The sequence below is a fragment of the Steroidobacter agaridevorans genome (genome assembly GCF_009932555.1).
Taxonomy (GTDB): domain Bacteria; phylum Pseudomonadota; class Gammaproteobacteria; order Steroidobacterales; family Steroidobacteraceae; genus Steroidobacter; species Steroidobacter agaridevorans.
Genome location: NZ_BLJO01000003.1, coordinates 1 through 115,343, shown reverse-complemented (window position 1 = coordinate 115,343; position 115,343 = coordinate 1). Strand labels below are relative to the sequence as shown.

The 115,343-nt window shown below is 61.1% G+C and carries 107 protein-coding genes, 7 tRNA genes and 3 pseudogenes (1 of these 117 running past the window's edge); 33 read left to right on the top strand and 84 right to left on the bottom strand.

From position 1 onward, the window contains the following. On the top strand, positions 1 to 499 hold the 3' portion of the coding sequence (nhaR, locus tag GYH35_RS11510; protein WP_161811987.1) for a transcriptional activator NhaR. Its footprint begins 413 nt before the window's first position; only the last 499 of its 912 coding nucleotides appear in the window; its start codon lies beyond the left edge, outside the window; it ends in the stop codon at positions 497 to 499. A gap of 27 nt (positions 500 to 526) precedes the next feature. Here nhaR and GYH35_RS11505 read toward each other — a convergent pair whose 3' ends face one another. Continuing rightward, the gene (locus tag GYH35_RS11505) at positions 527 to 1,876 is read right to left on the bottom strand and encodes a Glu/Leu/Phe/Val family dehydrogenase (protein ID WP_202624248.1); all 1,350 of its coding nucleotides are present in this window, start codon (positions 1,874 to 1,876) and stop codon (positions 527 to 529) included. A gap of 233 nt (positions 1,877 to 2,109) precedes the next feature. On the opposite strand from GYH35_RS11505, the gene GYH35_RS11500 reads away from it, so the two are divergent. Genes GYH35_RS11500 through GYH35_RS11490 form a run of 3 tightly spaced genes read left to right on the top strand, consistent with a single transcriptional unit; the run spans position 2,110 to position 5,008 of the window. Beyond that, the gene (locus GYH35_RS11500; RefSeq protein WP_161828479.1) at positions 2,110 to 3,051 is read left to right on the top strand and encodes a universal stress protein; all 942 of its coding nucleotides are present in this window, start codon (positions 2,110 to 2,112) and stop codon (positions 3,049 to 3,051) included. Continuing rightward, complete coding sequence (locus GYH35_RS11495; RefSeq protein WP_161828478.1) at positions 3,048 to 3,737, top strand: universal stress protein; 690 nt, start codon at positions 3,048 to 3,050, stop codon at positions 3,735 to 3,737. Before GYH35_RS11500 ends, GYH35_RS11495 begins: the two co-directional genes overlap by 4 nt. Then, positions 3,734 to 5,008 carry an O-acetylhomoserine aminocarboxypropyltransferase/cysteine synthase family protein gene (locus GYH35_RS11490; RefSeq protein WP_161828477.1) on the top strand — a complete coding sequence of 425 codons (1,275 nt, stop codon included), beginning with the start codon at positions 3,734 to 3,736 and terminating at the stop codon, positions 5,006 to 5,008. The genes GYH35_RS11495 and GYH35_RS11490 overlap by 4 nt, the downstream gene beginning before the upstream one ends. A 77-nt stretch (positions 5,009 to 5,085) precedes the next feature. Here GYH35_RS11490 and GYH35_RS11485 read toward each other — a convergent pair. The 14 genes from GYH35_RS11485 to GYH35_RS11420 all read right to left on the bottom strand — a co-directional run bounded on the left by GYH35_RS11485 (position 5,086) and on the right by GYH35_RS11420 (position 17,080). Continuing rightward, positions 5,086 to 5,162, bottom strand: a tRNA-Asp gene (locus GYH35_RS11485). Positions 5,163 to 5,218: 56 nt separating this feature from the next. Next, a tRNA-Val gene (locus GYH35_RS11480) sits at positions 5,219 to 5,293 on the bottom strand. 87 nt (positions 5,294 to 5,380) lie between these two features. Continuing rightward, positions 5,381 to 5,653 (bottom strand): HU family DNA-binding protein, encoded by a 273-nt coding sequence (locus tag GYH35_RS11475; RefSeq protein WP_116811090.1) that lies wholly within the window; start codon positions 5,651 to 5,653, stop codon positions 5,381 to 5,383. Between the two features lie 192 nt (positions 5,654 to 5,845). Further along, the gene (gene lon, locus GYH35_RS11470; protein WP_235936764.1) at positions 5,846 to 8,293 is read right to left on the bottom strand and encodes an endopeptidase La; all 2,448 of its coding nucleotides are present in this window, start codon (positions 8,291 to 8,293) and stop codon (positions 5,846 to 5,848) included. A 261-nt stretch (positions 8,294 to 8,554) separates the two neighbouring features. After that, entirely contained in the window at positions 8,555 to 9,871 is a 1,317-nt protein-coding gene (gene clpX / locus GYH35_RS11465) for an ATP-dependent Clp protease ATP-binding subunit ClpX (protein ID WP_129646144.1), read from the bottom strand. 257 nt (positions 9,872 to 10,128) lie between these two features. Next, the gene (gene clpP / locus GYH35_RS11460) at positions 10,129 to 10,758 is read right to left on the bottom strand and encodes an ATP-dependent Clp endopeptidase proteolytic subunit ClpP (protein ID WP_161811982.1); all 630 of its coding nucleotides are present in this window, start codon (positions 10,756 to 10,758) and stop codon (positions 10,129 to 10,131) included. A 131-nt stretch (positions 10,759 to 10,889) separates the two neighbouring features. Then, positions 10,890 to 12,182 carry a trigger factor gene (tig, locus tag GYH35_RS11455; protein WP_161811981.1) on the bottom strand — a complete coding sequence of 431 codons (1,293 nt, stop codon included), beginning with the start codon at positions 12,180 to 12,182 and terminating at the stop codon, positions 10,890 to 10,892. A gap of 70 nt (positions 12,183 to 12,252) precedes the next feature. Next, positions 12,253 to 12,337: transfer RNA gene (locus GYH35_RS11450), tRNA-Leu, on the bottom strand. Between the two features lie 241 nt (positions 12,338 to 12,578). Next, complete coding sequence (locus GYH35_RS11445) at positions 12,579 to 13,469, bottom strand: dienelactone hydrolase family protein (protein ID WP_161828476.1); 891 nt, start codon at positions 13,467 to 13,469, stop codon at positions 12,579 to 12,581. 54 nt (positions 13,470 to 13,523) lie between these two features. Continuing rightward, complete coding sequence (locus GYH35_RS11440; protein ID WP_161811979.1) at positions 13,524 to 13,988, bottom strand: rhodanese-like domain-containing protein; 465 nt, start codon at positions 13,986 to 13,988, stop codon at positions 13,524 to 13,526. Positions 13,989 to 14,209: 221 nt separating this feature from the next. Next, positions 14,210 to 15,232 carry a sulfate ABC transporter substrate-binding protein gene (locus tag GYH35_RS11435; RefSeq protein ID WP_161811978.1) on the bottom strand — a complete coding sequence of 341 codons (1,023 nt, stop codon included), beginning with the start codon at positions 15,230 to 15,232 and terminating at the stop codon, positions 14,210 to 14,212. A 95-nt stretch (positions 15,233 to 15,327) separates the two neighbouring features. Then, positions 15,328 to 15,558, bottom strand: a complete 231-nt coding sequence (locus GYH35_RS11430) for a hypothetical protein (protein ID WP_161811977.1) — start codon at positions 15,556 to 15,558, stop codon at positions 15,328 to 15,330. A gap of 108 nt (positions 15,559 to 15,666) precedes the next feature. Further along, positions 15,667 to 16,458 carry a siderophore-interacting protein gene (locus tag GYH35_RS11425; RefSeq protein ID WP_161828475.1) on the bottom strand — a complete coding sequence of 264 codons (792 nt, stop codon included), beginning with the start codon at positions 16,456 to 16,458 and terminating at the stop codon, positions 15,667 to 15,669. Next, positions 16,451 to 17,080: a PadR family transcriptional regulator gene (locus GYH35_RS11420; protein WP_161828474.1), complete on the bottom strand. Its 630-nt coding sequence runs from the start codon at positions 17,078 to 17,080 to the stop codon at positions 16,451 to 16,453. The genes GYH35_RS11425 and GYH35_RS11420 overlap by 8 nt, the downstream gene beginning before the upstream one ends. A gap of 152 nt (positions 17,081 to 17,232) precedes the next feature. On the opposite strand from GYH35_RS11420, the gene GYH35_RS11415 reads away from it, so the two are divergent. Further along, on the top strand, positions 17,233 to 17,982 hold the full coding sequence (locus GYH35_RS11415) for a sulfite exporter TauE/SafE family protein (protein ID WP_161811974.1): 750 nt from the start codon (positions 17,233 to 17,235) through the stop codon (positions 17,980 to 17,982). A gap of 1 nt (position 17,983) precedes the next feature. Here GYH35_RS11415 and GYH35_RS11410 read toward each other — a convergent pair whose 3' ends face one another. Beyond that, positions 17,984 to 18,871: an SPFH domain-containing protein gene (locus GYH35_RS11410; RefSeq protein ID WP_161811973.1), complete on the bottom strand. Its 888-nt coding sequence runs from the start codon at positions 18,869 to 18,871 to the stop codon at positions 17,984 to 17,986. A gap of 227 nt (positions 18,872 to 19,098) precedes the next feature. On the opposite strand from GYH35_RS11410, the gene GYH35_RS11405 reads away from it, so the two are divergent. Then, positions 19,099 to 19,175, top strand: a tRNA-Pro gene (locus GYH35_RS11405). Positions 19,176 to 19,668: 493 nt separating this feature from the next. Here GYH35_RS11405 and GYH35_RS35415 read toward each other — a convergent pair. The 12 genes and pseudogenes from GYH35_RS35415 to GYH35_RS11340 all read right to left on the bottom strand — a co-directional run. Next, positions 19,669 to 20,814: pseudogene (locus GYH35_RS35415) on the bottom strand (recombinase family protein); the annotation flags it as partial. A gap of 576 nt (positions 20,815 to 21,390) precedes the next feature. Then, positions 21,391 to 23,175 (bottom strand): recombinase family protein, encoded by a 1,785-nt coding sequence (locus GYH35_RS11390; protein WP_161828473.1) that lies wholly within the window; start codon positions 23,173 to 23,175, stop codon positions 21,391 to 21,393. A 421-nt stretch (positions 23,176 to 23,596) separates the two neighbouring features. Further along, positions 23,597 to 24,022 (bottom strand): helix-turn-helix domain-containing protein, encoded by a 426-nt coding sequence (locus GYH35_RS11385; protein ID WP_161828472.1) that lies wholly within the window; start codon positions 24,020 to 24,022, stop codon positions 23,597 to 23,599. Continuing rightward, entirely contained in the window at positions 24,019 to 24,384 is a 366-nt protein-coding gene (locus GYH35_RS11380) for a hypothetical protein (RefSeq protein WP_161828471.1), read from the bottom strand. The genes GYH35_RS11385 and GYH35_RS11380 overlap by 4 nt, the downstream gene beginning before the upstream one ends. Positions 24,385 to 24,560: 176 nt before the next feature. Next, positions 24,561 to 25,091 (bottom strand): hypothetical protein, encoded by a 531-nt coding sequence (locus GYH35_RS11375; protein WP_161828470.1) that lies wholly within the window; start codon positions 25,089 to 25,091, stop codon positions 24,561 to 24,563. Positions 25,092 to 25,111: 20 nt separating this feature from the next. Then, the gene (locus GYH35_RS11370; protein ID WP_161828469.1) at positions 25,112 to 25,453 is read right to left on the bottom strand and encodes a hypothetical protein; all 342 of its coding nucleotides are present in this window, start codon (positions 25,451 to 25,453) and stop codon (positions 25,112 to 25,114) included. 452 nt (positions 25,454 to 25,905) lie between these two features. Next, positions 25,906 to 26,133: a DUF2188 domain-containing protein gene (locus GYH35_RS11365; protein ID WP_161828468.1), complete on the bottom strand. Its 228-nt coding sequence runs from the start codon at positions 26,131 to 26,133 to the stop codon at positions 25,906 to 25,908. A gap of 77 nt (positions 26,134 to 26,210) precedes the next feature. Further along, entirely contained in the window at positions 26,211 to 26,906 is a 696-nt protein-coding gene (locus GYH35_RS11360; RefSeq protein WP_161828467.1) for an adenylate/guanylate cyclase domain-containing protein, read from the bottom strand. Positions 26,907 to 26,914: 8 nt separating this feature from the next. Continuing rightward, positions 26,915 to 27,826 (bottom strand): TIR domain-containing protein, encoded by a 912-nt coding sequence (locus GYH35_RS11355; protein ID WP_161828466.1) that lies wholly within the window; start codon positions 27,824 to 27,826, stop codon positions 26,915 to 26,917. 14 nt (positions 27,827 to 27,840) lie between these two features. Then, complete coding sequence (locus GYH35_RS11350; RefSeq protein WP_161828465.1) at positions 27,841 to 28,329, bottom strand: Pycsar system effector family protein; 489 nt, start codon at positions 28,327 to 28,329, stop codon at positions 27,841 to 27,843. Next, positions 28,326 to 29,120 (bottom strand): E2 domain-containing protein, encoded by a 795-nt coding sequence (locus tag GYH35_RS11345; RefSeq protein WP_161828464.1) that lies wholly within the window; start codon positions 29,118 to 29,120, stop codon positions 28,326 to 28,328. The genes GYH35_RS11350 and GYH35_RS11345 overlap by 4 nt, the downstream gene beginning before the upstream one ends. A 3-nt stretch (positions 29,121 to 29,123) precedes the next feature. Continuing rightward, on the bottom strand, positions 29,124 to 30,656 hold the full coding sequence (locus GYH35_RS11340; RefSeq protein ID WP_161828463.1) for a nucleotidyl cyclase domain-containing protein: 1,533 nt from the start codon (positions 30,654 to 30,656) through the stop codon (positions 29,124 to 29,126). A gap of 197 nt (positions 30,657 to 30,853) precedes the next feature. Here GYH35_RS11340 and GYH35_RS11335 point away from each other — a divergent pair, with 197 nt between their 5' ends. Beyond that, positions 30,854 to 32,116: an ATP-binding protein gene (locus GYH35_RS11335; RefSeq protein ID WP_202624247.1), complete on the top strand. Its 1,263-nt coding sequence runs from the start codon at positions 30,854 to 30,856 to the stop codon at positions 32,114 to 32,116. Between the two features lie 148 nt (positions 32,117 to 32,264). On the opposite strand, the gene GYH35_RS11330 is transcribed toward GYH35_RS11335, so the two are convergent. The 28 genes and pseudogenes from GYH35_RS11330 to csrA all read right to left on the bottom strand — a co-directional run. Further along, entirely contained in the window at positions 32,265 to 33,176 is a 912-nt protein-coding gene (locus GYH35_RS11330; protein WP_161828462.1) for a relaxase/mobilization nuclease domain-containing protein, read from the bottom strand. Positions 33,177 to 33,240: 64 nt separating this feature from the next. Beyond that, a complete protein-coding gene (locus tag GYH35_RS11325) occupies positions 33,241 to 34,017 on the bottom strand; it encodes a plasmid mobilization relaxosome protein MobC (RefSeq protein ID WP_161828461.1) in 777 nt (258 codons plus the stop codon). A 307-nt stretch (positions 34,018 to 34,324) separates the two neighbouring features. Further along, on the bottom strand, positions 34,325 to 35,125 hold the full coding sequence (locus GYH35_RS11320) for a DNA methyltransferase (RefSeq protein WP_161828460.1): 801 nt from the start codon (positions 35,123 to 35,125) through the stop codon (positions 34,325 to 34,327). Between the two features lie 369 nt (positions 35,126 to 35,494). Next, positions 35,495 to 35,725, bottom strand: coding sequence for a hypothetical protein (locus tag GYH35_RS11315; protein ID WP_129640714.1), 231 nt, complete (start codon positions 35,723 to 35,725; stop codon positions 35,495 to 35,497). Positions 35,726 to 36,033: 308 nt separating this feature from the next. After that, positions 36,034 to 36,249 carry a hypothetical protein gene (locus tag GYH35_RS11310; protein ID WP_161828459.1) on the bottom strand — a complete coding sequence of 72 codons (216 nt, stop codon included), beginning with the start codon at positions 36,247 to 36,249 and terminating at the stop codon, positions 36,034 to 36,036. A 275-nt stretch (positions 36,250 to 36,524) separates the two neighbouring features. Further along, positions 36,525 to 37,166 carry a hypothetical protein gene (locus tag GYH35_RS11305; RefSeq protein WP_161828458.1) on the bottom strand — a complete coding sequence of 214 codons (642 nt, stop codon included), beginning with the start codon at positions 37,164 to 37,166 and terminating at the stop codon, positions 36,525 to 36,527. Between the two features lie 27 nt (positions 37,167 to 37,193). Then, on the bottom strand, positions 37,194 to 38,258 hold the full coding sequence (locus tag GYH35_RS11300) for an LPD7 domain-containing protein (protein ID WP_161828457.1): 1,065 nt from the start codon (positions 38,256 to 38,258) through the stop codon (positions 37,194 to 37,196). Positions 38,259 to 38,534: 276 nt separating this feature from the next. Continuing rightward, positions 38,535 to 40,523, bottom strand: a complete 1,989-nt coding sequence (locus GYH35_RS11295; RefSeq protein WP_161828456.1) for a type IV secretory system conjugative DNA transfer family protein — start codon at positions 40,521 to 40,523, stop codon at positions 38,535 to 38,537. Next, the gene (gene virB11, locus GYH35_RS11290) at positions 40,480 to 41,553 is read right to left on the bottom strand and encodes a P-type DNA transfer ATPase VirB11 (protein ID WP_161828455.1); all 1,074 of its coding nucleotides are present in this window, start codon (positions 41,551 to 41,553) and stop codon (positions 40,480 to 40,482) included. Before virB11 ends, GYH35_RS11295 begins: the two co-directional genes overlap by 44 nt. Before the next feature lie 4 nt (positions 41,554 to 41,557). Further along, positions 41,558 to 42,658, bottom strand: coding sequence for a type IV secretion system protein VirB10 (virB10, locus tag GYH35_RS11285; RefSeq protein WP_161828454.1), 1,101 nt, complete (start codon positions 42,656 to 42,658; stop codon positions 41,558 to 41,560). A 227-nt stretch (positions 42,659 to 42,885) separates the two neighbouring features. After that, on the bottom strand, positions 42,886 to 43,710 hold the full coding sequence (locus GYH35_RS11280) for a TrbG/VirB9 family P-type conjugative transfer protein (protein WP_161828453.1): 825 nt from the start codon (positions 43,708 to 43,710) through the stop codon (positions 42,886 to 42,888). Then, positions 43,707 to 44,459 (bottom strand): virB8 family protein, encoded by a 753-nt coding sequence (locus GYH35_RS11275; RefSeq protein ID WP_161828452.1) that lies wholly within the window; start codon positions 44,457 to 44,459, stop codon positions 43,707 to 43,709. The genes GYH35_RS11280 and GYH35_RS11275 overlap by 4 nt, the downstream gene beginning before the upstream one ends. A 189-nt stretch (positions 44,460 to 44,648) precedes the next feature. Continuing rightward, positions 44,649 to 45,659 (bottom strand): type IV secretion system protein, encoded by a 1,011-nt coding sequence (locus GYH35_RS11270; protein ID WP_161828451.1) that lies wholly within the window; start codon positions 45,657 to 45,659, stop codon positions 44,649 to 44,651. Between the two features lie 15 nt (positions 45,660 to 45,674). Continuing rightward, the gene (locus GYH35_RS11265) at positions 45,675 to 46,040 is read right to left on the bottom strand and encodes an EexN family lipoprotein (protein ID WP_161828450.1); all 366 of its coding nucleotides are present in this window, start codon (positions 46,038 to 46,040) and stop codon (positions 45,675 to 45,677) included. Position 46,041: 1 nt separating this feature from the next. Further along, entirely contained in the window at positions 46,042 to 46,755 is a 714-nt protein-coding gene (locus GYH35_RS11260) for a type IV secretion system protein (protein WP_268894933.1), read from the bottom strand. 38 nt (positions 46,756 to 46,793) lie between these two features. Beyond that, the gene (locus GYH35_RS11255) at positions 46,794 to 49,238 is read right to left on the bottom strand and encodes a VirB4 family type IV secretion/conjugal transfer ATPase (protein ID WP_161828448.1); all 2,445 of its coding nucleotides are present in this window, start codon (positions 49,236 to 49,238) and stop codon (positions 46,794 to 46,796) included. Next, positions 49,235 to 49,624 carry a type IV secretion system protein VirB3 gene (locus GYH35_RS11250; protein WP_161828447.1) on the bottom strand — a complete coding sequence of 130 codons (390 nt, stop codon included), beginning with the start codon at positions 49,622 to 49,624 and terminating at the stop codon, positions 49,235 to 49,237. The genes GYH35_RS11255 and GYH35_RS11250 overlap by 4 nt, the downstream gene beginning before the upstream one ends. Before the next feature lie 10 nt (positions 49,625 to 49,634). Beyond that, positions 49,635 to 49,928 (bottom strand): TrbC/VirB2 family protein, encoded by a 294-nt coding sequence (locus tag GYH35_RS11245; protein WP_161828446.1) that lies wholly within the window; start codon positions 49,926 to 49,928, stop codon positions 49,635 to 49,637. Between the two features lie 186 nt (positions 49,929 to 50,114). Continuing rightward, positions 50,115 to 50,468: a hypothetical protein gene (locus tag GYH35_RS11240; RefSeq protein WP_161828445.1), complete on the bottom strand. Its 354-nt coding sequence runs from the start codon at positions 50,466 to 50,468 to the stop codon at positions 50,115 to 50,117. A gap of 331 nt (positions 50,469 to 50,799) precedes the next feature. Continuing rightward, positions 50,800 to 51,414: a hypothetical protein gene (locus GYH35_RS11235; protein ID WP_161828444.1), complete on the bottom strand. Its 615-nt coding sequence runs from the start codon at positions 51,412 to 51,414 to the stop codon at positions 50,800 to 50,802. Positions 51,415 to 51,620: 206 nt separating this feature from the next. Continuing rightward, a complete protein-coding gene (locus tag GYH35_RS11230; RefSeq protein WP_161828443.1) occupies positions 51,621 to 52,415 on the bottom strand; it encodes a LuxR family transcriptional regulator in 795 nt (264 codons plus the stop codon). Positions 52,416 to 52,684: 269 nt separating this feature from the next. Further along, positions 52,685 to 52,993, bottom strand: coding sequence for a hypothetical protein (locus tag GYH35_RS11225; protein WP_161828442.1), 309 nt, complete (start codon positions 52,991 to 52,993; stop codon positions 52,685 to 52,687). A gap of 337 nt (positions 52,994 to 53,330) precedes the next feature. Next, positions 53,331 to 54,686, bottom strand: coding sequence for a hypothetical protein (locus tag GYH35_RS11220; protein ID WP_129640718.1), 1,356 nt, complete (start codon positions 54,684 to 54,686; stop codon positions 53,331 to 53,333). Between the two features lie 7 nt (positions 54,687 to 54,693). After that, a complete protein-coding gene (locus GYH35_RS11215) occupies positions 54,694 to 55,698 on the bottom strand; it encodes a hypothetical protein (protein ID WP_129640720.1) in 1,005 nt (334 codons plus the stop codon). Positions 55,699 to 55,986: 288 nt separating this feature from the next. Beyond that, on the bottom strand, positions 55,987 to 56,391 hold the full coding sequence (locus GYH35_RS11210; RefSeq protein ID WP_129640722.1) for a hypothetical protein: 405 nt from the start codon (positions 56,389 to 56,391) through the stop codon (positions 55,987 to 55,989). A 61-nt stretch (positions 56,392 to 56,452) separates the two neighbouring features. Continuing rightward, positions 56,453 to 57,340 carry a hypothetical protein gene (locus tag GYH35_RS11205; RefSeq protein ID WP_161828441.1) on the bottom strand — a complete coding sequence of 296 codons (888 nt, stop codon included), beginning with the start codon at positions 57,338 to 57,340 and terminating at the stop codon, positions 56,453 to 56,455. Between the two features lie 71 nt (positions 57,341 to 57,411). Continuing rightward, positions 57,412 to 57,684, bottom strand: a complete 273-nt coding sequence (locus tag GYH35_RS11200; protein WP_161810940.1) for a hypothetical protein — start codon at positions 57,682 to 57,684, stop codon at positions 57,412 to 57,414. Positions 57,685 to 57,939: 255 nt separating this feature from the next. Continuing rightward, a pseudogene (gene csrA / locus GYH35_RS11195) lies at positions 57,940 to 58,107 on the bottom strand (carbon storage regulator CsrA); the annotation flags it as partial. Positions 58,108 to 58,590: 483 nt separating this feature from the next. Between csrA and GYH35_RS11190 the strand changes: the two are divergent. Beyond that, complete coding sequence (locus tag GYH35_RS11190; RefSeq protein ID WP_129640730.1) at positions 58,591 to 59,487, top strand: competence protein CoiA family protein; 897 nt, start codon at positions 58,591 to 58,593, stop codon at positions 59,485 to 59,487. 70 nt (positions 59,488 to 59,557) lie between these two features. Further along, entirely contained in the window at positions 59,558 to 59,968 is a 411-nt protein-coding gene (locus GYH35_RS11185) for a thermonuclease family protein (RefSeq protein ID WP_129640731.1), read from the top strand. A gap of 189 nt (positions 59,969 to 60,157) precedes the next feature. Here GYH35_RS11185 and GYH35_RS11180 read toward each other — a convergent pair whose 3' ends face one another. The 9 genes from GYH35_RS11180 to GYH35_RS11140 form a co-directional block, all read right to left on the bottom strand. Then, on the bottom strand, positions 60,158 to 62,734 hold the full coding sequence (locus tag GYH35_RS11180; protein ID WP_161810939.1) for a carbohydrate-binding protein: 2,577 nt from the start codon (positions 62,732 to 62,734) through the stop codon (positions 60,158 to 60,160). A 157-nt stretch (positions 62,735 to 62,891) separates the two neighbouring features. After that, a complete protein-coding gene (locus tag GYH35_RS11175; RefSeq protein ID WP_129640733.1) occupies positions 62,892 to 66,398 on the bottom strand; it encodes a TonB-dependent receptor in 3,507 nt (1,168 codons plus the stop codon). Between the two features lie 348 nt (positions 66,399 to 66,746). After that, on the bottom strand, positions 66,747 to 67,358 hold the full coding sequence (locus GYH35_RS11170; RefSeq protein WP_129640734.1) for a GntR family transcriptional regulator: 612 nt from the start codon (positions 67,356 to 67,358) through the stop codon (positions 66,747 to 66,749). Between the two features lie 90 nt (positions 67,359 to 67,448). Then, a complete protein-coding gene (locus tag GYH35_RS11165; protein WP_198682981.1) occupies positions 67,449 to 68,756 on the bottom strand; it encodes an MFS transporter in 1,308 nt (435 codons plus the stop codon). A 40-nt stretch (positions 68,757 to 68,796) separates the two neighbouring features. Beyond that, on the bottom strand, positions 68,797 to 69,942 hold the full coding sequence (locus GYH35_RS11160) for a mandelate racemase/muconate lactonizing enzyme family protein (protein WP_129640735.1): 1,146 nt from the start codon (positions 69,940 to 69,942) through the stop codon (positions 68,797 to 68,799). A gap of 43 nt (positions 69,943 to 69,985) precedes the next feature. Next, entirely contained in the window at positions 69,986 to 70,774 is a 789-nt protein-coding gene (locus GYH35_RS11155; RefSeq protein WP_129640736.1) for an SDR family NAD(P)-dependent oxidoreductase, read from the bottom strand. Beyond that, entirely contained in the window at positions 70,774 to 72,396 is a 1,623-nt protein-coding gene (locus GYH35_RS11150) for a sugar porter family MFS transporter (protein ID WP_198682982.1), read from the bottom strand. Before GYH35_RS11150 ends, GYH35_RS11155 begins: the two co-directional genes overlap by 1 nt. After that, positions 72,386 to 74,695: a beta-galactosidase gene (locus GYH35_RS11145; protein WP_198682983.1), complete on the bottom strand. Its 2,310-nt coding sequence runs from the start codon at positions 74,693 to 74,695 to the stop codon at positions 72,386 to 72,388. The genes GYH35_RS11150 and GYH35_RS11145 overlap by 11 nt, the downstream gene beginning before the upstream one ends. Before the next feature lie 64 nt (positions 74,696 to 74,759). Continuing rightward, positions 74,760 to 75,734, bottom strand: a complete 975-nt coding sequence (locus tag GYH35_RS11140) for an SMP-30/gluconolactonase/LRE family protein (RefSeq protein ID WP_157994168.1) — start codon at positions 75,732 to 75,734, stop codon at positions 74,760 to 74,762. Between the two features lie 168 nt (positions 75,735 to 75,902). Between GYH35_RS11140 and GYH35_RS11135 the strand changes: the two genes are divergently transcribed. From GYH35_RS11135 to GYH35_RS11105, 7 genes are read left to right on the top strand one after another with little or no spacing between them, the layout of a single operon-like run. Next, positions 75,903 to 77,051, top strand: coding sequence for a mandelate racemase/muconate lactonizing enzyme family protein (locus GYH35_RS11135; protein WP_129640738.1), 1,149 nt, complete (start codon positions 75,903 to 75,905; stop codon positions 77,049 to 77,051). A gap of 9 nt (positions 77,052 to 77,060) precedes the next feature. Then, entirely contained in the window at positions 77,061 to 78,080 is a 1,020-nt protein-coding gene (locus tag GYH35_RS11130) for a zinc-dependent alcohol dehydrogenase (protein WP_129640739.1), read from the top strand. Then, positions 78,077 to 78,844, top strand: a complete 768-nt coding sequence (locus tag GYH35_RS11125) for an SDR family oxidoreductase (protein WP_129640740.1) — start codon at positions 78,077 to 78,079, stop codon at positions 78,842 to 78,844. The genes GYH35_RS11130 and GYH35_RS11125 overlap by 4 nt, the downstream gene beginning before the upstream one ends. A gap of 37 nt (positions 78,845 to 78,881) precedes the next feature. Next, the gene (locus tag GYH35_RS11120) at positions 78,882 to 79,727 is read left to right on the top strand and encodes a phytanoyl-CoA dioxygenase family protein (protein WP_129640741.1); all 846 of its coding nucleotides are present in this window, start codon (positions 78,882 to 78,884) and stop codon (positions 79,725 to 79,727) included. Between the two features lie 4 nt (positions 79,728 to 79,731). Next, positions 79,732 to 81,168 (top strand): aldehyde dehydrogenase family protein, encoded by a 1,437-nt coding sequence (locus GYH35_RS11115; RefSeq protein WP_129640742.1) that lies wholly within the window; start codon positions 79,732 to 79,734, stop codon positions 81,166 to 81,168. A gap of 25 nt (positions 81,169 to 81,193) precedes the next feature. Then, positions 81,194 to 82,078 carry a 2-dehydro-3-deoxygalactonokinase gene (locus GYH35_RS11110; protein WP_129640743.1) on the top strand — a complete coding sequence of 295 codons (885 nt, stop codon included), beginning with the start codon at positions 81,194 to 81,196 and terminating at the stop codon, positions 82,076 to 82,078. Continuing rightward, complete coding sequence (locus GYH35_RS11105) at positions 82,075 to 82,710, top strand: 2-dehydro-3-deoxy-6-phosphogalactonate aldolase (RefSeq protein WP_129640744.1); 636 nt, start codon at positions 82,075 to 82,077, stop codon at positions 82,708 to 82,710. The genes GYH35_RS11110 and GYH35_RS11105 overlap by 4 nt, the downstream gene beginning before the upstream one ends. 17 nt (positions 82,711 to 82,727) lie before the next feature. Here GYH35_RS11105 and GYH35_RS11100 read toward each other — a convergent pair whose 3' ends face one another. From GYH35_RS11100 to GYH35_RS11090, 3 genes are all read right to left on the bottom strand, one after another. Next, positions 82,728 to 83,456 (bottom strand): SapC family protein, encoded by a 729-nt coding sequence (locus GYH35_RS11100; protein ID WP_129640745.1) that lies wholly within the window; start codon positions 83,454 to 83,456, stop codon positions 82,728 to 82,730. A 9-nt stretch (positions 83,457 to 83,465) separates the two neighbouring features. Then, entirely contained in the window at positions 83,466 to 85,010 is a 1,545-nt protein-coding gene (locus GYH35_RS11095) for a tryptophan halogenase family protein (protein ID WP_129640746.1), read from the bottom strand. 100 nt (positions 85,011 to 85,110) lie between these two features. After that, positions 85,111 to 87,867, bottom strand: coding sequence for a TonB-dependent receptor (locus GYH35_RS11090; RefSeq protein ID WP_129640747.1), 2,757 nt, complete (start codon positions 87,865 to 87,867; stop codon positions 85,111 to 85,113). Positions 87,868 to 88,017: 150 nt separating this feature from the next. Between GYH35_RS11090 and GYH35_RS11085 the strand changes: the two genes are divergently transcribed. Continuing rightward, entirely contained in the window at positions 88,018 to 89,061 is a 1,044-nt protein-coding gene (locus tag GYH35_RS11085) for an aldose epimerase family protein (RefSeq protein WP_157994169.1), read from the top strand. A 17-nt stretch (positions 89,062 to 89,078) separates the two neighbouring features. Here the strand turns inward: GYH35_RS11085 and GYH35_RS11080 are convergent, their stop codons facing one another. From GYH35_RS11080 to GYH35_RS11065, 4 genes are read right to left on the bottom strand one after another with little or no spacing between them, the layout of a single operon-like run. Continuing rightward, positions 89,079 to 89,801 (bottom strand): SDR family NAD(P)-dependent oxidoreductase, encoded by a 723-nt coding sequence (locus tag GYH35_RS11080; protein ID WP_129640749.1) that lies wholly within the window; start codon positions 89,799 to 89,801, stop codon positions 89,079 to 89,081. Continuing rightward, positions 89,798 to 90,634 (bottom strand): fumarylacetoacetate hydrolase family protein, encoded by an 837-nt coding sequence (locus tag GYH35_RS11075; RefSeq protein WP_129640750.1) that lies wholly within the window; start codon positions 90,632 to 90,634, stop codon positions 89,798 to 89,800. The genes GYH35_RS11080 and GYH35_RS11075 overlap by 4 nt, the downstream gene beginning before the upstream one ends. Positions 90,635 to 90,636: 2 nt before the next feature. After that, positions 90,637 to 91,971 (bottom strand): phosphopyruvate hydratase, encoded by a 1,335-nt coding sequence (gene eno / locus GYH35_RS11070; protein ID WP_129640751.1) that lies wholly within the window; start codon positions 91,969 to 91,971, stop codon positions 90,637 to 90,639. Positions 91,972 to 91,989: 18 nt separating this feature from the next. Next, a complete protein-coding gene (locus GYH35_RS11065) occupies positions 91,990 to 93,009 on the bottom strand; it encodes a phosphotransferase family protein (RefSeq protein WP_129640752.1) in 1,020 nt (339 codons plus the stop codon). Positions 93,010 to 93,082: 73 nt separating this feature from the next. Between GYH35_RS11065 and GYH35_RS11060 the strand changes: the two genes are divergently transcribed. Further along, positions 93,083 to 95,425, top strand: coding sequence for an alkaline phosphatase D family protein (locus GYH35_RS11060; protein WP_129640753.1), 2,343 nt, complete (start codon positions 93,083 to 93,085; stop codon positions 95,423 to 95,425). A 549-nt stretch (positions 95,426 to 95,974) separates the two neighbouring features. Here GYH35_RS11060 and GYH35_RS11055 read toward each other — a convergent pair. Both GYH35_RS11055 and GYH35_RS11050 read right to left on the bottom strand, forming a co-directional pair. Continuing rightward, complete coding sequence (locus GYH35_RS11055) at positions 95,975 to 96,253, bottom strand: hypothetical protein (protein ID WP_161828440.1); 279 nt, start codon at positions 96,251 to 96,253, stop codon at positions 95,975 to 95,977. 1,081 nt (positions 96,254 to 97,334) lie between these two features. Continuing rightward, a complete protein-coding gene (locus GYH35_RS11050; RefSeq protein ID WP_161811970.1) occupies positions 97,335 to 97,550 on the bottom strand; it encodes a CsbD family protein in 216 nt (71 codons plus the stop codon). A 234-nt stretch (positions 97,551 to 97,784) separates the two neighbouring features. Between GYH35_RS11050 and GYH35_RS11045 the strand changes: the two genes are divergently transcribed. The 4 genes from GYH35_RS11045 to GYH35_RS11030 all read left to right on the top strand — a co-directional run bounded on the left by GYH35_RS11045 (position 97,785) and on the right by GYH35_RS11030 (position 99,739). Then, positions 97,785 to 98,480, top strand: a complete 696-nt coding sequence (locus GYH35_RS11045) for a hypothetical protein (RefSeq protein WP_161828439.1) — start codon at positions 97,785 to 97,787, stop codon at positions 98,478 to 98,480. Positions 98,481 to 98,487: 7 nt separating this feature from the next. Continuing rightward, positions 98,488 to 98,943 (top strand): hypothetical protein, encoded by a 456-nt coding sequence (locus tag GYH35_RS11040; RefSeq protein WP_161811968.1) that lies wholly within the window; start codon positions 98,488 to 98,490, stop codon positions 98,941 to 98,943. A 229-nt stretch (positions 98,944 to 99,172) separates the two neighbouring features. Beyond that, positions 99,173 to 99,445: an RNA recognition motif domain-containing protein gene (locus GYH35_RS11035; protein WP_129646100.1), complete on the top strand. Its 273-nt coding sequence runs from the start codon at positions 99,173 to 99,175 to the stop codon at positions 99,443 to 99,445. Between the two features lie 66 nt (positions 99,446 to 99,511). Next, positions 99,512 to 99,739: a hypothetical protein gene (locus GYH35_RS11030; protein WP_161811967.1), complete on the top strand. Its 228-nt coding sequence runs from the start codon at positions 99,512 to 99,514 to the stop codon at positions 99,737 to 99,739. Between the two features lie 28 nt (positions 99,740 to 99,767). Here GYH35_RS11030 and GYH35_RS11025 read toward each other — a convergent pair whose 3' ends face one another. Then, positions 99,768 to 100,094, bottom strand: coding sequence for a hypothetical protein (locus tag GYH35_RS11025; protein WP_161811966.1), 327 nt, complete (start codon positions 100,092 to 100,094; stop codon positions 99,768 to 99,770). Positions 100,095 to 100,653: 559 nt separating this feature from the next. Between GYH35_RS11025 and GYH35_RS11020 the strand changes: the two genes are divergently transcribed. The 7 genes from GYH35_RS11020 to GYH35_RS10995 all read left to right on the top strand — a co-directional run bounded on the left by GYH35_RS11020 (position 100,654) and on the right by GYH35_RS10995 (position 106,522). Next, positions 100,654 to 101,076 carry a hypothetical protein gene (locus tag GYH35_RS11020; RefSeq protein WP_161811965.1) on the top strand — a complete coding sequence of 141 codons (423 nt, stop codon included), beginning with the start codon at positions 100,654 to 100,656 and terminating at the stop codon, positions 101,074 to 101,076. A gap of 161 nt (positions 101,077 to 101,237) precedes the next feature. Then, positions 101,238 to 101,366 carry a hypothetical protein gene (locus GYH35_RS35130; protein WP_268894932.1) on the top strand — a complete coding sequence of 43 codons (129 nt, stop codon included), beginning with the start codon at positions 101,238 to 101,240 and terminating at the stop codon, positions 101,364 to 101,366. Between the two features lie 278 nt (positions 101,367 to 101,644). Next, positions 101,645 to 102,037 (top strand): BON domain-containing protein, encoded by a 393-nt coding sequence (locus GYH35_RS11015; protein WP_161811964.1) that lies wholly within the window; start codon positions 101,645 to 101,647, stop codon positions 102,035 to 102,037. Between the two features lie 43 nt (positions 102,038 to 102,080). Beyond that, complete coding sequence (locus GYH35_RS11010; RefSeq protein ID WP_202624245.1) at positions 102,081 to 102,767, top strand: hypothetical protein; 687 nt, start codon at positions 102,081 to 102,083, stop codon at positions 102,765 to 102,767. A gap of 437 nt (positions 102,768 to 103,204) precedes the next feature. Then, on the top strand, positions 103,205 to 104,983 hold the full coding sequence (locus GYH35_RS11005; RefSeq protein WP_161828438.1) for an SLC13 family permease: 1,779 nt from the start codon (positions 103,205 to 103,207) through the stop codon (positions 104,981 to 104,983). Between the two features lie 103 nt (positions 104,984 to 105,086). After that, a complete protein-coding gene (locus GYH35_RS11000; protein ID WP_161828437.1) occupies positions 105,087 to 105,356 on the top strand; it encodes a hypothetical protein in 270 nt (89 codons plus the stop codon). Further along, positions 105,356 to 106,522, top strand: a complete 1,167-nt coding sequence (locus GYH35_RS10995) for a fatty acid desaturase (RefSeq protein ID WP_161828436.1) — start codon at positions 105,356 to 105,358, stop codon at positions 106,520 to 106,522. The genes GYH35_RS11000 and GYH35_RS10995 overlap by 1 nt, the downstream gene beginning before the upstream one ends. On the opposite strand, the pseudogene GYH35_RS35310 reads toward GYH35_RS10995, so the two are convergent. The 8 genes and pseudogenes from GYH35_RS35310 to GYH35_RS10955 all read right to left on the bottom strand — a co-directional run. Further along, positions 106,488 to 107,195, bottom strand: a pseudogene (locus tag GYH35_RS35310) (Crp/Fnr family transcriptional regulator); the annotation flags it as partial. The gene GYH35_RS10995 and the pseudogene GYH35_RS35310 overlap by 35 nt on opposite strands. 156 nt (positions 107,196 to 107,351) lie before the next feature. Next, positions 107,352 to 107,561: a hypothetical protein gene (locus tag GYH35_RS10985; protein WP_161811959.1), complete on the bottom strand. Its 210-nt coding sequence runs from the start codon at positions 107,559 to 107,561 to the stop codon at positions 107,352 to 107,354. After that, positions 107,558 to 108,151 carry a hypothetical protein gene (locus GYH35_RS10980; protein WP_161828434.1) on the bottom strand — a complete coding sequence of 198 codons (594 nt, stop codon included), beginning with the start codon at positions 108,149 to 108,151 and terminating at the stop codon, positions 107,558 to 107,560. Before GYH35_RS10980 ends, GYH35_RS10985 begins: the two co-directional genes overlap by 4 nt. Before the next feature lie 108 nt (positions 108,152 to 108,259). Next, positions 108,260 to 109,591, bottom strand: coding sequence for a Na+/H+ antiporter NhaA (gene nhaA / locus GYH35_RS10975; RefSeq protein WP_161811957.1), 1,332 nt, complete (start codon positions 109,589 to 109,591; stop codon positions 108,260 to 108,262). A gap of 483 nt (positions 109,592 to 110,074) precedes the next feature. Then, positions 110,075 to 110,854: a Crp/Fnr family transcriptional regulator gene (locus tag GYH35_RS10970; RefSeq protein WP_161811956.1), complete on the bottom strand. Its 780-nt coding sequence runs from the start codon at positions 110,852 to 110,854 to the stop codon at positions 110,075 to 110,077. A 477-nt stretch (positions 110,855 to 111,331) separates the two neighbouring features. Next, positions 111,332 to 111,721 (bottom strand): hypothetical protein, encoded by a 390-nt coding sequence (locus GYH35_RS10965; RefSeq protein ID WP_161828432.1) that lies wholly within the window; start codon positions 111,719 to 111,721, stop codon positions 111,332 to 111,334. A 2-nt stretch (positions 111,722 to 111,723) separates the two neighbouring features. Beyond that, complete coding sequence (locus tag GYH35_RS10960) at positions 111,724 to 112,188, bottom strand: hypothetical protein (RefSeq protein WP_161811954.1); 465 nt, start codon at positions 112,186 to 112,188, stop codon at positions 111,724 to 111,726. A gap of 736 nt (positions 112,189 to 112,924) precedes the next feature. Continuing rightward, positions 112,925 to 113,443: a PAS domain-containing protein gene (locus GYH35_RS10955; RefSeq protein ID WP_161828431.1), complete on the bottom strand. Its 519-nt coding sequence runs from the start codon at positions 113,441 to 113,443 to the stop codon at positions 112,925 to 112,927. A 210-nt stretch (positions 113,444 to 113,653) separates the two neighbouring features. Between GYH35_RS10955 and GYH35_RS35120 the strand changes: the two genes are divergently transcribed. The 4 genes from GYH35_RS35120 to GYH35_RS10940 all read left to right on the top strand — a co-directional run bounded on the left by GYH35_RS35120 (position 113,654) and on the right by GYH35_RS10940 (position 114,790). Next, on the top strand, positions 113,654 to 113,776 hold the full coding sequence (locus GYH35_RS35120; RefSeq protein ID WP_268894931.1) for a hypothetical protein: 123 nt from the start codon (positions 113,654 to 113,656) through the stop codon (positions 113,774 to 113,776). 531 nt (positions 113,777 to 114,307) lie between these two features. After that, positions 114,308 to 114,384, top strand: a tRNA-Arg gene (locus GYH35_RS10950). 134 nt (positions 114,385 to 114,518) lie between these two features. Further along, positions 114,519 to 114,594, top strand: a tRNA-His gene (locus GYH35_RS10945). Positions 114,595 to 114,714: 120 nt separating this feature from the next. After that, positions 114,715 to 114,790: transfer RNA gene (locus GYH35_RS10940), tRNA-Lys, on the top strand. 299 nt (positions 114,791 to 115,089) lie between these two features. Here the strand turns inward: GYH35_RS10940 and GYH35_RS35410 are convergent. Next, on the bottom strand, positions 115,090 to 115,254 hold the full coding sequence (locus GYH35_RS35410) for an integrase core domain-containing protein (protein WP_161811941.1): 165 nt from the start codon (positions 115,252 to 115,254) through the stop codon (positions 115,090 to 115,092). Between the last annotated feature and the right edge of the window lie 89 nt (positions 115,255 to 115,343).

Genomic DNA, 115,343 nt, shown 5'->3' with positions numbered 1-115,343 from the left:
GATCGCGGACCTCGCTGTGCACGATATCGATGTTGTATTGTCGGATGCGCCCGTGACTCCGACACTCAATGTGCGCGTATATAGCCATCCGCTCGGCAGCTGTAATGTCTATTGGATGGCCACGCCGGCGCTCGCGAGGACACTACGTCGAGGCTTTCCGCAATCTCTGGACGGCGTACCTGCGCTGCTACCCACGGACGACACCGCGATACGACGCGCATTGGATCAATGGCTCGATCGGCAGAACGTGCGCCCGCTGCCGCTCGGGGAGTTCGAGGATTATGCCATGCTCCGGGAGTTTGCTCGCGCAGGCCACGGCTTTGCTCCCGTGCCATCCGTGCTCGAAGCACAATTCCGTCGTGACAACGGATTCGTGCGCATCGGCATGGCGCGAGGCGTAAAAGCCGAGTTCTATGCGATCTCCGCCGAGCGGAAGATAAGACATCCCGCAGTCATTGCGATGACCGATAGCGCGCGCCAACTGTTTGCCCAGAAATGAGCAGCACGACGTTTTCGATCGGATGACCTAGCGATTGCGTTCCTTGACCGTCGACAGGGCGCCACGCAGAGACTCCGCGCGAGCGACCCGTTCGATCGCAATGAGCCACGCCGCTTCACGAAACGACATATCTCGCGCCTCTGCGATCTTGCGAACGGAGCGATACGCGCGCACCAGATAGGACTGCAGCTTTCGATTTACTTTTTGCCGCGGCCACTGCGTCTGTTGCAGGTTTTGCGTCCATTCGAAGTAGCTCGCCACCACCCCACCGGCGTTTGCCAGCAGGTCGGGAATCACATCGATGCCTCTACTGCGCAGAATTCTGTCCGCACCCGCCGTGGTCGGCAGATTCGCACCCTCGACGATCACCGAGGCTCGCACCTCGCCAGCATTGCTTTCAGTGAGGGCGTTCTCGAGAGCCGCTGGAATGAGCACATCGCAAGGCAGTGCCAGCAGTTCGTCGTTGTCGATCGACATCGCGCCCGGAAATCCCACGACCGATCCGGTCAACCGGACGTGCTCGATGAGGTCGGGCACGCGCAGTGGCCGCGACCCGCTGCTGAGAATGCCGCCGTTTACGTCCGCGACGGCTATGATCTCGCCGCCGTGCTGCTCGATGAATGCAGCGGCATTCGCGCCAACGTTGCCGAAGCCTTGGATCGCAACACGCGCCCCGCGAATCGAGCGGCCGCGCGCCTTGAGATGCTCAGCGAGCACCATGCCGATACCTGTGCCGGTCGCCGTCGAGCGGCCGCGAATCCCCCCGAGTTCGACCGGCTTCGACGTGACGCAAGCCGGACTGTAACCGTGGCGGGAGCTGTACTCGTCCAGTATCCACGCCATGACCTGCTCGTTCGTGTTCACGTCGGGCGCGGGTATGTCTCGGAACGGGCCGATGAAGCGATGGATGCGCGACACATAGCGCCGGGTCAACCGCTCCTGTTCCGCCAGCGACAGCTTGGACGGATCGCATGCAATGCCGCCTTTGGCGCCGCCAAACGGCACATCCACGAGGGCCGTCTTCCACGTCATGATCTCGGCGAGAGCGTGCATCTCGCCGATGCTTACATCGGTGTGGAAACGAATGCCGCCCTTCGCCGGACCCCGTGCGCCGCTGTGCTGGACGCGATATCCGGCGAACACGCGCAGCGTTCCGTCGTCCATCTGTACCGGAACGGCCACTTTGACTTCGCGGAAGGGCGTGCGTAACAGCAGTTGTTGATCGGCAGACAGCCCAAGGCGCCCGGCCGCGAGCGTGAAGTTGTGATCGGCGGTCAGCTCGACCTCCGTCCGTCGCTCGGAATCCGCCCGGCCATCGAGCGCCACAACCGATCGTGACGAATCGAGCTCGTGCCGTACGGCATTCGGTGATTGCACTGAACACTCCTTACTGACGAGTTGCTGCATCACCTTTTGTACAGCGGCGGCGGACTGCGAACAATTGGAAATATTCTCGCGCTTCGTTTCGCTTTCTCTAAGTGCGGCCGATGCGTCGCCCCGCTTCGAGGTTCTCTAACTGTGCGGGCGCTTAATTCTAATGGATCTAATTTCCAGACAGGGCTACAAACACCGGCGGTCGGATGATGACTCGTCGCTAAGGAGTCGATGACATGCAGATCGGTGTGCCGGTGCACGAAACGTGGCGGAGAATGGCAGTCGCGGCTGGCATGCCGAGACGGCGGATATTGTGCGCAACCGATTTGACGCCTCGCTCGGATCGAGCCATGCAGCGCGCAGCGCTTCTGGCGCAGCAAATGAATGCAGAAGCCCATTTCGTGCACGCACTGAACGACAGGCTGGCCGGCCGCGTGCTCCGATCGAAAGTGATCCGAGCGAATCTGCGCCTCGCAGCGCATAGCCAGCGCCTGATGCAACACGCTCCCGAGAGCGTCACGGCGGAAGTACAACTCGGTAACCCCATCGACATCGTGATCGCGACTGCGCGCGAGTACAAACCCGATCTCATCGTCATCGCGCGGCCGAAGCGTCGCAGCCTGGACACGATGCTCGGTACGGCCGCAGAACGAATCATTCGAGGCACCGGCTGTTCCGTGCTGCTCGTCGGTAACGCCGCCGAGCGGCCGTACCAACGCATGGTTCTCGCTACCGATCTCTCCTCGAAGTCAGCGCACGTCACACGTACGGTTGTGGGCATGGGCATGCTGAAGAATGCCCGCACGTGGGTAGTGCATGCTTTCGGCCTTCCGTATCACGATATCGCAACCGGCGACGGCCTGGACATCGACGGCATCTCGGCCGAAGTGATGTGGCATTCGACAGTTCGCCGCAACGTGCTGCAAAGCCTGGACGATGCGGGGATCGATGTCACTCGCGTTCACATTGCCACGGAGCTTTCTCGTCCGTTGACTGCGATTCGACGAGTGGTGGACCAGGCACAGCCCGAGCTGCTCGTCATCGGAGTGAGCCGGTGGCTCGCACTCAAGCGGATCCTGGTCGGCAGCGTGACTCATCGGGTCTTCCGTGACGTGAACTGCGACGTTCTCGCAATTGCTCCGCCCCCAGCGGAAAGGAAGTGGTTGTACGCGGCATGACGAAGCTGAGCTTGATCTCCAAAGCGAAACCGGTCGCCATCAAGGCACACGTCAGCGCCGCGCCCGGCGGCACGCCTGTCAGAGTGATGTGTGCAACGGATCTCTGGGGAGAATCGGAGCACGCCTTGCAAAGGGCGCTGTGGCTCGCCAAAGAAACGGATGTCGAGTTGCTGCTGCTTCACGTCGTCGATGGTGAGACGCCGCCGCGTCTCACCGGCAGAATGGCAGAGCACGCGCGTAGAGCGCTGCAGTGGCGCGTCAGGAGATGGCCGGAGCTCAAGCCTCGCCCTGCGATCAGCGTTCGTATCGGCGACCCTCACCGTACGATCAGCCGCATAGCGCGGCAGTGGCGCGCGGACCTGGTCATCATGGGCTCGGCACGGCCGCGCCCCATGGACAGATTTCTTGCAACGACGGCCGAACGCGTTGCCACCGAAGCACGATGCGCCGTCCTGGTCGTCAACGACAGCAAGCCCGAGACCGATTGCGTCATCGTGCAAGCGGACCGATGGCCTGCATTCAGCGGCCTGTTCCGGCGCAGCGCCGCCAGCATGCTCGCGAGCAGCAGGACCACGAATGTTTTAATAACACCGCACCGAGGCGCCGCTGCATCGACGGCGTACCCCGTTGCGACTTGCGGCCGCATCATGGACGATACAACGCTTTCCCCTCGAGCAAAGACATGAAAGATCAGACGATCGCGATCCACGGTGGCTACGAAACCGAACCGACGACGCATGCCGTCGCCGTGCCGATCTATCAGAATGTCGCTTTCGAGTTCGACAATGCCCAGCATGGCGCGGACCTGTTCAACCTCGCGGTTCCGGGCAACATCTACACGCGCATCATGAATCCGACGTGCGACGTACTGGAAAAGCGGATCTCGATGCTGGAAGGCGGCGTGGGCTCGCTGGCAGTCTCCGCCGGCAGCGCGGCGATTCACTATGCCATCGTCAATCTGGCGGAAGCCGGCGATAACATCGTCACGACGCCGCAGCTCTATGGCGGCACGTACACGCTATTCGCTCACATGCTGCCGAAGCTCGGCATCGAGGTCCGTTTCTCCGCGAGCGATTCCGCCAGCGATCTGGAAAAGTTGCTCGACAAGAAAACCAAGGCGGTGTTCTTCGAGACCATCGGCAATCCCGCAGGCAACATCGTCGACGTAGCCGCCGTGGCGGCGATGGCGCGCAGTCATGGAGTCGCCACGATCGTCGATAACACGGTCGCGACGCCGGTACTGCTCAAACCCTTCGAACACGGCGCCGATATCGTCGTGCATTCGGCCACCAAGTACATCGGCGGCCACGGCACCACCCTCGGCGGCCTGATCGTCGACTCCGGCAAGTTTCCTTGGGCCACGTACAAGGAACGCTATCCGATGTTCAACGAGCCGGAAGCGTCGTATCACGGCGTCGTGTATGTCGATGCGCTCGGCCCCGCGGCCTACATCGGGCGTGCTCGCACGGTGCCACTGCGGAATACCGGTTCGGCGCTGTCGCCGTTCAACGCCTTCCAACTGCTGCAAGGAATGGAGACGCTGCCGCTACGCATGCAACGTCACTGCGAGAACGCACAACGCGTCGCCGAGCACTTGCAAAGTCACAAAGCCATTCAGTGGGTGCGGTACGCCGGCCTGAAGGATCACCCCCATCACGCACTGGCGCAGAAGTACATGAAAGGCCGGGCCGCGGGCATCCTCACGTTCGGAGTCAAAGGCGGATTCGATGCGGGCGTGAAGTTCTACGACGAACTTAAACTGTTCCGGCGGCTGGTGAATATCGGGGACGCAAAATCCCTGGCCTGTCACCCCGCCTCGACCACGCATCGGCAGCTCAGCGAAGCCGAACAGCGCCGGGTCGGCGTTACGCCGGAGGCGATCCGGCTCTCGATAGGAATCGAAGATATCGAAGACATCCTCGAGGATCTCGACCAGGCGCTGGACGCAGCCCGGTAGCAAAAGAAACAGATCGACTGGAGATGAGCCACCGCGTGTCACTCGCTGGTGGCTGGCAAACAAACATCACAAAGGAATGGCGGAGCGGACGGGACTCGAACCCGCGACCCCCGGCGTGACAGGCCGGTATTCTAACCAGCTGAACTACCGCTCCGCGCTGGAACCTTTGTGATGCCTTCTACCCTTGCGGGCACAACTCTGTCACTGAGTTGGTGGGTGCTGAGGGGATCGAACCCCCGACATTCGCTGTGTAAGAGCGACGCTCTACCGCTGAGCTAAGCACCCGTTCGTACTGGACAGTACTCGCGTAACCCGCTCAATCAGAACCCTGGCGAGCGAGAGGCTGTTCAAGCCCCCCGTTTCGAAGGCGCGCTAATTTACAGCATCCTTTAGAGCCTTGCCAGCTTTGAAGCCAGGAACTTTCGTGGCAGGAATCTCAATCGGCTCATTGGTGCGCGGATTGCGGCCGGTGCGAGCCGCACGAGCCTTCACGACGAACGTGCCGAAGCCCAGCAGCGACACGGAGTCGCCAGCCTTCAGCGCGCCTGTGACGGCGTCGAAAACCGCATCGACGGCACGCGTGGCCTCGGCCTTCTGCAGGCCCGTCTTGGTGCTCACGGCGTCGATCAGTTCCGCTTTGTTCATATCCGGTTTCCTTCTTGTAGAAAGCCTCGCTCCAGACGACTACGTCAGGAACGGGGGCGCGTTATAGCAGCGAGCGGCAGAGAAAGAAAGCGCAGTGCCGCGAATGCTGTCGGGTAATTCTAGACGCAACGCAGGCCAAACCGGGTCGGAATCGTGCAATTTGCCCCGATTCCGGACCCGGTGTCGGACTGGTTAATGCGCCCTCACCTGCTTGTTGGAGCGCTTGGCGACACGCCGCGGGCGCGGCTTGTCATTGCCACGCGACGGCTCTGAAGCAGCCGTGATCGGTGCGGGCATGTGTTTGAGTGCTACCTGCAACACCTCGTCGATCCACTTCACCGGCTTGATCTCGAGGTTGTCCTTGATGTTCTGCGGGATCTCCGCGAGGTCCTTGGTGTTGTCGTCCGGGATCAAGACCGTGCGAATGCCGCCACGGTGCGCAGCGAGTAATTTTTCCTTGAGACCGCCGATCGGCAGCACCTGCCCGCGCAAGGTGATTTCGCCCGTCATGGCGACATCCGAGCGCACCGGGACCTTGGTGAGCGCCGAGACCAGCGCCGTGCACATGCCGATACCGGCGCTCGGGCCGTCCTTCGGCGTCGCGCCTTCGGGCACGTGAATGTGCACGTCGACCTTCTGGTAGAAGTCCGGATCGAGGCCGAGCACGGCGGCGCGGCTGCGCACGACCGTCATCGCGGCCTGAATCGACTCCTGCATCACCTCGCCGAGCTGGCCGGTGTGCGTGAGCTTGCCCTTGCCGGCAACGATCGCAGACTCGATGGTGAGCAGTTCGCCGCCCACTTCGGTCCACGCCAGGCCCGTGACCTGGCCGATGTGATCCTGCTCCTCGGCACGCCCGTAACGGAAGCGGCGCACGCCGAGATACTTCGATAGATTCTTCGGCGTGATCGAGATGTGATCCGGCTCGCCCTTGGTGAGCAACTGCTTCACGGCCTTGCGGCACAGCTTCGACACCTCGCGCTCGAGATTACGAACACCGGCTTCGCGCGTGTAGTAACGAATGACGTCGAGCACGGTGCTTTCGGACACCTTCAGCTCGTTGTCCTTCAGGCCGTTCTGCTTCATCTGTTTCGGAATCAGATAGCGCTGCGCGATCGCGCTCTTCTCGTCCTCGGTGTAGCCGGGCAGACGGATGACTTCCATGCGATCCAGCAGCGGCGCCGGAATGTTCAGGCTGTTCGCGGTACACACGAACATCACTTCCGACAGATCGAAATCGACTTCGAGATAGTGATCGTTGAACGTCGAGTTCTGCTCCGGATCGAGCACCTCGAGCAACGCCGACGACGGATCGCCACGGAAGTCCATGGCCATCTTGTCGATCTCATCCAGCAGGAACAGCGGATTGTGCACGCCGGTCTTGACCATGTTCTGGATGATCTTGCCCGGCATGGAGCCGATGTACGTGCGGCGATGACCGCGGATCTCGGCTTCATCGCGCACACCGCCGAGCGACATGCGCACGAACTTGCGATTCGTCGAACGCGCGATCGACTGACCGAGCGACGTCTTGCCGACGCCCGGAGGACCGACCAGACACAGAATCGGGCCCTTCAGCGTCTTCACGCGCTGCTGGACGGCGAGGTACTCGACGATGCGCTCCTTCACCTTCTCCAGGCCGTAGTGATCCTCGTCGAGCACCTTCTCGGCGAGGTTGATGTCGTTGTGGACCTTGGTCTTCTTCTTCCAAGGCGCCTTCACCAGCCAGTCGACGTAGTTGCGCACGACGGTGGCTTCGGCGGACATGGGCGACATGAGCTTCAGCTTGTTCAGCTCGCTCATCGCCTTGTCGCGCGCTTCCTTGGGCATGCCGGCCTTCTGGATGCGCTGCTCGAGCTCGGCGAGCTCGTTCGGCGCGTCCTCGATTTCGCCGAGCTCCTTCTGAATGGCCTTCATCTGCTCATTCAGGTAGTACTCGCGCTGGCTCTTCTCCATCTGCTGCTTGACGCGGCCACGGATGCGCTTCTCGATCTGCAGGACATCCATCTCGCCTTCGATCAGCGCGAGGATGTGCTCGAGACGCTTGCGCACGTCCTGGATCTCCAGAACCTTCTGCTTGGCGTCGAGCTTCAGCGACATGTGCGCGGCGACGTTGTCCGCGAGGCGGCCCGGCTGTTCGATACCTGCAAGCGCCGTCAGCACCTCAGGAGGAACTTTCCGGTTTAGCTTCACATATTGCTCGAACTGCGAGGTGACCGAGCGCGCGAGCACGTCCATCTCGCGCTCGTCGTAATTCTCGATGTCCTTGAACGGGCTGATGTCGGCGGAGAAATACTGGCCGGTCACCAGCTTCTCGATCTTGGCGCGCTCGGCGCCTTCGACCAGCACCTTCACCGTGCCGTCGGGCAGTTTCAGCAACTGCAGAATGGTCGCGACCGTGCCGAGGCGGTACAGGTCCTGCGCGCTGGGATCGTCGACGTCCGCCTGCTTCTGCGCGACCAGCAGAATCTGCTTGCCGGAGCGCATCGCCTGATCGAGCGCGAGAATGGATTTCTCGCGGCCGACGAACAGCGGAATCACCATGTGCGGATAGACGACGACATCGCGCAACGGCAGTACAGGCAGCGCTGCCGCGGGAGTCTTGTCGGATTCGGGAGCGTCAGGGGTATCGGTGCTCACGCGCTTTTACTCGTGTGGTGAGCGCCGGCACAAACTACCGGCGCCGCGAAAAAGGAAAACCAAGTCGAACCGAAAATACCGGAAGCAGCGCAGCCCTGCTAGTTCTGTGCCACGCAAATGCGCTCGGGTTTTCCGATGTATGGAAAAACTGTGAGACGGTGCGTGTCGCGACGAATGCGAATTACAGGGTTGGGCTGATTGCTGGCCCGGATAAAGAAAAACCCACCGCCTCAACAATGAAGCGGTGGGCGTTTTTTGCTTTTAGTGATCGCTGCCGGTCGGACGGCGCTCTTCCACCGCCGCGAGACGGCCATCGTCGGCGTTACCGTACAGCACATACGGCTTGCTCTCTCCGAGGATGACCTGCTCGTCGACCACAACCTTCTGCACGTTGCGCAACGACGGCAATTCATACATGGTCTCGAGCAGCACGTTCTCCAGGATCGTGCGCAGACCGCGCGCGCCTGTCTTACGCTGCATGGCCTTCTTCGCCACGGCCTTCAGCGCGTCGGTGCGGAACTCCAGCTCCACGCCTTCCATGTCGAACAGCTTGCGATACTGCTTGCTGAGCGCGTTCTTGGGCTCGAGCAGGATCGACACCAGCGCCGCTTCGTCCAGCTCATCGAGCGTCGCCACCACCGGCAGACGGCCGACGAATTCCGGAATCAGGCCGAACTTGATCAGATCCTCGGGCTCCACATCGTGGAACACATCGGAGCCGTGCGGACGCTCGGCCGTCTGACGCACGTCGGCGGTGAAGCCGATGCCCGTCTTCTGGGTGCGGTTCATGATGATCTTTTCCAGACCCGCGAACGCGCCACCGCAGATGAACAGGATGTTGCTCGTGTCCACCTGCAGGAATTCCTGCTGGGGATGTTTGCGACCGCCCTGCGGCGGCACCGAGGCGATCGTGCCTTCGATGAGCTTCAGCAGCGCCTGCTGCACGCCCTCGCCCGACACGTCACGGGTGATCGACGGGTTGTCGGACTTGCGCGAGATCTTGTCGATTTCGTCGATGTAGACGATACCGGTCTGCGCTTTCTCGACGTCGTAATCGCACTTCTGCAGCAGCTTCTGAATGATGTTCTCGACGTCCTCGCCGACGTAACCGGCTTCGGTCAGCGTCGTTGCGTCGGCAATCGTGAACGGCACATTCAACAGGCGGGCGAGCGTCTCGGCGAGCAGCGTCTTGCCGCAGCCGGTCGGGCCGATCAGCAGGATGTTGCTCTTGGCGAGCTCGACTTCGTCCTTGGCGCGCGCTTCGGAGGTCTTCGTCTGCAGGCGCTTGTAATGGTTGTAAACGGCGACCGACAACACCTTTTTGGCGCGCGGCTGGCCGATTACATACTCATCGAGGACCTTCTTGATCTCGTGGGGGCGCGGCAGTTTGTCGCGCGTGCGCTCGGCGCGCTCTTCGAGCTCTTCACGAATGATGTCGTTGCAGAGCTCCACGCACTCGTCGCAGACGAACACCGACGGGCCGGCGATCAGCTTGCGTACTTCGTGTTGGCTTTTGCCGCAGAACGAGCAGTACAGAAGCTTGCCGTCGTCGTGTTTGCCGCGTGAATCGTCGGACATGCATTACCCTCGAAAACCGGGACAAATCAACCACTTCTCCATCGATCGTGGTGCCCCAGCGTGTTACGAAATCGCGTCACGGTCGCGACACTATTGCGTCCGGGCTATATAGCACGCACCGCCATCAGGCTGCAAAGACGCCCTTTCCGGGCTTTTTGCAGGCTTCTCCCCCGTTGGAGAGCCCAGCCAAACCCTGACCTGACTTGCCCTATACAGGACCCTGCATGAGGCCGTCAGAGGCGGCCTTCAATGGGTCTTCAGCGACCGAGCGCCGCGGCTGCCGCCAGTGCCGGCTCGCCCCGCTTTTCCATTACGCGGTCGATGAGGCCGTAGCCCACGGCTGCCTCACCGCCCATGAAGTTGTCACGGTCGGTGTCCTTGCTGATGCGTTCGACCGTCTGGCCGGTGTGCTTGGACAGAATACGGTTGAGGCGCTCGCGGGTTTCCAGCACTTCGCGCGCATGGATGTCGATGTCCGAAGCCTGGCCCTGAAAGCCCGCCAGCGGCTGGTGGATCATCATCCGTGAGTGGGGCAGCGCATAACGCTTGCCCTTGGCGCCGCCCGCCAGCAGCACCGCGCCCATGCTGGCCGCCTGGCCGACGCACATGGTGCTCACGTCCGGCTTGATGAACTGCATGGTGTCGTAAATGGACAGACCGGCGCTGACCGAGCCGCCCGGCGAGTTGATGTACAGCGAAATGTCCTTGTCCGGATTTTCCGATTCCAGGAACAGCAGCTGCGCCACCACCAGGTTCGCCATGTGGTCCTCGATCGGGCCCACGATGAAAATCACGCGCTCCTTCAACAGCCGCGAGTAGATGTCATAAGCGCGTTCGCCGCGAGCGGTCTGCTCGACGACCATCGGGACAAGGTTCATGGTGGCCATCTATGAGTGCTGACTTTCAGTAATGGTGAGGAAAGCGGGACAGCGATGTGTTGGGGCTAGTTTAGAAGAGGCAAGAGCCCCTGCAATAGCAACCGTCTCACGCCGCCCTGCTTCCTGCCAAGGAGCGACTATTACGCGCCGAAATTCATGATTTCCTTGAAAGTCGACGGCTTGTCGGCGACCTGGGCGCGCTGCGCGAGCCAGTCGATCACCTGATCCTCCAGCACCGCCGCTTCCATCTGCCGGCGGAACTGCGGGTTGGAGCGGTACTGCTGCAGGGCCTGGCCCTGGTCCGGATACTGCGCAGCCAGCTCTTCGAAACGCGACTGCACCTGCGCCTGGTCGACCTGGATGTTGGCGTTGCGGATCACTTCGCCGATCAGCAGCGACAGCGCCACGCGGCGGCGAGCCGGTTCCTGGAAGCCTTCCGGCGGCGGAATCTGCGAAGCGTCGCGGGCGCCCATGCGACGGGCCGCGTCGAGCTGCAGCTCACGCACCTGGGCATCGACCATGGACTTCGGCAACTCGATCGGATTGGCCGCGAGCAGCCCGTCCAGCACCTGCTTCTTGACGCGGGCCTTGATCGCCTCGCCCAGCTCGCGCTCCATGTTTTCCTGAACTTCGGAGCGCAGGCGCTCGATGCCGCCCTCTTCCACGCCGTAGACCTTGGCGAACTCGTCGTTCAGCTCGGGCAGCTGGCGCTCTTCGACCTTGTGCACGGTGACCGCAAATTTGGCCTGTTTGCCGGCCAGATTGGCGGCGTAGTTGGCCGGGAACGTCATCTCGATGTCCTTCTTGTCGCCCGGCTTGGCGCCGCGCAGACCGGCTTCGAAATCGGCCAGCATGCGGCCGGCGCCCAGGTCGACCGGAAAGTTCTCGGCCTTGCCGCCTTCGAACGGCGTGCCGTCGATGGTGCCGTCGAAATCGATGGTGACGCGGTCGGTGTCCTTGGCTTCGCGCTGCACTTCCGAGTAGCTCGGACGCTGTTCGCGCAGGTTCTGGATCATGGCATCCACGTCGGCGGTGCTGACCGTCGCGGCCGGGCGCTCGACGCTCAGGCTCTCGACGCCTTTGATCTCGATCTGCGGCAGAACCTCGAAAATCGCGCGGTATTTCAGATCCGCGCCCTGCTCGAGGTTGATCGGCTCGATGCGCGGGCCGCCGGCCGGGGTCAGCTTTTCCTGCACAACGGCTTCGTTGAACGTGCTCTGCATGACATCGCCCAGCACTTCCTGGCGGACCTGCTGGCCGAACTGCTGGCGCACCACCTTGACGGGCACTTTGCCCGGGCGGAAACCCTTCAGACGCACCGTGCGGCTCATGCGCTGCAGCCGCTCGTCGACGGCCTTCTCGACGCGCTCGGCCGGAACCTGCACTTCCATCCGGCGCTCCAGGGCCCCGGTCGATTCAACTGAAACCTGCATGGTCGAAACCTGCCTCAAGTCACGAATGAGTAATGTCTGCGGCGCCCGCCTCGATCCCGGTACGCCCGGTTGGTGCGAAAGGAGGGACTCGAACCCTCACGGGGTTACCCACTGGAACCTAAATCCAGCGCGTCTACCAGTTCCGCCACTTTCGCGATCCCCGCCCCTGGCTCCCACCCACCCCACATATATAAGGTATGAGTTATGGGTGATGAGGTCTGGGCCGGTCGGCCTTTGGCCGACCCTCCCCTCGCGGGGCCGCGGAGTATACCCGAGCAGCCCCCGCCATTCGAGAACGCCGGAGAACGGGGGCGAATTTGGGCGATTGGGGGTTTGGGGGCCACTGAGGCAGGTTCGGCGGCGCGGGGGGCTGAGCCACCCGCGCCGCCCGAGCGATCACGAAGCGCGCAGGTTCTCTTTGAAGAACTCGATCGTGCGCTTCCACGCCAGATCCGCGGCTTCCTTGTTGTATCGCGGCGTTGTGTCGTTGTTGAAACCGTGCTGCGTTCCCGGATACACGAACGCTTGATACTTCACACCCGCCGACTTCAATGCGGCTTCTGAAGCGGGCCACGCCGCGTTGATGCGCTCATCCGTCTCCGCGAACTGAAGTAACAACGGCGCTTTGATCTTGCCGGCCTCTTCCGGCGCTGGCGGTGTGCCGTAGAACGGGACAGCAGCCGCGAGATCCGGCACGCGAGTCGCGAGGAAATTGGCAACGCCGCCGCCGTAGCAAAAGCCCGTGACGGCGACCTTGCCGGTTCCTTGCGGCAACTTCTTCAAATAGTCGGCCGCCGCAATGAAGTCCTCGCGCGTCTTCGCCTGATCCAATTTCTGGAACTGCTCGCGCGCCTTGTCTTCATCGCCGGGATAACCGCCGAGAGGAAACAACGCGTCCGGCGCGAAGGCGATGAAGTTCTCGAGCGCGACACGACGGGCCACATCCTCGATATGAGGATTGAGACCCCGGTTCTCATGCACGACGAGCACGGTGGGCAGCTTGCCTTTCGCCGATGCCGGCTTCACCAGGTACCCACGCAGCTTTCCATACCCCGGCGCAGGAATCTCCACGTACTCGGCCTTGATGCGCGAATCGGTCGGCGCAATCTGCTGCGCCTCTGCGAACTTTGGATTGAGCGCATCCAGAATCGCCGCGCCGCTCATGCCAGCGACGGCACACGCACCGGCGCGGTCGATGAACTCGCGTCGCGAGATCGCACCGTGCACGTATTTATCGAACAGCTTCCAGACTTCAGGCGGAAATTTTTGTGCTTCGTTGTTGCTCATGATGCTGCCTTCACCTCGTGGGCTCGAGTCCTTCGCGACGTTCTATAACACACTTCAGTGCTGAGCCGCGGCCTGCGCATTTTTCTGCTGTCCAGCCGGCGCCTTGGGCGCAATCTTGGTGAGCTTGCCGCCCTCTTGCTCATAATTTTGCACGCCGACGCGGCCGACCACATTGAAACCCTTGGCGGCAAGCAGGTCGCCCGCCTTGCCCGCGCGGCCGGCGTGATTGGATACCGTCACGATCTTCCGGTCCTTGGGAATCCACGCCAGGCTCTTTTCCAGATCCGCCGCCTGAATACTGAGATAAACCGGCAGGCCGCCAATCGTTGTGAGCTCGTCGGGTCGGCGCAGATCGATGATGAGCAGTTGCTCGGGCTTGGTTAACAATTGATCGAACTGTGCGCGCGACAGGACCGGGGTCTTCGATTCATCTTTGCCTTGAGCAAAGGCGACCGATGCCACCAGGCTGACCAGCAGCACGGACCAGGAACGGAACGAAAGCGAACGTGACAAATGCATACAGACTCCGGCGGATGTAAGAAACATTCGCGCAGTCTAAGGACCTCCCACGCGCAGGCGTGAGAGGTAACAATGCATCTACTGATAACGTTTCCGGCGGGGAGACGACGACATTCGGAGTGACAAAGGAGTCACGTCGACAAGAAGGCTGCGCTGTTAAGCAAGCATGGGCCGCCCGAAAAGGCTGGCGACATTTTCCGTCAGGCGCGCTTCTCCGCGCATCAAGTCGTTGGCGTGTAGATCTTGTCGAACACACCACCATCCGCGAAGTGCGTGGCTTGCGCCTTGGTCCAGCCGCCGAAGTCGGCGATGGTTACCAGTGTGCCGATCTTCGGGAAGGTCTTGCCGTACTTCGCCAGGATCTCTGGCTTGGTCGGGCGATAGTAGTTCTTCGCCGCCACTTCCTGACCGGCGTCGGTGTACAGATATTCCAAGTAGGCTTTCGCTACCGCGCTCGTGCCGTGACGCTCAGCGTTCTTATCGACCACTGCGACCGGCGGCTCGGCCAGCACGCTGACGGACGGCGCGACGATGTCAAACTTGTCTGCGCCAAACTCCTTGAACGCGAGGAACGCTTCGTTCTCCCACGCAAGCAACACATCGCCGAGGCCGCGCTGAGCAAACGTCGTGGTCGAACCGCGAGCGCCGCTATCCAGCACGGGCACATTTTTATAGAGCTTCTGCACGAACGACTGCGCAGTCGCATCGCTGCCGCCGGGCTGCTTCAATGCCCAGGCCCACGCGGCGAGATAGTTCCAGCGCGCGCCACCCGACGTCTTCGGATTCGGCGTGATCACGGAGATGCCCGGCTTGACCAGATCGCCCCAATCCTTGATGCCCTTCGGGTTGCCCTTGCGCACCAGGAATACGATAGTCGAGGTATACGGCGAGCTGTTATGCGGAAGCCGTGCGGCCCAATCTTTCGACAACAAATTGCCATGCGAGGCAATGCCATCGATGTCGGCGGCCAGCGCGAGCGTGACCACGTCGGCCTGCAAGCCGTCGATCACCGAGCGCGCCTGCTTGCCTGAGCCACCGTGCGATTGCTTGACGATCACTTTGTCGCCGGTCTTCTGTTGCCAGTAGGCGCCGAAGACCTTGTTGTATTCCTCGTAGAGCTCGCGCGTCGGATCGTAGGAAACATTCAGCAGCTCGACGTCCTTTGCCTGGACAGGCCCGCCGAGCAATGCGAGTGTCGCAGCCGCCGCGGCGAGCAGACTGCTGTGGACGAGACGGCGTGACATGGATGTTCTCCGGAGCGTTGAAACGAGCAACCTGTAGGTATTCAGGCCGGGCGGCGAACGCGCGGCCAAGAAGCAAGCGGCGAATCGAGCGATTGTTAGATTAGAGCGTTCGCTCCAGCGGCGGCGATGCCCGCCAGGGCGACGGCGGATAGTGCAAACTTTCCGAGCAACGCACCGAGGCTGACCGTGGGCGTCGCATCTGGCTGCGGCCTGCTCTCAGCCGCGGCCTCTTCGCGCGCTTCCAAGCGAAACTTGTGCACGTAGCCGTCGATCGGCACGCTGCCGCGATACTCGCGCGGCGTTGTTGCTTGTGTGAGCGACTGCATGATCGGACTCGCGGTCAGGAACGGACGACGCAGTCTATTCCCGACCGGGTAACCGGCTCAGTCGCGGGCGGGTTTCATTTGGGTCATCGCCCCGCCCTCGGCAATCAATCAATCGTCGACGACCACGTGCGAGCCGACAGCACCGCGCTGCCAATAACCCGCCGCCTTCACCCAACGCTTGTCGAAGCCGCGCCCTTCGACGAGATATCTACGAATCGCGCGCACCGCCTGTGTCTCGGTCGCCGCCCAGGCGAAGCAACCTTGTTTCATGATCGGCAGATTATCCAACGCGCCGAGGAGGAACTCACCTGTCACGGCGTTCGGATCGGTTCTCGGCACCCATACAACTTGCAGGTTGGCCCGGCTCGACAACGGCAATTCAAAGCCCGGCTCGACCTCGGCAACCACCATCGCGCTCGTGCTCGCCGGCAGCTCTTCCAAGCGGCGAGCAATGGCCGGCAAGGCAGTTTCGTCGCCAATCAGTAAATGCAGGCCAATGCCGTCGGTCGAGATGATCGACGAGCCTCTCGGACCGCCTACACCGAGCACGCTGCCGACCTTCGCATCGCTCGCCCAACTCGTCGCCGGGCCATCGTCGTGAATCACGAAATCGATCACGAGCTCGCCCGCGGTGGCATCGAAGCGGCGCGGTGTGAAATCACGCATGACTCGTTCGGATGCGCCTTCGGCGCCAGGAGGCGAGAGGTTCAACTGGCCGTCCGCGCCGGGGAAGATCAACTTGACGTGATCGTCGAAACCGAGCGACGTGAAGCCGCGCAGCTCGTCGCTCATCAACGTGATGCGCTTCATCTTCGGCGCAATCATCTCGACGCGCGACACGGTCGTGCGCCGCATGCGCACCTCGTGTCGGACTCGAGTGATGTTTGGCAGATTACTCATTGTCTCGACCTTGTGAGATTTCCTCGGCAGCGGCCTCGATGATCCTGCGCACGCGCTCAGTTTCTTCCTCGGTCCAGCCGCCTCGATGAAACATCAGCGCCGCACGCAACGTATGCATGGCGTGATGAAGATCTTCCGGCGGCATCTCGCATGAAGCGGCGCGTGCAGCCATTGCCATGCGCTTCCTAACGCTGTTCAGCATGGCTTCGTTCTCGCGCAGATACTTGCGCCCCTCGTCGGTGATCTCGTACAGGCGCTTGCTGCCTTCCGTCGTGGTGGAGCGAACATGTCCCAGCTCTTCGAGCAGTGTCAGCGTGGGATAAACGGAGCCCGGACTCGGCGCATAGGCGCCCCCGAACTTCAGCTCCAACTCTTTGATGAGCTCGTAACCGTGGCGCTGCTTCTCTTCTATTAGGGAGAGCAACATCAAGCGCAGATCGCCAGGCCCGAACCTGCGCCCACCGCCGCCGCCTCGTCCGCCCCGACCGCCCATCGGACCGCCGAAGAACATGCCGCGGTGTCCACCACCGCCTCGTCCGCCGCCCCAATGCCCGCAACGGTGGCCGTGAGGATGGTGACCGTAGCTCTCGCCCCAGCGACCCCAAAACATTCTGTGAAACATGGACTTACTGCCTTTTGTGATGCTTGAGTAGAGGGCAAACGATATATCGTTTATCTGTATCTTTCAAGAACATCTTTCGTGCGCATGTGCCGCAGGCGGGGCTCGGTGGCAAGATGCGCGTCCTGCCGACCTGGCATCGCCCGATCGTTTGAATGCTCACGGACCCGACGTTTTATTTGCTCGCCATCCCGGCGGTGATCCTGCTCGGACTGGCGAAGGGCGGCTTCGCCGGCGTCGGCGCCATTGCCCTGCCCTTGCTCGCGCTACGGATTTCGCCGGTGCAGGCGGCAGCCATCCTGTTGCCGGTACTCGTGGTTCAGGACGCGGTCGGCGTGTGGGCTTTTAGAAAGAACTGGGACCGTGAGGTGCTGGCGCTGATGATCCCGTCCGCGATGGTCGGCATCGTGGCGGCGTATTTCCTGGCAGCGAAAGTCTCTGCAACCGTCGTGCTCGCGGTGCTGGGCGCGATCTCGGTCGTGTTCGCTTGCTACCGCTTGTGGATTTCGCGCGGCGGCCGCGTGCCGGTTTCGAGCAATGCACCTCGCGCACTCGGCGCGGCGCTTGGCTTTGCATCGGGCTTCACATCGCAGGTGGCGCACGCGGGCCAGCCACCTTTTCAAATGTGGGTGCTGCCGAAGGGGCTGTCGCCTCAGGTTCTGGTGGGAACCACGGCGATCTTTTTCGCGGTGATCAATCTATTCAAGATTCCGGCGTACCTGGCTCTCGGCCAGTTCACGCACGAGAACCTCATGGCCGCGGCGGTGCTGGCGCCCCTCGCAATCGCATCGACGCTGCTCGGCGTGTGGCTGGTCCGCCGCGTCAACGCCGAGCGCTTCATCACTATTATCTATGTGTTGATGATCGTGGTCGGCGTGCAGTTGCTGTACAAGGCGCTGAGCTGAACTACTTCGCCGCTGAGGCCGTGGGCTGAGACGTATTGATCAACGGCGCCACGGACATTCCGGCTGGCAGGATCACCGTGCTGGCGTTGTCGCTCTCGGCGAACTTCAACAGCGCTTGATTGGCTTCGTGCTGCAGATACTCGCGCGTGAGGCTACCCGCGATGATCCTGTTCGACTCGGCAATGCCGCGAGCTTCAGTCACCTTGATCTCCGCTTCCTTCTGCGCGATCTGCGTCTGCACTTCCATCGCTTCCAATCGCTTCTGATTCGCGACGGCATTGCGGATCGACTCCTCGATCGACGGATCGGTGCTCACCGCACGCACGACGACGCGCGTGACCTTGAAGACACCGGGATCGGATTCCTCGAGTTCCGCCTGCATGTTCTGATGCATGGCGTTGCTGAGCTCTTCGCGACGGGTGTGCATGATCAGCGAGTCGAGCTTGGCGACTTCTTCGTACGCAGTGTTGCGCGCGACACGCGCGACCAAGCCATAGGCCGGCACCATGTAGCCTTCGTCAGACCGCTGCGACTGCCCGGCATACTTCGCGTACAACTCGGCAATCGCGCCCGGCTCGGCGCGATAGTAGACAGTGATATCCATATCTCGCAGGGAGAGGTTGTCGCGGGCCTTCGGCGTGAGGTCCGTCAGATCGAGCGCCACTTCCTTCGCCGTGAATTCATCGACCCGCGAAATCAGCGGCCACTTCATGAACACGCCCGGCGTCACCTCTTCCTGAGTCATCACGCCGAGCGTGGTCCGCACTCCGACGTTGCCGGTGGCGATCGTGCCGAAGCAGCCGCCGACAAAGAGGATCAGCAAGGCGACCAACAGGAACAACGGCCCGAGCTGACGTAGTACGGCGGTGTTGGGGTTATCGAATGACAAGATCGGGCTCCGGCGACTCCATGCCAGGATTGGCGAGCGAAGCCTAAACGGCCGTCACCGGGCGCTGCCGTGATTGGAATCACGACGATTGCGCCCCAGAGCGCCCGATCCGACCTGTCCAAGGCCCTCTCTTTGACAGATATTTTCATGCCTGGTCAATGTGTTACGCCCACATTGACGGGTTGTAGTAGCGAGCTGACGCGAAGCTGTTAACATGCGCGTCCCGTCGGGGCATGGCGCAGTCTGGTAGCGCATCTGCTTTGGGAGCAGAGGGTCGCAGGTTCGAATCCTGCTGCCCCGACCACCTGACCCTGCACCTGGAGCAGGATTGCAGGGTTTAGCCGGTATTCGGCGAACAGGGATTCGTTCTCGCCGGGCCTTAGCCGGATCGTGCCTAGCAGGTCCCGTAAGATCACCCGCGCCTTGGAGGCAGCTCGTTCGTTACCGGACAGCCCATCCTCGATTTGGCGCCGGTAGAGTTCGGCCGCTCTTGGTAGCGTCGTCAGAATCTGCGCTGACGCCCCCATAGACCCCTGGCCATCCGCAAGCTCCTGCCGCTTCTGCTCGGCACGCTCAATTGCCGCACGAATCTCGTCTGGCTCCATGTCGGGATCACCGGCTCGCAGACGTTCGCGCAGCCGATCGAGTCGAGCATCAAGCTCCTGGAGTTCTCTTGGGAGCGTGGCAGATCGGGCGTGGCTGGCCTCCATGGTGCGGACGTACTGCCGTTGCATCTCCGCGGCCATTGCTTGAACCCGATCGGGTGACAGCAGATCCTGCCGTACGGGGTCCAGGATCGCCCGTTCCACCACGTCACGCCGGACGCGAATTCGGTTAGCACACGCATGCACGCCACCATTCAAGCGCGATGAGCAGGCGTAACTCCGCTCGTCCGCGAGAACGTAATGGGCGTCACACGCCCCACAAACCAGCAGGCCGCTCAGCAGGTACTTGGCCCTAAACCCAGACTTCAATCGCTTGCTGGGGTTCGATCGGTCCTGAGTGCGCATCTTCGCCCGCTCGAACATCTCGTCCGAAACGATGCGCAGCGTTTCTTCCTGGAATTGGTGCCAATCAGCCTGCGGGCGGCGACGACGCTTATGCTTGCCCGTATCCGGATCACGAACGAACTGGGACACATTCCACCGCACGCGGCCCGTGTACAGCGGATTCCTCACGATGACTCGCACAGCGCTGTTCATCCACCCACCGCAGCGTCGCGTTTTTCTACGCCAAGTGGATCCGGGCGAGGGGACATTACGCCCGCTCAACTCCGCAGCGATCACCGTGTAGCTCGCGCCATCCACGAAGCGCTCGTATATATAACGGACGACTGCGGCCTGATCGGGATCGACCTCCAATACCGTGCCAATTCGCGCAGGTTGGCCGTAAGCGTCACGCTGAGTCGAATCTAGGATTGGCTTCAACTTGAACCCATACGGCTTACCGCCGCACCAGTAGCCCTTCAGCGCCTGCCCCGCCAAACCGCGGTGGGTCTTATCGCGGAGATCATCCAGGAAGATCTCATTCATCAACCCTTTTACGCTTCGATGAACCTTGCGAGCCTTGCTCTGACTATCGTAACCATCGCTGGTCGCGACAATACGCGAGCCGTGGAACTCAAGGCGTCGAATTGTTTGTTCCTGCTCGACGGAGTCACGAGTGAGCCGTGACAGGTCATCGAGGAGCAGCACGTCGAACTCTCCCCTCAATGCCGCGGCGATCATTGCTTGGTATTGCGGGCGTTTTGAATCGCTGCCCGTCATCGCGGCGTCGGCATACTCATGAACAACAGCCCAGCCTCGCTTCCGCACGCCGGCGGCAATTGCGAGTTTGATCCTCAATAGACGCGGCTCGCTGATTCTCTGAGCTGTAACGAGCGTAAATGACGGCGCGCATGAGCTCTCCTTTACAAATGAGATCGAGCGCTCCCAGGCGTGCATTGCCTGGCGAGCAGGTGACTTTGGAAAGAACTGGAGGAGCCGACCTTAGTTTGACCAGCTAGAACAAGCTGCGCCGGACACTACGCAACCGCCATGAATAGCTCCGACGTAATCTTACCGTCGGCGCGGCCGTGCATCAATTTTGCCACCTATGCGTGCCTCCGCGACCAGTTCACACCCCACCATTCCTTCCAATCCGTCGGGTGAGGCACTCGCCTGCTGCTCCCGAAGAAAGTTCTCGAGCGCAGCTTGCGCGAAGACCAACGCGAGCTGATCGAGCAGGAGCTCATCGAGTGCGCTTGCATCAGTCCCGTCGCTCACCCCACACCCCTTCTATGTCCTCGGGTGCGGTCTATGAAATACGTCGCCGGAAGTTAAGGCATCGCCATGGCGGCAACATAAACCGCCATGGCGGACATCGAGTCAGCTTTGCGTACTAAGCTCCGGCCTAGCGCAAGTAGGGTCACCAATGGGCGGCTAAGAACTTATCGACTGACGGAATGGAGCGCACCGCCCTGACCGTTTAAGTCCGAAGCATGCCTGACGTTTGCGCGCGCGACAGGCAACACCGCTTCGTCAAGCACATCTTGAAGGCGAGTGAGCCCTATGTTGCGACCGCACGAAACGGCGAACTGCTCGACGACGGCCTGCTCGACCTCGCCGAGTGGAATGCCTCCAGCTTCTTCGGAGTTCGGAGGCCATAGAGAAGGTACATATCGCTTCACCCCGACCACGCGAACCGGTGGCCAATAAGGCCGCTGGTTGAAAGGCGCAATGCGCCCACAAGCTCCCATCGGCCTTCTTCGACAGCCGAATCCGGTCCGGAATCAGAGTGCGCAGAATCGCCCGCGCCTCCTCACATGCTTGCTGATCCCCTTGCAGGCCCAGCGCGATCCGCTCCTCCAAGAGTTCCGCCGCGCGCGGAACTGTTGAGAGCATCTGGGCCACGTCCTCGCCGTCGTTAAATCCCGCCAGCAGTTGCCGGCGTTTGATCTCGGCGCGATCGATCGCCGCCTGCAATTCATCCGGCGCCATGTCTGGATCGCCGTCCCGAAGACGCGCACGCAGCCGCACCAGACGCGCATCCAACTCCTGCAACTCCCGAGGCGCTTCAGCTGACCGAGCCGCGTTCTCCTTGAACAGTTGCATCAAGTGACGCTGTAACTCGGCAATCATGGCTTGGACGCGCCGAGGTTCTCGCAGTTGCTCCCGAATCGGTGCCAAGACGATCGCTTCTGCGGTATCGCGCCGAAGACGAACATCGTTTGCGCAGGCGCGTCCATGAAGGTAACTGGAGCAAACATATTTGACGCGATCACCGAGCACGTAGTTGGCGCCACACATCTCGCAATACATCAACCCGCTCAGCAGGTACTTGATCTTGCCGCCGGTCTTCAGGCGCTGGTCCTGATTGGTATGTGCACGCATGCGGGCCTGCACCTGCTCGAATGTGGCGTCTGAGACGATTCGTAGGCACTCGTCGTGGTGACTCACCCACTCCGCTTCCGACCGACGACGCCGCTTGTACTTCCCGGAGTCCGGATCTCGGATGAACTGCGAAACATTCCACCTGACGTGTCCGGTGTAGAGTGGATTTCGAAGCATTGTTCGGATCGCCGAGGCGACCCAGCCGCGGCAGCGCCTCACTTCTCGCTTCCACGTCGATCCGGGACTCGGCACGCCGCGTTCATTCAGCCCGCGAGCAATCGTGAAATAGGAGATACCGCGGGCGTAGCCGTCGAAAATCTCCGCCACAATCTTGGCCTGCGCCTCATCGATCTCCAGAACGGTGCCGACGCGCGCGGGATTGCCATACGCATCCTTGTTCGACGGATCGAGGATGGGTTTGAGGCTATAACCATAGGGCCGACCGCCGCACCAGTAGTTCTTCATCGCCTGGCCGGTCAGCCCCCGGTGCACTTGTTCACGTAACTCATCGAGACGCATCTCGTTGATGAGATTCTTCACACCGCGCTGGATCTTGCGAGTCGCCGCCTTGGTCTCGGAGTCATATCCGTCGGTGACGGCGATGAGACGGATACCCGAGAACTCAAGGCGGCGAATGACACGTTCACTCTCGACTTGATCGCGCGACAGCCGACTCAAGTCATCAATCACCAGAACATCGATCTCGCGATTGGAGGCGGCTGCGAGCATCGCCTGATATCTGGGGCGATTGCTGTCCGCGCCGCTCATCGCCTCATCTGCATACGTTTCAGCGATGCGCCATCCCTCGGCATCGACACGGCGCCGACAGTTTCTGAACTGATCGTCGATGCTCGCCGAGCGTTGCTGATCGGAACTATAGCGAGCGTACAGGGCAACTCGCGGTGTCCATCCTGGCTGCAATACCGCGCTCACGATTCTCTCCTCACTAACGCAGCTGCGTACCCGTGACCGAAGTTTGGTGTGCAGACGTCTGCGACTCGGCCGGCGTACGCAGGTCGGTGCGACCAGAGGCCGAATGCCGTGCTTGTCGATACTTTGCGAAGTACGCCCTCGCGGCCGCTCGCGCGTAAACAGCGGCAAGTTCGTCCAGCAAGTCGGGCGCGAGCGGTTGCGTTTGTTGCCTGTCGGGGTTGGTTGGTACACCGTCCATGAGAATCTCCGCCGCCGTTCTTAACGCTTGAAGACGTGTTGTCACGACTTACAGCGTTACTCAGCCAGGCGGGAAGATCACTACCCTGTTTCGCGGAAAATTCGGCGTATAACGGCACGCCTTGCGTCACGCCTATTTCGCCGATAAAGCGGTGAAACTCAATTTCATCGGTCACTGACGGCATCATTTGACCTGACGGGACGCCTCTCGCTTCGCTGCGCGCCCTATCTCTTCCAGAACGTCGATCTGTCGAATAATGAAACGCTGCGCCGTCTTGGATAGTCCCTGGAGCCGCTCGGCATGCCGCATCGCTCGTGGCGAGAGTCGGCGGTTCGGCGGCGGTTTCCGCTCTGGCACACGTCCGATCACTTCATCCATCGAAATCCTGTACAGCGTCGCGATTCGCTCCACAATCATGACCGACGCACGTCGATCGCCGAGTTCATAGGCGAAGACCGCCTGTTGTGACACGCCAAGGGCACGGGCAAACTCGGCTTGGGTGTAGCCGCGTGACTTGCGCAACTGTGTGATTCGGCGCCCCAGTGCGGCAAAGTAGACGCGACTCTCGGCTTTGATCGTCGACTTGCGTGTGGCGGGCACGTCGTTCATGCACCCTCCGCCGGGCGCTGCGCCCCCGCCGACGTCTGAAACTCCCCAGCCTTATATCGCCTGACGAGAACCTCCAGGCGCTCCATGCTCTCGCGAATCAGCATGGAACACGTACGCGCCACATCCGCGTGCATCGTTCCGTCATCGTCATCGGAGTAGAGCAGAACCTCGTAGAGCATCCTGAGGATGCTGTGGACGTACATCAGCTCCGTACGCTCTGCCTCGATCAACGTCGCCAGCACCTGGGACGGGTCGGGCGTTTCGTTCGATGTACTTTCAGTGTTAGCTGACCCACCCTTTTCGACGGCATCTTTTCCGCCGAGGTCTTGACGCTCCGGCCGCTTTGGTCGCTTATCGACCATAGACGCCTCCGTCGACGCACAGCGGTCGGCTGTCAGATCGAAGAACGGAGCACTGGATTTTTGGATGGAGTTGGCGAGGTCTGATGTTGGCTCGGCGCTTCACGATCTTGGCGCCGACACCAGCGGTGACACGATCCACGCCTCGGGGTCACCGCTCGCTAACCTGAAGTTCGCAATCACCGCGCGGCCCTCTGATCAACGAGCTGATGACACCCCTTAATCACCTGCCCCAGCGCACCGACGATCTCATTGACGTCGCGCTCCATATCGCGCAGGGCGGGAAGTACCTCGTCTATGCGATCGGCTTTCTGGTCGAGAAGCACATAGATGACCGAGCGAATTACGTGTATGGCCGGGTGCAACCATCGTTGTTGCGCCTCACACCCCGTCGCAATATCAGCGCATTCGCTCGGGAAGATCTTATGGGGCGTAATGCCGAACTGGATGAGCGCGGCGTCCGTCTGTTTCAGCAGCTGACACACCAGCCGGCAGCACTGCCATAGCTCCGGATCGTCGCCTTCATAGTCGTAGTATTCGAATAGCGTTCGATAGGTGATCTCGGTGGGTTTAATGAGCCTGGCGACCTTGGTGCGGCATGTTTCAACCAGATCCGTGATGCTCTTGGCATCGAACGTAGCCGGCGCGGCGGCGCGCACCCGCTTTCTCTGCGACCGGTCGGTCCGGGTCGCCTTGCGGTCTTTCTTCACTCCTCCTGACCCAGCACGCTTCATGGCTGGTCACCCCGCGAGCGACACAACCGTTCGATGATCTCCGCGCCGCCGATCAATCGTTCATGCAGCGCCGCCTGCCCTTCGTGACATTGTCGGGCGGCATCGCGTAGACCCTCCGCCGTGAACAGTGCCTGGCCAACGTCATCATCGGTTGAGTAGGCTTGCGAGAAGAACTTGCGGTGGGTTTCGCGGACCGCATGGCCGAGCACACGGGCGTGTCGAAGCGCCTCATCGTTGCCCTGAATGCGCCACCACGTCTCCGTCTGCCGCACGGCTTCGAGCAGCGTAATGAGCCCCATGCCGATGACGACCATGTCGTCGCGTTTGGCGCGGGTCATGGCTCGCCTCCCAGCTGGGGCCAGGCCAGGATGTATCGGCGGCGGAACTTCCGAGAATCGATGGCGGGTGGAGCGGTCGGCGACGCCGAGTGTGCCGCTGCTGCCGCGGGAGGCCTCTCAGGCTGCCAGACCGCGGGCGGATGTGGCTGGGGTCGACAGGCGGAATCGGCTCGATGCGCCGTTTGATCGCGTGAGATACACGCACGCTCCCGCGCAAGCGCCGGGTGCGCCATACTATAGGAAGCCATAACTGCCTCTCTGAAGGCGTTGTGGTTAGGCCCTCGTCGGTGTTAGCGCACCGGCGGGGGCCGCCCTACGCGGATTGCGGTCCGCAGGACGACACTATCCCTATGGCTCGGGATAAGTCCAGCGTCTCCGATGACGCGTCTGCATGACGCGGCCTCTCGGCGGGCGGGCAGGTGCGTTGGTCAGGAGTACTGTCACAACGGACTCTAACCGGGAATTTTCCGCGGATCCTTATGGTACGTGTATTCGGTCTGAATCTTGCGATCAGTGCCATGTATCTTGACCTGACCGAGATCAGCCGATTTTGCCAATTCCTTGGCACGCGCAATGGCATCGCTTTTATTCTCGTGAATGCTATCCGCACGTTGCGCGCCGGCGCGCTTGACTTTCCAGTCTTCGCCACTCGGCGTAACATGATAGGTTTTACGTGACATGGATCAACGCCCCTCTTTGTTACATTCGGATTGAAGATTCGTCCACTGTCTGGATGCCGACCGGCACTTCGGAATGCTCACACTCGCCACTTCCACTGCGAGCTGTGGATGCGCATATTCCCTCGCTGAGTCCAGCGTCGTTCTGACCACATCAATTCGTTACGTTCGCCACCACACTTCGATGCGCGATCAAGGCGATCAAAAACGTCGCCAGTGATATATACGGTGTTCGGCTCATTTAGAGCGCATAGCTTCGCCGCATAGTTGGCAGATCGGCCAACCCAAACAATATCATTGTCGTTTCGCACGCCTATGCGCGATGCAAATAGTGGACTGCAATCGATGCCCACCACATGGGAGAGTCGATACTCGGCATTGTATTGGGCCAGAAGCGCAGGATTGATGATATCGAGCACGGCTGAGTTCAATTTCAATCCGGCGCGCGCCGCCGCGCTCGCCTGACTGTCGCCGACAAAGACTGCCATGATGCGATCGCCATCGTAAGCCGTGATAGTCGCGCCCTCACTTTTGAGAATTCGCGCAGCGCATGTCAGGTATGACTTGTAGACCTCCGCCGCAAACTGCGGCTCGTAATCGTCCACAAGATCGGTCGAATCCGACATGTCGGCGTATAACACGCAGGCGTCCAGCTTAACGGCGTCATTTCCTAAGCTTAGATCCTCCGGGCTCGGCACAATGCGACCGTCGCGCTCAGCCCACCTTGATCGGAAGATGTCTCGGACCTCGCGCTGCAAATCCTCATTCAGCGTCATGCCGCAGCTCAAACGATGCATCCCAACCGCATAATATGATCGCGCAGCGCGTTACAAGCCGGTGCCATTAGCGCTGCCGCATTCTGTCCTCGCTCGTAGCGGTACGCGATCGTGTGAACACCGGCGAGATCACTCGGCAACTTAAGCTTCTCCTCGCGCGGTTCCATCAGGATGGCCCGGTTGCGCCCCAATCGGCCCATGAATAGCCCCAACTCGAAGATGACGTTGTCGCGTGGTGCGGGCCAGGTCTGCTCGCGACTGTGAGTCAGATCGTCCGAATGGGCGATCGCCACCGCAAAATCCGACTGGTCCACCTGGTCTTCTAGATCCTGGAGCGTGTAGTTCGTGACACGAAAGACGCCGTCAGTCCAAAGGATCGTCAGGAACGGATCATGTGCGAAGGCATTTTCGATTGCGCGCGCGACCTCCAGGCATTCGACCGACGAGATGACAAAGAGCCGCACGCGCTCGCGTGGACGCGCGATCAGGGCATTGCGCTCAGCCAATCGCCGCGCCAGCAGTCGAGCGAGTTGCCGCCACAGATCGGGATGGCGCTGGCCAAGCGCTGTAAGTTGCGACTCGGTTACTTTCCCAACCACGCTGTCTTCGTGAGCGATGACGGAGGCCGAGCGGCGCTGAATAGGTTCCACGGCCGCCATCTCACCGACGCACTCCCCTGCGTGACGTCGGTTGTAAGGCCGACCGTTGATGAGGATGTCGGCCGCACCAGCCAGGATGAAGTAAACATCGTTATCGCTTTCGTTCTGCCGGATGAGCACCTCACCCGCAGCCAGCGCGCGCAACTCGCAGGCATCTGCGAGTTCTTCGGCCAATGCACGATCGCCGGCCACGATGCGCTGCATTGTCAGCGCCTCTATACGCAGCCGCCGACCCTGTTCACCCGCGAAGCGTTCCAGCACAGCTAATTTCTCCTTTAGCCTTGCAGCTCGAAGCTGGCCAAGGCGGCACCCCAGGGGATCAACGAGAGCGCCATCAGACGGTAGGCCAGACACAGATAACGGAACTTATCCGCCGCGATAGCGGCATTGTTGCGCAGCTGCTCAAGCACATCCCCGAGGAGAAATTCGGGAGTTTGCGCTCGGAACTCCGCGATGAACCCGGCAGGCGAGCGCTTCGCGATCTGCGCGAAATAGATCAGCGATCCCTCACCGCCGTCCAACTGCGGAAAGGAGCCGCGATACAAGAAGAAGAAGCTGAACGCGGTCAGAACCGAATACATGCCAGTTGCAACCCAACCCAGGGCGGAAATCTCTTTGAGCGCTTCCATCTGCGTCGTCAGTACGCCGAGCAGTGCTACGTTGACGCCGAGCACGACAGACAATTTCGTGTCCACACGATCGAAGAACGACAGCACGTGTGTCAATCGGGCCCAGGCCAACTCGTATTGCTCCTGTGCGTTCACGGGCTTCCCCAAGCAACGCCCGACTGCAACGGACAACCGCGCATCGTCCCGCAGCAGCGTACGCGCGCCGCGCGCAAACGTTCGTAGAACCGCCGCTCACCCTCGTTCCAATTTCGTACGGCCAGGATGAGCTCCTTTAGATCATTGCGATGTGAGCTGCAGCTGCCGATGGGGCTCGCGCCCGCGTCGCACGGACAGGCGAGATCGTGCGCGATCTGTGCAGTCGGCATGGTTGAGATGCGGGCGATGAGCACGTCACCCCGCGACAACTCGAGGAGCGCCCGGCTGTGGCGTTCGCGTCGCTGGACCCGCAGCTTTCCTCCGCGCAGGTCTTCTGCAAACTTTCCGCCGAACCGCGCGGCGATTCGTTCCGCGGCACGTTGATGTTGAGCGGCATCCCCGTGCGCGCGGGCCTCTCCGACCCAGTGACCAAGCTGGGCAGCGGTTTCTTGTCGGTTGAGATACCGATTCAGCAGAACCCACCAATCCGTGGCTGAATCCGCATCCGTCACCGGCCGCGCCTCGTCCTCGCCTTCCTGCCAGTAGAGGCAAAACGAACCGTCGCCATTGATGTGCCGCTCCGGGCAGTGCGCCGGCAATCGGCGTGACTGCGGCTGCTCACGCACTAGCACGTGCCCATGGTGACGCTCGTGCAGCTCAAGCTCATAGGTCCCGCTCTTGCCTGATGGTCGCGCCAGGGGCAGCGTCACGTGTGCCACGCCACCTGCCGATAGCGTGACCTCTATTCCAAATGCCGGTGCTGCCGCGAGCAGCAGGTCGACTGCGCCCATGGGTTAACGTGACTTGCAGTGCGGTCGCAGTATCTGCTCCGGCCGCGTCAAGATGATGGGCGCGCTGACCGCCAGCTGCTGATCGAAAGCCGCCTTAGCGACTTTGTCCCCCTCGGCGCTGAGCGCATCTACCGCCACGTCGTAGGTCAGATTGGCGACCTTGCGTGTCGCACCGAAGAGCTTGCGCACGGCGGCGCTGCCGTTGCCGTAGGCAGTAGGGCCCAGCGCAGTTTCCTTGCCCTGGCAGCGCATCTGCTCATCTTCGGAGGCGAGCACCGCCCGGGCAACGCAACAGCGCACGCGATCACCCTGCATACCGAGCCGGCTAATAGCGAGCGGACCATACTCGAAGCCGATCTGCAGGCCGAGGTTCGCGACGTCAATTCCGCGCTTCTGCAACCGTTCGAGCGACAGATCGAAGCTGCTGCGCAGTCCACCAGCGCACAAGGTCATCGTGCTGATCGTGTCCTCGGCATCGGTCTCGTACGCCGTGCCTTCGAGCAGCGCGCCATGCAGAGAATCGCCGATGAAGCGCACACGACGTCCGTCGAAGTCGCTGCTCAGCGCGGCATCGAGTTCGGCGCGAATCACATGAAAGCAGCGCACGACGTTCTCCGGTGCACCTTCCAGGTGCTTGCTAACGTATGCCGTGAAGCCATCCACGTCGGCATACACCGAGGTCGCCTCAAAGCGCCGCGAGTTCTTCGGCGTCAACGCTTCGATGTCCAGCGTGCGTAAGGGAGGAGTGTGTCGGCAAAACTCAAACGTGCCGATCGGGTTGTCCTTCAGGTCCTGGCGCCAGTCCTCGACGATCTTGTCCTTCGACACGCCTAGCTTGGCGCGCTCGACGCAGCCGTCGATCTCGACGGACGTCAGTGCGGCCGTGTACTCCTTGCCGTCGTTGAGCTCGGCGAGCCCGATGGCCTTGCGACCCGCGTTGCTTAGGAAGATGCCCGTTTCGTCCGCGTGGCCCGCGAGGTGCGCGGCATGGTTGGCCGGTCGGCCGAGGAACAGCGGCTCACGATTACCGCTGCGGCCGTTGTTTACGACCAGGGCGCGCCCGGTATCAATGCCGACCCGCACGCGCGCGGCCGGGATCTTGTCGTCGCTGTCGCCGGTCTCTTTCAGCACGTCCATGATCAGACTGGCAATGGCCACCGCCCGATCAACGCGCTCCTTCTCACTGTCCGCGCCATACGGCTTGTAGACGATCGCGTGCAAGCGCTGATTATGAAAATCGACACGCCGGGCGTCGCATTCATTAAGAATTCTGTGCACGGCGCGGTAATGAAGATTGAGGAAGCGAAGTGTGCGGCGGTGGCAGTCGGTGCCTTCTGTCTGCGTTGCGTCCAGCATTTCGTCCAGATTCAGAATGTCCGCGTATAGGTGCGCTGCGGCTATACGGTAAGCGCGGTTCACCGGAATGTTCTCGAGCGACATGTCGCGTGTGAAGTCGAGAACGGTGACGTTACGAACCTCTTCGAGCCTATGGGTAATGCGCTCATCGGCGCGTGCCCGATTCCAACTGTGTGCCATTCAGCCATCCTCCGCGGTCGGCGCAGTGCGCGCCCATCTGGTCAAGACCCTGATAACGCAACCAATTTCTAAGCCCCTACATCAGTATCAACAACGCTTCATACCCTAACATAAATTTAGTCATGTAGGTAAATTTAGTTTGCGAGAATCAATAAATTGGTCTAAATTCAGCACCTTGGCGAAATTTATAGAGTGAGATGAAAGTGTCCGAGCCAGCATCGAAACGGCAGAAGTTCGCCAACCCGTTCAAGCCCGGGGCGGGCCACATGCCGCCTTACCTTGCCGGGCGGGAAAGTGAAGAGAAGGAGTTTCGACGCCTGCTCGCGCAAACAACCATTCTTGAGAACCTCGTGCTAACGGGCCTCCGCGGCCTCGGAAAGACAGTTCTGCTGGAGAGGTTCAAACCTACGGCGATCCAAGAAGGTTGGCTCTGGGCAGGGACCGATCTGTCGGAATCGATGAGCATCAGCGAAGAGAGTCTGGCGACGCGTCTGCTAACTGACCTCTCAGTTGTCACCTCATCGATCACACACTCGATCCGCAACGAGCCCAAATTCGGACTAACGGACGAAACCCAGCAGATTACTGCAACCTTAGACTTCGCCACTCTCGTTGGTAGATACAACGGAACGCCGGGATTGGTTGCCGACAAATTGAAGAGCGCTCTCGAGTTCGTTTGGTCCATCTTGCAGATGCACGGGAAGCGCGGTGTGATCTTCGCCTATGATGAAGCGCAAAATCTGTCCGATCATGCTGCTAAAGACCAATTCCCTCTTTCACTACTGCTGGACATCTTCCAGTCGATTCAGAGGAAGAACATTCCGTTCATGCTTGTTCTCACGGGCTTGCCAACTTTATTCCCGAAACTTGTTGAGGCAAGGACCTTCGCTGAGCGGATGTTTCGCGTAATTTTCCTCGACCCACTCAATGAACAAGAGACCAGCGAAGCTGTGCTAAGGCCCATTAAGAACAATAACTGCCCCGTGCACTTCTCGCCCGAATCCGTACAGACCATCTGGGGCGTCACCAGGGGATATCCGTACTTCGTGCAATACGTTTGTCGCGAGGCATACGATGTTTGGGTCCAGAATGCCGAAGCCGGCCAGAGCATGAGCCCTATACCGGTCCGCGAGATAGTTGCAAAGTTGGATTCTGACTTTTTTGCCGGCAGATGGGCACGTGCGACTGATCGACAACGTGAACTCATGTCTGCGGTTGCATCGCTTCCAAACTGTGAGTCTGAATTTACGGTGCAAGAACTGATTGAGAGTGATGCAAACCGGGCCTTAGCAAAGCCGTTTAGCAGCAGTCACGCAAATCAGATGTTGGCTACACTTACAGAAGCCGGACTTATCTACAAAAATCGACACGGAAAATACTCTTTTGCCGTACCTCTACTTGGAGGCTTCATTCGGCGCCAGAGGGCATATCTCGAAGGAGGCTTCGCGCAACTCGAGTAATTCACGGTGACTAAGCAGCTTGATGGGCGAGCGGTAGTGCGGCTAGGACAGCGACCCGAAGATAACTTGTGCAAGCGGCTCCAATACCCAATGGCCGGCACAAGACATCCACTCAGCCTGTCGTGTGTATATTCGCGGAACGTCCATACTAAGGGACCAGCGGCTTGTCTCTCGACCGAACCTGGCGCAGATGCTCGATCAGCTCTTGCGCCAACCACGCTTTTTCTGTGAGCGGCGGCGGTATCTGGTTAACGAATATTCCTACAGCATCCGCGAGTTGAGGTTGCCCCTCAGCGAGCAGCTGACCCCGGAGGGCATTCCATCCGCTCACTACCTCCCGCCTCGTCTGCTGCAGCTTAGCAGCTCCCGATCCATCCAACGAGCCGGCTTTCAGCTCACGAGCGACTTCGCGCACTCGCGCAGTCATGTGTGCCGACGCACCCCGCTGAGCCGCTCTGAAAATAGAATCCAGCTTCGGCGCCCGGCTCTGCCCGCGGACGCTTCGCTCGGTCGCATTCGCCTCCACCCCATGCGCTCGAAGGTGGCGCGCAAACTCCTGGCGCCAGTGTCGCAGCGTGCCCTTATGAATATTGAGTCGCACGCCGGCCTCACTGACCGCCTTCACGACCATATGCACATGCGGGTGGGGCTCATCCGTATGCAGCACCATTGCGTATCGGTGCTGGAGTCCGAACTCCTCTCGGGCGAAGTCGCGGACGGCCGCGAGCACCTTCTTCGGTGGTGTGCCGGCCGGCATGGAGAAGATCATCTTGTGGACCAGCTTCGGGGCGGCCCGCCGATTCGTAGCGAACAGATCCGGCCGCTCGCGATCTTCGTCCAGGTCCAGGTCCCAATCGTTGATCAGGTGCCGACCAACGCCCCGGCCACTCAAACGCTCGCCGTCGTCCGTCTCGATCTCGAGGTCACCCCGTCGGCCGATGTAATTGAAATGGGCGTTGACGCCATGGCTGCTGTTGCCCCCGCCGCCGGTCACCTTCACTATCACCTCGGGAGTGTGGCGTACGGTGCGCGCGATGAGCGCGACCTCCGTTGCAGACAACCGGTCTCGCTGTCCCGGCCCTCGCCGAGCGTAGCTCGTCAAATCCCATATGGCCCCGCCGCGATTAAGATGAAACGGTGTCATGGCCGACCTTCCATGCGTGTGCATTGGCCCTGATCAGACCCTTGGTGTGGTCGCGCATCGCCTCACATACCTTGAGCATCATCCGGAGATCCTCTCGGCCAGGTCCGGCCGAGCCCGTTTGATGATGAGCCAGGCGGGTCAGCTGGTTGAGATTGCGGCCGATCGCACCCAGCTCGGAAACTGACCGCTTAAGCGCCACCAGTTCCGCTTTGGGCAGCGGAGCCAAGTCCCGCAGATGGGCGCGGACCAGAACGGAAACATACGTGGCGGCCGGCATCTGTCGAGCTGCTGCTCGTTCCCTGAGTAACCACTGGTCCTCTGGATGCAGCCGGACATACAGCCGCGCCGCTCGCAATCGCCGGCCTGGCGATCTCAGAACATCGTCGTCGGCGTGTCTCACTCGCTGCACCGTCAGGTCGATCAGCTGCTTCAGCAGCGCCGACTCAGTCATCTGCTGTTGTTCCGCGAGGGCGCGGAACTTCGCTTTCGTCTCAGGCGAGACGCGAGCAGCGATGAGTTGCGAGGTGCCCATGGACCACAGTGTTAAACAAAAGCGGCCGCAGGCATATCCTGCGTTTCGCGCTTTCTTCGGCGAAATAGCATCTTGACTTTGTTTGTTTCGACGTGATTTTTTCTTGGCCCGAAGAAAGAGCGATGCATCCTGAACGGCGGCGGCAGATGCGGGGAGTACTGTGATCGCCTCGCTCCGCCGGCGAAGACGTTCGGAATTAATTGCAAATGCCGCTCGGTTCTCCATCAGGTGTGGCTGCCTGATTTGTCGTCTATGATCGAACTAGCTCCCATAAGCAATGTGAGGAGCGCACCGACACCTCCCCCATTCGTGAAGCCGGTCCCCATGAACTCGCTGCTGGGTCATAACACGTCAGCACTGGGTCTGACGATGTGGAGCCCGCCGGGAATCGCCAGACCCGTCATTCCGGACCAACCACATTGTTGTCTGCACGACCTCCTGGGTAGGCGGTACGGCGACTTTTCGATATCGATGCCCTAATCCAGCTGAGTGTCCCGCGGCCGCGAGCACCGCGGGAGCATTCCCTGCACGATCAGGGCTGACGACGATGCATCGCCGATTGCACCGTGCGGGCGAGATCGTGATAGTCCCGGTCCTGAAGCCAACGGAACAGATGACCGAGATCGGCCGATCCAGCAATCCCAGGATAAGCGTTGGCAACACTTGCGACCGTACTCCTCGGCTGGGCGGGATTCCGCTCAACAAACGCGAGCCGTTCCCGCATCAAGGCGCAGTATTTCTGGTCGAGCTCGATGCCGAGATATCTCCGACCAGTGATCTGTGCCGCGACCAGCGTACTGCCGGAGCCGGCAAAGGGATCCAGCACCAACTGTCCGGACTGCGAGAAGGTCTCGATGAGCGGCGTGAGGATGCGCACCGCCTTCTGTGTCGGATGATCCGTGTTACCGGAATACAGCCAGGTCTGGATGTCATCGAGCGGCCTGCTTGGCAGTGACGGCTGCCCCTTCGCGAGCAGGTACGCTGACTCGTGTCTGTAGCGCAGGAAACGTTCGCGCGAGGCGTAGTCCTTGACCCAGACGATATGGCCCACGGGTTTGAAACCTGCACGGCGCCAGGCGCGAAAGAAATCATCGACCAAGCCCCACCCGTAGAACGAAATGCACACGCTGTTGGGCTTCAGAACTCGGTACAGATCGGTGAAGGCGCCGAGGATGCGGTTGGGATCATCGTCATTGGCGACGGTGCGGCCGAGGCGGTCTTGATAGCGAACACCGTACGGCGGATCGGTCACGATCAAGTCGACGAAGGCATCCGGCAGTTGTTTTAGCACGCGGGTGCAATCACCGTGCAGGATCTCGTTGCTCGGGAACATGGCAGTGACTCCAGTGAGCTCGGCGGCTTGCCGATGCGTGTCCCCCATCACGTCGCGCGCAGCCGTCAACTGAGAGATGGCGAGTCCGTGGAATAAATGGCGGGGACCCGCGTCTTCGCGGGGTGGCGGCCGTTTATGCCGCGAAAGCTCGCCGTGTCTCGGTTGACGGGGAGCACGACGTGATACGCTGGACCAGCATAGGCAAGCCCCACACTCTTCTCCTCCTCTTGATGTTTTCGCTCCCGCATTCTCGGCGTCCTGCTGCTCAGGAGCGCAAGGTGTGGCCGACGTGGCAATGAGCGGTTGTATCCTCAGTCGAGAAAATCGAGGCTGCAGCACCAAATGCGTGCCGCAGCCCCGATGTCTACGTCACCGAGCTTTCAAGCGATGAAGCACGACCACTGCGCCATATAGCGCCGTGACGTCTTCCAGGATTGCATCCAACCCAAACACCGTACCAATCGCCTCGTTGTGTTGACCGCATTGACTGAGCAGGCAGGCCTCAGCACTCTGCTTCGTTGCAACTGCAAGCAACGCTTGCATCGCTTTGAGGTTGGCGGTCACTGCTTGAACCTTGACCTCGGCCGGCATGGCGCTCATGAGAGTCTCCTTGGGAATGTTCGTCGGCGGGAGTGCCGACGCGTCCCCGCACCACGGCGCGCACAGCGGTCAAGGTGACGGTCGCGGAACCGTGGAATAAATGGCTCGACGACCCGCGTCCTCGCGGGGTGGCGCCGTTTATGCCGCGAAAGTCCGCGGCCGTTGCCTTGACCGAGAGCACGGCGTGGTACGCTCATCGCACAGGCAGTCCCGTCTTGTTCTCCACCGTGCCACGGCGAGCCGGCTACGCTGAGCCGGGAAGGATCGCCTCGCCTCCCCGACTCTTAATCTCAATGTTTCCTATTCTCCTATGAAACATTCACCCATTGCATGACGATGCACAGCGCCTCGTCATATGAGCCAGCATGGGTCACCTCCGCCACAAACTCATCGATATCAGATTGTGTTGCGCCATCCTTCCGAAGCGCACGAATGACGCGCCCCATGATGGCGAACACATTGCCGTCTTCGCCGGACAATTGAACCTTCACCTGTGCAAAGCGTGGAACGTTGGAAGTCGTCATGGTGGATCTCCCTCGGGCGGGATTGCCCGCGGGCGTGCCACCACGACGCGCGCAGCGGTCAAGGTGACGGTCGCGGAACCGTGGAATTAATGGCGGGGACCCGCGTCTTCGCGGGGTGGCGGCCGTTTATGCCGCGAAAGTCCGCGGCCGTCGCCTTGACCGTGAGCACGGCGTGGTACGCTGGTCGCGTAGGCAATCCCACCTTCTCGATCTTTGTTCTTAGCTCTGCTTCTTATCGCAATTTTGGTTTCTGATCCGACTGCATCGATCTGCCATCATCGCGTGGGATCATCCCGTGTCTTCTTCTTCGGCGGAATCGGGTTCCGCACTTTCGGACGCAGCGGGATATCAGGAATCGGCGTCCCTCGTTCGGTCGATGCCCTCATCGCTTCACGCACCATCGATAGGAACTTCTCCCGATCTTGCGGGTCCGCGATGCGTTGTGCGGCCAGTTGCTCGGCTGCGCGCAGGCTCAAGAATGTCGATCGCAGTTCCGGGCGCTGTCTGACAGCCTCGCGAGTCTCGGCATGCGCGTCACGCGCCAGGCGAGCGCGCCGTGCCCGCTCGGCAAAGAACGGTAGCTTTTCCACTTCCCATTGCATGCGATGGGCGTGATGTTCGCGCTGGATCTGAACGTTGCCGCGAGCATCTCGTTGTCGATCGATCAATGTGACCGCCTGGCGGCCAGTGCGTCGGGCACCGACGAGGTCGCCGAGCTGCGGCTGCGTGGCGCCGGCTTGAATGGCGCGCGCGAGATCCTTGCCCCAGAGCGTTTTTACGCCACCCGTCGTGACGAGGGTAACGAAGTAGGAAACATCCTCTCCCGCGCGAAATTGATAGGGCGCGCGCCCGTGGGCCTGCAATCGACCCACCACGAGTTGCCCCATGCGTCGCCCTAAGGAGCTTCGATCGTTCATGGTGCTGGTCTATGGCCCGGCGCACCACTAACGAACGGGTGTGTTCTCGGGCTCGCGTGCCGGTGGTGATCGTCGTCGCACCGGCGACGACGATCGCTCCATGGCCGGCTCCTTGATCGGCACCGCCGACAGAGGTTCGCCCCGTGCGACCGAGTCCGCGAGGGCCGCGCGAACCGAGGCGACGAAGCGCTCGCGATCCTCGGGATTGCGAAGCGTTTTCGCCGCGAGCTCCGCTGCATGCAGCTGCAGGTAGGTTCCCAACAGCTCCGGATGTTGTTTGACGGCGTGCTGCCGATCGACGCTCGCATCACGCAGGACGCGGGCGGCCTGTGACCGCTCACGAAAGAACTCTCGCTTCTCGACGATCCAACCATTGCGGTGCGTGTTGACTGTCGAGGAGCCTATCATCCTACCCTCTGCGTCGTGTTCGGGACGACGGATCTTCACGGCCTCCCGGCGCAACGCTCGCACCCCGATCTCATCGCCAATGCGCGGTCGACTGAGCGATTCGTTGAGCGCGCGTTGCAGGTCCACGCCCCAGATCTCACGTTCGCCCGTCGGCGTCTCGATTCGAACAAAGTAAGACGGGTCATTCCTGGGGTCATGACGATAGGGCGCCTGGCCGTGATCAATTAAACGACCGACCTGCAAGGTTCGCCCTCGTTCCCTTGGATCCTCGTGAGCCGGTGATGGGATCTCTCCCTGGCGGTGCTTGGCGGCAACTTTGTTGTTGTCGCCGGGGGCGGGCTGTGGATGGCGTTCGCCGGGAGCAGCTGCTGCGCTCGGGCTCTGTGCGCGCGCCAGCATGCGCACCAGGCGCCCCTGTTCGAACTCGGTTGGCGAGTAGCCACGGACATCTAATCCGGCCGACCGGGCAGCGAACCAGGCTTCCTTCTTGAAGCGATCCGTGCCCGACACGGTGATCTCCGACCAGCCTCGCGCCTGAGCAATCATCACCAGGCTCTTAATCACTTCCGTGTTCTCACTCGGCGAGGTCAATCGCTTGCCGTGATCGGTGAATGCCCGCGTGCCGTCCGGGAAGTGATATTTGTTACCCACCTGGACGAAGCGTTCCCGGATCGTTTCCGGCACGACCGGGCGAGCCTTTGCAAGTTCGCCCTTAACGGGCCGGTCAGGGGGTCGATCGTCGTCACGGGACGAGGCGCTCCGAGCTCTCGTGCTCAGCCGAATCTCGTTAACCGGCGATCGTTGCAGCTGCGCAGGTGCGTCGACGCGAGCGCCGCGCCGGGATGGCGCTCGTTCATCCTCGATGTCTTGGCGGTGCTTCGATCGCTTGCGCTCAAATCGGCGCGCGCCATTCATCACCTCGCCGCGCCCCTCATTCGGTGCTCTGGCCATTACGCACTCCTAACGCTCACGAATCGTGGTGAGAAAGCTATTCACGGCACGATGCAGTTCCTCACTTGTCAAACGCTCGCCTTCGGGCTTCTGCGGCAGCTCGACGCGGCTCCAATCCACATCGAAGTCGTCCAAGGTCAACTCATCAATCCGCTCTAGATCCTCCACACGGGCCTCGCGCCGACGTGAGGCTCGTCTGCGAACCGGCTTTGCCGCAGGCGCCGACGTTTCAATCACCCCTTCTTCCTGCGTCAGGGGAGCATCGTTCTCTGACGCCGCGACCACGGGCGCGGGATGCGGGCTCGCCCTCGCGGGCGGCGGATGCAGCCGCACACGCAGCCGCGGATCCTCGAAGTACCGATTCTTTCTTGCGAGGATGGGGCGCAGGCCCTCGTAGATCACAATCTCGTGATCGCGGCCGAGTTCCTTGATCTCCTGCGGCAGCATGAGCGGACGGCGCTGTTCGCTGATGTTGACGGTGCGCCCGCGCCGGCCCTGTCTCTCGAAGAGATCGCCGAGCGGCCTTGAGTAGCTCTTGACGCGCACCGTGGTATTGCCCAGCTCCTGGCTCAGCTCATTCGCTTCAGCGAAATCTTTCGGGGCGTACGCAATGCGCACCGCGAGACTTTTCATCATTGTCTCGGCGGTCTGCGCGCCGTACACGTCGCGAAGCTGCGAGAGCGCTTGCACGACGAGCAGAATGCGGACGTTGAAGCCTGGAAGATAGGCAATGGACTCCGCCAGAATGGGAATGCGGCCGATGGCCGGTGCCTCATCCAGAATCATCGCAACTTGATAACGCAGCGATGAATCGTGTTCCGGCAACGTCTTGGTTTGCAGTCCGATGGCCTGCTCAATGAACAGGTTGAGCAGCGGCTTCAATCGGTGCAAGTCTGCGGGCCGAATGCCGATGTAAATCGACATTGGCCGGCGGCGCAACTCACGCAGATCGAAGTCGTTGCGCGAGGTGGCGCGATCCAACAGCGGATTGGCGAGCAAGTCCAGCCGGGACGTGAAGGTCTTGCGAATCGAGGACGCGGTGACGGGCGCAAGATCAATCACGTCAGAAAGTGCCCGCACGCAGGGTTGGGAGAGCGCGAAGCGTCCCGACTGGCGCCCCTCGATGATGCGTTTCCAGTGATGACTGAAGCCTTCGCTGTCGGAGGCCATGCCTTGTCGCAGGACTTCTCCCAACGTGGGCGGCAGCGAAGGCGTCTCCAGCACAAACAGGGTGATGCCCAAGAACAGCGATCGAGCACCTGCGGACCAGAACGGATCGGTGCCGGGAATCTCGGGGTACAGAATCGCGGCGATGTGTTGAACGTCATTGATCCGCAAGTTCGGATCGGCTGAGACATAGCTCAGGCAGTTCCAGCACGCGGTGTCACCGGCTTCATTCAGCGGATCGAACAGAAACACATCCTGTCCGCACCGCTGCCGGTAGCCCGCTGAGATCGTCCAGTTCTCGATCTTCAGGTCTAGACACACGACTGAGCCTGGCCAGGTCAGTAAATTTGGAATGACGATCGCCGTGCCTTTGTCCGAACGCGGCGGCGCCGATAGCAGCACACCTTGCTGGCCACCGAGCACGAGGTCGCGTCGGCCGACGCGGCCGAGATAGAAGCCGCTCGTCGAAAATAGTCCCGCACGCGCCATCTCGCGGCGCGTAGCAAAGGTTGCGTTCCCATGCAGGGCGCGCTTCCTTGGCAGCAGCGCCGGTAACGCGGCGACGACGATGACAAGAACGCCAATCGCCGATGCAACCTTGAGGCGAAGCGCGATGTCCGCTCGATCGCTAAAGTAGTACGCGTAGCGAGCGATCGTGAGCGGCGTCGCCGCCCGCGGGTCCGCCCCAACCGACCAAAGGAAGGCATAGCCTGCCAGATACTGCGACAGCACGAGCGCGCCGCCACCGAGGACGGTGGCTCTCGCGAGGCGCCTGGTCGCGCGGACGTTAGTGCGCGGCGGCCAGGTGGCTGCGTTTACGAGCGGGATCATAAAAGATCTCCCTCACATAGCGCTCGTGCCGATCCACCCCGAACTGCACGACCACATCGACCAGCATATACAGCAGATTCTTGATGTCCTCGCGGGCGAGGTCTCGCCCGCCGGGACTCTCCTTGACCAGCAGCATCAACTGCTCGAACGCGAGTTGGGCGCTCGACGCGTGCACGCTCGTGATGCTACCGGGGTGCCCGGAGTTCACGTTGCGCAAGTAGTAGTACGCTTCATCGCTACGAAGCTCCGCGAGCAGGATGCGATCGGGTCGCATGCGCAGGCAGCTTTCGAGCAGTTGCTTCGGTAAGACCCGCGCAAGCCCCTGCCCGTCCTTCGAGTAATACAGGCGCACGCTGTTCGGGTGCCGATCGAGCACCAGCTCCTGTGCGTCTTCAATGGTGACGAGGCGCTCCTCGGGCGGGATTTCGAGGATGAGACCTTTGGTAAACGTCGTCTTGCCGCTGCCGGTGGGACCACTCACGATGATGTTCTTTCGTGCGCGAACGGCGATGCGCAGAAACTCCTCGAACTCGCCTGCCTTATGGAGCTGCAGCAGTGTCTGCTCGGTCTCATCCAGTGCGATTGAGGCTGGGACACACCGGTTGAATAGACCACGCTGCGCCAGTTCTTGAACGCTCCAGACGGCGTCGGAGGGGCGACGGATCGTGATCGCCACGGTGCCCGGCGTGGTCGCGGGCGGCAGCACGATCTGGATGCGCTCGCCGGTCGGCAGCGATGCGGAGAGCAGCGGTGACTCTTCATCGATCCGCTGCGCGGTGGAGTTCGCAACCAACTTGGCGAGGCGCCGACACCAGTCGAGATCGGCGAACGGCAGCGCGTCCCGCTGCCAGCCTGCGTTCGTTTCGATGAACACCTCGCCGGGACGATTGATACACAGCTCCGTCACCTCTGGCCGCGCCAGCAAGGGTCGCAAGGCTCGCAGAGTAAGCTCGAGTGCGGAGGACTCTGGATGAGCAGTCGTGCGTCCGCTTGTGCACGGGACCGGCGCGGAGGCTAGGCGTTGAAGCATTGGCTCAGCGACGCACTGCGGCGGGACGTAACTCATAGACGCTCCTAAAGTCCAGATCACGCGCCACGACCACCGCGACCCGATCGCCGTGCGACTTGGTCACCGTCGGCGGAATATTGATCGTGCTACGAAGCACCTCAGTCATAACATCTCGTGACGTGGAGGGATTCACGATCACCGCGCCAGGGCCACTGCTGGATCGCTGGACCGCAGCTTGCACGGCGCCGTCGATGACAGAGACCAAAATGGCCGCACCGAAGCGTTCCCAGAAGTGACGATTGACGTCGCCCGGCAATCCCGCACGCCCGAGTCCATCCGTCCCTGGCGAGGCCAGCGGCACGACAACACCGTCCGGTGTCCTCGCTTCCGTCCACAGGACGTAGACGCGCGCTGAGCCGTGGCGAACGTCGCCGCGAGTCTCACCCACGAGCTTCGTGCCACGCTCGAGTAGCACGACGTTGCCGTCGGCGCCAAACGTGTCGGTGGCCGTGATACAGGTCGTCATGCCAGGCAGTGATGAATCGATGGCGGTCTCAAGCGTGCAATCGAGAAATGTGCCCTTCGGCAGCAGCAAACGCTGTGTGGGCAGCACCGTCGCTTGTACGGCCGGCGTGCGTGTCGGTATCAACAGTCTGTCGAGGTCGTGGCTACTCGATGTCGCCATCGGAGAGCTGGCGTGCGACTGATCGAAGTCCTCGGTGTCGGCGAGTTCTGCTGTGTCACGAATCCTCTGCTCGCCTGCTGCAGGCGTATTTCCCGATGTGCTCACAAATACAGGCCCTGCAAGCCGACGATCGATGGTCGTAGGCGCAGACGGCATCGTTGAGAGTGGAGCATCGTTCGCGATGTAACTCGACAGCGCAGGATTGCCGAGCGCCTTGTATTGGAAGTCATCGAGCGCAAGGGGCGACGTGGCCGGTAGTTCTGGTGGCGGCCCGAGTAGCCTTTCGACCATCGGCGGATCGACGCGCCCCAGTGGCGGCAGGGTCATCTCGCCTTGAAGCTCCGCCTTCGTTTTCGATGCCTGCGTCGTGGTAGCGGCCGAGCGGTTAGCGAAGGTCTGCGTGTAGTACCAAGCTAGGATGCCCAACGCGATGAGGCCCATGAGTAAGCCTGCAAGGAAGTTGCTTAAACGGCTTTGCAGAGAATGTGCGCCGTGGATCGAAGCAACCCCGCGCTCGCCGGCCACAGTATGTGGAGCTGTCTCCTTGTCCACATCGGTACCCCCGGACGTGCGATTGGTATCGATGACATTCGACGCGGGTGCCTCAACTCGATCCGGCGTGGGCGCCGAACCGTCAGAAGGTTTCGAGCGAAAGCGAGCGAAGGGGTTCATGGGCGGCTTCCTCTGCGCGCACGCTGAACCGTCGGCGCGACCGTACCCGACTCGAGGCGCTCGCCCGCACCGCTGAAACCGTTATTCACAATGCATCCGGTCAACGCGCCTCGCCGGACCGTGAACGCGCGCGCGACGCGGTGAATCACGATATCGCCCGCATCAATACTAAAGTTGAGCAGCGACTCAGTGTCGTCCGCGCCGCGCACGAAGATGGCCGGCAGTTCCGTATGACTGCTGAATGTGAGGCGGGTGTGAACGCCATCGTCGGAGGCTGCGATGGGCTTGATCGCCGGGTCACCGCAAAACCAATAGTCGACGTTGCGTGGTCGAGCCTCGCGCGCAGCGGTGAGGTTGGCCTCTACCTGCTCGGCCTGGGTGGGACCATTCGCTTCAGTGGGCGGCGGATACGTAAATCGCACCGCGTAGATCGCTTCATCGGCGAGCTTTGCGGATGGGCGATCTACCACGGTGTAATCGAAGCGATAGGCACGCCGGCTCGTGTACACCACAAAGTTGGTCCCGACATGGGCGGCGCGCGGCTTCAAAATGACGTGGTGCGCGTGCGCACCGAACGTGATGGCATCCAGATCGCCGCCCGCCTGACCGACAAATTCCTCGCCGGGTTCGAAGATCAGCTCGATGCCATAACCGACGATGCCTTGAAGGCGATAGACCTCGTCGTCCCGATACGCCGCCGTGCGGATCCGTGGATCCGTCAGCCCTCGCGTAGGAACCGTTTCCGCATCGCTCGTTCCGACCGCAGTCAGGATCTGCAGTATGAGCATTGCACGAGTCAGTGTGCGACTCGAATAGCTCACGGCGTGGCTCCTCGCGACGCGCGTGTCGTTGTCGACAGCGTCGTCGGGGCAGACGCAGACTCCGTGATCACCTCCGGTTCGGGACGGAAATCGATGATGCGAAATCCGAGCGGATTCCATCGGCGGACCTTGGCGTCCTTGGACGGCTCGCCATACGCATACTGAATCGTCGCGATCCAATGGCTGCGCTGTTCTTCGGCACCATCGGCAGAGCGAGTCGCTCGGATGTAGCGCACCTGGGCAAGGTCGGCCGTAGCACTCGCACGGGTGAAGAAACTGATCGAGGTGACCTGCGCTCGCACGGTTGTCCCGTCTTTGTAGATGTTGAGCGGTGAGGTTGGGTTGCTTCGGTTCCACTGCGCGTACCATGCTTGGTTACGCTGAGGCGTATGAAATGCCCCGCATTCCTCGTAATCACTCTCGGCGGTGGCATGCGTGAAACGCTCGCAAACGCTGACATAGTGATCCAGAAAATAGCGCGTCACAGTCTCGGGCATGTCCGCCTGGCCCACGAACACGGGCACCACATCGACCAAGCCCGAAGTGTTGTCGACTCGGATCACGAACGGTTCGACCCGTTTCAGCGGCGTCAGTAACATCAGTGCGACAGCGACCACGATGGCGCAAACCCAACCGGCTCCCGCCACCGACCAAGCAATCCGCAATGTACGCTGTGCTTGAGCGGCGCGATCCGCATCCCATGAGGCGGCCTCGGCAAAGTAGGCCTCCAATGCAGCATCCTTACTCACGGCTTCGACTCGCCAAGTCTTCGGTACCAGCGTCGACAGACTCGCCGCTCCTCTGGGTGTGAGACGCAGGAGCGTTGATGGGTTCTAAGTGACCGTCACAACGCACCACGCCGTTGCGGGTCGCGCACGCCGGCAGCATGAAAGCTATCCACGCAACGATGAACACTCTGAGCGTCATATCCATATGCGTCACCGAGTCCGAATAGTGTTTTCGCGCCAACCCCGCGCAACGCGACCAACGCCGGCACCCAGTGCGCGGCGAGCGTAGTATCCTGACTTGCGACTCATCGAGTCCCAGCGCGTCGTTTCTCGGTCCGTCATGCCACGCAGAAACTGGCCGCCGCCGCGCGTTGCTCTGCCCAGCCCCCAGGCGAGCGCTGCACTCACAACACCGAAGGATGAGAGAGCAAGGCCGCTGGCGAGTCCGGCAGCCATGGGCATCACTTGCCGCATGACTAGGAAGGTCAGCCCCGCTGCCAGACACAACCGGACAGCGTCCACTATTAGAATTCCGCCTCCCGCGCTGGCCGCCTCCTCCGCGGCATCCGCCAGAACACTCAGCATCAGCCCTGCAACCAGCACCGTGAGAATGCAAATAAATCCATAGTTCGCCATCTGCGCAATCCAGGACTCGAAGAAGCGCTTGGTGCTCTCGAAGAACAGGAAGGCAATGAACAGCGGACCGAGCACGAGAAGAACGGACAATGCAATCTTAGAAAGTGTGAGCAAGAAGATCGTGTAGATCGCCGTGATCCCAACGATCAACAGCACCGCGAACCCGGCGAGGTAAAAAGAGAAGTTGCCCTCAAGAATGCCGCCCTGCCGGATCAGCGAATAGGCTGCGTCACCACCGAGAAGCATGATTTGATCTATGGTCGAAACAGCATCGTGGCCGCCGACGACCACCGCCGCGAGTTGCGTCGGGGCATTGAAGAAGGTGTCCACAATCACTTCGTTATAGAGCCACAAAGACAAGCTCACACCGAGAATCACACCAAGAACAAGGAGGCGTTTCACGCCAGCGATGAATGGCTCGTCGATTTTCCCGGCGAGATGCAGGTATCCCCATATCGCAACGTAGAGGATTGCTAACGTTACGATGGCGGGCTCAAGCACTGCCGCGATTCTGAGCGTGTTGTCACCAATGTACGTGGTGAGAACCCGGGTCAGCCATGCATAGAACTCAGTGAAAAAGCCCATGGATACACCCTCCGCCTATCTTGGCTCGCGCGGCGCATCTCCTGCCTGGAAGCCAGCATCGTCTTCTGAGCGCCCTCGCTCCTTTGGCGGGCCAAGCGGCTTCATATCTCGAAGGGATCCCAGCCCTTCGATCGCTGCCGCTTGCTTCGCGTTGATGCAATCAGGTGTCTTGCCTAGCGCACCTGGATCGTTAGCGCATTCGGCGACCTTCGCCTGCCGCGCCTCTTTGTTCGCGCGATAGAACTCCACCGTCTGATGCGTCGGCGGCTCCGGGGGTGAACTACACGCGGCAGCCACAAGCGATGCGCCAACCCCCAAATACCAACGCGTAACGGAGGCGCAACGAGTCAAACGCGAGATCGACAGTTGTTTGATGGTCATATCAAAGCCCCAATGGTGGAAGATCACGCAGAGATCCAATCGAGTTAATGGCCTGCTCGCGAACGCGCTGTTTGCGCGCCCACTCCTCGGCCTGCGCCGTTTGATACAAGAGGCCCAGCTTTGTCCCTTCGTTTTGCAGCATGCTCTGCTCGGCTTGAATGCGTGCCTGCAGATCCAGAATTGCCTTCTGGTCCTCAGCCCGCGAGATCGCATTGATGAGCTGCTGAATCGACTGAAAGCGGCGACTCGTTGTCGACAGTGCCTCTCGGGTCAATGCCTGCAACAAAGCTGCCGATCGCCGCGCCGCTTCCAGTTGGGAACGCTCACCGGCGGATAGACTTTGGACCTGTTCGGGATTCAGGATGGCGTTCGTGTTGATGAGACGCTGCAACTCCGCGGCCAGCGTCCCGTAACCGGCGCTCGATTGATCCAGCACTGCCGATAGCTGCTGCCAATCCTCGGGCAGGTAGTTACGTGCTGTGCCTGCAAGCAGTTGTTCCATTCCACGCCCGCCTCGCATGGAATCCAGCGTCTCACGCGCCTGCTGAAGCTGGTCGCGCGTGGTCTCGAGCTGCTGGCGCATGGTATTTACCTGCTGAATCAGTTGAGCAATTGCGCCCACATCCACCACGGCCCACTGCGCATGCGCCGCTGGCGTGAGTCCCAATCCACCCACGATAGAAGCGAGCACGTACCAAAATTTCCTTAGTGACATGGCGCATTCCTCTTTGGCGTATGATCAGCAAGCCGTCGTCAGCGTCGTTCGAATCCTTTCATGAAATGTGGAAGCCATTGGTTTGGCGCGGGGCCCACGGTGCGCATGAGCCGATGCAGCTCCTCCACCGAACTGCGACGACCCGAGATCACCGCCAGCTCCGCGTCGAACCCTTTTAAGTCCAGTGCGCACACGACACTGTCGTGTCCCTGTTTCACCAGAAACATTCGTGACCCGGGTTCCAATTGCTCTTTGAGCAACCTGAACTCGCGTTCGGTCAGGCCAAAGCCGTCGATGTAGTCCTGCGCGTCAGCCTCGGGATTGGGGAAGAACACCTTCGTTGCCGTCTGCTCTACGATGGTCCGAGCGATCGAGCTCGACAGCACACCGCTTGCGGTCTGCGTGGCGGCGCAGAGTACGCCGTTCAACTTCCGCCAAGTCTTCGGTGCGTTGTCCGCGAAGTGTTCGAAATCCGGGTCCGCGAGCGCATTCGAGAACTCATCGACCCAGCACACCAGCCGACGACCATCAAGCAACTGCTCGACCAGATGAAATAGGTACCGATTGACGGGGCCGCGGATCAGTTCATTGGTGAGAAAGTGCGTGACATCAAAGCCCACCGTCGCGTGACCAGTCATCATGGGGACGACCGAGTCCGCCGCGTTGTCGAACACCCAAGCATGGTCGCCGCCGGCGCTGTGGCACCAGCGTGCGAGGCGCGCGTGAATGCCTTCAGGGCGCGTCGGATCCGTGAACTCCAGTAGCCGAGACAGCCGCCTCGCGGATCGGTCCAGCGCGAGCGTTCCCCTTAGCGCCTGGTCCAGGTCGGTCTGTTCGCGCGGCGTCAGCGCCGCCGACCCGCGCGCGAGCATGCGCAGCCAAGCGGCTAGGAACTCGACATTGGTCGGCGTGGGCTCGAGCTGCAGCGGATTGAATCCGGTCGGTGCGCGAGGCTGTAACGGGAGATAGACGCCGCCCAGGGCACGCACCAGAATCTCCAATCCCTGATCCTTATCGAAGATGACTTGCGTCGCGCCTTGTCCTGACAGCATCGAGATCAGGAATCCGATCAACACCGTCTTGCCCGAGCCGGTCGGGCCGCAGATAAACGTGTGTCCGGTGTCTTTACGACTACCGCCGTCCGGATCGTGAGGATCGGAGGCATGCAGACTGAAATAGTATGGAGAGCGCGCGCTGGTGATAAGCAACGCCAGCGCGTCTCCCCAGTGATTCCCTATGGCACGACCGGTCGGAAAGTTATGCCACGGCACCATCGCGGCAAAGTTGCGAGAGGTGATGGTTGCCTTTCGTGGCCGAAGGGAAAAGCAGCCTGGCAACTGGGCCCAGAACGCGGCCTCCAGTGCCAAATCTTCGCGGGCCACGGTCATGCCGCAGTCTGCAAGCATGGTGCGGGCGAGTGCGACGTCATCGTTAAGGCGTTTGAGCAGCGTGCCTTGCGCCGCTGATCGCGCGTCGCTCGGTGGCGTTAACACCTGCAGCGTCAGGTGATGATCACCCATGACGAACTCGTTCGCGGTGAGAGCATCGAGAGCGTCCTTCAGTTCCTCTGCCTGGCTAACGGCGAAGTCTCCTGCATTCGCCATCCGGTTGTACTGACGTTGCAGCAGTCCTTGGGCCGTTCCCTTCGTCAGGAAGGAGAACGACTGGGTCAGCACGAACTCGAACGGCGCCGACAACAAGGCGTTGTACATGCCGACGCTAGTTGGCGTGGGGTATTCCTTGATACCGAGGACCGCGCCCAATCGGGTTTCGGTCGGCAGCCGATACTCAATCACTTCGGAGCCGAACAGCGGCCTGGTCGTCGCGAGCACCTCGTTCAGGGGTGCCCGCGGGACAGGCATCGCCTGCCATTCACCATTGATGAGGATCCCGAAGAACTCGAGCAGCGATGAGTAGCAGCGCAGGCCCCTCTCATAGATCCCCAATCGCTCTGGTTCATAGCGGGCGAGAGAGGCCACGACCGCCTGACCAAGCTTCTCGCAGACCTCGATCGCATCCCGCAGCACCGCGTGCTCACTGTCTTTTGCCGCTCGTGACAGCAGTCTTGAGGCGGCCGTAGTGGTGGGACCGGACACCGGTCGATAGATCAGCGCGAGATACAAGTCGTTGACCATGAGTGTCTCAGTGGCGAGCCGCTCGCAGTATTTCTGTGCCAGCTCGGCGGCGAACCCCGTGGCGTTCACCGACTTCGCGGCAGCCCTTTCTCGGCGTCGGAGCACGTGCGTCCACAACGCCACGTTGGGACTGGCGATGTTTCGCCACGTGACGTTGAGTCGTTCATGCCAGTTGTTCAGCGTTTCATCGTCCGCGCTCTCAAAACTGGCGCCGCCCAGACGAAACACCTGGACGAAATCCCCTGCCTGCGTTTTGATGATTCCCTCGGCGACGTGTACCACATAGGGAATCTGGCGCGCGACGCTCAGCTCGCGGCGGCTCGCTGCCAGTCGATTCACCGCCCTCATGCGTTTTTCCTCGACGAGCTGATTTCAACGCGCACCGTGACCGGATTTCGGCGCCGACCGTTTCGAGTGGGTAAGTCCAGTGCGAGGGGGCTGTAGCTTGCGGCCTGCCAAAGACGCAACGTGCCAAGATACGCCGGCAATCGAGTGCGCCCCCACAGGAGCATTAAATGGAAGTGGCGAGCCTCTCGCGCACATAGCAATGCGCAGACTCCATGGATCGGAATCGCGATCAGCAGCGTGAGCAGGTTCTTGCTCAGTACAAAGGTCTCCATCGTGACGACGAGATTCAGCAACAGCGCTTCGTACGCCACGCCCCATCGCATCGGTGGGCGCGTGACACCGACGAATAGCGGATCGGCGGTCAGCCCTGAGTTTCGTTCGCTCATCTGGGTGCCCCTACACAGCGAACATCCCGCGAATCCACGCGACGATCTGCGGAGAACCAAAGATCGCCGCGATGCCGACAATGCAACCGATCACCCATCCCCAGCTGATCCGTCCCACCGCCGCGGCAATGGCAGCGCCGATCACGACCAGGATTGCAATCGGTGTCGCGATGGCGAGCGCGAATGTCACCAGCGAATTCGCGCCGGTGTCGAAAGGTGATTGCTGAGCGGCGGCGAACTGGGGAAGTAGCAGCATGGTGAGCGCAACTGCGCCACTGACTCGGACGGTATCGACGTGCTTCACGTTCGCGTCCCATGGATTTCTGAGGGGACTCCATGGAAACATCACGGCGGAGGAACGTGTTAGTGGAGTTCCGCGGAAAATCCGGCCGATACTCCAGGCAAACATCGAGGTATTCAGCCGATTTATCGGCGAAACTCACCGCACCATTTTTCCATGCGCGACTCAACGTGAGGACTCGGACGATGCTCATACCGCCTTGCCCTCCAATAAAGGCAGCAGCGCACCGCCGATCATGAGCACCCCGTGGAGACGAGATTCCTCGAGGGCCGCTTCATCGTTGTCGCGCGCGGCCATGAGGAGATTGTTCCAGTACGCGGGAAAGTCATGCCAGCGCGGCAGAAGATGCGCGCGATATCGGGCAGCGATGCGCTCGACGTCTTGCGGTCCGTAATCGGCGATGATGCGGCTGACGGCGGGAGCCATGCCAAACAGCAGGCAGGCAACCCGCCGATCCATGCTCACGGTGTTCCAAGCGAGCATGAGCGTCTCGCGCATCAGCTCGGCGGCGAGCTTCCCCTTAAATACCATCTCGGGCGTCAACAGTGAGCGCTGAGATGACCGAGAGCTCTGTGCACCCCGCCACCATTGCGCCTCCCTGAAGTGTACGTCCATGAGAATAAATGGCATCTGGGCCGCGCGCTTTCGAGCGGCGGCATTCAACCCGCGCCAGAGGCCTCGGGACTGGTGCACGAACGCGGGAGACTGTTGGTCCCCGCGAGCGCTCTGCGTCAGCAACTCCAGGCACCGTTCATTCAACGCATGAACGCGCGCGAGTGCTTGCTGCCCCTTCCACGTGAACTCGCTGGGCGATGGAGATATGCGCCAGCTCTCTTCGGTTCCTGACATGGTTCTTTACCCACCGTGGGTGGATTTAAAACAGCTCCTGTTGAACGCCCTCACCGATCGAAACCACGCGCTTTTGCTCATCGCTGGTGGTCGGCAGTGGTGACACCGCTTCGGCGCGTTGGCATCGATAACACCGCCGACGTCGGGGCCCAAGCAGATCCGCGAGCATTACCGCCTCACAAGTCGCGCATCGCCCTAGAGCCAGGGCGGCGGCCTCATCTACGCTTTTCGAGAGCAGCACCAGATGATCGAGTTCGAGCGTAGACGCAGGAAAGCAAGCGGTGTGCGCCTCGAATACATCGCAGAGGCATTCGCCGATTTCTAAGCGACCGGTGCGACCATTCGGTTGGCTCGTCGCTCCGACACTCGCGAACAACCGCCACCACAGGGCCATCACCGCCGCTTCATCACGCGTGCGCTGTGTGGAGAGAAACGCAGCGAAGGACTTCGGGACCGGGCCGCGCCGACGCATTTCGGCGGTCACCTGCCAGCGACGCCTCATCGTGGCCAGCTGATGGCGGGACAATCCGGTGAGACGAAATATGGTACGGGTTCGCGCTTGATGGGCAACCAGGCGCTGGGCGAGTTGCCGCCGTCGTAGCTCCTGGTCGATCGATTCCCTTGCGAGGTTCGCTTCCATGACCATCTCCGGTCCTCTGCGCTCACGATGCACGCAGGGCTTGCCTCAGAAGTACCGAGAGTGTGCGGCCGACACAATGGCCTGATCAGGCTAGTTGACCCTGCATCAATGATTCGAATCGAACAAATCGAACTTTTGCCCAGATGACATGCCAACCATCGACAAAACAATCAACCTGAACAGAGTGCTGCTCCGATGGACGCGCCTTAATGCACGCCCGCTGCTCGCACGTCGCGCGCCGATTGCACCACATCGCCAAAGCAGATCTCTCGATGCTGGACGGCCCAGACCACGGCTTGGATTCTCGTCGAGACGCCCAACCGACGCTTCGCCGATTCGACGTGCTTGTGCACCGTACTCTCGCTGATGCCGAGTAGCTGACTGATGTCCCAATCGCTTTTTCCCTCTGCAACCAGTTCCAGACATTGGCGCTCGCGCATGCTGAGCAAAGGGCGCGACTGCAGCCCGCGTTCTCCCATGGGTCTTGGCGGTTGACGATGCGCCATCGAGGCGTACAGGTAGACCGCCATGACCTGCACGGCACGGTAGGAATGTTCGTCGATGGAATGAGAATCCGGAATCGCCGAGCAGGAGGCTCTGATCGCACCGGCGGTCCAGGGTAGGTGGATCGGGACGGTGTAGCCGTCGGCTATGCCGACGCTCGCCGCCTCCAGAAGAATGTGCCTCTGCGGCACCGTGAGTGCGGCGACAAACTCTGGAGTGTTCCACCGAAACGGCAAAAGGCGACGTTCGGCATGCTGAAGCACCGGATCGTACCGAAACAGATTCCGTTCCAAATAGACGTCCGCCCAGGCGGGCGGATAGTTATGAAGTATGACGGCGCCCGGTGGAGGATCATTGAAGTCGACGTGGGAACAGCAGGCAAAGTGACGAAAGCCCATCTGCTCCAATGCGCGCTGGAAGATATCCGTTAATGCTTGCGTGGGCGCGGAGCGTTCGCAGCGCTCGACGAAAAGCTGTGTCCAATCGAACGGGTCCATGTCATTCAGCCGCGGCTTGTTCCCCCGGCGCGGAACCAGTTGCGCTCGTTCATGCTCAACAATCCACCACCGGCCCCTACCTGTTACTCCGGGTTCGTATCGATTAAGACACAGTCGAAGCGCGGGCGTTCCTGTGGTAGATACGCATACGAGGGCGAAACAACGGCAATAACGGCTGCCGATAGCTGTCGACAGCACCCCGGTCAGGCAGGTTTTACGGGGCGGACGATGGGGGTTGTGAAGGGAAACCGGGCCAGGCTCGTCGAACGCTATCTTGAAAGGAGATGAAGCACGCCCTGATAGATCGAGATCAGTAGCAGACATCCCAACGCCACACATAGGGTGACCCAGAAGGGAACCGGAGGCGGCACACTCGAACCCAAATACACCAAGCCCGCCAGCACACTCAGCACGGCGATAGCAGATAACAGCAGTCGGACGAACGGCTCGAGGAAGGCCAGAATAATTAGAGTGCACCAACGGATCGCGCTCAATGTCAGCCAGAATGCCGCAAGGAGCAAGTTCACGATGACACCATCGTGTTCCGATGTCGAATCCTGGTGATTCTCAGTTCTCATCACGCCTCCCTGTGCATAGCGCCTTCTGGAGCGTAGGGGCACACACGGCAACATCATGCGTAACAACGACTGAAAGTCCATAGGGTGAACCCGACGGCCTGCGCTGAATGCTGGCGCCACAACGAGGGGACAGGAGCGCGCTCGGCCGCACCTGCGGGCGCGCCGTGACTACGACAGCGCGTTGACGCTTGAACGGAAAAGCACCCGCATCCTGGCCGCAGGAACTGCGTGTACCCCCTTTCTTCGCGAGCAGTCCACCAGCAGCCGCTGAGTGCTACTCGGTTCCTGCCTTCGTCCATGCAGTTTTTCAAACGCACGGCCGCCGGCTGGACGTGTATCAGATCTGTTTACGGACCGAGCCACGACGTTTCCGTTGCGATCTGCGCGCCTGCTCTTGTAGACGCTCAATAAGGTGCTCGACGGTGGCGGCGCCGAAGTCGCCCTTGACGTCATCGTGATAGCGCGCGCCCTCGCGCGTCAGATGCAAAGTTCCGACGCTTTGGCCCGAAGGAAACGCCAGCGTATCGGCCAGGGAGATTGCATCGAGGAGTTCAGCACCCGTAAGCCGATGGGTGGCCAAAGGCATCGTGAACTCATCGTCTCGGGCGAGTTGCTCCATCCATCTATCTGCCAACTCCTGTTTGGAAAAAAGCTCTAGCACGTAAGCAAAGGCATAAGGCCCCCATGAGTGGAATACGCTCCTCTGAATCATGGCGAGCGCGCCCCGCTCGTTCAAATGCACCCACGCGCTTAGATCTTTGGCGGCTTCGGTCAGCGGATGCTTCGGGCCGCGTGAGATCTCCAGCATGCCATTAGGGCCGCGCCGGGATACGTGCGGGGCGAGCACCACTCGCGAGATGTCCATCCCATCAAGCATGTGCAAAGGAGCAAATGGGCGGCCAAACTGAAAGTGGACGCCCGCGAGCGTGAGGCCGGCTCCGGCATGAGCGGTGAACTTGTCGGTCTCGCGGCGCTGCGTGCGGAGATAGGCCCATGCATGGGGAACGAGCTTGCGAGTCTTTTCTCCCCAACCGAAGTTGTTAAGCACATGAGCCTCTAGGGATGTCAGATCCGTAAGGACGCCTTCACCTTCGTAAGGCAGAAAGCGCCACGCGATATGACCTTTGTCGTATGCCTCCAGCAAATCTTCTTGTGTCTCAATCCCCGCATACAGCTGATGGGGACGAAGCGGAACCAAGTCCCGAGGCCGCTCGAATCGCACTGCCTGAGGGTTGACCGGAATGGCACTGATGGCCGCTCGCCAATCCTTCCCTGGCGCCCAAACCTCGCAAGCCTCCGGGAACGCTACCCTTGAGCTGTTGGTCTCCGGTGTTCCGTGATGCCAGTGCAGATTTTGGATGTGGCCGAATGCAAGACGCGCAAGCCCGCGGTGAGTGCGCGGCTCCTTGCCTGTGGCTGTTCGGGTCTCCAACAGCACATCGAGATCTCCGCACGTAAGCATGCCTCGCGCGTACGAGCCTACCACCCACATGCGCGTAATGAAAACCGTCTCGCTGGCCGCGGCTGGGTCCAGTTCGTTTGCTTCAATCGCCCAACGGAGATACCTGTCGCGATCGCGGATCTCGAAGCTTGCGCAGGCATCGAGTCGCTCACACATGCGAATCAGCAGTGCAGTGAATTTCTCCCGCGGCTGGCGATTCTCAGGCACAGAAGATGCCACGCTCATTTTCATTACCCGGTCAGGAATCCTGAGGACTTCCGTTCGGGTGAGGAACCTTCCCGGCGTCGACACGAGCCCAAAATCCCGCCGGTGGTTTCTTGATCCCGACCTGTCTACAGCGCTTCCCGATCGCAGAATCCGAGACACCAAATTGCTCGGCGATCTTTGTTGTTGGCATCGACCAAACTAGCCGCTCGAGTTCCTGATGCGACAATCGGTCCCACTCTTCACATCGCGGGTGCGCTTTTAACCGATCAAGCCTCTTTTGCTCTTGTATCGCTTGCTTCTCTTGCCATTGCAGCTTCCACTGCCGTGATCGTTCCGCCTCCGCTTCCTGCTTATCTCTGAAACTCTTCTCCACTGATGCATCGCACTCGGACGAGAAACTAACTATGACTGGACAGGACTGGCTGAACACCGCAGCGTGCTCTTCCGCTAAGTAGCGGATGAGAGTGTCAAGAGTCGTTATCGAGTAATCCCAATCGTGGCTGATAAATGGAAGTACTACGGTGCAGGTATCTGCCCACGGAACATAAAACTGCTCACCTTGCCACCGCCGATAGGCCATCTGTTCCAACACCTCGACACATCGGAAAGGCGGCCATCGATCACGAGGGAAGTCCCGCCGGTTACTCCTAAGCCGAGCGAAGAGCGAGGCAGCGATGAGTATGGCCGCTACATTCTCGGCATCGTCTTTAGACTCGTATATGTGCTGAAGGGTATCGAGCTCCCCTTTCCGCTGATTCTCGACATGAATCGGGCCGTGCGTTCCCGGCCACCGCAGAAAATGGTGTTGGACGTACTCTTGGCGCTCACGGATTCGGCGCCGCGGCCACCACGAAAGCTCCGGTTCTCTGCCGGTCGGATACGCCGGATCATGCACTGAAACCTGCACGAAAAGGTCCGCCGGATCTATCGCAAAGTCCTCCAGGCGTGATTTCCAATGCAAGAACACGCCGGACCAGTCCCAATCTTTCCGAAATTCTTCTAATTCCCGTCGTCGCGCTTCCTCAGCCCAATCCACGCGACTTTTGCTTGCTCGCCGTACCGCCATTTTGGACCTCAAAGCATTGGCACCCAAGGCAGTGCCTGAAGGAGGTATAAGCCGCTAAGAATCCGATTATGCGCCTGCACCCATGGAACCGCAGGGTTGACCTTGCAGAAACAGTTTCACGGGCGAGCAACGAAGTTGAAAGACAAGATCTAAGACTCCCTCACGGCTCGGCATTTACCCTGAGTCGCGAGCGGGATTGCTGGCAACTGCCCCTTGCCGGCCGTGGACCTCACCTTAGTGGCCGCGGCTGGCGTTCTGTCATGTCCCCCCTTGGCGATGTGCTTGCAACCCCTGATTGGATTGCTTAACAGATCGGCGGCGGTTTTGCCGACGAACAGCGGCATGTGCCAGCTCCAGCAAGCCTTTGAGATTTGACCTTCGAGCGTTTGGCCTGCGACTTTCTTTGAGCCGCCGATACAGTTGCTGTGCCTTGCCCGCCTCGCGTTCGCCGTGGCAAAACCAGAGCGCCTGGTCAGCATGCGCCCATTGGGTGCTCGCCGAATCCCACGATCCCGGATAAGAAACATCCTCCAACGGCAGCGGGCGACGTTGCGCCTGAAGAAGTCGGCGAGTCTTGAACCGCTTCGGGTCGATTTTCCCCTCGAAGAATTTGGGCGGCGGCAGGAATTTCTTAATCGATGGCGGCGGCGCGGGATGCCGCATCTGCGGATCGCTCGCATACCCCGAGTAGTCGGGTCCATGTCGTGTAATCACACGATGGAAATCACCCTTCAATGAAGGGGTCGGCGAACTGACACCGCGTGAGGTTGTTGACCAGGCGACTGCGGGTGAGATGGGTTTGATGATACTGAATCGACCCGTACTCCATCAGCACACGCAGCAAGAACCAATTCAATGGCGCTTGCCGGGTGGAGTAAATGGTGGGTGAGCGTCCCGTGACCGTAACGTGGAGGTCGGTTCTAAACGCGTCCCGAATCTTCTCAGAAAAGATCTTCGACAGAATGAAACTGTCTAGGCACGCCTTGATTTCGTGGCTGGCCATGTCATCGAATTGGGCTTGCAGCGCCGAGAGAGAGGCACTCAGCGCCTCATCGACCGCAGCGTTCTCATTGAAATTCTTCAGCAGCCGATGGACGGCACGGTAGAGCTTGCCGCTGGGCTGAGATTGCCGCCCAGATCCGAACGGGTTGGCCCGCGCAGTGAGATCTGCGAGGCCACGCGTACGCCAATACCACTGAATGATGCCCTCGTGGCGAGCAATTTGGCGATGCGTTAGATGTTGGATCGCCCTCGTGTATTGAGTACTCAAGCCTTTCGCGAGCGTGTTGCTCGGCAGGAAACTAAAGATGTTCTCATGGGTGAAGTCGCGAATCAGCAATTGTGCCAGTTCAATGATCGCGCTATCGCCGTTGCCAGAAACCAGTACCCGCTCCACGCCGCCTTTGCGCAACGGGGAGCGCCGGTAGGTCAGCGGATTGCCGGAGAGCCAATACGAGATGTCGTTCGTCACAGCATTGTCATCCAGTGCTTCTTCGCCGAATCCTGTCGCAAGGATGACGGCATCGAACCTCATCGGCGCTCGCGACGGCTTCAGGATGGGCAGCTCAACGCTGCGGTCTGCGGATTGTGGTGTGCCGACGGTGGTGTTCAAGTGCAGGGCGATGGGCAGCGTTGCGCGGTAATGATCGAATGTCCCAGTTCGAGCTGCCCGGCTGGGCGAAGCTACCGCGCGCGCATCTGCTCCACGAGAATCACTTCCGGGGCCTCGGGCTGCGCGGCGCGGCCGCCCTCAATGCGCTGAAGCTGTATCTGGCGCTGGTGACCTTCCGACCGAACCAGTCGCGGCATGTGCTGCTCTCCTACGATCGCATCGAGCACTACACCGGGATCCCCCGACCACGCATCCGGCACGCGATCGATGTGCTGCTCAACCACGATTGGATTTCGATCGGCACACACGGGGTCGCGTCGATCGCGGCCGAGGTCAACGAGCATCGCAAGCCCACCAATGTTTATATCTTGCGCGGCGATTTTTGGGGCCGCCCCCAGCAGACCTATCCGCGTGCCGCCGTCGCCGTCGAGCCGCCCTTCTATGCTTGCAGGCCGGCATGGCCCTGCGGGCGGCACGGACCTGCGGGCGGCAAGCTATGCTGGTCGCAGGCCCGTGCCGATCAGCAACGCGGTGTTGGAGCTTGCAAGCGACGACTGTCTTCGTGGTGCCGGCCGCAGGCCCCCCTAGACTGGCTTCGAGTTCGTCTCCCGCCGGACCTGCTCAAAGATTTCTTCGCGGTGAACCGCGACGTCCTCCGGTGCCTCGGTGCCGATTCGCACCTGGTTGCCTTTCACGCCGAGCACGACCACGGTGATGTCGGCGCCGATGTGAATGGCCTCGCCAACCCGTCGCGTCAAAATGAGCATCGTTTAACGTCCCTGAATCGATCCGTTACGCCGGACCGTGCGGGCGAGGACTGTAGACCGATGGCTTGCCATGCTGAGATAAATCGCTGGCCACATCGCTGGAAATTCATCGACTGAATCCGCTTCATTTGTGGTAGGCGCTTGATCTCCACTGAGGACGCAAGTGGGCTGGTTCGTGGCCCGACACGCAAGAACGCGGCGAGAGGAAGACGGCCTAGAATGCCCGCGATCCGAGGCAAGGCGCACCGCGCATCTATCATCGACCGAGGAGGAACGGACCAAGAGGCGCGGCCTGCCGAACGCAAGGAGCGCAGCCCCCTCGGCCCATCGGGTGAGAACAGTCAGACGCTTCAGAGGATAAGGTTCCTTGCTTGCCCGCAGCATCCAACGCCGCTGTACATTGCGATCCGCCATCAGGCTGGCAAGCTGCGAGGGCGGATAGCGAACAGGAGGGATAATCATAGACAGAGAGGATACTGAAGGATGACCCGTACGCTGACCCCACGCGATCTTCCCCACGATGACCGATATATTGGCTACTGCCTCAATGAGTCGGACGAACTCGTGCATATTGATAGCGTGCCCCGCGGCAAAGCGTGCGGTTGTCGGTGCGTCAGTTGCGCCGAACCGCTCATTGCTAGAAAGGGTGACATCCGCGTTCATCATTTTGCCCATGCACAGCAGAATCAATGCACCGGCGCGCTCGAGACGCTCCTGCATCTGCTCGCCAAGGAGATTCTGCGCACCGCTTCCGTCCTTGCCCTGCCTGATTACACCTGGCGCCGCGAGCAGTCCCTTGGAGATCGACTGATACATCTTGAACAGGCGATTGTTGCCGGCGGGCGTGCCCGGCTGTCGCAAGTCTTGATCGAGCCTCGTACGTTCGAGGGCATCATCCCCGACGTTGTATTTGCGACGCAGGCGCGCGACGGATCCGCCCGCACGATCTTGCTTGAAGTTACAGTGAGTCACCCCGTCGACGCCGAAAAGCTCAAGCGCCTACGGGCGCTGAATCTTCCTGCGCTCGAACTGACGTTGAAACCAGCGCACGCACGATTGACGCGCGCGGAGCTCGAAAAGCGCATCTTGCAAGGATCGGCCGGCAAACGATGGCTCTTTCATCCGCGTGAGTTGGATTGCGAACGACGATTTGACGAGCGCTATCGTCAAGCACGAGATCGCCTTGAACAAGAGCAAGCCGAGCGCGCTAAGGCAGAGAAGGATCGCGGTGAGCGCATGCGCCGGGCGTCGAGCTTCGACGGCACCCGCGAGAGTGCAAACCTGATTGCGGAGTTCTTTGCTCGCCATGGCCGCTTCCCGACGATGTCGGAGACCTCCGCCATGTTTCAAGAAGCACTCGCCAAGCGAAAACTGAAATAGCGGGTTGAGCGCCAGGAGTGCCCCCTCCGTAACCGCGCAAAGCGTGGTCAGGAAGTGCGAAAATGCCGCGATGAAATCTATTCTCTGGGTCCTCGCGCTGACTGCAGCTACACTCTTCGCACACTCAACAGCAGCGCTCTCCGAAGGGCGCTCCGTCCTCGCTGGACGCGTGGTCAAGGTCATCGATGGCGACACGATCGACGTTCGGCTCCAGTCTGGCCTGATTCGAGTGCGCTTCCACGGTGTGGATGCGCCAGAGAATGCCCAGAATCACGGGAAGGAGGCGACAGCGGCGCTCTCGCTTTTGGTGATGGACAAGGATGTGCAGATTGAACCTTTCGAGCAGGACCGATATGACCGCCTCGTCGGAATCGTCTTCATCGGCGAGCTGAACGTGAATTCGGCAGCCGTTCGCAACGGTCACGCTTGGGCGATGCGACGCTATATGCGCAAGGCCGATGCTGTACTGGTACCGCTTTAACAGTTCACCGAAAAGTTTCCTGCCGACCAGAACGGACTATTTACAGCCTGCCCCCTTCAATCTCGACAAGACCCAGAAGCAGATCAAGGCGGCGGTTGTCGGAGCTTAGCGCTGAAAGACTGCGGCGGCAGGAAGCTCGCCGCCGGTTGCACGGCGGCGAGCTGAGTGTGACGTCGCCGTCACCTCGCGCTAGTTCACGGGCCTCAGTTGGAAGTAGTCGGCGTTCCACTGCCAGTTGCTGGGACCGCTGCTCAACATGCGAATCGTGTGATCGCCGCTGGTGAGCTGCAGCGCCGGCGTCAGCCTCAACGGCACGAAGTGATCCCAGCTGCCGTTGTTGGGTACTGCGGTGGTGGAGATGTGCTGCCCATCGACCAGCAGCGTGGCCTGCGCGCCATTCATCGGAGTCGAGATCGTGATGTCGACGGCGTAGCTGCCGGCCACAGGCACATTGACGCGATAGTCCGCCCAGTCTCCCACCTGATTCCAGTTGATCGCGGTCACTCCATTGACGTTGTACACCTGGAAGCCACCGTAGGCGCCGCCGGTTTGCGTGAACGCCTCCATTTGCACCGTCTGAGCGCTCGGAGTACCGCCACCATTGCAGTTTGGCGTGCAAGGCGGATTAGTCGATCGACCCGGCGCCTGACTCATGTCCCATACCTGCAAGCCAGCCGCGGCGTATTCGGCGCGGTTGAGGAAAGTGGCTTCGATGGTATTGTTGGTGCGCAGGTACTGCAGCGGAACGGGGATCTCCAGCGTAGCAAAGAACGTATTGCGCCCCGGATCCTCGCCGCGCCAGTCGGGATTCACAGCGATCGAATGCCCATTGAGCTTCACCGCGACCCGGCCGTCTTGCCGGATGATGTCCTGGTAGATGAAGTTGCCTGTCAGGCGGATCTGAGCCTCGCCCACTGCGGGCACCGCCACGTTGTTCACTCGCGCGGTCAGGGGAGTGTACGAAGTGGTGACTCGATGGGGTGACGACGGAGTCAGCGGCTCGCTGTAGTATCGTCGCTCCTTGGACGTCGCATTGATGGCGACCGGATCCCGGTAGGTGATCGCCAGGATCATAGTTGCATCGGCGGCGACCGTGACCGTGCCGGGAACTGTTGTCAGCGACCGTTGATCCAGACGGGGCCGTCCATCGGTACCCAGCGATCGATCCAGGAACAGATGTCGCTGCTGCACCGAGGTGACTGGATTGCCTTGCGCCCCGAACAACGACAGCTGCAGCTGCGTGTCCTGGTGCTGCAGGCTGTTCAAGATCAGATACACCGTCCTGCCGTTGACGTACGCATCGACCTGGATATCTCTATCCGACGCGGCAGTGTCTATGCGCGTACCCGTGACGCCTTTCCACAACTCGTACCACTTGATATATGACGACCACTCCCATTGACACTGCGTGCGGTCGGCGTTGCAGGTGTCGAGCTTGCGATTCATCATTTTGTACGGGTACGGGCGATTCGCATCCCAATCGCCCCAGGTCGCCTTGATGGGAGTGAACGGCATCGAGCGCACCACCTGGTCGGGTCGCTCCAGGAATTGCATCAGCATGGACGAGAAGGGCTTGAGATCCTCCCATTCGCGGCGCGCCGCATCGATGGTGTAACCGCGCTCGATATATGCGCCGTTGACCGAACCGTATTCGGAAAGAACGACCGGCTTGGTCGTGCCGAACTTCTTGACGTTGTACCACTGCAGCAGATCGAGCGTGGCTTCCACCGCGCCGCCCGTGCGAGTGACACTGCCCCCGCCGACCGCCCAGTTCGGCCAGTCATACAAGTGGACCGAATAGAAATCCATGTTCTGGCCGGCGGTGTCGATGAAGCCCTTCCAGATCACATCCCACTGGAACCAGTTGTTATCGCCGAGCCCCCAGTAGCTCGAACTCGTCTGTTCGCGCGCGTACGCTCTGGCCTCGACATCCTCCGGCCGATAAAAGGCATCGGTGTAACCGTGCTGCTTGAAGCGCGTGCCGAGGTCTCGGTCGGGCAGGTCGTGCAATCCCCAAGTCATGCCGCCGATCAGCGGCGCCTTGCTGCCCAGTCTGGAACGCACCTCCTGTGCGACCAGGTTGTGATATTGGAAGATGTCTTCCCAACTCGACATCATGAACTGGCCGGTGTTGAGGAGCATGTCCGGCTCGTTGACAACCTCCCAGTACTTCGGCAGCGATGCGCCGGAGTCGGTCGCGTATTTGGCGAAGAACTGATCGAGATACTGACCCACCCATTCTGCCGACGTCTCGATGTCTCTGGTCAGCCACTTGCCGTTGCCGCCGGAGGCCGGCTCGGAGCCGGCCCAGCAGTGCGCGTAGTAGCACAACGTCGGATAAGTTGGATGGGGATTGGTTCCCATGATCATATTCTGGGCGCGATCGCGAAAGGACAGCAGGAACGGGTTCTGCGCGGAGTACTGCGATCGGACCCAGCCGCCGAAATCGGCCATCTGCTCGTGGTCGGGACGACCGGGCCTCGCCGGATCCTGCTCGGTCGCGGCGAAGATCCACGAAGCGGTGCCGTTGTCTCTTCCCATGTAGGCATCGAGCGTGCGAAAGAGGTAGGTCATCTTGTCCTCCTCGCCCTGCCAGTCCGGCTCCGTCAAGTTGGTGTGCACGATGATATGGCGATCGCGTCCGAAGTCCGATACGCCGTTGACACTGTGCTTCATGTTGAGATTCACATCCACCGCCACCGTGCTCGCATGCGCGCTTGCGACGAGCAGGGTGGTGGCGAGACTCGCTCTTCCTATAACTTTCATACTGGCTACTCCGACGTTGGTAGTGCCAGGCGGCATTACACCTGGCCGTGCATCGAGCCGTTGGATGCCGGCTCCCGTGCCATGTCACTGCTGCTCGCAGGCGTCGAACACCACCTCCTTATTGGTCTGCGCTCGCGATTCGACGGCGTGCGTTCGGTCAGAAATTGAAACGGAAGCCGAGCCGGTAGATCGGCCCGGTCTTGTATTGCTCCACGGTGCGGCGCTTCGAGGCACCGTCGCCCAGCGGACTGCCCTCGTCGAACAGCACCGGGTTGCCGTCGCCGTCCACGTCGCCGAGATCGATGAAGCGGCTGGTGAAATAGGTGCGGTGGTCCTGATCGGTCAGATTGACGGCATCGAAGGAGATCGACAGCGAATCGTTGACGGCATAGATGGCCGAGAAATCCAGCGTGCTTCTGCCCTCCTGCCACAGCGCACCGTTGTTCCATGCACGCTGCGCGAGGACATCGGACGCCCCCTGATAGGCCAGGCGCAATTGATGGCCGCGCAGGCCCCAGAAAATGGTCGCGTTGTAACTGTGCTCGGGCGTGTAGGTCACCGGCAGGGCCGGCAGCAGCACGGAAGTATCGAGGGATGAGACTTCCTGATCGAACTCGCTCTTCTGATAGGTGTAGTTCATCTGCACGCCGAGCCCGGACAGGAAGCCGGGCAGCCCGCGATACTGCTGGATGTACTGCAGCTCCACGCCACGGATATCCGCGCCCTTGCCGTTCTTGATACGCGTGGTCACGAACTGGTTGCACAGCTGCGCCAGATCGTCCGAGAACACCCAGTCCTGCGCCAATTGGTTGCCACCCTGAATGCGCCTGGGCATGCAGCCGGCGAGATCATCCTCGGTGCGTATCAACCGGCTCAAATCGTAGGCAGGGGCATTCGGATCGAGCCCCAATCCGCGCAAGTCGTCCATATAGGTCACGATCTGCTCGGACTCCTCGAAGTTGGTCATGTCCTTGTGGAACAGCCCCATCGACAGCAACGCGCCGGCGTCGAAGTACCATTCGAGGGAAACATCGAGGTTGACCGATTCGAGCGGATCCAGTTGCGGGTTGTAGAGCGTGATGGTGTTTCCGGCACGCACTCGGTCATCCCCCCAGACGGATTCCGTGACCTTGAAACCGGGGCGCAGCGAATCTATCTGCGGTCGTGACATCGTCTTGGAGGCGGCAAAGCGCGCCACGAGATTGTCGGCGAGGCGGTAGTTGACGTTCAGTGCCGGCAGGAAACGGTGGTACTCGTGCTCGCCCTCCACCTTGAACGAGCGCCGACTCTGATTGCTGGCCACCGGCCGACCGTTCGCATCGAGCGGGCGGTCCCCATAGACGTGGGCCGCCTCGGTGGAAACATCGCTGTGACGCCACAGCCACCACTCGGAATATTCCGGATGATTGCGCTCGGCGCGTGCATCGTAGCAAGGACGTTCGTCCGGGAGCCGCACATCGTCCGCGTACGAGGCAGTGCCGGATGTATCCCAGCCCTGTCCGTCGACGCGTGACCACCGAGTCTCTTCGTTATAGTCGGTGCCATAGAAGCGGATGTCGCTGCACGCCGGGTTCGATGGATCGCGCAACTGTTGAAGCACGAACGGATCGAAGACTCTGCCCAGGTTGCCCGGATCGAAATGGAAGTTGACGCCGGACGAGCCGCTCGCTTCGAGGTCTGTCCGCACGTAGCGAACGCCGACGTCGCCGTTCAAGCGATCGTCGAAATGGGCGAAGTTCAGCTTGAGATAGGTGGCGAAGTTTTCGAGTCGGGCGGCGCGCGTCTCGCTGTCATCCGGTATGAATGCGACATTGCGATTCCCAAGCGCGACGTCGAAGGCTCGAAACGCGGACACTGTCGGCCAGCCCCGCGTGACGGAATCGCGGGGATAGCCCAGCGACGACATGAAGTCACTCGCGCCGAGATTCCCGCCGGTGGCGATCAAGGTTGCCGGTATGTCCGAGAGGCCGTTCGGGGCGACCAGGGGCAAGCCGGTCTGTGGATTGGTCACGATGACGCCCTCGCCTACGGCGTTGAACGTGCCTGCCTGATTGTCCACGTACTTATCGATGGTCGAGTAACGTGCGCCGAACTCGATGCCGCGAATGCTGCCGGCGTCGACGAGCCAGTCGAAGTCCAGATAGGCGCTCTCCTGCTTGTCTTCCACGGTGACGACGTTACGTTGCATGAACGCCAGGTGTTGCGCCTGCAGGTCGCTCGGGTTGAAGCCCGTAGTGGAGCTGTTGTCCCAGACATGTCCGTTGCCCGGCAGCGGTTCGGTGGTGGGGCCGTAATCCACCTGGCCCTGCCCCGCCACCAGGCGGCAGCGTCCCTGGGTGCAGTCGTAGCCCACCGGCTCGAGCTGGGACGGGTCGGTCCAGAACAGCAGCCAGGGATTGATGCTCGCGTAGTTCTGCAGATTGACGTAGACGGACTGGTCCGGGATCCGCTCGGCCTTGGTGCGGCTCACGCCCGTCCGGAGGCTCAGCCGGTCGGTCAAGTCCTGCGCCAGATCCACGGACAGCAGCGCGTTGCGATTGGTGTACTCGCTCTGCGATTGCGACAGATCGCCCAACGCGTTGCGATTGAGATATTTGGTGAATGTGCGTGTGTCTGGATCGTAGGTATGCCAGTCCTGCTGGGGATCGGTGTACGGCGCCGGAATGCCCGTGAACAGGCTCGCCAGCGGCTCGCCTGCCACCAGATTGTCGTGATCGGGAGCGCGCGTTTTTACTCCGTGCATCGACTCCTTGACCGCTTGTTCGCTCCACGTGGCATTCAGCGATAGCAGTGTGCGGTCGGTCGCCTGCCACTGCGCGGCGAAATCGATGCCGTGACGGTTGCGCTCGTTTCTGAAGAGCTCGTAGTTGGAGTCCTGCGCGACCAGCCCGGTCACATCGTTGAGGAGATTGCCCGCGGGGTCGCTCGCCAGGCGTGAGTTGCGGGCGATATAACTGGAGACGCGAAACTGATCGCGCCGGATCGAATATGTCTCGTCGAACGCGGTCAACAGCAATCCGAGCGTGTCGCCCGCGAACTTCTGCGAGATGCTGCCCGAAAGCTTGTAATCCTCGCTGCCGGACAGCTCTCCGTAACGACCTTGCAGGGTCACGACGCGGACATTGCGGTCGAGTTCGAGCGGCTTGGGGGTCTCCAGGTACACCAGGCCGCCGAGCGCACCTTCGATATGGTCAGCGCTCGGCGCCTTGATCACCACGATCTTCTGGATGATGTCCGATGAGTACGCGGACAGATCGATGCCTTGGCTGAAGTCCGTGGTGCTCATCTGCACGCCGTTCAGCAAGATGACATTCTGCTGAGGATTGGCGCCGCGGATCGAGATCTGCGTTCCCTCACCGTCGACGCTCTGCGTGGTCACGCCGGTCACCCTGGACAGGGCGTCGGCGATGCTCTGGTCGGTGGACTTGCCGATATCCTCGGCATTGATCGTATCGCCGATATTGGCGTTGGCGCGCTTGTCCTCGATCGATTCCTCGATGCTGCGCCGGATGCCCTGAACCACCACCTCTTCGAGCACGGGAGTCGTGCTGGTCGTGCTTCGCGGCGGATCGGCTGCCGTTGCGCTCGCCGACGCACAACACCAAGCGGCAGTGACCGCCGCGGGAACTACGCAACGACACGCCGCAGCGCTAGCAATCTTCATGGTCTCCCCCTCCAGCGATTTTATTCTTGAGCCGCTTGCGGGACGCAGCCAGAGGCGCGTTCTCCGTGCAGCCTGGTCATATGTTGTAATGCTACTTGTCAATTGTCAACAGTCGACAGTCAACAACTGGCTACAGACCGAAAACACGCGGCTGAACGAGCAGGCACGCGGCGTCTCGTGCGCCGAGGACGGGGGGATCGAAAAGGCAGGTGCGTTCGGCGGGGTGTCGAGAGATGGAAATCGAGTACCGGGCGATTGCCCGCCGGCTATGCGCGCTGAACGGGCGGCAGCGGTGCTCGTGGCTCGGCGCCGGCGCTGAGCATGTCGCGCCGGGAATGCCTGGCTCTGCTAGCGAATATTGGCTTCGAGCGCGGCGACGGCCGCGCTCGCATCCGCCTTGCGGATGGCATCGAGAATTTTCTTGTGCTCGGCAATCGCCTGTTTCGGCGTGCTGATCCGCTTGTAGTTCATGCGCATTCGCAACACGATCGGTTGCCAGAGGTTCACCAGGTCCTCACCGCCCGCCGCCATGACGATGACTCTGTGAAAAGCGATGTCGGCGTGCGTGACTTCCGCGAAATCCCCTGCCTCCAGCCGCTCCGAAAGATCCTTGAAGGCCGCCGTAAGATCATCGAGCAATTGCGTGGGACGCGCACGGATCGCCTGTCGGATCGCGAACGTCTCGATTGCCAGACGCAGCTTGATCATCAACGCTTGCAGATCGGTCGAGGGCACGTTGTTGACCGTGCTGCCGCGATTGGCTCGGTTGACGATCAAGCCCTCCTTGGACAACTCCAGCAAGACATCGCGAATGCGGCCGCGGGACACACCGAACCGCTGCGCCAGCGCCTCCTCGGTGATCTTCTGATTGGGCGCCAAGGCTCCGGAAATGATGTCGAGACGCAGCCGTTCGGCAATCTGCTCACGTACCTGGACGATCACGGCACCGTTTGTTTTCATCTTCGCAGTGGCCCCCTCTGGGCCGTCGTTCGCGTAGCGGCGAGTGTCGGGAGAACGAGCATGCGCCCCGCCGCCTGCGCGAGATTTTCCCTATGGATGGGATTGGCCGATCGCATTCGGCAATCTGCCGTCGATCCCGCTCATCAGCACGGTATAGCAAGCGAAGCCAACCATGCCGACCGCGCCAATATACGCCATGGCGGCGCTGAAGTCTCCGCCGCGCACGAGCATTCCGATCGCGATCGGAGTCACCGCCGCCGACAGTCCTCCGACCAGATTGAAGACTCCTCCGACCAGACCGAGGTGACCGGGCGGCGCGAGCATCGAAACGAACACCCAGTTGATGGAGGCCAGCCCGTTGCCGAAAAAGGCGATTGCCATGATCGCCAGCACCGTCGCGTCATCGCCAACGTAAGGGATCGCGAGCACGGCGCCTGACAGCGCCATGCCGGTCAACACGGGAGCCTTGCGAGCCAGTCCATTGGATACGCCGTTGCGCACCAGCCAGTCGGACACCAGCCCGGCAAGCACCACGCCGCCCATTGCGGCGAGGAAGGGCACGGCAGTCATTGCGCCGATACTCTCGAACTGCATCCCTCTTGCTTGCACCAGGTACGACGGGAACCAGGTGAGAAAGAACGCGGTGAGCGTGCCGATACAGAACTGCCCGCAGTACAGGCCCCAAAGCGCTCGGTGCGAGAACGCATGCTTCAGATCGCTCGCGACGAACACGAATCGGGGTGCTTGCGTCGGCCGCTTCCAATCCAGCAGAGCTCCACCGGAGCGCAACGCCGAGAGATCGGCGTCAGTGAGTTTCGAATCCTGGTCCGGATCCCGATAGAACGAGTGCCACACCCAGGCCCAGAGGATACCGATCGCGCCGCAGGCGAAAAACAGCGCGCGCCAGCCAAAGGTCGCCTGGAAGGCCACCAGCACCGGCGCCAATCCGGCCAGGCCCAGAAACTGGCCGGAGGTATAGATGCCGATCGCTCCAGCTCTACGGTCCGCGACGAACCAGCTGCTGACCACCCGGTTGTTGATGGGATAGGAGGGTGCCTCGAAGATACCGACGAGAACCCGACACACCACCAGCCACGCGAACGACGCTGCCATTCCCTGCGCGAGCGTAGCCAGGGACCAGCACACTAGCAGCGCAGGATAGAGCACGCGCGGCCGCACCCGATCCGCCAGAATTCCGCCGGGCAACTGGCAGAGGGAATAGCTCCAGGCGAAAGCAGAGAAGAGCAGTCCCATCTGCGCCGGGGACAGGGCCAGCTCCGCCGCCAGGCCGATCGCGGCGATCGAGATGTTGGTACGGTCGAGATAGTTGATGACGACGGTGACGAGCACCGCCACGAGCATCAGGCGCGAGCGCCGCGTAACTGAAGGTGAATGCACGATGGTGATCGACCACGGCGACACTTGCGGCGCCTACTCCTCACCAGTTTGTATAAGAACCGTCCGGCTTGTAGCGGCGCGGCGGCTCCCAGTACGAGAAGCTCGCCGAGCGCACCGCGGACTCATCGACCTCGATGCCCAGACCGGGGGACTGATTCACCAGGAAGTGAGTTCCCTCCAGGCGCGGGCGCACTGGAAACAGACGATCGTACGCCGACGTGTCGAGACCGTAGGGATCGACTTCGCACCAGGCGAGGTTGGGTATCGCGGCACATAGTTGTATGGTGGCCGCCGTACAGAGCGGGCTCAGCGGATCGTGCGGCATCACGTCGATGTAGTGAGTTTCGGCCAGCGAGGCAATGCGCATGGCTTCGCTGAGGCCGCCGACGTTGCAGACGTCGATGCGTGCGAAGCTCGTTATATCCTGTTCGATGTACGGCGCAAAATCCCAGCGGGATGCGAACTCTTCACCAATGGCCAAAGGGATCTGAGTCATGTGCTTCAGCGCCTGGTATGCCCCGGGCGTTTGCTGGCGAATCGGCTCCTCCAGGAAATCCAACGTCCCCGGCGGCATGCGCTGACAGAACGACGCAGCCTCGGCGACCTGCAGCCGGTGATGAAAGTCGATGCCCAGGACGATACTGCTGCCCAGCGCCGTGCGAAGCTCCGTCAGGGCCGTCGCCGCCTGGGCCAACGCCTTGCGAGGATCGAAGATCGACTCGTCACCGCGGCCCGCGATGGTTGCGCGAATGCAGTCCCAACCCAGATCGCGCAGCGCGATTCCGTCGGCGATCAGACGGTCATCCATCGGCGCCGTGCTGGTGATGAAACAAGGGATGCGATCGCGCTGCATGCCGCCCAGCAATCGGTGCACCGGAACGCCCAGCGCCTTGCCTGCGATGTCCCATAACGCGATGTCGATCGCGGAGATCGCCGCGGTGATCGTGCGGCCGCCCTCAAAATACTGGCCGCGATACAGTTCCTGCCAGATGGCGCCGATACGCGTGGCGTCTTTTCCCACCAGGAATTCCTTGAAGTGACGGACCATGCCCGCGACGGCCTGCTCCCGGCTCGACAGCCCCGCCTCGCCCCACCCGGCGATTCCGGCGTCGGTGTCGACCTTCACCAGACAGATATTTCGATGGCCCGCGTTGATCGCAAAGGCCGTGACATCGCTGATTTTCATTTGCCGTACTGCTGCACGTAGAACGCCGCCATGTGGTCAATCGTCATTTCAGCTGGGAATCCCGGCACAGCTGCGCCGCCAGCCCGTGGTCGGCGATCAACTCTGCGCCCGTCATCGCCGCCGCGCCGTCTGAAACCAGGAACGCTGCAAGCGCGCCGATCTCGTGAACAGTGGCAAAGCGCGCGTCGGCGTGCATCGCGTTGAACGTACTTTCCAGCGACGGCGTATCGGCAATGATCTTTTCGACCGCTTCGGTGCGGGTCAGGCCCGGGCTCAGGGTGTTCACGCGAATACCGCGTGGCCCGAGACTCCAGCACATCGCACGCGTCATCGCGGAGATAGCGCCCTTGGTGGCCGCATACATTTCGTAGCCCGCAACGCTCGATACCGAGTGGTTGGAGGAAATGTTCAGGATTGCGGAGCCCCGCGGCATGGCAGGAACGAGTGCGCGGGACAGCAAAAAGATCGAGCGAACATTCGTTTGCCACAGCACGTCCAGGTCGCTTTCCGAGAACTCCAGGAAGTCGCCCTCGATGGTCACTCCCGCATTGTTGATTAACGCATCGACTCTGCCATACGTCGCAACGGCGCAGGCGGCAAACTCCCGGATGCTGCCAGGATCGGCTACGTCGAGACGGTGGAACTTCGCTTCAGCGCCCTGCTCGCGGAGCTGCCGCGCCTTGGCCTCCCCTTCCGGATTGCGCTGACCGAAGAAGACCGTCGCCCCCGCCTGCGCGCAGCACTGAGCGATGCCCCAGCCGATGCCGGCGCCGCCCCCGGTGAGTACCACAACCTTGCCGGCAAGAGAGCTGCCCGGTAGCTGCCCATTCATCAATGCGCTCCTCTCATCTCGGTGGCGATCTGCTCGATCGAACGGCCCTTGGTTTCCGGCAGCAGCCGCACCAGCACGGCGAGCCCGATCAGAACCGAGGCGGCATAAGACACGAAAATCGCTACTGCGCCCCAGGTGGCGAGTTGCCACGGAAAGAACTGCTGGACCAGATAACTCAGCACGCTGGTGATCAGTGCACAGGCCGGAATCGCGACACCCCGCACGTCTGTCGGAAAGATCTCGGAAAGTATCACCCACATGATGGGTCCGATGGAAAACTGAAAGGCGGCGATGAAGGCCATGATGCCGCCCAGGACCAGCCACACGTTGATGTGAGTGGCGGCCTGCATCAGCTCCGCCTGGTGTACATGCGCGACCGATCGACCCAGCGCGGCCGACAGCTCACTCTTGAGCTCCACGTCGTTGGCGAATGTGCGTCCGACCAGTGACGCGAGCGCCGTACGATCGATGGTTGCAGGCAATACCTCGACCGCTGGCGCCTCGATCCTGTACGTAGCCATCGCGAATCCGATCGCGCACGCCGCAAGGCTGACGGCCGCTGTTCCCAGTCCGATCACCAGCAGCGTCTTGCGGCCGAGCCTGTCGATGAGCCCCAGCGCGAGCGCAGTCGCCAGCACGCTGACCACGCCGATCAACACCGATTGCAGGAACGAGGCGTCGACCCCCACGCCCAATTGCTCGAACACGTGCGGGGCGTAGAACATGATGGCGTTGATCCCGGTCGTGGGCTGCACGGCGGCAATTACGACACCTACTACAGTGGCGCGGCGTAGGGCTGGTTGGAACATGTGCCGCAGCTGCTGAGCCGTGCTTGCGCTCCGCGTCTCGGTCCGTCCCTTGTCGAGTGTCCCCTCGATCTCACGCAAGGCCTCCGGAACCGCAGACTCGGGCATCAATCGGCAGAGCACGCTGCGCGCCCGCTCTCGCTCTCCTTTCAACATCAGCCAGCGGGGGCTTTCAGGAATGCGCCACAACAGCGCGATCCACAGGATCGCAGGTGGAATTTGCATGCCGAGCATCCACTGCCAGGTATATCGGTCCAGCCCGAGCTGGGGCGCCCATTCGCTGCTGGCCCAACCTTGAATGAGATAGTTGAGCAGGTACGCCGCGAACAGACCCAGCACGATGTTGAGCTGATTGATGGCTACGAGCCGGCCGCGTCTGGCGGGCGGAGCAATCTCCCCCACATACATCGACGAAACCGACAGCGAGGCAAATGCCAAGCCACCGAGGAAGCGCGCCGCCGTGAGCTGCACGAAGCTCTGCGAGAGGACCGATGCCACTGCAGAGAGCAGGTACAAGGATCCGATGATCAGCAACGTCTTGCGCCGACCCAGCCGGTCGCAAACATACCCGGTTGCCAGCAACGCGAAGATCACACCGAAGCCAGGTGCGCTGACGATGGCGCCGAGCTGGATGGCGTCGAGATCGAACTGCTGCATGATGTAACGGACGGTCCCGGAGATCAGCGCGGCGTCGAGGCCGAACACGAAACCGCCGAACGACACCATGATCGCCAGCACCAGGGCGCGGCGATCGGTGGGTATCGCCGAGCCGCGCTCCACCGGCGCCGCCAGGATCGCCCCCATGTCATTTGCCATGACGGCGCTCGTAGATACCGTAGTTGATCCGCTTGGCCGCCTCGACCATCTCTGGATAAGGAATATCGGTATTGGTCACGAACCCGACGTTGTAGTTCTCGCCGTCGTAGGCGCGGCCCGTTACCGGGTCATCGATGTACTGGAACCAGTGCGCACCCACCATCGCCGGGTTGTCGATCACCGTTTCCATGTACTGCTGGTAGATCCGCGCACGATCGGCTTGATTCGTGCCGTGGACCAATCCCGGATGATACAGGCCGGTATCCGCCGTGGAGCCGATGTGGAACTCGCCGATGATCGTCGGCACATCCAGATTCTTCAGGAAACCCCAGGTATCCGGGTGCATGGCCTCACGATAATTGTTGAAGCTCATCACGTCGACATACTTCTTGGCCGCGCGGATCGTTTCCTCCGGCATGCCCCATTCGGCCATGCGCACTCCCATGTACATATGATTCGGCATGGCTTTGGCAAGCTCATCGTGCACGACACGGAAGTAGCGATCGGAGAAATCGAAGAGCAGCTGCGACAGATCCGATTTCATCGCCGGCGTGATCGTCTGCACTTTCGCCGTCGCGGCAAACTGCTCCCAGCTCTTGAAATCGGTCTTCCATGCGTCGTTCAGTGCACCGACCTGCGGGTAGCGCGCTTGCAAAATGCTCACGAACCGCGCCTTCGCCGGACTGTCCGCAGCGGATCTCGACAGTGCGTCGAGCGCGATGGCGAAGTGCGCGCGATCGCTGTCGAGACGTCCCCAGCTCTTCTCATTGTCGATGAAGACTCCCACGCACCATGGCGAGCCCTTGACCTCGCGCGCCACCTGCTCGATCGTGAGGCGAGCGCGCCGCACGAACTCCGGATCGTACGGATCGGGCATCGGCGCCCACACGTCGCTGCCGGAGGACACGGTCTTGTAGTTGCCGATGATCCAGCCGTTGGCAAAGTAAGGAACCTTCTCATTGTCGTAGAACATCGGATCGATCCAGTTCCCTAACGACGTGAATCCCCAGTCGCGCATCCGATCGATGGTGACCTGGCGCCACGTGCGCATGTAGGAGCCTGGCGAGCTCTCGCCGTAGCGGCGCTCGAGATTGGCCCGGTAGAAGCTGTAGATCTCGCCGTGCTCGAGCGGCCCCATGTGGAAGGTGCGGCGGTAACCATAGTGCTCTCCCAGCGGGTCGTCGTAGGCCGGCAGCCATTCAAACATCTGACGGCGCAGCGGCGATGCGAGAAAGCGCGTGTTCAGAGCGTCCCCCTTCACCGGCACGATATCGGCCGAGTCTTCGGGAGTGAGTTCCTCGCCATCGATGTGGCGCACGCGCGCGCTGCCGAAGTCATAGCCAGTGACTGTGTCGAGATTCGCCATGCGCACATTGGCGAGGGCGCTCGAGAAGTGCAGGTAGCCCTCCGGATCGATCAGCCACCATTTGCCATCCACTTTCTCGGCGCGGAAGTATCCGGTGGCCTTGCGCTTGGGTCCCTCGCTCCAACCGCCGAATCGGGAGCGGCCGGCGGGGCCCTTCGAGTTGGCCAATTGAGCCAACTCCGTGCGGGCGGCTTGCTGGAGTTCCTGCAAGGAGTGGATCTTGGTCGGATACTGCAAGCGTGCGTTCTGTCCAAACTCGTCCACCAAGCCGCTCAGGTAAAACGGGTCCACGGGCGGGTTGACTCGCAGGCGCACGTTGTCGACCACCAGGCGCCGCGGTGCCATGAGCGACTGCGTGGCAAGTACGATCTTTTTCACGCGGGTGAGATCGAATTTTTTATCGCCCCAGCGCCACGACATCTTGCTCTCGACGGATTGCCACGCTGGCGGAGTCTCTCTCATGCCCGCATCCACCGTGCCCACGAATCCATTCAGCACTGCATAAACCGTCTGCGACGTGCCCGCCGGAATGACGGTGGCGCGCGATTGGCTGGCGCCACGCTCGTCGATGAGAACTACATAGAGCTGGGTCGAAAGCTTGCTGAGGTTGGTGACATCGAGCGCCAGATTGACATCGCCGTGTCCGCTCCAATCCCACGTCTGCGGCGCTTGCAGCGTTACGGTGCTCTCCTCGCGTGGCTCGAAGTCGATCTGCAGCGCTCGCGTGCCTTCAGTCACGCCGTTGCCACCGATGCGCTGGATGCCAGCGTGCTGCACGGAGAGGCGCTCGGGCGCCGCAGTTTCGAATGTCTCGACTGTCATCGACGAAGTCGGTACTGCCGACGCGGCGGCGAGCGACGTGACACAGAGCAGTGCGCAGGTGCCAATCGAACCCATGCCACCCCCGAAGCGAACATCGTTCAATCTCTTCATTTGTCGTTTCTCGATAAAGACCGGGACCGGACCCAGTATGTCAATTGTCGACAATCTACACAAGTCATCCGGGCGCGCGAGTGAGGGTGCGAAGCTGCAGCAGGCACTTGTCGGCCGTTACGAACAAAGTCCGGCCGTCCTCGCCAAAACAGCAATTCGCGGTCGCACGGCCGGTAAAGATACGACCGAGCGCACTTCCATCCGGTGAAATCACGATCACTCCTCCCGGTGCCGTCGCGAATACGGTGCCGTCATGCGCGACGGTCATGCCATCGGGCAGCCCGGGGCTGTCGGCCGAACGGTGCGCTGCCATGTCGTACCACACTTCCCCATCGTCCACGGCCCGGCCATCCTCCAACCTGAAGCGCCGGATGAGCGGCGCCTGTTCGTCGGACTGGGAGACATACAAATAGCGCTCATCCACCGACAGCGCGATCCCATTTGGGTAGCTCATCGCTCGTGACACCAGTCGCGCGCCTCCCGAGCCGTCGCTCTGGTACACCCCGTTGAAGGCGCGCCGCCGCGCGGCCGAGCGATTGCCCTTCCTGAGGCCGTACGGCGGGTCGGTGAAATAGATAACGCCGCCGCGCGAAACGACGAGATCGTTCGGACTGTTGAATGGCGTGCCGCCCGAGTCCAGCACCTCGCTGAGCGCACCGCTCGCGAGCGACAACTTCCGCAGCGAGCGGCTGTCCTGATCGCAGATCAACAGCGCGTCCTCCTCCGGCAGATACAACAGCCCATTGGTCCCCGGCATGACTTCCGGATCGACCGCAGCCTCGCCCAGCGAGCCGGCAGGCGCGCGCCGGACGGTCAGGCCGCCGGCCGAGCTCCACTGGTAGATCCGATTCGCGGGTATGTCCGAGAAATACAGGCAATTGCGCTTGGAATCCCAGGTCGGTCCTTCGGGCCAGATGAGTCCATCGGCCAGAACGATCGGCCGGCGACTGGCGTCGAGGTACCGATCGAGCCGAGGATGCCAGCGCTCGATGGCGCCAATGTGTCGTTCCGCAGTTTCACCGCTTCGTCCTGCACTCATCGCGCTGCCTCCCAAGATACCTGTCACCGCGATCAAGAACTGCCTTCGATCGGTCGTGCCCGCCCGCATGCCGCTGCCCTCCGCTCGTCCACAAAACCCGATCGTTCCCGACCGCATGTTGAATGTCTACACTTGACTAGATTGTAGATAGTTGACAATCTGCCGTCCATGCAAACACCAACCGACGCGGCCGCGGACGAAATATCCCGCAACAGCCGGGCAACCCAGATAGTCCGCATCGAAAATCTGCTGTACCGCGTGCCGCTGCGTCAGGTCCTGGTCGACGCGGGCCACGGCGACCACACGCATTTCGAGCTGGTGATCAGCAAAGTGCACTGCGCCGACGGCGCATGCGGCGTCGGTTACACCTACACGGGCGGCAAGGGCGGCACCGCGATTCGAGCGCTATTGCGCGATGAGATCGCTGGCTTGCTGCATGGAGCGAACTCCGCCGACATTGCCGGTCTGTGGAAAAAAATGCGGCAAAGTCTGCATTACCTCGGCTGCGGCGGCGTCGTGGGCTTCGCGATCTCGGCCGTCGACGTGGCTCTGTGGGACCTGCACTGCCGACGCCTGGGCCAGCCTTTGTGGCGCGTCGCAGGCGGCCACGCGAACACCGTGCCTTGCTACCGTGGACTCATCGACCTCGGCTTCTCCGAGGAACAATTGGTGGAAGTTGTCGCCGCAGAGATCGCTCGCGGCCATACGGGCATCAAGTTGAAAGTGGGCCGTCCCGATTACCAGACCGACGTTCGCAGAGTGCGTCGCGTGCGCGACGTGATCGGCCCGGCAGCGGTCATGATGGCCGACGCCAACTACAGTTGGGACGCCAGCACCGCCATCGCATTCGCGAAAGAGGTGGCGGGCGCCCGGCTGCATTGGTTCGAGGAGCCGGTCGACCCCCACGACTTCGACAGCTACGCAGCGATTGCACAGGCCGTGGATATTCCACTCGCCTCCGGCGAGAACCTGCGAACGTTCGCCGAATTCCGTGAGGCCATTCGTCATGCGCGCCTCGGTTATTTGCAGCCGGACGCGTCCAATCTCGGCGGCATCACCGGCTGGCTGGAGGTGGCGCGACATGCCGCATTACATGGTCTGAAAGTCGCCAGTCACGGCATGCACGAGCTTCACGTGTCGCTCATGGCCGCTCAGCCGAACGCCTCATTGCTCGAGGTGCACTCCTTCCCCATCGATGAGTACACGCACCGCCCGTTCGAGGTCGCGAATGGCATCGCCACCGCGCCCGAGGTTCCCGGCACCGGCGTCGAGTTCGACTTTGCGCGCCTGAAGCCGTATCTGGTTCACGAAGGATAGTCAGCTGTCATGCAGAAAGCAGAGTACCTGGGCAACCGTCGATTCGAGATCGGCGTCGGCCACATGGCGCAACCGGCGCCGGATGAAGTCACATTGCGCGTTGCATATGTCGGGCTGTGCGGCACCGATCTGCACATCTACCACGGCAAGATGGATCATCGCGTCCATCCCCCCGGCATCATCGGACATGAAATGTCCGGCACGGTCGCCGTGCTCGGCGAGTCGGTCAAGGGCTTCGCCGTCGGCGACAACGTCGTCGTCCGCCCGCTCGACTACTGCGGCTCCTGCCCGGCGTGTACTGCAGGCCATTCTCATGTCTGCCATCGACTCAAGTTCATGGGTGTCGATAGCACCGGCGCACTCCAGTCGTACTGGACCGTCAAGGCGCGCAGCCTGCACCGACTGCCCGACAACGTCGATTTGAAACGCGGGGCGCTCGTGGAGCCGCTGGCTGTAGCCTGCCATGACGTAGCACGCTCACGCCTTCGAGCGGGCGAGAGAGCCGTCGTACTCGGCGGCGGGCCCATCGGCCAGCTCATTGCTCTCGTGGGCAAAGCGCTCGGGGCGCACGTTCTGGTCTCCGAGCCGCATGCGTTGCGTCGGACTTATGCCGCCGACGCCGGCATCGAGGTCTTCGATCCCACCGGCGCGAATCTTGCCGAGCACGTGGAGGCGTGGACCGGAAGCAAGGGCGCCGATGTTGTCTTTGAAGTCGCGGGCGTGCCTCAAACTGTACAGATGATGACCAAGATCGCCGCGGTACGCGGCCGCATCTGCATGGTCGCGATCCATTCGTCCCAGCCGCCCGTCGATCTGTTTCGTTTCTTCTGGCGCGAACTGGAGCTGCTCGGTGCGCGCGTCTACCAGGCCGAGGATTTCGACCGCGCCATCGAGCTGATCGCCAGCGGACAGATTCCGGTCGACCCCTTGATTACATCAGTCCGGCCGCTTGCGGACGTCCAGCGCGCCTTCGAGATGCTCGATACCGGCCAGGCCGGCATGAAAACGCTTTTGGAGTGCCGCGCATGAGCATCCAATCCTTCGATCTGAGCGGCAAGGTCGCGCTCGTTACCGGTTGCCGAAGAGGCATCGGCCAGGCGATGGCCATCGGCCTCGCCGAAGCGGGCGCGGACATCATCGGCATGTCCGCGTCGCTCGACCCCGATTCCGACTCAGTCGCCCGAGGCGTACGCGCAACTTCGCGCTCGTTCACAGGATACAAATGCGATTTCGCTGACCGTGGTGCACTGCATGCGGCGATCTCGAGCGTCATGCAGGCGCACCCGCGCATCGACATCCTGGTCAACAATGCAGGCACGATCCTACGCGCGCCGGCAGCCGAGCACAGCGACGAGTACTGGGACCAGGTTCTCGAGGTGAACCTGAGAGCACAGTTCGTGATGACGCGAGAAATTGGCCGACGCATGGTTCAGCACGGCGGCGGCAAGATCATCTTCACCGCCTCCCTGTTGTCTTTTCAAGGAGGCATCCTGGTGCCAGGCTACGCCGCCAGCAAAGGCGGCATCCGGCAGCTCACGATGGCCTTCTCCAATGAGTGGGCCTCGCGGGGCGTGAACGTAAACGCGATCGCTCCCGGCTACATCGCGACGGATAATACCGCAGCCCTGCGCAGCGACGCCGTCCGTTCCGAAGCGATCCTGGCCCGCATTCCGGCCGGTCGCTGGGGCGAGCCAGAGGACTTCGCCGGCCCGGTAGTCTTCCTCGCCTCCGACGCTGCACGCTACGTTCACGGCACCACTCTGGTGGTGGATGGCGGATGGATGGGTCGATGAAGTCGCCGGCGCTCCAGTTGACAGTCGACCACGCATCATGAAATCAGATATACGCACCCGGTATGAGATCGACGGTTACTACGCACCGATCACTGTGCTGAACGAGGCGGAAGCCGCATCCATGCGCGCGCACCTCGACGCGCACGAAGCAGCGCACGGTCCACTATCCCCCGCTCATCGCAACAACCCTCACCTGCTGTTCACTTGGCTGAACGATCTCATCCGCAAGGACACGATTCTCGACGCCGTCGGCGCCCTCATTGGCGATGACATCCTGGTCTGGGGCACGACGCTCTTCATCAAGGAGCCGCGTCATCCGGGGTTCGTCTCCTGGCACCAGGATTCGACCTACTGGGGACTCGACCCGGCCGATGTCGTCACTGCCTGGGTCGCCCTGTCGGAGAGCAACTCACAGAACGGGGCGTTGTGCGTGGTTCCCGGCAGTCACGCACTCGATCAGCGCCCGCACATCGATACTTTCGATTCGGCGAATATGCTTTCACGCGGCCAGGAAATCGCCGTGAAGGTGGATCCCGCCACCGCGATGACCTTGACTCTCGACCCCGGCCAGATGTCGCTGCATCACGTGCGCATGATTCATGGCTCGGGTTCCAATGTCTCGGATCGGCGTCGCATCGGATTCGCCATCCGCTATCTCCCGCCGCACGTCCGCCAGCTGAGCGGGAATCGCGACACGGCCACACTTGTGCGTGGCAGGGATCGCCACGGGAACTTCGACATGGAGCAGGTGCCGCGCCGAGATTTTGGCGCAGAGGAGCAGCAGTTTCACGAGCACGTCGCGAAGCTGCAAAATCAGATCATCATGGCTGGAGCCACCGTCGATCCTCGGCGCAAAGCCACTGAAACCGCAACGAAGAGTTAGAGGCATGGACTACTATCGCTGTTTCGTCAACGGGCGCTGGATCGATGCGCAGCACGCGCGTCGCCTTACCGTCGTCGACCCCTCCAACAACGAGCCCTGGGCGGAAGTGCCGGACTGCTCGCCCGAGGACGCGCAGACCGCCCTGGCCGCCGCCGCGCAAGCGCAGAAGGCATGGCAATCGCTGCCTGCCATCGAACGCGCTCTATACATCGAAGCAATCAGTGTGGCACTCGAATCCGACCGCGATCATTTCGCCCGACTGCTGGTCCGCGAACAGGGCAAAACGCTGCGCGAGGCGCATGCCGAGGTTTCCGACACCATCGGTTACATGCGCTACGCAGCTCAATCCGCACGCTGGTTGCGTGGCGACATCTGGCCGGCCGATAGCCCGAACGAGCATCTGTTCACCTTCCGTGTGCCCTATGGCGTCGTCGTCGCCCTATGCGCTTACAACTATCCGCTCGCACTGATCGGCCGCAAGGTCGGCCCTGCCCTCGTGACGGGAAACACGATCGTCATCAAGCCGCATGAAGCCACTCCGGTGACCGCAGCGGAGTTCTGCAGGCTGGTCGCAAGCGTCGGTGTGCCGGCGGGCGTCGTCAACATGGTCACGGGCGGCGGGGCCACGACAGGCGCGGCCCTCGTCAAGAGTTCCATGACGCGGATGATTACTCTCACAGGCAGCGCCGCTGCCGGCAGGAAAGTCGCGGAGCTGGCTGCAGGCAATCTGGCCGCGCTGAGCCTGGAGCTCGGGGGCAAAGCGCCTTTCATCGTTCTGCCGGACGCCGATGTGGATGCCGCCGTCGAAGCAGCCGCAGTTGCCCGCTTCAGCAACTCCGGACAAGTCTGCATCTGCAACGAGATGCTGCTGGTCCACCGAGCCATCGCGCAGGAGTTCATCGACAAGCTGGTGACGCGGGTCGGCCGCATCAAAGTCGGCAATCCAATGGATGATCCCGACATGGGCCCGCTGGCGACGCCACAAGCACTCGAGCGAGTGGCGTCGCTGGTCGAAGCGTCGCGGCAAGCCGGCGGGCAGGTCGTGCTCGGCGGCACGCGACCGGAGGTGCCGGGCCGTCGAGGCGGCAACTGGTACGCCCCGACGGTAATCGTCGACACCACGGCGACGATGCCAGTGATCAAGGAAGAAATATTCGGTCCGGTACTGCCGGTGCTCACGATCGACAGCGCCTCTCAAGCCGTCGCACTGGTCAATTCTCGCGAGGACGGCCTTTCCGCCTACCTCTGGAGCAGAGACAACTCGACCATCATGCAAATGATCGGCGAGCTGCAGACAGGCACCGTATTCGTCAACAAGGGCATCTCAGGCTCGGTGCACGGCTATCACACCGGACACAAGCTGAGCGGGCTCGGCGGCGAGGATGGTCCGTACGGGCTCGAGAACTACATGCAAAAGCGCACGGTCTATATGAAGTATTGATGCGCTCGTCGAACCGATCTTAGACATGAGGCGTGCATCCGAATCATTCATCGCCGTCGATTGGGGTACCACCAATCGACGCGCCTATCTCATCGAGAACGGTGCAGTCACCAGGACTCATCGTCGGCAGGAAGGCGTGTCCATATCGTCGCGTACCACGTATGCCGGCCAGGTGGCGGCCATTCGCGACGAACTCGGAAATCATCCGATGCTTCTGGCCGGCATGATCGGTTCGAACATCGGTTGGCACCAAGCAGGGTATGCACAGTGCCCCGCGGATATCGCGAGCATTTCGTCACAGCTCCTGCACGTCGATTCGCAGACTGCAATCGTCCCGGGCGTGGCAACGAACCTTCACGGCCACGTCGACGTCATGCGCGGCGAGGAAGTCCAGCTGCTTGGCGCGCCGGCCGCTGGCCTGACACCGGATAGCGGGCTGTTCTGTCAGCCCGGCACCCACAGCAAGTGGGCCAAAATCCAAGCCGGTCGCATCGTGGACTTCAGCACGTCGATGACAGGGGAGTTGTTCGCGCTGCTTCGAACGCATAGCCTGCTCGCTGCGCATTTGAAGAGCCCGACGCACGCGGATGATGGCTTTCATTGCGGACTCAAGCGCGCGGAGCGCATGGACCTGACCTGCGCGCTATTCGAGATTCGCGCCGCGGCCGCGGTCCGCAAGGATGATCGAGATGGCGACGCAAGCTCTTATGCAAGCGGACTGTTGATCGGCAGCGAAGTCTCCGTTTGCCTGCGAGGCGCGGCCGACCGCCGCGTCTACCTCCTCAGCGACCAGACGCTCGCGCCCCTGTATGCGGCGGCCCTGGAACATCACGGCCGGGAAGTCGTGCACATCGACAGCCAACACGCCTTCGTGGCGGGAAGTCTGGCAATTTACGAACAATGGCAATGAAAGCTTCGATCGAATTCAACGCGGCACTCGCTCAATGTCCCCTGATCGCCATTCTCCGCGGCATCACGCCCGAGGAAGCCGAAGTCATAGGCGATACGCTATGGCAATGTGGCCTGAGGATCATCGAAGTCCCTCTCAACTCCCCGCGCCCGCTGGAAAGCATCGAACGAATCGCACGCCGACTCGAAGGCAGAGCCGTTGTTGGCGCGGGGACGGTGACGAGCGTCGCGCAGATCGAGGCAGTCGCCGCCGCCGGCGGATCGTTGATTGTCTCGCCGCACCTGGACCTTAGAATCGTGCAGGCGTGCGCTGCGCAGCGCATCCTTTGCGTACCGGGTGTGAGCACGCCTTCGGAATGTTTCCTCGCCATCGAAGCCGGTGTGCACGCGCTGAAGCTGTTCCCTGCCGAAGCAAGCAGTCCAGCCGCATTGAAATCCCTGCGCGCGGTCCTTCCTCGCGACACCCGCGTACTGCCTGTCGGAGGAATCACGCCCGAGACCATGGCAACTTGGCTCGCGGCAGGCGCGGATGGCTTCGGCATTGGATCTGCACTCTTCCGCCCCGGCCTGACAGCAGCCGAAGTAGCGACTCGAGCGGACGCTTTCGTCTCCCACCTGAAAGCCCACCCCTGAGACGAATGCGCTCAGGGTCAAGTCCGCTGCGTTTTCATTTCGATCAGCTTTCTGATGTGGCCCAGCGACGCCAGCAACAGATAGCTCGCCTGCAGATAGCCCAGCGTATGCAGGCGTTGCAACGTGTCCGGCGGGAGGGTTTGGAGACGGTCGCTATTGATGCCATAAGCCCCCGCATAGCTGCGCCGTGTGCCGGTGGTCAGCGCGACATCCAGGCGCAAGGGTTCGATCAAATCGTAACCGGCCAGGACGCCGATGAAGGATTGGGTGGACCGGGCGCCGGCAGTCAGCCGTTCCAACAGCGACCGCGCGCTCAGCAGATACTCTGTTTCCCTTCCGTCTTCGGTATATAGCCGCTCCCCCTCGCTCATCTGCACGCGACTGTTGTTCAGATCAATCGCAATCCGCGGCGGGCAGCCGAGGTCGCCTTCGGCTCCGGGCGTTCTGATAGTCACAAAAGGCTGCCGACGAAAATGCAGCGGCAAGTAACGCGCCTGCCAGGCGCCTCGGTGCAGATACAGATTCTCGCCCTCCTCGAAACCGAGCAACGCATACAAGCCGAAGCGGCCGGTATCCGCATCCTTCATCAGGCAGACCGGATACTCGAGGACCAGGTGAACCAACTCATCGGCGATCACTGGCGCATAGTGCGTGGTAGCGCCGGCCACCGCGCCGCACGCTGCAACCCGCAAGTCACGATGCAGAGTGTTGTCGAGCGGGGCGTGTTGCGCAGATTGAGGATTCACGAGTTACGCCTAGACGGACTGCAGTCCGTAACGCCGGATCTTGTCGAGCAGCGCGCGATTGGCCGGCATACGGGCCAGAAGTTGTCGGGTCAATGCCTCGTTCCGCTGGAAGAGCTCGTCGGTAGTCGGACTGTGCCGAGGCGGCCGCGCACGGCGCTCGCACTGCGCATCGAAGCCCATGCCGTAGAGCACATACTGGTAGCTGGCAGCAGGAAATACCTCGATTGCGTGCTCGAGATCATCCACCCAGGGATCGTGATAGCGCCACAAGGTCAGCAGTTCCTTCAGGCTGCCGGGCACGGACTCGGCCGCACGGTTGTCCAGCCAGAAGCTGTTGTCCGAGCGCTGGCTCAACACGTAGTGCAGCTTCAGGAAGTCGATGATGCGATCCCAGCGATACAGGAAGGCCGCATTGAACCGCCGGGACAGCACGTCCATGGACTCGCGCGTGTTTGGAAACTTGTCCGCGATCGCGGCGGCTGCGATTTCGATCAACAAAATTGCGGAAGCTTCCAGGGGCTCGAGAAACCCGGCAGATAGACCCACCGCGACACAGTTTCGCTCCCAGAATCTGGTCCGATGACCCGGTTCGATGCCGATCTTGCGCACCGACAGCTCTTCGCATCGAGGTACTGCGGGCCGCAAGTAGTCGTACAACCGGCGGCGGGCCCGCTCCTCACTCGTGTGCGCGCTCGAGTAGACATGACCGACTCCCCGCCGCGACCACAAACCGATGTCCCAGATCCAGCCGGCTTCCTGCGCCGTTGAAATCGTGTGTGAAGCGATCGGAGCCTGTTCGTCCTCGTAGGGCACCTGCACCGCCAGGGCGGTGTCGATGAACAGGATGTCCTTGCACGATTTGAACGGCACGCCGAAATGCCGGCCCAGCAACAGCGACCTGAAGCCGGTGCAGTCCACGAAGAAGTCCGCGCCGATCTCGTCGCTGGAGAGCGTCGCGACCGAGCAGATGTCCCCGCTGGGAGTCGAGTTCACACCGACGACATCAGCCAGAACGTGCTTGACTCCGAGGCGCTCAACGCAGTGCTCCCTGAGAAAGTCCGCGAACAGCCCGGCATCCAGGTGATAAGCGTAGTTGAGAACGCCGTCGTACTCGGCAGTCGTTATTTGCTTGGGTGAGAGACCGGCTTCGCAGACGCGCTCCTGAGCGCAGACGCTCGCCGCGAATGACTGTCCGCGCGCGCCGCTTGCCCAATGCGGCCCGAGATTCACCTCGCTTCGACCCTCCGGCAGGACCAGCGGGTGATAATAGAAATCCTCCGGCACGTCCTTCGCCCAGCGTGAAAACCTGGCCCCTTGCTTGAGCGAGGCATTGCATCTGCGAATGAAGTCCGTCTCGCGTATGCCCATCCGCTTCAGGCTTCGGCGCATCGTGGGCCAGGTGCCCTCTCCGACACCGATCGAGGCGACGGTGGGAGACTCGACCAGCGTCACCGTCACGCCGGACTCGCGAACGGCCGAAGCCAGGATGCCCGCCGTCAGCCAACCCGCTGTCCCGCCGCCGATGATCGCCACACTACGAGTCTGCTGTGCCATGGTCGAATCCCGACTGGTTGGTTGTGCTTTGAGTGATCCGGTGCGAGCCCGCCCAACGCCGGGCTCGCATCATCCTCGCCGGATCACCAGATGTCGCGCATCAGAACTTCATGCGCACACCGAAAGCGTAGCGCCGACCGTACTCCTCGTAGTCGACGAGCTGATTCTCGAAGCGGCCGTAGCGGTGCGTTGCCTCCTCGGTGAGATTCAGCGCATTGGCGAATACCGACATCCACGGAGTCACCTGGTAACTGGCACTGAGATCCACCTGTCCATACTCCGCCGTGAATACCGGCTCGGTACCTAGCGACAGCAGGAAATCGTCGCGCCAGTTGTATGCTGCGCGAATCTGAAAGCGCGAGTTCTCATAGAACAGGACGGCATTGGCCGAGTCCGCCAGACCTGTCAGCGCCAGCGACTGTTCGAAGCTGTAGCGGTTGAAGCCGACATTGCTGTTGACGAGGGTAGCATTGATGATGCCGCCGAAGCCGGAGTTGCCGAACATGTGCTGCAGGTTGAGCTCCCACCCGTCGACCTCCGCCGTCTTCAGATTGGCGTACGTCGAAATATCGAAGGTGATGGCGGGATCGCCGGGCTGATTCAAGCACGCGGGATTCGGCGTGGCCGATCCGTCCGGACAGCCGGGCCGAGGATTGATGCTGGGATTGGTCAACGGATTACCGTTCACGTCGTCGATGGTCTGACGTACCACGGTCGACCCGATGAAGTTCTCCACGTATTTCCGGAAGTAGCCGACCGAAGCATAGCTGCCCTTCGCGTAGTACCACTCCAGCGACAGATCGAAGTTGTCCGACTCGAGCGGCAGCAGCGCGGGATTGCCCTGCGATCCGATGAATGGGCCGTTGGGGCGTGCATTGATGGACAGCGATGGAATGAGCCCACCGATGGAGGGCCGGGACAAAGTCCGGCTGTACGAGAAGCGCGCGACCAGGTCGTCGGTAGCCTCGATGCTGAAATCCGCATTCGGCAGTACGGACGTGTAGCCGCCTTCCAGCTCCTGGCGCTTGGGAACATCGTCGTACACGACTTGCAGTTCCGCCGCCTGCCGGTAGTTGAGGTTCGCGATGCTGTTCTGGACCGAATAGGAGGTGACATCGGTATCCTCCAGGCGCACCCCGACATTCACCTTCACCGGCCGCTGATTGAAGGTGGTGGCGAAGTCGGTGGCGATATAACCCGCCATCGTGTCCTCCTCGACGCCGTTGACGGTGGGAGGATTGAGGTAGAACAGCCCGGCATCGCGCACGATATCCAGGAATCTCTCGGCATCGTATTGCGGGATGAACGGGAAACTGCCGCCGCCGTAACCGCCGGGAATGAAGCTCAACCCGAGTCCCGACAGATCCAGATCGACGCCGGCGAAGTCGGGATCGACGAAGGCGAATGTCTGAGTCAGATGAGTATCGATCTGATACTTGGTTGTTTCGACGCCGAACACCACGCGCTCGAGCGCGCCGCCGTCGGTGTTGTTCCATTGCGCCTGCAGCTGCACCTGGCGAATCTCATTTTCCATCTCGTAGCCGCGCTTCTGGAACAAATCCGCCACGATGTTATCGGAATTGTAGGCGCCGCCAGGCAGCGTCGAGTCGTCCACGATCACCTCTGGCAGGCGACCGTCGAAGTTGGCGCCGATCAGCCGCACGCTACCCGCGGGATTCTTCAGATTGGCGATGGTCTCCGATGTCTGGCCGTCCGGCTGCGAGTGAGAAGTCGACTGGTGCGCGTCGAGACTGAGGATCAGCGTATCGGTGGCCCGCCATTCCAGGTTCAACCCGATCGAATCGTTGTGCGTCTCGAACAAATAATTCCAAGCCCAGAAATTCAACTCGTCGTTTGGATTGGCGATTTCCACCATCGTGCCGTTGGCATCGGTCCGTCCGCTGGGACGATCGAACCAGTAGCTCTGCCGGTTCATGTCGATGTCTTCCTTGATCCTCGACACGTTGTAGTCGACCGTCGCGGTCAACCCGTCGAAAGGCGCGAACTGCAGCACGGCCTGGCCGTTCTGCCGGGTGCGGTGATAATTCCAATCGTCGAGATCGATCGTGAACGGCGTCCAGTAGGTTCGAGTGGGATTGCGCGAAGTGTCGATGGCGCTCGTATCGGCGACTCCGTAGTTGCGCTGCCAGCCCTGCTGCGTGCCCAGGCGGTCCTTGTGGCTGTCACGCTCGGAATCGGAGCCTGACAACAAAACACCGAACCGGCCATCGGCGAACGTATGACTGATCAGGCCCGACAGTTCGGGCGTCACGTCATCCCCGGTCCGCACGCTGCTATCGGAATTACCCTGGATGCTGAACGCTGTCGTGAATCCGTCGTAGTCGAACGGCCGCGGTGTTCTGATGTTGATCGTGGCGCCGATACCGCCGGAGGGAACGTCCGCCCTGCCGGTCTTATACACCTCCACCGCCGAGACGGACTCCGAGGCGAGCTCACGGAAGTTGAAGCTGCGCGAAATGCCGTCCGATTGCAGCGCGGAAGTATTGGGCATCTGACGGCCATTCAAGGTCACCAGGTTGAAGCTCGGGCCGAAGCCGCGCACGGTGACCTGATTGCCTTCGTTGTTGGAGCGATCGATCGACAGGCCGGTGACTCGCTGCAACGACTCGGCGAGGTTGGTGTCCGGAAACTTGCCGATATCCTCCGCGGTGATCGCGTCGACCACACCCGAAGATTCCCGCTTGAGCGCGGTGGCGGACTCCAGCGACGTCCTGATTCCGGTGACCACGACCTCTTCGAGCGCCGTGGTGGACTCCTGCGCAGTCGCTGCCTGCGCCATGGCCACCGAAACGGCAATGGCTACCTTTGTCGTACGGGCACGGTGCCTGTGAACCATTTCGTTTTTCCCCCTAAAAACTGCTATCGATCTTGAGTACCAGCGGTTCCATGGTACTCTGAGATGCACGATTGTCAACATTCGACAATCAACTATCTACAGTATCGACCGCCGTCGCCGTGCGGCGCCCTTCTTCTACGATTGTGGCAAATGCATCATGTCGAACAGATGCGCTGGGGCCAGCTGGGCGCTCGCAGCGTGTATCAAATCGCCGTCACCAATGCCAACGGCCTCGTGCTGAAAATGACCAACTGCGGTGCGAGAATCACCGCGCTTCTGGTTCCTGACCGTGGCGGTGGTCTCGACGATGTGGTGCTCGGCTTCGACCACCTCGCTCAGTATCTGGAGTCGGATCCATATTTCGGCGCGACCATCGGCCGCGTCGCCAACAGAATTCGCTCCGCCCGATTCATGATCGATCGCAACATCTTTCTGCTCACGGCCAACGACGGCGAGCACGCGCTGCACGGCGGCGGCGAATTCGCCACCGCCGTCTGGGATGTGGACGTCGTCAAACAGGCGCGCGCAACCGAGCTGCGCTTCGCATATTGCTCGGCCGACGGCAGCCACGGCTTTCCCGGCAATCTGCGCTGTCACGTCACATACACATTGGGAGACGACAACGCGATTGGCATACGCTTCGAGGCCGAGACGGATCGCGCCACCCATGTGAATATGACGCATCACGGTTATTTCAATCTCAATGGTGGACGCTCGCCGATCTACGATCACCGCGTCCGCATCGACGCGCGCCGCTACCTGAAACTGGATGGCGCAGGCGCTGCAACGGGTGAAATCGGCCGCTTACGAGGCGCGCCGTGGGATCTGTCTCGCTCGACGAGACTGGGCGACTGCATCCATCGAATTCCCCTGCGTGGCTATCATCACAACTACATCTTCAGTCGAACGGCGCGTGCACTCCGGCACGTCGCCGAGGTGATCGAGCCGGACTCCGGGCGAATCCTCGACGTGGCCACGACGCAGCCGGGCATCGTGTTTTACGCCGCGAACGGTTTCACGGGAGAGCTTGTCGGCAAGGGCGGAACGATCTATTCGCGGCATGCCGGCCTGTGTCTGGAGACGCAGCACCACACCGATGCCTGCAACTTTGCGCAGTTCCCGAGCACGCTCCTGCGACCGGGCGAGCGCTACTGCGAGCACGTGCGATATTCTTTTCGGTTGCTGCCCGCATGAATGCGGACGTTGTGTGGTCAATAGGTCGCGCGGCCTCCGGATAGATCGAAGACCGCTCCCGTCGTAAACGAGTTCTCGGTGGACGCCAGCCAGGCGACCATCGAGGCCACTTCGCTCACCTCGAGGAAGCGGCCGCGCGGTATCTTGGACAACATGAAGGTGATGAAGTCTTCGCTCACCGCGTCGAATATTTTCGTCTTGGCCGCCGCCGGAGTGATGCAATTCACCGCGATGGGCTCGGCGGCAAGTTCCTTCCCCAGCGATTTGGTGAGTGCAATGACCGCAGCCTTGGAGGCGCTGTAAGCGGCGGCCTTCGGGTTGCCTTCCTTGCCGGCGATGGATGCTATGTTGACGATGCGGCCGTACCGGTGCCGCAACATCGCCGGCACCACCGCTCGACAGCAAAGGAACGTGCCATCGAGGTTCACGCGCTGCACCCGCTGCCAGTCAAAGAGAGAATATTCCCAGGTATTGGCCGTCGGTCCGGCGATTCCCGCGCTGTTCACCAGAATGTCGACTCGGCCATGCCGCTCCATCGTCAAGCGCATGGCGCTGCCGACGCTCGACTCGTCGGCTACATCGGTGGTCAGGAACTCGCCGAGCTGATGCTCGGCACGCTCGAGATCCCAGATGACGACCGTCGCACCGGACGCGATGAAATTCTGCGCAATCGCCGCGCCGATGCCGGATGCCCCGCCGGTCACGACCGCGATCCGCCCTTCCAGATCGATCCTGTTCATGCGCTCTCCACTCGCTGCTTCTGCTTGCCCAGCAGCTCGATGCCCAGCGTCACCACATCGCCGCTGCGGAGGAATTGAGGCGGCTTCATGCCTGCTCCGACGCCCGGTGGCGTGCCGGTACAGATGAGATCGCCGGGCTCCAGGCGCGCGAACTGACTCAGATAACTGACCAGCTTGGCGACCGGGAAAATCATCGATGAGGTGCTGCCACGCTGCTTTGGCACCGCGTTGACATCGAGCCACAGCTGCAGCGACTGCAAGTCGGGAATTTCATCCCCCGTCACAAGCCACGGGCCGAGGGGACAGAAGTTGGGATGACTCTTGCCTTTCATCCACTGCCCGCCCCGCTCGAGCTGCCAGGCGCGCTCGGACACGTCGTTGACCACGGTATATCCGAAGACGTGCTCCAGCGCTTGCGCCTCGGTCACTCGAAAGGCGCGCCGGCCGATGACGACCCCCAGCTCGACCTCCCAATCCAGCTTGGCCATCGCGGCTGTGATCGGAATCGAATCGTTCGGTCCACAGACGGTACTGGCTGCCTTGCTGAAAACAACTGGCTCCGTCGGCACCGCCATGCCGGCCTCCTTCGCGTGGTCGACGTAGTTGAGCCCGATGCACCAGATCGTGCCGACTCTCGCCAGCACCGGACCTATTCGAGGAGTGCCCGTGACTTCCGGCTGTTCCTCCACCTGCCTCAATCGCGAAACGAGATCGTCACCGAGCGTGCTCGGGTCATAGTCGCTCACCAGGGACGACACGTCGCGGATCTTGCCGGAAGCATCCAGGACCGCGGGTTTCTCGCGACCCGCCTCGCCATAGCGCATCAGTTTCATCGTCAATTCGCTCCACTACTCGATTTGGCGGCGCGCTGCCCGGATCGTGCCCACCAGGTGTTCGTCAACGGCTCACCGGCCACGAAAGCCTTGCTTCCCAAGGCCTGCTCGATACGCACGCACTCGTTCCACTTCGCCATCCGCTCGCTGCGAGCGAAGGAGCCGACCTTGAGCTGCCCGGCGCCGAGCCCGACAGCCAGATGGACGATCGAGACATCCTCGCTTTCACCCGATCGTGCCGAGACGATCGTGCGCCACCCTGCTCGGTGCGCCTCATCGAGCGCGGCAACCGCTCTGCTCACGGTGCCGGCCTGGTTGACCTTGATCAGTGCCGTATTGCAGGCACCCGCCGCCGCCGCCTCGCGCACTCGCAAAGCATTCGTCACCAGCAAATCATCACCGACGACCTGAATAGCTGCCGTGCGTTGCCGGAAGCGCGCGAAATTCTCGTAAGCATCCTCGGCGAACGGATCTTCGATCGCGACGATGGGATAGCGCTCGATCCAGCGCGCAATTCGCTCCGAAAAGCCGTCGGCGTCGAGCAGTGCGCCTTCGAGCGCCATCCTGTAGCCGCTGCCGTGACGCAGTTGCGTGGCCGCGATGTCGAGCGAGATCACGACGCGCTCTCCCGGGGTTTCGCCCGCTGCCTCTATCGCCCGCATCAACATATCCAGTGCCTGCTCATTGGAGTCGAAATTCGGCCACCATCCGCCCTCGTCAGCGACACCGGCCAGCCGCCCCTGCTCCGCCATGCAGCGACCGGCGGCGCGATAGATTTCCGCGGTCACGACCATCGACTCGTCGAACGAGCCTGCGCCGGGCACCATGATCATGAAGTCCTGCACGTCCACTCGGCCCGACGCGTGAGCACCGCCACCGAATATCTGCGTCTCCGCCAGGGGAATCGATGGCGCCCTGTCGAACGTATCGGCAACGTGACGCCACAATGGAACACCCGTCGATTGTGCGCCGGCGTGCAACACCGCCAGGGAAGTCGCGACACTGGCGTTGGCTCCCAACGTGCGAAACGCTCCGGAACTGTCCAGCCCATCCAGTTTCGCGTCGACTCCACATTGATCTCGCGCATCGACGCCGCGAAGCGCTGGCGCAATCAATTCCTCGACGTTGGCGACGGCGCGAGAGACGTCCTTGCCTCCGAGTCGATCTCCGCCATCGCGAAGTTCGACGGCTTCGTGCGTCCCGCAGGAAGCCCCCGCCGGCGCGATCGCGCGCCCGAGACCGCCGCTCCTTGTTCGGACCTCCACCTCCACCGTCGGCAAGCCACGTGAATCCCACACGCGGCGCGCCTGTACATCGGAAATCTCAGAGTTGCTCATGATGTCATCCAACAAGCATCACTTATCGGGTCGGATGAGATCGCTCAGTGCGCCCGGAGGGCTCGTAAGCGATTCCAATGCCTGCTCTCGCACCAGCCGTGCTGTCGCAGGCAACAAATATTCGAGGCGCGACTTCCCGGAGATGCGCGCCAGCATCAGCGCCGGAACGAGCGCCGCCACGCGTCGCTCCAGGTTCTCGGGAGCTTCCCAATCGATACCAGCTGCATACGACTGCCACAGCACGCCGGCCGCAGCCTTCAACGCACCCGCGCAGGCAGGCAGATGCTGAGCCTTGATGAGCAGATGATTCAGGCAGAAGGCGACGTCGAACGCAGGATCGCCATGCGTGGCGCATTCCGCATCGATGAACATCGGCCCATACCCGCTGCAGAGAATGTTCTTGGGACTGACATCACCGTGAATGAGGGTGCAACGCGCGTCTTCGAGGTGCTTCGCGACGTGCAGGATTTGCACTGCTGCGGCAGGTTCCCGCTCGGCCGTAAAACGCAAGTAGGGTTCCACACGCAATGCTCGAAAATCTTCGGCATGGTCCATTTCCTTCAAGAACGCAGGCTCTCGGAAGGACGCCGCGTGAATGAGAGATAGACGCACGCCCACCTCCGCGGCGAATGGCTTGGACACGTCACCTGCGAGCAGCCGCTCCTTCCACGTCGTGTTGTCGCCGGCCGCCAGGTATTCCATGACGATTGCGTGATTGACGGAGTCATAGCCCAACACTTGGGGCACGCAGCCGCGCGACTGAGCGGCGGCGAACGAGAGCCATCGGTACTCCGCGAAAGTCCGGTGCACCGGAGCGCACCAGCGCTCTTCGGTTTTCAGTTGCGCCAGCGCGCTCTTCACACAGACGACACGACCGGCGAGCGTCACTTTGTAAATGTCCGACGAGACTCCGCCCGTCAGCGGCTCCACCGAACGCACTGTGCGCCAGTCGGACAGGCCGCAATTCCTGAGAATCTCCTCGAACTTACTCGACAAGGTCGACACACCGCGATGACAGTCGCGCCAGATTGTCAACATTTGACATTCATGTCAAGGCAACTCAATGTGATTGTCGATTGTCAACTAATGTTCGCTACCCTACGGTCGAATGATGAACCGACGCAATTTCATTGGCGCGGCCGCGGCAGCCGCCGGATCCGCGCTCGCCGCGCTGAAAGATGCTCACGCCGCAGCCAGGCGAGAGGTCGTACTCAGGCCCGTGCAGACATTGCCGGGCGATGTCGAGCGCGTGTGGCTCGGCGAGGCCTTCTGGGCGAATCGGCTGCAGGATTGGCGCCTCGCCAATGGCCGCATCGAGTGTCTGAACGGCAGAGAGAGCTTTGAAGCGCGCACGGTCGCACTTTTGACTCGCAGCATGAATCGCAAGCGGGCGCCCGCAAGGATCAGCGTGCGACTCGGACTCGTTGAGCCCGGACGGCCGGGCTTCGCAGGCTTCCTCCTCGGCATCGGCGCTGGAAAGCTGGATTATCGTAGCTGCGCGCTAGCGCACGCGCGCGGCGGAGAAGGCGGCGGCTTCATGGCGGTCATGGATGATCGCGGTGAACTATGCTTTCGTGACTTCTCTGCAGATCAGCGCGCGAACGCCTTCGTGCCGCAGAAACGGGATGCGCACCAATCGACTGGAGCGCTGGGATCGCGGGAGATCGTGCTCGCTTGCTGTATCGAACCGGCTGGCCGTGGCCGGTTCAACGTCGAGTTGGTTGCCCGTGACGGAGCGACAGGCGAGAAGATCGGCTTCGCATTGCGCCGGGACGTGGCGGAGCGCGAGTTGTGCGGAGGAATCTCGCTCATCTCTTCCCCACCCTCGCAGCAAGCCGGCGCCCGCTGGTGGTTCTCCGAGGTCGCGACCGGCGGTGCGAAGATCGACGAGCATCCTGAGCGCGCCCTGGGCCCTGTAATGGGTTGTCTGCACAGCCTCAATCGAAATGTACTCAAGCTCACCGCACAGCTTCTGCCTGTGTCGGCGAAGGAGCACTGCGAACTCAGGCTCGACTATCGAGCGCTGCCTCGCGGGCATTGGATTCAAGGGCCGCGTGCCGCGCTCGGCGATGGATATGTAGCGGCATTCAGACTCGATCGGTGGGATGCCGACACACCGCATCAGTACCGCATCATCGACCCGGCGTGCGCGGACCGCGTGCTCTATGAGGGAAGGATCGCTGCCGATCCTGCGAGCAAGCGGGAACTTAGAATCGCGTTGTACTCCTGCATCCTGCCCACCGCGAGAAGACTCGACGAGGATTCATACGACCCATGGATCGCCGAGGAACGGGTGCCGGGGCGCTACACGCCCGAGAACATTTTGTTTCCACATCGGCGCCTCATTGCGAACTGCGACCGTCACGACCCCGATCTGTACGTGTTCTGCGGCGACCAGTTCTACGAAGGCTATCCGACGCGATCGGCACGCGACACGTCCGAGGCGAAGCTCGACACGCTTTACCGCTGGTACCTTTGGTACTGGGCATTCAGGGACTGCGTGCGCGACAAGCCGACGATCGTGCTCGCCGACGACCACGATGTACTGCAGGGAAATCTGTGGGGCAACGCGGGCGCGGGCTCCCGGCTTCCGCGCGAGGAGGATGGCGGGTTCAAGTGGAGCAAGGATCTGATTCGCATGATCTATCGCATCGAGCAGGGCCACAATCCCGACTCGTACGATCCGACACCCATCGAGTACGACATTCCGGTCGGTTACGGAGAATTCGTCTATGGCGGCGTGAGTTTCTGTCTGCTCGAGGATCGCAAGTTCAAGTCGCCACCGGATATGAGCGTTGCACCTGCCTCGGCACGCGGCGAACTGCTCGGCCCCCGCCAGGAGGAGTTCCTGGAGTACTGGAGCCGCACGAGCACGGATCTGCCAAAGATCTGTCTCACGGCATCGGTATGGGCGTCGGCTCAGACCGATCACGAAGGCCAACCGCTCCTGGATTACGACTCGAACGGCTATCCGCCGGATGGGCGCACACGCGCGGTGAAGCTGCTTGCAAGAGCAAAGGCACTGGTGCTCACCGGCGATCAGCATCTCGCGCTGCTTGCGCGACAGGGCATCGAGGGTCATGACGACGGACCGCTGTTCTTCGCCGGTCCGGCCGCAGCCGCATTCTGGCAACGCTGGTTCGAAGGCCGTGGCAAGCTGCGAAACCGGCGAGACGATGATCCGGACACCGGAGACTTCACGGATGCGTTCGGCAACCGCATGCGCATCCTCGCGGCCGCCAATCCAAAGATCCCCCACGCCGAGTTTCAACGCCGTAATCGCACCTGGGGCAAGTTCCTCTCGGACAGCCGGATGAAGAGCGAGGGATACGGTCTCATTCGCGTCGATCATCGCTCGCGCACGGCACGAATCGAATGCTGGCCCTGGGACCAGGACCCCCACTCGGGTCGCCAATTCGCAGGCTGGCCCTACCTGCACAAGCTCCGATCATGAGCGCACGAAGGACACCTCGATAGCGTAGTGTCTGAACAGTCCGTCGTTGGCGTCCGCTTCTCGATGATAGAAGTTGAGCATTTCCACCAAGCCTCTCCCGACAGCTCTGTTCGACCTGTCTGTGGCGAATTGATAATCAGGGGGCCGGCGCTGTTGGCCGCTTGTACGGCGAAACTCCAGCTACAATGATCGTGGACGAGTTTCGCCGATAAATCGGTGAAACTCCTGCTAGGCGCTACAAACTTGACCTAGTCGAAATGCTGGACGGACACTGGTACCAAGGGGAATCACCGCCGGTACACGAGAAATCCTGTCACCCCGACCACTGGTTACTCAAAAAGCTGACCGATGCCGCACTAAGCGAGCTCATTGAAGACATGCATGGGGCGGTCTTCAAACGCCGCGGCATCGGCTAACTCGACCTGGAGCAAAACCGGTGCGGTCCGTTGGATCGATCACCGCGAAGCGTAGTTTTAGGAGCCCTGAGACGTGACAGGGTGATCACTTGGCGAAGCACTTCCGGGATTTGACCTTGTGCCAGTTAGGAGTTCACGGCGCTCGTGGAACCTGATTCTTCAGGTACTCGTCGAAGCCGGCGATTGCATAAATTTCGACAAGGCTATCTAGCGCCGCGCTGCGCGACTGCTCCGCCGCAACATCTCGTTCCTGGTGCAAGTAACGCTCGTACAGCCCATCCGGATAGCGCTCGCGCAACTGCGCGAACAAATCGTCACTCTGACTCGCCTTGATCGTGTGTGCCCCATCCTCCAGGATCAACAACTGCTGATCAGGTTGTTGCGGCCCACCGGCCAAACTGCGAAGGTGCACACTCGTCTCAACCCGCAGTTGCAGTTGGCGCGTCGAGCCATCGCGCAGATCTCGGAGTTCAACCCAAGTGCGGAACAGTTGCTCACTGGACGACCGGCGACGCTTGCGACGGTCTGAAGATTTACGTTGCATCGATCTGACCTCAGTGCGATGTGAACGCCCACGGCGAGGCACGCCCTCCCCCGTGAATCCCCTACCATGAGCACGGTGCAAACGGACGTTAACCCCTCAGGTGATGGGCCGCGCTCGAGGGAACATCAAACTCCGTCCTTGACGCGACGGTCCTTGTTACCATCGCGCCGAACTGAATCATCAAGCAGTTCCAAACGGTTGCAGTGGCGCCGCTCTACGCGGATGGTCGATCCCTCGGCGAAGTTGCGCGGACCACATTCAAGCCCATCGAGTACGAAGTGAATGCCGAGATCGGCAAGCGCACGCTCGAAGGCTGCATGCTATTGCCGCACGACTACGAATCCGGTCGTCGCTATCCAGTGATCGTCGAAGTGTATACACCTAGGTCAATGCGCGTTCATTATCTAAGGCCATTCTGCGCCTCACTCCTCAATAGTCTACTGCATCTGGCGAACGGTGAACGCTGCGGCACCGTCGCAAGAGCGCACGGCAAATCTAGGAATGCACGCACTCGTACGCCACCAAACGAGACCTGAGTTTCGCGATCGCGGCTCCCAACTCCGCACGGGCGCTCGGCGAAGCTGGCAACTTCCGCCTGAGAAGCTGATCCGCGGCGTCATGAGCCATGCGCGCTTTCTTGTAGTACTTTCGCTTGGTCGCTGAGTCGTGGGCCTGGCTGGACAGGTCCATGAACTCGAGGGCGCTTCGAAGATTCTCCGCGATGGATTCGTTGGTGCCTCGCTGTATCACGAGTAGCTCTGGAGTGTATTGCACTCGGCTTCTCCAGCGGCGTTGGCGGCAATCAGCCAAGTACGCAAACGATTCTCCACAATACGGATCGACAACCAGTGTGCGCGCTTCCGCCAGCTTTAGATAGATAAATATATTTGGAACGTGGGCACATCGATCTGCGCACTGATCGCTGGGGATCGGCTGCAGATGTCAGCCGCTACTTTGGCCGATAGCTTTTGTTGCGTGCCTCGAATGCGCGGATCTCTCGTTCCGCATCGCTACGGCTAATGCCGTAAACCTCCTGAATCGCGCCGAGCAGCGAGGCTCGCTTGCCGGCGATCGCTTGCAATTGCTGCCCATCGAGCTTCAGCCAGCGCGCCTTCACCGTACCCTGGAACTGCGCCCAGTTGCTCTCTACCAAGATCCAATCCATATAGTCATCACAGCTCGAAGAAAAGGGCGCGCAGCCTACTACTGTTCACAACAACTTGCTTGGGTGTCTCCAACAGACTTGGCGTAGCCAGCCACCTACGGCGCGATTTATTCATTTATTCGTATCTATTTTGCCCGCCAGGGCGCACACTGCTTCGAGATTGCGGAATCGTCCGCATCTGGTGGCGAACAATCTCCGGCCACCACCCGCGCAGCGCTACGTATCGCTCGAGACGTGGCTCAACCTGCCCTCTCCTCGCGCGCATCCAATTTCCTTCATCAGACTGCCAGAGATTTCATGAACATTTTCAGACTGCATTGGAGCGTCGTTCGCGCGCCAGCCCGAGCGAGCGGCATCGCGCAGCGACGACCGCCCGCAACAATCCGACGAATCGATCTCGAACGCATCGGAACTTCCGCAGGTCACTGGAGCATTCCTTCTATCTCGAATGCAAACATCGCTCCCCAGGTCGACGAGGACTGGCGCCACCGTGTGCTGGCGGCACGAGGCGAGCAGATTCACAGTGCAAACCTGCATCGGAACGATCGCAGCGCTATAGCAATTCTAGATGCGAGGGGCATCGTGATTTCGTGGCACGACAACTTGCCACGTGCTCGTCCCTACGATCCAGGCGTCCTGAGTCGGCATGTGTCGCAATTCTATTTACCTGATGATGTCGCATTGCACGTTCCCGCGCGCCACCTAACGATCGCGACTAAGTATGGCGTGGATACGCAGCGCGGTTGGCGACGCCGCCCCGCCGGAGAAACATTCTGGGGAGTGACGATCATGCAGAGCATCCTGCTGAGCGATGGCGAACTGCTGGGGTATTCGCACGTGACGCGAGTCCTGCGCGCGCCGGCACGACATCTCGCCCGCCCACTTCAAGCAGGACCACAGCACACCACAGGTCTCGCCATACCGGCGTAGTGACGACATGAGGTCGCAGCAGCGCACGAATCAGCAGGAGACATTGCAACCGGGCATCGTCGTGGAACTGTCCAGAACGAGCGGCGATGAACAATTCATCTGCTCCCTGGCGGACTGGAATTTCATCCGCGATCTTGGTCGGACGTTCGGGTGGAACGCCACAGGAACCACCTACCTGCCCCAGCATGGCGAGCGCGCGCGACTCAACCCGATCAAGCATGATTATCAGCCCGGCGACAGTCAGGACAGCAAGCGTGTCGAAGCCGATGACGGCGCGCGATGGGCGGCTGCGCTGCACCGAGCGAGACGGTCGCCGTTCATCGCAGGTATGCTTCGAACGCACGTCCAACTGCAGGGCGCGAGCGGGACGATCGCCGAGCAATCGTTGCATGCACAGTTGCAGACCTTCAGCGAATTTGCTCGTCGCGGAGCATTCACCATCGCGTTGAGAGATTCGCAGTAAGCACGGGCCTCGAAAGAAAATCGAGCGCGCGCGTCAATCAGCATGTATAGTGACTTCGGCTCGTAACCTTTCTCTTTATCTTAGTCTGGGTCACCGCCGTCCGGCGCTTCCCGACCACTCGATCTAAATCGAATCGTTCTCGAACCTCGGTGGCAGCTTCATTGGCGCTGTCATATCCACTAACGTTCTTTCGATTCGATCGAACGCATTCTTTTTTGGAGAGTTACGAATGAGCAAGATCTACGTTGGCAATCTGCCCTTTTCAGTCACGGAAGACAGCTTACGCACGCTGTTTTCACAACACGGCGTGGTCGAGTCGGTTGCATTGATCAATGATCGCGACACCGGCCAACCTCGCGGATTCGGATTTGTCGAAATGCCTCGCACCGACGCAGCACGCGCCATTCAGGGCCTGAACGGCCAGGATATGGGCGGCCGCGCACTCAAGGTGAATGAGGCGCAGGACAAACCTCGTGGCGGCGGCAGTCAACGACGCTGGTGATTCGGGATGGCCCGGGACTTCGGTCCCGGGCCATCACTCATAGGCGAAGTGCGGAGCCCGCTCACCATGATCAAGCTTGATACGTTATCGATCGAACAGCCTTTCCGCGTCGATCAGGTCGTTCGCGCACCCGCGCCGGACGGCGGCGATTCGATGTGGCACCGATATGTGATTTCCCAAGGTGCGAATACCATCGCCGGACTACGAGCAGGCAAGCATGTAGATGTACTTTCGCAAGTCGAAGCGATGGTGGAGCGTTTGAATCTACGCCGCATGGGCAAGAGACCGAGATAACGACTCCTGGATCTCGGAGAGGAGCCCGCTACGTTAAAGCGCCGGCTGCGGGCGGTACAGACCGTGCAACTCTGCGCCGCTGCTCCTCGTGCAGCTGAGCAACAGTCAGTCGAGTCTGGGTGGCAATTACCGTGAGGAGCAGGTGGTCCGGTGAGCGCGGCAGGCGCAACGCGTGCAGCCGCTCCCAGATTTCGATGCGTTCGCGCGGCTCCTTCACGGGCGATGACTGATCCTCCAGCTCGCTTTCCCGTAGCGCCGCGCGTTCCTGCTCGGCTCTTTGAACTTGCAGGCGTCGCTCCACAGGACTGTCATGGAGAATGGTCGACGGCTGGTAAGGCTGTCTATCGAATGTCATCGTCGTACTCCTTTGCGCTACTTGGTTCGCTCGCTCCAGCTGCGCGCCTCGACCACATAGAGCAGGCAGACAGTGGTGACTGCAACGTTTCTCAACTCGCTGCAGTGTGCGCGTATCCGCCGCGTTTAGATAGGTAAAAATTCTGTGTGCCGCGTTCTTGCGGCGTTTCTTCTTTTCACATGTTGTTCAGAAAGGAACGTGCCAGCGGCCCAGCGCCAAAAGAATCGGCGGCGCGACGTTTTTATGTATCTATATGTGCCAGCCAAGCGCATAGTAGCCGCAGCTCGGCCATGCTTACTCTGGCCCGACTATCGCATCCGCATTGACACGGCGGCCGCACCCCTACCGTCTCACTCAAGCGGAGCTATCCATGCTGAACCACCTATCGCGCCGATTGCGTCGTCTACTGAAAGCAGCCAGGCGCTCGATCTCAGTATCCCCGGAATCACAGCGCGCAGGCCAACACCCTCACATCCGACTGCCGATCGCAGCCATGACTCGCCCGCATCCTGGACCGCAAGCCTGGCCGCAACGCCTGTTGATCAGGCAAGGCGCCCGCATGCACGCGACCAGCCTGGAGCGTGGTGATCATTGCTCGATCGCCATCCTGGACAGCCGCGGAATGGTCGTCGCCTGGCATGACAGCTTGCCTGGCGCGGCAATGTTCGATCACAGAGTCATCGGCACTCACGTGTCACAGTTCTATCCTGCAGCGGATGTGGCGCTCCAGCTAGCCGATCGGCAGCTGAAGCTCGCATCCATCCTCGGCGCGGATACCCGCGAGGGATGGTATCGCCGTGCTAACGGCTCGGCCTTCTGGGGGGTTACTGTGATCGAGGCGCTGCAGCTGAAGAACGGAGAACTACATGGCTATTCCCATGTGACACGCCACTCGCGAGATCCTCGGGGACGCAGCCACATGGCCGCGCGGCGCATCTCTCGACAATTTTTCATGTGCGCTGGTGTAGCTGCGGCTGCGTGAGATGAAGAAGTGGGCACGTTGTGAAGCCGTTGCTGTAGGTCATTGCTGCGGAAGCGAGATCCCACTACCGCCGTATTTCGCTTGTTACGAGCGCCGCCCGGACTCGACGTTGCAGATAACACTCGTCGCGCCGGCCCCTCACCTCCAACCTGAAGAGTACCTTGAACAAAACCCCAAACTACAAGCAGCAGAAAAAGCGTCGCGAAGACATGCAGAAGAAGAAAAACGAAGAAAGGCAGCGACAGCAGGCGGCGCGCAAGGTCTCGGACTCTCCGCCACCGAAACCCTGAGCGCACAGCTCGGGCAGGTTGCGCCGGAGAGGGCCCCATCCGGCGAGCAAATCATCGAACGCGTTCGACAGCTCCTCTACCATGTTCGGCCTTCAGCAGTTCGACTGCATCGGCCGCCACCGCCCCGCCGAGGCCACTGCTCAAGGAACAAACATCGGCGCCTCGCCCGCCGGACCGAGTGCGCAACAGGAACTTCGCCTCCTGCCGGCCGTTAGTTCGCCACACGGGAGGTTCTCCATGCGGTCATCTCGATCTCAGCCATCCGCGAGGACCTCTCCATGTTCAAACCATTTTCATTCTCGACCGCGCTACTTGCCGGACTACTCACAGTCACCGCGGTGAATGCGCAGACGACCGAGCCGGCAAGCAAGCGCGAAGCGGCCGACAACGCCAGAGCGAACGCGACAGACCGGAACACGGATGCGAAGACGCCGGTCGATCAATCGAACGACAAGGACGCGATTGAAGTGACCGCCGGCATTCGCAGAGCCGTGCTGGACGACAAGTCGCTGTCCACGTCAGCGCACAACGTCAAGATCGTTACCGATGGAGATGTCGTAACCCTGCGCGGTCCGGTTGAGAGCGCCGACGAGAAGAAGCGCGTCGAAGCGTTGGCGATGAAAGCAGCGACAGGCAAGCAGGTACGCAACGAAATTTCCATTGCGCGCTGAGCTCGAAGCGCCCCTGAATTTTTTTAACATCGAGGAATCTTGTATGAAGAACGCAGTCTATGGCATCGCCAGCACCCCTGAGCAGGCCGAATCCATTGTCACCCGGCTTCAATCGTTGGGTATCCAGACTTCCGACATCTCGGTTCTTTTTCCGGACAAGGCCGGCACGCGCGACTTTGCCCATGAAAAGAACACGAAAGCCCCCGAGGGCGCGACCACCGGCGGACTCGCGGGTATGGGCGTCGGCGGCACCTTGGGCCTGCTTGCGGGCATCGGCGCGCTGGCAATCCCCGGCGTCGGGCCTCTGATAGCTGCCGGCCCCATCATGGGCGCCCTCAGCGGCGCCGCCGTTGGCGGAGCAACGGGTGGCCTCATCGGCGCCCTCGTCGGACTGGGCATTCCTGAGCTGGAGGCCAAGCAGTACGAAGGGAAGGTTCGGGCAGGCAATATTCTGATTTCTGCGCACACGGAGAGTGGCGACGAACGGTCGCGTGCTAAGCGAGCGCTTGAAGAAGCCGGCGCGACCGACGTGAGCTCCACAAGTGAAGCCAGTGTTCCCAAGAACTCGCGCGCCTCTGCAAGAGTCGTCCGGCCGGAATTCAGTGGCGAGGTGACTCGGGGCTCCAGCGACGCGAGCGCGACCAGTGCCGATGAAGTCGATGACGGGCGCGCAGCGACCAACAGTGATCGGCCGGCTATTCCGACAAATTCGACCCGGCGCCCGCTGTAAACACAGCAGCGACAACCAAGTCGGAGCGCTGGAGGCGCTCCGACTGCGGGGCTCCCCTGACCCAGCACGCATTTGTTATATGAAGCGGCGTGCCGCCGCTCGCTCCGCCCTTTTGACTTTCTTCGCCGCACGCTTCTCGTCGAAAGTCCTTGTCGGCTTTTTCTTCTGATCTTTCTTTCGGTCCTGCCCCTTGCTCACGTGTTCACCCCTTCAATCATTGATGCATGCGGCGCTTCAGTGATGCTGACAACAGCCTGCAGTGTGTAATCAATGTCATACGGCGTCCGTTCGCCAACGAACATAGTCCACGTGAGACCTGGTGCACGTAGAGCGCTCCTCGCAGGAACTTTCCCCCAGACAAGTGATTGATTCAGCATTCGCTGTGCTGATTGCCGAGACGAAAACACGCTGGACCTTGCACCGTCGCGGAGAAAACCATGACGTTGGACCAGATGCTCGCCTTCGCGATCCTCACGGGCATGATGGCGCTATTCGTCTGGGGACGCCTGAGATATGACCTGGTCGCCGGTCTCGCCCTATTCGCTTCGGTAGTCGTCGGCGTGGTGCCCGTCGAGGCTGCTTTCAGCGGCTTTGGCGACGATATCGTGATCATCGTGGGCAGCGCGTTGCTGGTCAGTGCGGCAGTGGCGCGCTCCGGCGTCATCGAGGCCGTCCTGCATCCACTCGCTCCGAAGATCACCTCGACGCGTGCGCAACTCGTCCTGCTGGTCACCACCGTGACCGTGCTGTCTGCATTCGTAAAAAACATCGGCGCACTTGCGATGATGCTTCCAGTGGCTTTCCAGATGGCCAAGCGCTCCAAAACCTCGCCATCGGTGTTTCTGATGCCCATGGCATTCGGCTCATTGCTCGGCGGACTCGCAACCCTGATCGGCACCTCGCCGAACATCATCGTTTCGCGCTTGCGTTCCGAAATCACGGGCGCGCCGTTCGCGATGTTTGACTTCGCACCCGTCGGTGTCGGGCTCGCCACAGCAGGGATCGCGTTTCTCGCAATCGCATACCGTTTGCTGCCGCTCGATCGCGCAGGAGCATCGACGTTGGCCGAAGCCATGGATATTCATGACTATCTCACCGAGGGCCGTGTACGGGCCGAATCAACGATTGCCGGCAAGACAATGGCCGACCTGCGTGGATCCGCAGGCCCGGAGGTCGTCGTGACCGCTGTCGTTCGCGACGGCCAGAAAACATCGCCGCTGCCCGATATGGTGATGCGAGAGAACGATATCGTGCTTCTGCAAGGGGAGCCGGCAGCTCTACAGCAAGCGGTCGCGCGGTTGGACCTCGAACTGGAAGGCGAGGAACGCAGCACGAGGAGCGACAAGGCCAATGAGGAGATCGGCGGTGTCGAAGCGGTGATCGGTCCTGACTCGCTGCTCATCGATCAGGCTGTCGGAAGTCTGGCTTTGCATGCCAGATTCAAAGTGAATCTGCTCGCGGTGAGTCGCAGCGGCCAGCGCTTCACCGAGCGGCTGCGTGATATCAAGCTTCGTGCGGGAGACATCATCGTCCTGCAAGGTTCGCTCGGCGGCATGCCCGCGCTATTGCGCGATCTGGGCTGTCTGCCGCTAGCAACCCGCGAGATCAGGCTCGGCAGTGTCCGTCGCGGTGTGATCCCGATTGCAGTTCTGGCGGGCGCGATGTTGCTGGCAGGCACCGGTCTATTGCCAGTCGCGCTGGCGTTCTTCGGCGCCGCATTGCTCGTGGTGTTGTTTGGCTCGCTCTCGTTGCGAGAGGCCTATGCGACCGTCCAGTGGCCATTGCTCGTCATGCTCGGCGCTCTGATCCCCGTCAGTGAAGCGATTCGTACGACGGGGGGCGCGGATCTCATTGCGATCGGGCTCTCGAACATCGCTCATTCACTGCCTCCATACGCAGCGCTCGCCTTGATCATTGCAGCAGCCATGGCGCTGACACCGTTCTTGAACAATGCCGCGACCGTGTTGGTAATGGCGCCGATCGCTGTGAGCTTCGCCGGCCGTCTTGGCTTTCAGCCCGATGCATTCCTCATGGCCGTTGCTGTGGGAGCGGCTTGTGACTTCCTCACACCGATAGGGCACCAATGCAACACGCTCGTGATGGGACCGGGTGGATACAAGTTCGGTGACTACGCTCGCCTCGGCGCGCCGCTGTCTTTACTTGTGATCGTGCTGGGCGTGCCACTCATCATGATGACATGGTCATTGACGCGATAGCCGCTTGAACGATGCGGCATATGTGCGTCACCGCACCGAGGGCGACGCGGCGCTGGCGCATTCTGGGTAGCCACGTTCAGTGAAACATTGCGAGCACAAGGACATGAACTGCGAAGAAAGGAATGGACCCAATGACCGGCCCGCCCCGAAAGACGCATCGCCAACTCATGGCGCTGAGCCCCAGGCGGAACGTGCGGCAGACACCCCGTTACCGCTTGCTCACATCGACGCGCTTGCCGTCTCCACGCTCTCGAGCGAGGCACTGACACGCTACCAGGCGTACAAAGCGGTGCTGCTCGCCCGCGAACAGGACGAAGCAGCCATCCTCTCTACACTGACCCTCTTCGTGCAGGATCTCTCCGATCGCCGATAATGCCCACTACTGTCGCATCGGAACACCCTGCAAGCACGCATGCGCCTGGAGCAGTCGCGAGTCACATCAGCGAAAGCGACGGCTCGCATACGGCCGACTTGAAAGACGTGCTCGTGGCACATCAGAACGCTTCCACGAAGCGCGCGCTATGGCAGCTCGTGAACACATTCCTGCCGTACTTTCTTTTGTGGTTCGCGATGTACTGCGTACTGGAGATCTCCCTGTGGCTCACTGTGCCGCTTGCAGCTCTATCGGGCGTGTTGCTGGTGCGCATTTTCATCATCTTCCATGACTGCACGCACGGGTCCTACTTTCGTTCCCGGCGCGCGAACGACATTGTCGGTTTCATAGCTGGCGCCTTGACGTTCAGCCCGTACCAGCACTGGCGCTGGGAGCACGCCATTCATCACGGCAGCGCCGGCAATCTCGATCGACGCGGAACCGGCGATGTATGGACCATGACGGTCCAGGAATATCTCAGCGCATCGCGCCAGCGACGTCTTCAGTACCGGCTAACGCGTAATCCACTGATATTGTTCGTGCTCGCGCCGCTGTTCGTCTTCGTGATCAAGCAGCGTTTTGCGTCCGCAAACGCGCAACGGCGACAGCGCCACTCGGTGTGGTGGTTGAATGTGACACTGCTGATCAGCACGACGCTGCTGAGCTCGATATTCGGCCTGGCCTCTTACCTGCTCATTCAATCGATCGCCATGACCGTGGCTGGCGCCGCCGGCCTGTGGCTCTTCTATGTCCAGCATCAGTTCCAAGGTGTCTACTGGGAACGCAACGACAAGTGGGACTTCACGGCAGCCGCGCTGCGCGGCAGTTCCTACTACAAGCTGCCGAAGGTGCTGCAATGGATCTCAGGGAACATCGGCTTTCATCACATTCACCATCTCAGCCCGCGCATTCCCAATTACAACCTGCAGAAGTGCCACGAAAGCGACCCGAGATTCGCAGCGGTCACCTCGCTGTCGCTGCTGTCGAGTCTGCAATCCCTCAAGTTCCGCTTTTGGGACGAGCAGGCCAGGCAGCTCGTCGGCTATGCGCACATTCGCAAGCTCGAAGCGAGCCGGCGCGCGAACAACACGTCGAGCTCCGCACATCCACCCTCTGGAATCCAGTCCGCGCAACGGCCGGCAACAGGCGATCGAACTCTTTCTTGACCACGGCGTAACATTCGCAGGTCCTAGCTTCCAGACCCACGCGATCGAGCACCTTGATGCGGCCACGGCTGTACTTGATCAGTCCGGCGCTTTGCAGATTGCCTGCCGCCTCCGTCACGCCTTCACGACGCACGCCCAACATGTTGGCGATCAATTCCTGCGTCATCACCAGCTCCGTGCCGACCAGACGATCCAGACTCAGCAACAGCCAACGGCACAGTTGCTGATCGAGCGAGTGATGCCGGTTACACACCGCGGTCTGCGCCATCTGCGTCAGCAGCGCCTGCGTGTACCTCAGCAGCAGATGCTGCATGGGTCCACCGAGCGTGAATTCTTCTTTGAGAAATTTTCCGGACCATCGGTAGCCGTAGCCAGCGCTCTGCACCACCGCCCGGCTCGGCGTAGTTTCGCCGCCCATGAAGAGCGACACGCCGATGACCCCTTCGTTGCCGACCACGGCGATTTCCACTGAAGAACCGTCCGCCAACGTATAAAGGAGCGAAACGATCGCGGTCGTCGGAAAGTACACTGCCCGCTGACGACTACCGGATTCATATAGAGCTTCGCCCAGCGGCAGCTCGACGAGTTTCAGATTTTTGCTCACGCGCTCCAGATCCTCCGCCGGCAACGCGGCCAGCAGATAGTTCTGATGAGGATAGTGAGCTGGCGTCATCGTGAGGCCTTGATGTATATGCTCCGCACTACGGATCTGTGCGGTATCGTACACACATTCACGTCGACGCAGCGGCGAATCGTGAAGTACCGTGTACGATGAAGCTTTACAGCAGCGACGGCTGGCAAACGCGGCGTTGAAGATGGGCCGCAGCGCCTAGTGGACGCCGTTTACAGAGCGACCCTCCGACAAATCCCACAGAAACAGCCAAAGCGTCTGCACGACCTGCTCGTCATCCTGTCCGTCCGCGATGAGTGCATTCCGGTACGCCGTGTAGCGAGCTTGCGCAGGACGCGGGAGCGCCGCGTCAGCGACCTGATCGAGGGTCACGAGCTTTGCTGACAGACCGGCGCTCTCGGTATTCACGCTGGAGCACTCGCCAAGTAGCTGAACCCCTGCACTCGCCCGTCTCGAAGCACTACCGGTTGAATGTCGAAAAAGCCCAAGAACGCGCTTCCGTCGGACCGGCGCCGCCACCCTCGCCGCGTGATACGGCCATTGACAACCGCCGCACGCAAATCACGATACGGCTGTCGCTTTCCAACGTCCTCGGAGACATAGAACTGTGACAAATGACGGTCCACGACTTCCTCGGACGTGTAATCGCGCCCGTCCAGGCTGCCGTACCAGCAGACCACGACTCCCGTCTCGTCCAGCATGGCCAAAGAACTCGACTGCCCATCCGCGCTCATCTTCGTGTGTAGCCGTGCCCCGCGCTTTGACAACGCTCGTCGCCGCCACAACCGAATCTTCTCGGAGCGGCTGTCAGCGGGCTTGTCTTGATCCCACTTCGATATCGATAACGATGACCAACCTGGCGGCGAGTCGCTGGCGCCTTCGAGCTTCTGATCGGAGCCCTGCGTCGCGCCCGCCGGGATCAGATCGGGATTGCTGTCGGTAGAGATCGCGACAACGTTCTGCCGGTCGTCGCTTGGCATTGCCTGCCTGAATTTCATGTGCCCCTCCATATGAGAACCTTTCCGTACTGTGCGCTGACGGGCATCTGTCAATCAGTGCGCTAGCGAACATTGCGCTTCGACGAGCCGATTGCGGTACACGCGCGCTTAGCATCGCGAATCACTGCGCGACACCCACGCCAACAGCGCAAGGCCGAGTGCGCCCGAGACGACCGATGCCGCGAAAATCCCCGCCTTGGCGCTATCGATCAGATGTTGGTCGAACGCGCGACCGGCGATGAAGAGCGCCATCGTGAATCCGATACCGCCAAGCACGCTGCCGCCGGCCAGTACTCCCCAGCTCAGTCCGGGCGGACGTACTGCGATTCCCGTGCGAACGGCCAGCCAGCAAAACGTCAGTATTCCTGCTGGCTTGCCAACGACGAACGCGAAAAAGATGGTCGTCGTGAGCGACATCTCCAGATCGGTGAAAGCGATCGGCAAGCCAGCGTTCGCGAGTGCAAACACCGGCATGACGACGAAGCTCACCCAGGGATGCAAAGCAATCTCGATGCGTTCGACTGGAGGCAGCGTTTCGCGGGCGGCGATGGCCGCTACCTGCAGGGTTTCCCGATCCTTGGTATCGCCGCTCTCCGCCGCGGCATCCGGATGCGCGACCACCTTATCGAGTATCGCGTACAGCCGTTCATCACTCACCCATCTGCGAGCAGGTGTCAGCAGCCCGAGAATGACTCCCGCAATCGTTGCATGAATGCCCGAGGCATCGATGGCAAGCCAGACGAGCACGCCCATCACAAAATACGCCGGCATGCTGCGCACTCCTACCCACGCCAGGGCAGCTATGCCTGCGATACATACGACGGCGAATGCGACTGGCAACCAGGCGATCTGCTCGCTGTAACCAACGGCGACGACCAGGATTGCTCCAATATCGTCGACGATCGCCAGCGAGAGCATGAACACGCCCAGGGCCGGCGGGACCCGTCGGCCCAGCAGCGCAAGACAGCCGATGACGAACGCGGTATCGGTCGCCATCACAGTGCCCCACCCCGCGCCGCCGGCTTGGCCGGCTTGCAGCAGCAGATACAGCGTGGCAGGCATGATCATGCCGCCCAAGGCACCGGCGATCGACAACGCCGCTATGCGTGCATTGCTCAACTCACCGAGCACCAACTCGCGCTTGAGCTCGACCGCAACCAGGAAGAAGAATCCCGTCATCAGGGCATCGTTGATCCACTCTCGTAGCGAGCGTACGAACTCGATCGGGCCAAGGCGCAGCCCGACCGGCGACTCCCAAAATCCAGCGAAGGTGTGCGCCCAGGGAGAATTGGAAAGCACGAACGAAATGAGCGCGGCAACCAACAAAACAACGCCGCCGAGCGTCTCGATGCGCAGGAACCTGCCGAACGGATGGGTCAGCCGGTCTACAGGCTCTGACGGCAACCTGGCCAGGTCCGAAGTGAGCCGGCTTTCGTTCATGCTCACTGGGCAGGCGCCGAAGCGCGATGCGGGATGTAACTGTAGCTGGGGAGGTTGCTGCGAATCCGGGCCATCTTGGATGCAGATGGGATCGGATGCAATCCTGTCTCTGCAGTGGCGAATACTGAGCCGCCAGCGCTCCGTTGGGTACCGCGCCGACGGCAGCGGGGTTCCGGCGCACAGTTGCGAGGTCATCCACCACCGGAGCACTCATGCGTCGCACTACAATCGGAAGCCGCTGGCATACGCCGGGCCGACGCTACGCAGGCGACTGGCGCCAGAATCCATGGATCAATGCCATGTGCAACGCCTTGCACACCCGGAGCGGAACCGGAACCAGCTCCACCGCACCAGACGATGCATGGTCCGCCGTGGACGGCAAGCCCGCCGACTCGCCTGGGCCAGACGATCGGCAGCAAAGAGCTGCTGTGAGGATTTGGGAAAATGAAGGCGGCAGTCTTGGCACTCGTCCGGAGCGCACCCTCAGTTACTGAGCTTGTGCGCCGTCCGCCGCGTCGATGCCTGTTCGGCGCGACGATGCCTCGGCTCGGACAATGGACCCAAAGCCCGCTGGTACATGTCGTTTGCTCCTCGATAGCATGCGCATGACGCCAGCTCGAGCGCAGGCCCGTCCAGAATAGTGACGGCGCCACGTCGGTAATCGATCAAACCTTCCTCTCGCAACGAGTTCGCGGCGTTCGTGACTCCCACCCGCCGCACGCCGAGCATGTGCGCCAGAAATTCCTGGGTGACATGAAACTGATTACCGCGCACCTGATCGCGATTCATCAGCAGCCGCCGTGCCAGACGCGCTCGCACTTGGTGGTAGTGCGAACAAGCCGTCGTCTGGGCCAGTTGTCCCATCAGCACGTACATGTAACAGTTCAGCCGCCGGCGCAGAGCAATGTTCTCGCGCAAATGTCGCTGGAATACGGCGGCACCGAGCCGCCACGCCGTGCCAGACCGCTGGACTATCGCATACTGTGCGGATGTATCGACGCCCAGGATGAGCGACGAACCCAGCATGCCCTCGTGACCGATGCTGCCGACCTCCAGACGCGATCCGTCGCGCAGCGCGGTTACCAAGGAGATGATGCCATCGGTCGGGAAATACACGTGTTCTATCCGCTCATCCGACCCGCAGATAATCTCCGCGGAACACAGCTCGACCCGCTCAAAGTCCGCAAACAAGCGCTGCCGATCCGGCCCGGTCAATGTCGCCAGCAGACGGTTCTCGCCCGCACTTTGTTTGAAAGAATGCAATGAGTTCTCGGCTACGGCCGGAAGATGTTTCAGCCTCGCGTTGAGGGTATCTCCGCCGGCGTCAGCGCGATGTACGTTGGCGCACACCCGAATGAATATTCCCAGCTGGCCGGCGATTACCCATCGCGCACTCGACCTGTGTGCGCAAACGCACCGAGATCCCGGCCGGGCAGCGCGCCAGAGCATCGTTTCGCCGTACCCCCATGCACATGTGGCGTTGGATCGGATGCGATCAGATAACACTGCCCGCCCAGGACGCGGCAGCATTGGCGCTGCTCGCGAATGAGGCTGTAACCAACGCATACGAGCATGCATTTGCGAATGAATCCGTGGCCTGACCACGGTGGCGCTCCTGGCTGTGGCTTTATCTCGCCCAGCTCAATTGCTCGAAACGCTCGATGTGGGAGATAGAGACATTGGGATGGGCACGCGGGTCACCGTTACCATCGCCGCCCGCGGCTCCACGCGTACTGACGATCACTCGTCGCGACTGAGCTTGAACTGCCTGACGAATCGATAATCGACCGCCGTGCCGAGTCCGAGCTCCGTTGCTTTGTGCCGAACCGATGCAGGATCACGATGCAACCGCGTTGCCAGCTGCATCACGCACTCGTCCGCATGTTGCCAGCTTCTAACCGTCTGGCCGTGCAGGAACGATCTCAGCTCCACGATCTCGTGCTCCTGCCATTCCCCTTGCGACCGCGCAACCGATCGGCGGTGCAGCTCAGCCGCCTCGTCGTCGCGGATAGCCTGTGTCAACACTTCGATCAAAGTGGCCTTGTGTTCCGACGGCAGCTCGCTCGTGATCACGATCCGAAGGGCGGCATGCAACGCCGCCAACCGATCTGGTTTCATATCCTCGGGCACGGTCAACTCCCGGGCACGGCCACGCACGCCGCCTCTTGCTTGCGAAATCCCGCTTCACACGACCAGTCGTCTCCCGCGTAACCGATGAAGGCATTGGCTGGGACACGCACGGCGACACAACCGGCACCTTGCTTGCGGAAGCCACGCTCGCAGCGCCACTCACTGCCGCGATCATCGAGATATGCGTTCGTCGGGACGACTATCGGCGAGCACTGGTTGTCGATCCGCTGAAAGCCGCGCTCACACTTCCAATCATCGCCGGCGCGAACCAGATATGCGTTGGCAGGAACTTCGATCGCGACACATCGATCCTGCGTTTGTCTGAAGCCTCGATCGCATTGCCATCCGAAGCCGTGAATCGAGTCGAGCAAGTAGGCATGTGCCGGCACCTCGCCTTTCACACAGGATTCGCCGACCGCGCGGTATCCGCGATTGCAGCGCCAGCCCTGATCGTAGCTGGAGTCCACGGCATAACCGTTCTGCGGCACCCGTACGGGCGTGCATCGCTGATTGTCATTGAGGTATCCGCGATTGCAGCGCCAAGAAGTCCCCCGTGCATCTAAATATGCGTTCGCCGGGACGACCACTGCGATACAACGTCCCTCCGTCTCTCGATAGCCGCGCGCACACTCCCAACCGCTGCCATAGGCTCTCGGACGGGCATTCTCCGGAATCGAGGAAAGAGAGCTTTGCGCCTGAGCGCTGGCGGCAGCCGCAACGAGCAACAGCGCCGTACATTCAGCAACGATCCGAGTAATCACCCAAAAGCGCAAGAGTTTCTCCAAGATACGAACCGGCCCCCAGTGTGCGCGCTTCGGTCACCTTTAGATAGATAAATATATTTTGTGCGCGGATCTCTCGTTCCGCCTCGCCGCGTTCTGTCTGGCGCGTTCGTGGGGGCTGTTTCGAACTAATACACATCGCTGCGCATTGACAGATTGAGACTTCGCAGGGCACCACACATCGTGGGGACGCGAAGCAAATGAGCTGCAGACATGCCGTCAGACGATTCCGATCACCGCATCGACCAGCTACTGGAATTGGCGGGGCTGGACCCCCAAACCAGTTCCTCGATCCTTGCGCGGAGAGTTCTGGAGAGCATCAACTCCCGGCCACCACCGCTAACGGATACTGAATTCGGTGAACTATTGCAGCAGATCTCCGAGCGTCCGCCTAACGTGTGATAGTGGCCCAGTACTTTCATCATCGAAGGCTGTGTTCAACCTGGTCTGGAGCGCTCGCTACATAGCTGAACCCCTGCACGCGCCCGTCCCGAAGCACGACCGGTTCGATGTCGATAGTGCCCCAGAATGCGCTGCCGTCGGGCCTGCGGCGCCACGCTTGTCGAGTGATTCGGCCTTCGATGACAGCGGCACGCAAATCACGATCCGGCTGTCGTCTGCAAACCTCCTCCGAGGAATAGAACAACGACAGATGGCGGTCGACGACTTCCTGGGAGACGTAATCGCGCCCATCTGGACTGCCGTACCAGCTGACCACTGTGCCCGCTTCATCCAGCATGGCTAACGACGCTAACGAATTTGATTGCGCATTCGCGACCATCGTCATGTGCAGCCGCGCACCGCGCTTCAACAGCGCCCGTCGCCGCCAGGATCGAATCTTGTCGGAGCAGCCGTCAGCCGCCGTGAGTTGATCCGATTTCGACGGTATCGCAACCCCCCACTCTCGTTCGTCGCTCGGCACCGCTGGCTCGTGTTTCATACGCTTCTCCATATGACACCTGCCGGTACTATGACTTAGCGGCGCCCGCCTCTCGGTGCGCCAGCGAACATTGCGAAGCGCATGCGCTGCAAGGAGATGTCATGCCACAGGCCAGCAAGCAGAACCGCAAGCTGAACATCGTTCTAATTTTTTTCCGACGATTTCGGCTATGGAGACGCGGGCGTTTATGGCGGAGGCGAGAATCGCGGCATGCCGACACCGAATCTCGCCGTCCGGCAATTGAAGGTGTGCGCGTTGGGTCTTGCCGAATTGCTCGAAGCGCTGCGCGGCGCCTGTGAATATGAATGCAATGAGCAGCCCCATCGCCCGTAGACCGCACCGTCGATTGCACCTACGCCGGCGATGGACTGCTCGCCATCCCTGCGGAGTCGCGCCCGACCGAGCCACCACCCGATGCGCAAGCACAACAGCACGCCAAGAACCGGGGACCGTGTGCGTGTAGACCTAGGTAAAGGACGTTGTCGACGCACTGAGTGAAAGCCGACCTGCGGGCGGCAGGCCGCGGAGCGCCGAAGGACTCCAGGGACAGCACAGCGGGCGCATCGATGGCGGCTCCCGGCGAGTGATGATCAGAGCCTCATCGACGCGAGCTCGAGGGGCGACACCGGTTGCGGGCTCACGCCGGGTATGCAATTTGGGCGTACCCCCCAAGCGCGTAAGCCATTGTCGCCAAACACCTTCTGGTTCGTGAAGGGGTAGTATTTCGCGCTCGCCTCGCAAGCTGTCCTATTTTCACTGCCACCCTTCTCGACTTACCGTAACTGGATCCGTACCATCTGCGCCCGCTGGTCCAGGGACAGAGCTAATCGGGCTGCCCCGACCATTTCACCCTTTGCCCGCGACGCGCCCGTAGCTCAGCTGGATAGAGCATCGGCCTTCTAAGCCGGTGGTCGGGGGTTCGAGTCCCTCCGGGCGCGCCATCCGGCCGCTCTTTCTGTGCTCGAACTTCCTCCAACGACTAGTGTTCGCGCCGAGTTCGTATATACTCTGCGCCCCGCAGCGGCCAGGGCCCTCTTGCAGGGTCGGCGAGCGGGAGCCACTATCGATTGCAATGGTGGACGTAGCTCAGTTGGTAGAGCCCCGGATTGTGATTCCGGTCGTCGTGGGTTCGAGCCCCATCGTCCACCCCACTCGATGAAGCACTGGCCTTGCTGTGGCTGCGTTGGGTAGTTTGGAAAATTCTGTTACACTTTTACGTCTTCGTAGACGGCGCGGACATTCAGTCACTACGCCGCACACCACGATCACGTGGGCTGTTAGCTCAATTGGTAGAGCAGCTGACTCTTAATCAGTTGGTTATAGGTTCGAGTCCTATACGGCCCACCACTTTCCTGCTTTAGATTCCGCGACTTACGTTTTCGCCGCAGCGGAACAAACGCTGTCTCTATAAAAATAAGTGCACTTGCTGACGACCTCGTGCATTGCAACTAGATGATTTTCCCGATCACACCAACTGACGTTGAATCAGTTGGTGTGAGGCAGTCGCTGTTTCGATCGAGAGTTGCTCAGACGTGTCGAGATGCAACCTCGAGGACGCCCCGCTCAAAGCATGTCCGTGGCGAATTGAGCGTGACGCGGCCACAAGCAGCTGATACAACCCGCGGCGGTGAGATCGCCATCGATAGTCATCGAGAGCGATCAGGCTGCGATTCCTTTGAGCAGATCGGAGTGACGCCCTTCAATGAGGCATGAACCCGGCGGTGATTGTAATAGTCACGGAACTCTCGCAGCTTCCGTTCCAGATCTCGGCCACCCCAGAAGGGAACGTGATCCAGTGACTCTCGCTGCACGGTTCCGATTGGTGTCGGTGGCGGACGTAATTTGCACACTTCTGGCGGACGAAAATTGCACAGTCAGGCAGGGTTGCCGCTCCGTGAAC

Bases quoted from the DNA above. Each gene is read 5' to 3' on its own strand.
- GYH35_RS11190 (WP_129640730.1), top strand. From the start codon at position 58,591: ATGACCCGTACGCTGACCCCACGCGATCTTCCCCACGATGACCGATAT.
- GYH35_RS11500 (WP_161828479.1), top strand. From the start codon at position 2,110: ATGCAGATCGGTGTGCCGGTGCACGAAACGTGGCGGAGAATGGCAGTC.
- GYH35_RS11050 (WP_161811970.1), bottom strand. From the start codon at position 97,550: ATGGATTGGATCTTGGTAGAGAGCAACTGGGCGCAGTTCCAGGGTACG.
- GYH35_RS11210 (WP_129640722.1), bottom strand. From the start codon at position 56,391: ATGCGGCATCCCGCGCCGCCGCCATCGATTAAGAAATTCCTGCCGCCG.
- GYH35_RS11080 (WP_129640749.1), bottom strand. From the start codon at position 89,801: ATGAACAGGATCGATCTGGAAGGGCGGATCGCGGTCGTGACCGGCGGG.
- GYH35_RS11260 (WP_268894933.1), bottom strand. From the start codon at position 46,755: ATGTCACTAAGGAAATTTTGGTACGTGCTCGCTTCTATCGTGGGTGGA.
- GYH35_RS11310 (WP_161828459.1), bottom strand. From the start codon at position 36,249: ATGACGACTTCCAACGTTCCACGCTTTGCACAGGTGAAGGTTCAATTG.
- GYH35_RS11065 (WP_129640752.1), bottom strand. From the start codon at position 93,009: ATGTTGACAATCTGGCGCGACTGTCATCGCGGTGTGTCGACCTTGTCG.
- GYH35_RS11130 (WP_129640739.1), top strand. From the start codon at position 77,061: ATGCAGAAAGCAGAGTACCTGGGCAACCGTCGATTCGAGATCGGCGTC.
- GYH35_RS11305 (WP_161828458.1), bottom strand. From the start codon at position 37,166: ATGAACGATCGAAGCTCCTTAGGGCGACGCATGGGGCAACTCGTGGTG.
- GYH35_RS10955 (WP_161828431.1), bottom strand. From the start codon at position 113,443: ATGAAACACGAGCCAGCGGTGCCGAGCGACGAACGAGAGTGGGGGGTT.
- GYH35_RS11315 (WP_129640714.1), bottom strand. From the start codon at position 35,725: ATGAGCGCCATGCCGGCCGAGGTCAAGGTTCAAGCAGTGACCGCCAAC.
- GYH35_RS11185 (WP_129640731.1), top strand. From the start codon at position 59,558: ATGAAATCTATTCTCTGGGTCCTCGCGCTGACTGCAGCTACACTCTTC.
- GYH35_RS10980 (WP_161828434.1), bottom strand. From the start codon at position 108,151: ATGAAATTCAGGCAGGCAATGCCAAGCGACGACCGGCAGAACGTTGTC.
- GYH35_RS10995 (WP_161828436.1), top strand. From the start codon at position 105,356: ATGCCCACTACTGTCGCATCGGAACACCCTGCAAGCACGCATGCGCCT.
- GYH35_RS11230 (WP_161828443.1), bottom strand. From the start codon at position 52,415: ATGGACCCGTTCGATTGGACACAGCTTTTCGTCGAGCGCTGCGAACGC.
- GYH35_RS11085 (WP_157994169.1), top strand. From the start codon at position 88,018: ATGCATCATGTCGAACAGATGCGCTGGGGCCAGCTGGGCGCTCGCAGC.
- GYH35_RS11445 (WP_161828476.1), bottom strand. From the start codon at position 13,469: ATGAGCAACAACGAAGCACAAAAATTTCCGCCTGAAGTCTGGAAGCTG.
- GYH35_RS11430 (WP_161811977.1), bottom strand. From the start codon at position 15,558: ATGCAGTCGCTCACACAAGCAACAACGCCGCGCGAGTATCGCGGCAGC.
- GYH35_RS11295 (WP_161828456.1), bottom strand. From the start codon at position 40,523: ATGATCCCGCTCGTAAACGCAGCCACCTGGCCGCCGCGCACTAACGTC.
- GYH35_RS11235 (WP_161828444.1), bottom strand. From the start codon at position 51,414: ATGGAAGCGAACCTCGCAAGGGAATCGATCGACCAGGAGCTACGACGG.
- nhaA (WP_161811957.1), bottom strand. From the start codon at position 109,591: ATGAACGAAAGCCGGCTCACTTCGGACCTGGCCAGGTTGCCGTCAGAG.
- GYH35_RS11265 (WP_161828450.1), bottom strand. From the start codon at position 46,040: ATGACCATCAAACAACTGTCGATCTCGCGTTTGACTCGTTGCGCCTCC.
- tig (WP_161811981.1), bottom strand. From the start codon at position 12,182: ATGCAGGTTTCAGTTGAATCGACCGGGGCCCTGGAGCGCCGGATGGAA.
- GYH35_RS11160 (WP_129640735.1), bottom strand. From the start codon at position 69,942: ATGAAAATCAGCGATGTCACGGCCTTTGCGATCAACGCGGGCCATCGA.
- GYH35_RS11110 (WP_129640743.1), top strand. From the start codon at position 81,194: ATGAGGCGTGCATCCGAATCATTCATCGCCGTCGATTGGGGTACCACC.
- GYH35_RS11010 (WP_202624245.1), top strand. From the start codon at position 102,081: ATGAAGAACGCAGTCTATGGCATCGCCAGCACCCCTGAGCAGGCCGAA.
- GYH35_RS11180 (WP_161810939.1), bottom strand. From the start codon at position 62,734: ATGAAAGTTATAGGAAGAGCGAGTCTCGCCACCACCCTGCTCGTCGCA.
- GYH35_RS11105 (WP_129640744.1), top strand. From the start codon at position 82,075: ATGAAAGCTTCGATCGAATTCAACGCGGCACTCGCTCAATGTCCCCTG.
- virB10 (WP_161828454.1), bottom strand. From the start codon at position 42,658: ATGGGCCTCATCGCGTTGGGCATCCTAGCTTGGTACTACACGCAGACC.
- virB11 (WP_161828455.1), bottom strand. From the start codon at position 41,553: ATGCTTCAACGCCTAGCCTCCGCGCCGGTCCCGTGCACAAGCGGACGC.
- GYH35_RS11365 (WP_161828468.1), bottom strand. From the start codon at position 26,133: ATGTCACGTAAAACCTATCATGTTACGCCGAGTGGCGAAGACTGGAAA.
- GYH35_RS11155 (WP_129640736.1), bottom strand. From the start codon at position 70,774: ATGAATGGGCAGCTACCGGGCAGCTCTCTTGCCGGCAAGGTTGTGGTA.
- GYH35_RS11270 (WP_161828451.1), bottom strand. From the start codon at position 45,659: ATGGGCTTTTTCACTGAGTTCTATGCATGGCTGACCCGGGTTCTCACC.
- GYH35_RS11075 (WP_129640750.1), bottom strand. From the start codon at position 90,634: ATGAAACTGATGCGCTATGGCGAGGCGGGTCGCGAGAAACCCGCGGTC.
- GYH35_RS11225 (WP_161828442.1), bottom strand. From the start codon at position 52,993: ATGAGAACTGAGAATCACCAGGATTCGACATCGGAACACGATGGTGTC.
- GYH35_RS11150 (WP_198682982.1), bottom strand. From the start codon at position 72,396: ATGGCAAATGACATGGGGGCGATCCTGGCGGCGCCGGTGGAGCGCGGC.
- GYH35_RS11220 (WP_129640718.1), bottom strand. From the start codon at position 54,686: ATGAAAATGAGCGTGGCATCTTCTGTGCCTGAGAATCGCCAGCCGCGG.
- GYH35_RS11335 (WP_202624247.1), top strand. From the start codon at position 30,854: ATGAAAGTGTCCGAGCCAGCATCGAAACGGCAGAAGTTCGCCAACCCG.
- GYH35_RS11135 (WP_129640738.1), top strand. From the start codon at position 75,903: ATGCAAACACCAACCGACGCGGCCGCGGACGAAATATCCCGCAACAGC.
- GYH35_RS11475 (WP_116811090.1), bottom strand. From the start codon at position 5,653: ATGAACAAAGCGGAACTGATCGACGCCGTGAGCACCAAGACGGGCCTG.
- clpP (WP_161811982.1), bottom strand. From the start codon at position 10,758: ATGGCCACCATGAACCTTGTCCCGATGGTCGTCGAGCAGACCGCTCGC.
- GYH35_RS11415 (WP_161811974.1), top strand. From the start codon at position 17,233: ATGCTCACGGACCCGACGTTTTATTTGCTCGCCATCCCGGCGGTGATC.
- GYH35_RS11030 (WP_161811967.1), top strand. From the start codon at position 99,512: ATGATCAAGCTTGATACGTTATCGATCGAACAGCCTTTCCGCGTCGAT.
- GYH35_RS11120 (WP_129640741.1), top strand. From the start codon at position 78,882: ATGAAATCAGATATACGCACCCGGTATGAGATCGACGGTTACTACGCA.
- GYH35_RS11170 (WP_129640734.1), bottom strand. From the start codon at position 67,358: ATGAAAACAAACGGTGCCGTGATCGTCCAGGTACGTGAGCAGATTGCC.
- GYH35_RS11435 (WP_161811978.1), bottom strand. From the start codon at position 15,232: ATGTCACGCCGTCTCGTCCACAGCAGTCTGCTCGCCGCGGCGGCTGCG.
- eno (WP_129640751.1), bottom strand. From the start codon at position 91,971: ATGAGCAACTCTGAGATTTCCGATGTACAGGCGCGCCGCGTGTGGGAT.
- GYH35_RS11380 (WP_161828471.1), bottom strand. From the start codon at position 24,384: ATGGTCGATAAGCGACCAAAGCGGCCGGAGCGTCAAGACCTCGGCGGA.
- GYH35_RS11125 (WP_129640740.1), top strand. From the start codon at position 78,077: ATGAGCATCCAATCCTTCGATCTGAGCGGCAAGGTCGCGCTCGTTACC.
- GYH35_RS11340 (WP_161828463.1), bottom strand. From the start codon at position 30,656: ATGGCACACAGTTGGAATCGGGCACGCGCCGATGAGCGCATTACCCAT.
- GYH35_RS11440 (WP_161811979.1), bottom strand. From the start codon at position 13,988: ATGCATTTGTCACGTTCGCTTTCGTTCCGTTCCTGGTCCGTGCTGCTG.
- GYH35_RS11000 (WP_161828437.1), top strand. From the start codon at position 105,087: ATGAACTGCGAAGAAAGGAATGGACCCAATGACCGGCCCGCCCCGAAA.
- GYH35_RS11025 (WP_161811966.1), bottom strand. From the start codon at position 100,094: ATGACATTCGATAGACAGCCTTACCAGCCGTCGACCATTCTCCATGAC.
- GYH35_RS11035 (WP_129646100.1), top strand. From the start codon at position 99,173: ATGAGCAAGATCTACGTTGGCAATCTGCCCTTTTCAGTCACGGAAGAC.
- clpX (WP_129646144.1), bottom strand. From the start codon at position 9,871: ATGTCCGACGATTCACGCGGCAAACACGACGACGGCAAGCTTCTGTAC.
- GYH35_RS35120 (WP_268894931.1), top strand. From the start codon at position 113,654: ATGCCGACACCGAATCTCGCCGTCCGGCAATTGAAGGTGTGCGCGTTG.
- GYH35_RS11320 (WP_161828460.1), bottom strand. From the start codon at position 35,125: ATGTTCCCGAGCAACGAGATCCTGCACGGTGATTGCACCCGCGTGCTA.
- GYH35_RS11020 (WP_161811965.1), top strand. From the start codon at position 100,654: ATGCACGCGACCAGCCTGGAGCGTGGTGATCATTGCTCGATCGCCATC.
- GYH35_RS11095 (WP_129640746.1), bottom strand. From the start codon at position 85,010: ATGGCACAGCAGACTCGTAGTGTGGCGATCATCGGCGGCGGGACAGCG.
- GYH35_RS11175 (WP_129640733.1), bottom strand. From the start codon at position 66,398: ATGAAGATTGCTAGCGCTGCGGCGTGTCGTTGCGTAGTTCCCGCGGCG.
- GYH35_RS11370 (WP_161828469.1), bottom strand. From the start codon at position 25,453: ATGACCCGCGCCAAACGCGACGACATGGTCGTCATCGGCATGGGGCTC.
- GYH35_RS11385 (WP_161828472.1), bottom strand. From the start codon at position 24,022: ATGAACGACGTGCCCGCCACACGCAAGTCGACGATCAAAGCCGAGAGT.
- GYH35_RS11325 (WP_161828461.1), bottom strand. From the start codon at position 34,017: ATGGAGAACCGAGCGGCATTTGCAATTAATTCCGAACGTCTTCGCCGG.
- GYH35_RS11140 (WP_157994168.1), bottom strand. From the start codon at position 75,734: ATGAGTGCAGGACGAAGCGGTGAAACTGCGGAACGACACATTGGCGCC.
- GYH35_RS11200 (WP_161810940.1), bottom strand. From the start codon at position 57,684: ATGCTCGTTGACCTCGGCCGCGATCGACGCGACCCCGTGTGTGCCGAT.
- GYH35_RS11115 (WP_129640742.1), top strand. From the start codon at position 79,732: ATGGACTACTATCGCTGTTTCGTCAACGGGCGCTGGATCGATGCGCAG.
- GYH35_RS11145 (WP_198682983.1), bottom strand. From the start codon at position 74,695: ATGAAGAGATTGAACGATGTTCGCTTCGGGGGTGGCATGGGTTCGATT.
- GYH35_RS11255 (WP_161828448.1), bottom strand. From the start codon at position 49,238: ATGAGGGCGGTGAATCGACTGGCAGCGAGCCGCCGCGAGCTGAGCGTC.
- GYH35_RS11005 (WP_161828438.1), top strand. From the start codon at position 103,205: ATGACGTTGGACCAGATGCTCGCCTTCGCGATCCTCACGGGCATGATG.
- GYH35_RS11060 (WP_129640753.1), top strand. From the start codon at position 93,083: ATGAACCGACGCAATTTCATTGGCGCGGCCGCGGCAGCCGCCGGATCC.
- GYH35_RS11495 (WP_161828478.1), top strand. From the start codon at position 3,048: ATGACGAAGCTGAGCTTGATCTCCAAAGCGAAACCGGTCGCCATCAAG.
- GYH35_RS11490 (WP_161828477.1), top strand. From the start codon at position 3,734: ATGAAAGATCAGACGATCGCGATCCACGGTGGCTACGAAACCGAACCG.
- GYH35_RS11040 (WP_161811968.1), top strand. From the start codon at position 98,488: ATGAGGTCGCAGCAGCGCACGAATCAGCAGGAGACATTGCAACCGGGC.
- GYH35_RS11345 (WP_161828464.1), bottom strand. From the start codon at position 29,120: ATGGGCGCAGTCGACCTGCTGCTCGCGGCAGCACCGGCATTTGGAATA.
- GYH35_RS11015 (WP_161811964.1), top strand. From the start codon at position 101,645: ATGTTCAAACCATTTTCATTCTCGACCGCGCTACTTGCCGGACTACTC.
- GYH35_RS11250 (WP_161828447.1), bottom strand. From the start codon at position 49,624: ATGAGCGAACGAAACTCAGGGCTGACCGCCGATCCGCTATTCGTCGGT.
- GYH35_RS11360 (WP_161828467.1), bottom strand. From the start codon at position 26,906: ATGACGCTGAATGAGGATTTGCAGCGCGAGGTCCGAGACATCTTCCGA.
- GYH35_RS11420 (WP_161828474.1), bottom strand. From the start codon at position 17,080: ATGTTTCACAGAATGTTTTGGGGTCGCTGGGGCGAGAGCTACGGTCAC.
- GYH35_RS11090 (WP_129640747.1), bottom strand. From the start codon at position 87,867: ATGGTTCACAGGCACCGTGCCCGTACGACAAAGGTAGCCATTGCCGTT.
- GYH35_RS11425 (WP_161828475.1), bottom strand. From the start codon at position 16,458: ATGAGTAATCTGCCAAACATCACTCGAGTCCGACACGAGGTGCGCATG.